This is a genomic window from Streptomyces sp. NPDC002324 (assembly GCF_053593335.1).
Genome location: NZ_JBSFCF010000010.1, coordinates 1 through 115,343 on the forward strand (window position 1 = coordinate 1; position 115,343 = coordinate 115,343).

The window sequence follows — 115,343 nt, forward strand, 5'->3', positions numbered from 1 at the left end:
AAACGCCCGGTTACATTCCGAACCCGGAAGCTAAGCCTTACAGCGCCGATGGTACTGCAGGGGGGACCCTGTGGGAGAGTAGGACGCCGCCGAACAAATATTGAGAAAGGCCCACACCTTATGGTGTGGGCCTTTCTGCATTTCCGGACCGTTTCGGGGCTCCCAACCCACCCTCATGTCGACCCCGCATATAACCCCTCACATCAAAGGCGCCCTGCCGCCTTCAGCGCCAGATAGGTGTCCGCGAGAGCCGGCGCCAGGTCGTCCGGGGGCGCGTCGACCACGGTGACACCGTGGCGGCGGAGTTGTTCGGCGGTGCGGTGGCGGTCCGCCTGGTACTGGGCGGCGGCCGCGGCCTCGTAGACCGCGTCCGTGGTGCCTCGGGAGTCGGCCATACGGGCGATGTGCGGGTCGGCGACCGACGCGACCAGGACCGAGTGGCGCTGCGTGAGGCGGGACAGGACAGGCAGAAGGCCCTGTTCCACGGGGGCCGCGTCGAGGGTGGTGAGCAGGACGATCAGGGCGCGACGCGGGGCCGTGCGGAGGGCGGTGGCCGCGAGGCCCCGGGCGTCCGTTTCGACGAGTTCCGGTTCGAGCGGGGCCATGGCGTTGACCAGGGACTGCAGGACGTCGCCCGCCGAGCGGCCCTGGACGAGGGCTCGGACGCGCCGGTCGTAGGCGAGGAGGTCCACACGGTCGCCGGCGCGGGAGGCCAGGGCGGCGAGGAGAAGGGCCGCGTCCATGGAGGCGTCCAGGCGGGGGGCATCGCCCACGCGGCCCGCGGAGGTGCGGCCGGTGTCCAGGACGAGGAGGATGTGGCGGTCTCGCTCGGGACGCCAGGTGCGTACCGCCACCGACGACTGCCGGGCGGTGGCGCGCCAGTCGATGGAGCGGGTGTCGTCGCCGGGGATGTACTCGCGGAGGCTGTCGAACTCCGTGCCCTCGCCCCGGGTCAGGACGCTGGTGCGGCCGTCGAGTTCGCGCAGGCGGGCCAGCTTGGAGGGCAGGTGCTTGCGGCTGGTGAACGGGGGGAGCACGCGTACGGTCCAGGGGACCTTGTGACTGCCCTGGCGGGCGAAGAGGCGGAGGGGGCCGTAGGAGCGGATCGTGACCCTGTCCGCCTGACGGTCGCCTCTGCGGGTCGGGCGCAGGCGGGTGGTGACGCGGCGGCGCTCGCCCGCCGGGATCGTGAGGCGGTGGCGGGAGACGGCCACTTCGGTGCCGGCCGGCCAGCTGCTGGGGGGCCAGGCGTCGCGGAGGTGGGCGCGCAGGGGGCGGTTGGTGGGGTTGGTGACCGTGAGGGTGATGTCCGCGGTCTCGCCGAGGCGTGCGGAGGTGTCGCCGGAGCGAAGGAGGCTTAGCCGGCGTACTGGAGCGGCGAGGGCGTAGTCGCAGGCGCACGCCAGGGCCAGCGGGGCGTTGACGGCGAGGATGCCCGTCCAACTGGGCTCCCAGATGCCTACGGGGAGGGCGCCGAGGGCCGCGAGGAGTGCGGCGCGTCCGGTGGGGGCCATCAGCGGGGGACGGGGACGTGGGCGAGGATCGCGTTGATGACCGAGTCGGCCGTCACGCCCTCCATCTCGGCCTCCGGGCGGAGCTGGACGCGGTGGCGGAGGGTCGGGAGGGCGAGTGCCTTGACGTCGTCCGGGATGACGTAGTCGCGGCCCGTCAGCCAGGCCCAGGCGCGGGAGGCCGCGAGGAGGGCCGTGGAGCCTCGGGGGGAGACGCCGAGGGTGAGGGACGGGGATTCCCGGGTGGCGCGGCAGATGTCCACGACGTAGGCGGTGATCTCGGGGGAGACGGTCGTCCTGGCGACGGCGGCGCGGGCGGCTTCGAGGTCGGCCGCGTTCGCGACGGGGCGTACGCCTGCGGCGCGCAGGTCGCGCGGGTTGAAGCCCTCCGCGTGGCGGGTGAGGACGCTGATCTCGTCCTCGCGGGACGGGAGCGGGACCGTCAGTTTGAGGAGGAAGCGGTCCAGTTGGGCTTCGGGGAGGGGGTAGGTGCCCTCGTACTCGACCGGGTTCTGGGTCGCGGCGACCAGGAACGGGTCCGGGAGCGGGCGCGGGGTGCCGTCGACCGTGACCTGGCGTTCCTCCATCGCTTCGAGGAGGGACGACTGGGTCTTGGGGGGTGTGCGGTTGATCTCGTCGGCGAGGAGCAGGTTGGTGAAGACCGGGCCGGGCTGGAAGGAGAACTCGGCGCTGCGGGTGTCGTAGACGAGGGAGCCGGTGACGTCGCTCGGCATGAGGTCCGGGGTGAACTGGACGCGCTTGGTGTCGAGTTCGAGTGCGGCGGCGAGGGCGCGGACGAGCAGGGTCTTGGCGACGCCGGGGACTCCTTCGAGCAGGACGTGTCCGCGGCACAGGAGGGCGACGACGAGTCCGGTCACGGCGGGGTCCTGGCCGACCACGGCTTTGGCGATCTCGGCGCGCAGGGCCTCCAGGGAGGCACGGGCGGTGCCCGGGTCCCCGGTGGCCGCGGCGTTGTCAGTGGTCGGGTCCATCATGAACGGCGTACCTCTCTTTCGAGGGCGTCGAGTTGGTCGGTGAGGGCGATGAGGGCCCTGTCGTCGCCGGGCGGCGGGCCGAAGAGGAGGGGGTGCAGGGGCTGTCCGTCGCCGTGGAGGTGGGCGGACAGGGCGGGGAGCAGGGCCTCGGGCGTGTGTGCCCGGGAGACGGGGACGCCGACGAGGGGGGCGAGGCGGGTGCGGGTGGTGGAGCGAAGAGCGGCGGCCGCGCGGTCGCGGGCGTCGGCCTTGCGGTAGAGGCGGGCGCGGCCTTCGACGGTTTCGGAGGCGCGGATCGCGACGGGGAGTCTCTCGGGCACCAGGGGGCCGAATCGGCGTGCCCGCCAGAAGGCCGCGAGGGTGCCGGCGAGGAAGAGCTGCAGGGTGCCCCAGAGCCAGCCCGAGGGGAGCAGGTCGATGAAGCTGCGGTTGCCCGCGTCGGGGGCCGAGTCGGCGAGCGAGGGGAGGTACCAGACCACATGGGGGCGCGAGCCGAGGAGTTGGAGGGCGAGGGAGGCGTTGCCCTGCTCGTCGAGGCTGCTGTTGAGGAGGATGTCGGGGGCGCCGAGGACGACGGTGTCGCCGTTGCCCTCGGCGGCGGGGACGCGCACCAGGGTCGGCAGGCCGTTCTCCGGATAGCAGGTGTCGGCCGCGCCCGCGGTGACGTCGTAGCGGATCCCGCCGGTGTCGGCGCTGCCCGCGCGGCGGGCGGCGGGCAGTTCGCAGCGGGGCCTGAGGGTGGAGTCCAGGCTGAGGGCGGCGTCGGCGGTGACGCCGGGGGCGAGGGTGCTCACCGACGGGGAGCCGGGGGCCACCAGGATCGTGCGTCCGCCGGAGTTCTCGGTCGCCGCGCGCAGGCGGTTCTGCTGGGCGTCGGTCAGCAGGTCCGGGGCTGCGACCAGGAGGGTGGTGTCGGGGCCGACGGCGGTGCTCGCCCGGTCGAGGGTGGTGACCAGCCGGGTGGACACGCCCCGGTCGTCGAGGAGTTCGGCGATCGCGCGGCTGCCGTCGGTGTCGGCGGAGCGCGGATCCAGGCGGCCGTGTTCGGCGCCGGAGCGGATCACGGCGATCACGGCGGCGGCCGCCAGGAGGATCACCGCCGCGAGGACGACCCCGCGCGCGCGGGTCCACACCTGACGGGCCGTGGGCGAGGCCGAGGTGGACGGATGCGTGGCCTCGGTGGTCATTCGGCGGCTCCCGTGCGGGTGCCGCGGGCGGTGTCCGCGGTGCCGGGGGCGCTGCCCGCCGGTGCGGGCCTGGTGTGTTCCAGGTCGGTGTCGAGGGCGGCGAGCCGGAGGTACGTTTCCTCGGACCCGGATCGGCCGCCGTACGTGATGTCGTCGAAGTCCCGGGCGGCGGTGCGCAGTCGGTCCGCGTGGGCGGGGAGCGCCGAGCCCGCTTCGGAGGCGGCCTCGTCGGCGGTGCGGCCGGGGCGTGCGTCGAGCAGGGCGCGTTCTTCCAGGGAGCGTACGACGGCGCGCATGCGTTCCTGGACGGCCTGGTTCCAGTGGCCCTGGGCGGCCTGCGCCGCGGCGGCGGCCCGGTGTTCGGCGGCGCTGCGGGGGCGGTCGTCGAAGAGCACGGTGGAGGAGGCGGGGGCGCGGTGTGGGGTGCCGAGGCGCCACCACAGGGCTCCGAGGAGGGCCAGTACGGCCAGGACGATGACGACGAGGCCGAGCGGGCCGCCCGGGGTGGCGGCCGAGGCGGCGCCGAACACCTTGTCGAGCCACTCCCAGAAGGCGTCCATGGCGCGCTCGTACCAACTGGGGTCGTTCTGGTGGTACATGCCCTTGGACAGCTCGCGGCGCGCCGCCTCCCGCGCGGGGTCGCGCGGGAGGGTGAGGGGCGGCTCGTCCGCCGAGCGCCACGCCATCGGTACGGCTGTCAGTGCTCCCCCCGCCAGGCTCACCCCATCAGCTCCCCGGGGTGGCGCCCGGGGCGTCGCCGTAGCCCTGGAGTCCGGCGGCGCGGCCCAGTTCGAGGTCGAGGGCCTCGCGGCGGATGCGCTGGTCGATGTAGAGCAGCACGGTGACGCCCGCGCTGATCGGGAAGGTGAGCGTGGATCCGATCACCGCGCCGACGCCGCTGATGACGAGGTAGGTCCAGCCGAGTGTGGTGCCGCCGGTGGCGAGGAGGCCGGAGATGCCGTCCCCGTCCAGGGCCGCGCCCGCGAAGGAGAAGGGGATCACGACGATCGACGCGATGATGTAGGCGATGATCGCGGCGAGGAGCTGGATGCCGAGGACCCGCCACCAGGAGCCGCGCACCAGCTTGACGGAGCGGCCGAGGGACTTCCGGACGCCCTGCTTCTCCAGCATCAGGGCGGGCGAGGCGAGCGAGAAGCGGATCATCAGCCACACGGTGAGGACGAAGGCGCCGAGTCCGCCGAAGAGGGCGAGGAGGACGCCTCCGCCGGTGGAGCCGCCGGCGGCGAGGAGGACGCCGGGCAGCACGCCGACGGTCATGATCAGGGCGGCGGTCAGGAGCAGCAGGACGGTGAGTCCCGCCAGCCTGAGGAGCTGCGGGCGGGCGTCCCGCCAGGCCTCGACGGTGGTCACCGATGTGCCGAGGACGGCGCGGCTGGTCACGGTCGTGAGCAGGGCCGTCGCGATGATGGTGCCCAGCAGGGAGATCACCATGACCACGGAGGTGCTCAGCAGGGTGTCGCCCAGGGCGCGGCCCAGTTCACCGGGGGTGGCGCTGGGGTCGTTGAGGGCGTCGGCGCTCGCGGTGTCGTCGAGGACGAAACCCTGGAGCAGGATGACCCCGATCTGGGTGACGACCGCGACGGCCAGGGAGATGCCGAGGACCGTGCGCCAGTGCGTGCGCATGGTGGAGACCGCGCCGTCCAGGATCTCGCCGATGCCGAGCGGGCGCAGCGGGATCACGCCGGGCTTGGCCGCGGGCGGGGGGCCGCCCCAGCCGCCGCCCCAGCCGGGAGTGCCGTGACCGGGGGCACCGTAGCCGGGCCGGCCGCCGGGGCCGGGGTGCTGGGGGCCGGGGTGGCCGCCCCAGCCCGGGCCGGGCGGTGGTGGCGGGGTCTGGCCGGGGGCCTGCGGGGTGGGAGCGGACCACTGGGCGGGCGGCGGCTGCTCCTTGGACCACTTGGACTGCGGGGGCGTCTGGTCGGCGCCGGTGTGGTCCGCGGGCTGCGTGCGGTCCGCGTCGGCCCGGTCCGCCGGCTGCGCGGAGTCCTGGTGGTCCGGCTCCTGGCCGCCGGAGGGGGCGGATCCGGGCGAGGCCCAGCCCGGAGTGTCCTTCATCGTCGCTCCTTCACGGTGCTCGTCCGCGGTCGCGGCGGCAGGTTGGCGCCCATCGTGCCACGCGGCCTCCGCGAAGTGACCGGGGGCCGTATCCGCTGCGCACCTTCAATTGTCCGACGGATACGGGGCAGACTGACCGCATGGCTGATCAGTACGCGCGATCCGGCGACGACACCCGGCCGACCGGGATACCGGCGATCCGATGGGACGAGCCGCCCGAGGGCCCCGTCCTCGTCCTCCTCGACCAGACGAGACTGCCGGCCGAGGAGGTCGAGTTGGTGTGCACGGACGCGCCCGCGCTGGTGGAGGCGATCCGTGCCCTCGCCGTGCGCGGGGCGCCGCTGCTGGGGATCGCCGGGGCGTACGGCGTCGCGCTCGCCGCCGCGCGCGGGTTCGACGTGGAGGACGCCGCCGACGCGCTGGAGGGCGCCCGGCCCACCGCGGTGAACCTCGCGGTGGGGGTGCGCCGGGCGCGGGCCGCGCACCGGGCCGAGCTCGGCCGGACGGGCGACCAGAAGCGGGCCGCCGAGGCGGCGCTCGCCGCCGCGCGGGCGCTGCACCGCGAGGACGCCGAGGCCAGCTCCCGGATGGCCGCGCACGGTCTGGCGCTGCTCGACGAGCTGTTGCCGGGCGGCGGGCACCGGGTGCTCACGCACTGCAACACCGGGGCGCTGGTGTCGGGCGGCGAGGGCACGGCGTTCGCGGTGGCGCTGGCCGCGCACCGGGTGGGGCGGCTGCGGCGGCTGTGGGTGGACGAGACGCGGCCGTTGCTGCAGGGTGCCAGGCTGACGGCTTATGAGGCGGCGCGCAGCGGAATGGCGTACACCTTGCTCACGGACAATGCCGCGGGCTCGCTGTTCGCGGCCGGAGAGGTGGACGCGGTGCTGGTGGGCGCCGACCGGATCGCCGCCGACGGATCGGTGGCGAACAAGGTCGGGACCTATCCGCTCGCGGTGCTCGCCCGGTACCACCATGTGCCGTTCATCGTGGTGGCGCCGCTGACGACGGTGGACGTGGACACCCCGGACGGGGCGTCCATCGAGGTGGAACAGCGCGCGGGGCACGAGGTGACGGAGATCACGGCACCTCAGGTTCCGATGGCGGGAGCAGAGGCGGGAGGTGGGATCGCGGTGGCACCCCTGGGGACCCAGGCGTACAACCCGGCGTTCGACGTGACGCCGCCCGAGTTGGTGACGGCGATCGTCACCGAGGAAGGGGCTGTGTCGCCCGTGACCGCTGATGCGCTTGCCGAGCTGTGTGACAGGTCACGCCAGGTAACGATTTAGTTAATGGGATGATGGCATTCATGAAGGGACGAGTCCTTGTCGTCGACGACGACACCGCACTGGCCGAGATGCTCGGCATTGTGTTGCGTGGTGAAGGTTTTGAGCCGTCTTTCGTAGCCGACGGCGACAAGGCGCTGGCCGCGTTCCGTGAGGCCAAACCGGATCTGGTGCTGCTGGATCTGATGCTGCCGGGCCGGGACGGGATCGAGGTGTGCCGTCTGATCAGGGCGGAGTCCGGGGTGCCGATCGTGATGCTCACGGCCAAGAGCGACACTGTCGATGTGGTGGTCGGCCTGGAGTCGGGCGCGGACGACTACATCGTGAAGCCGTTCAAGCCGAAGGAGCTGGTGGCCCGGATCCGGGCGCGTCTGCGGCGGTCGGAGGAGCCGGCGCCGGAGCAGCTCGCCATAGGTGACCTGGTCATCGACGTGGCCGGGCACTCGGTGAAGCGTGAGGGGCAGTCGATCGCGCTGACGCCGCTGGAGTTCGATCTGCTGGTCGCGCTGGCGCGCAAGCCGTGGCAGGTGTTCACCCGGGAGGTCCTGCTGGAGCAGGTCTGGGGGTACCGCCACGCGGCGGACACCCGTCTGGTGAACGTGCATGTGCAGCGGCTGCGTTCCAAGGTCGAGAAGGACCCGGAGCGGCCGGAGATCGTGGTGACCGTCCGTGGTGTCGGATACAAGGCAGGGCCCAGCTGACATGTCCGGTGACAGTGCCGCTTCGGCGCCCGGCCAGCCGGGGACCCGCGCGGAGCGGCCTGTCGGCCGGAAGACGTCGGGTTCCGGCTGGGGGCGTCTGCTGGAGGGCGGATTGCTCCAGGGCGGAGTCCAGGGCAGCCCCGTCCTGAGGCTGTTCATGCGCTGGGTGCGCCGCCCGTTGCTGCCCGTGATGCGGCTGTGGCGGCGCAACATCCAGCTCAGGATCGTCGTGACGACGCTGCTGATGTCGCTCAGTGTCGTGTCGCTGCTGGGTTTCGTCGTCATCGGGCAGGTCCGCAACGGACTGCTGGACGCCAAGGTCAAGGCCTCGCAGAGCCAGGCCGCCGGCGGCTTCACGGTCGCCGAGCAGCGGGCCGACAGCGAGGCGAGCGCGGCCGGGAACGACAACCCGGATCCGGACGGCGACCGGGTGCAGAACGTCGTCGAGTGGATGACGACCCTGGTGAATTCGCTCTCCAGCGGTGGCCAGGGCGCGTTCGACGTCGTGACGCTCAGTCCCGCCTCCGCCGACGGCGAGACCGGCGGGCTCGGACCGCGTGTTTCCGGTGGCGTGCAGTGGGATCTCAGCGTGCCCGTGGAGCTGCGCGAGCGCGTCGACGACGGCACGAGCGCCGTCCAGAGCTACACGCGGATCCACTACGACAACGGCCAGGAGTCCGAGCCGGGGCTGATCATCGGCAAACAGGTCAGCGACCCCAACAGCGAGCCGTACCAGCTGTACTACCTCTTCCCGCTCACCCAGGAGGAGAAGTCCCTGAGCCTGGTCAAGGGGACGCTCGCGACGGCCGGGCTGTTCGTCGTCGTGCTGCTCGGGGCCATCGCCTGGCTCGTGGTGCGGCAGGTCGTCACGCCCGTGCGGATGGCGGCCGGGATCGCCGAGCGGCTGTCCGCCGGACGGCTGCAGGAACGGATGAAGGTCAGTGGCGAGGACGACATCGCGCGGCTCGGCGAGGCCTTCAACAAGATGGCGCAGAACCTGCAGCTGAAGATCCAGCAGCTGGAGGACCTGTCACGGATGCAGCGGCGGTTCGTCTCCGACGTGTCGCACGAGCTGCGTACGCCGCTGACGACCGTCCGGATGGCGGCGGACGTCATCCATGACGCGCGCGTGGACTTCGATCCGATCACCGCGCGGTCGGCCGAGCTGCTCGCCGACCAGCTGGACCGGTTCGAGTCGCTGCTCGCGGACCTGCTGGAGATCAGCCGGTTCGACGCGGGTGCGGCGGCTCTGGAGGCCGAGCCGATAGACCTGCGCGAGGTGGTGCGGAAGGTCGTCAGCGGGGCGGAGCCGCTCGCGGAGCGCAAGGGGACGCGGATACGGGTGCTGGGGGACCAGCAGCCCGTCGTGGCCGAGGCCGACGCCCGGCGGGTGGAGCGGGTGCTGCGCAACCTCGTGGTCAACGCCGTGGAGCACGGCGAGGGCAAGGACGTCGTGGTCAAGCTGGCGGCGGCGGGCGGCGCGGTCGCGGTCGCGGTGCGCGACCACGGCGTGGGACTGAAGCCGGGAGAGGCGACGCGGGTCTTCAGCCGTTTCTGGCGGGCGGACCCGGCACGCGCGCGTACCACCGGTGGTACGGGACTGGGGCTGTCCATCGCGCTGGAGGACGCCCGGCTGCACGGGGGCTGGCTGCAGGCGTGGGGCGAGCCGGGCGGCGGTTCGCAGTTCCGGCTCACCCTGCCGAGGACGGCGGACGAGCCGCTGCGCGGGTCCCCGATACCCCTGGAGCCGAAGGACTCCCGGCGCCACCGTGGACTCAACGACGCGGGTCTGCCGCTCGGGGGCGGCGGCAAGCTCGCCACGGTGCCGGTGCAGGCCGGTGAGCCGGGGGCCGCGAGGACGGCCATAGGGCCCCGGGCGGGTGCCGGACAGGCTCCCACGGCGGATCCGACGGCACTGCCGGGCAACGGCGCGCGCGTGGTGCCCCGGCCGGGCGTACCGTCCGCGACGCCGTCCGCGACCCCGCCCCCCGCCTCGCCTGTGACCCCGCCCCCGCGGCGGTCCGACGGCGGTACGGGACGGGCCGAGGAGAGGCCGGCCGAGAGTGATCCGGAGCGGCAGCACGACCAGGGGGAGGCATTCCGTGGGCGCTGACCGCGCGGAAGGCGGCCGTAGGCGTCCGACGAGGGCGGCCGTGCGGATCGGGAGTGTCGGCGTCTGTGCCGTCCTGCTGGCGGGGTGCGCCTCGATGCCGGACAGCGGCGACATGCGTGATGTCGAGTCCACCCCGAGGCCGGACTCGCCGGTGCGGGTCTTCGCGCTGCCGCCCGCCGAGGACGCCGAGCCGCAGGAGATCGTGCAGGGCTTCCTAGAAGCTCTGACCAGCGACGACCTCAGATACGAGACCGCACGCAAGTACCTGACCGGTGACGCGGCCAAGGACTGGGATCCGGGTGAGTCGACCACGGTCCTCGCCGAGGCCCCGACCCCCTACACCCCGGGCACGGGGGAGCGGCCCGACGACGACGAGTACCGGTACGAGCTGTCCGGCGAACGGGTCGCCCGGGTCGACGAGCAGCACGCGTACACGCCCACCAGCGGCGAGTACCGCAGGCAGGTGCACCTCACGCGGGTGAAGGACACCGGGCAGTGGCGCATCGACCGGCTGCCGTCGGGTGTGGTGCTCGGGCGGTCGGACTTCGAACGCAACTACAAGTCCATCAACAAGTACTACTTCACCTCCGCCGCGCAGTCCGGTGAGCCGGGGACCGTCGCCGACCCGGTCTATGTGCGCAGTCAGGTCGACCCGGTGACTCAGGTGGTCCGCGATCTGCTGCAGGGCCCCACCAGCTGGCTCAACCCGGTCGCGAGGACGAGCTTTCCGTCCGGTACGGCCCTGAAGAAGGGCACCAGGGCGCTGACGCCCGACGACCAGAACAGGCTGGTCGTGCCGCTGAACAAGAAGGCCGACCACGTCTCGGCGAGCCGGTGCAAGGAGATGGCCGCCCAGCTCCTGTTCACCTTGCAGGACTACATGCCCACGGGTGTGGACGAGGTGGAGCTGCAGGGGTCGACCGGCGCGCAGCTGTGCGTGCTCGGCGAGAGCGCGGCCGACGAGGTCGTCGCCTCGCACGACTTCGGCAAGACCGCGGAGTTCGAGTACTTCATCGACGGCGACCACAAGCTCGTACGGCTGTCCGGGCGGGGCACGGTGACCACGCCGACGGCCGTTCCCGGCGCGCTCGGTGACGGCGAGAAGCAGTTGCGGTCCGCCGCCGTCTCGCGTGACGAGGAGCGGGCGGCCGGTGTGTCGGCCGACGGGAGCGAGCTGTACGTGGCGCCGCTGACGGCGGGTTCCTCGATCGGAGATCCGGTGCTGAGCAGCGCCGGTGCCACCGCGAAGGACCGGCTGACGACGCCCAGTTGGGACGGGCGGGGCGATCTGTGGGTGGCGGACCGCGACCCCGAGAACCCCCGGCTGCTCGTCCTGGCGGACGGCATGGGTGAGCCGCTGGAGGTCAGGACCCCCAACCTCGACGGGCGGATCGAGGCGGTCCGGGTGGCCGCCGACGGGGTGCGGGTGGCGCTGATCCTGAGGAGCGAGGGCAAGCGGGCGCTGTACATCGGGCGCATCGAGCGGGACGCGGACGCGGAGAGCACCACCGTCTCGATCGTCGAACTGCGGTCCGTGACACCGGACCTGGAGGACGTCACCGCCATGTCGTGGGCGGGCGACAGCCAACTCGTGGTCGTGGGGCGCGAGCGCGGCGGCGTGCAGCAGATGCGGTACGTCCGGGTCGACGGCTCCCCGACACCGGGTTCCGGGCCCTCCGCGCTCACGGGTGTGGAGGAGATCGCCGCGTCCGAGGACGAGAGCCAGCCGCTGGTCGCGCACTCGGCCGACGGGATCGTCCGGCTGTCCCCGGGGGAGCAGTGGCAGACGGTCGTCAAGGAAGGGTCGGCGCCGGTCTATCCGGGGTGACGTCGGGGTGCGGGCGGGGACGGGGGCGGGGGCGCCGGGTGGTGCCGCGGGCCCTCGGCCCGCTCCTTCAGCGCCTTCGACCCGTTGCGCCTCCGCGCTCCGCGCTCCGCCCTCCGCCCTCGGTGCCGAGGTCCCTCGGTTACCCGGCCGGTCGGTTGCGCGCCCCTCGCCCTCGTTCTCTTCGGGCGCTCGTCATTCGTGTGGGTGACAACCCCTTTGTGGTTGCGGTGAGTTGTCCACAGGCGGTTGTCCACAGGGGTGGCAGGTTTTCGTGTGCGTCGGCACAGTGGTGGGCATGCGGGGGTGGTGGCGGGACCTCACGGATCTGATGCTGCCGGCCGAGTGCGGAGGGTGCGGGAGGCTTCGCGCGGTGCTCTGCCCGGAGTGCCGCGCGGCTCTGACCGGAGCCGCGCCGTGCCGGGTGCGACCGGTGCCGGAGCCGTCAGGGCTGCCCGTGGTGCACGCGGCGGCGCCGTACGAGGACGCGGTGCGGGCCGCGCTGATCGCGCACAAGGAACGGGGTGCGCTGGCGCTCGCAGGACCGCTCGGCACGGCTCTGGCAGGGGCCGTACGGGCGGGTGGAGCGGGTGGTGACGGGCCGGTGCTGCTGGTCCCGGTGCCGTCCGCGCGGCGGGCGGTGCGGGCGCGGGGGCACGACCCGGCGCGGCGGATCGCGCTCGCGGCCGCCGGGGAGCTGCGGCGCACCGGGACACCGGCCCGGGTCGCCGGGGTGCTGCGCCAGCGCCGGGCCGTGGCCGACCAGGCGGGGCTGGACTCCCGGCAGCGGCTGGAGAATCTCGCGGGTGCACTGGAGGTGGCCGCCGGGGGTACCCCACTGCTGGACGGGGGCGTGATCGTGCTCGTGGACGACCTGATGACGACGGGTGCCTCGCTCGCGGAGGCGGCCCGGGCGGTTCGGGCGGCCCGGGGCGGGCATGCGGCCCGGACGGGTGAACGCGTTGCGGAAGGGAAGCCGGAAGGGGCGGTGCGAACACGGGGGGTGACGGGAATGACGGGTGCGGACGGTGCCGGAGACGGCATCGGCGCGGCGGTGGTCGCCGCGCCACCCGACTCCTTCGAAATAAACCGGAACTGACAGAGAACTTGCATCGTTGCAGGTAATGAAAGGGCCATTTCACCTGAACGGAGGTACGCCCCAGTAGAGGGTGACGACATCCGGCCGGGCGAGATATGTTCGGTTGTGAGGGAATGGCCCCGGCCGTTCACCACATATCCGAATGCTGCGCTGCGGCTTTTCCGAATCACCCCGCGGTGGTGGGTGGAGATCTTGTCCACGGGGGAGGAGGAGGTGGAAGTCACCGAGTCCGCGGTTCCGGGAGCCACCGGAACCTGGTGCACAAGGGAGATGCTCCGCCAGTGGAGCGGAGCGATCCGGGAACGGAGTTCTGCGTGGACATCGTCGTCAAGGGCCGCAAGACCGAGGTGCCCGAGCGGTTCCGCAAGCACGTGGCCGAGAAGCTGAAGCTGGAGAAGATCCAGAAGCTCGACGGCAAGGTGATCAGCCTCGACGTCGAGGTGTCCAAGGAGCCCAACCCCCGACAGGCCGACCGCAGTGACCGGGTGGAGATCACGCTCCACTCCCGCGGGCCGGTGATCCGGGCCGAGGCAGCGGCAAGCGATCCGTATGCGGCGCTCGACCTGGCGGCGGACAAGCTGGAGGCCCGGCTGCGCAAGCAGCACGACAAGCGTTACACGCGCCGTGGCGCGCGCAGGCTCACTGCCGCGGAGGTCGCCGACCACGTCCCCGGCGTGGCCACCCTCAACGGCAATGGATACGTCGCCGACGAGGAGAAGACGGACGGCGTGCCCACCAAGAAGATCGGTTCGCTGGAGGTGAAGGGTGAAGGTCCCCTCATCGTCCGCGAGAAGACCCACGTGGCATCCCCGATGACCCTCGACCAGGCTCTCTACGAGATGGAACTGGTCGGGCACGACTTCTACCTCTTCGTCGACTCCGAGACCAAGGAACCGAGTGTCGTCTACCGGCGGCACGCCTACGACTACGGCGTCATCCACCTCAGCACGGACCCGATGGTCGCCCAGGGGCACGCGGACGCCCCGGGCGGCGCGCTCGGCGGCTGAGCGCGCCGGGTGACAGCCGACCGGTGCCCCTGGAGCGCTTCTGCGCCCCCAGGGGCACCGGTGTGCGACCCCTTGCGGCCCGCTCTGTCACCGCAGGGCGGGCCGGGCATGAAATCATGGCCGAACCGGCCCCAACCGGGGGGCCGTTGCCTTGGGTTGGCAATGGCACAGAAACACAGGCCACGGCCTTCAGGGGGAGGAACGATGGCGGACAGCAGTTTCGGACCGATGCGTGACGAGGATGCCGACGACGGCTCCGCCGGCACGGACTCCTCCTCGGGCTCCTCGCGCAAGGAGCCGATCCGGGTCCTCGTCGTCGACGACCACGCGCTTTTCCGCCGCGGCCTGGAGATCGTGCTCGCCGCCGAGGAGGACATCCAGGTCGTCGGCGAGGCCGGTGACGGGGCGGAGGCGGTCGACAAGGCCGCGGACCTGCTGCCGGACATCGTGCTGATGGACGTACGGATGCCCAAACGCGGCGGTATCGAGGCGTGCACCTCCATCAAGGAGGTGGCCCCCAGCGCGAAGATCATCATGCTGACGATCAGTGACGAGGAGGCCGACCTCTACGACGCGATCAAGGCGGGGGCGACCGGCTATCTCCTCAAGGAGATCTCCACGGACGAGGTGGCCACGGCCATTCGCGCCGTCGCCGACGGACAGTCGCAGATCAGCCCCTCGATGGCGTCGAAGCTGCTCACCGAGTTCAAGTCCATGATCCAGCGGACGGACGAGCGGCGTCTCGTGCCGGCGCCGCGGCTGACGGACCGGGAACTGGAAGTGCTCAAGCTCGTGGCGACCGGAATGAACAACCGGGACATCGCCAAGGAGCTGTTCATCTCCGAGAACACCGTGAAGAACCATGTGCGCAACATCCTGGAGAAGCTGCAGCTGCACTCCAGGATGGAGGCCGTGGTCTACGCGATGCGGGAGAAGATTCTCGAAATCCGCTGAGGATGCCGAGAATGCTGAGGATCAGGAAAGCGCGCGCACCAGTTCCCGCGTCAGAGGCTCGCGCAGCTCGGGAGCGTCCACCCGCTCCACGCGCACGTCCGTGCAGTCCACCCAGGTCGCCGCTTCCAGAAGGGCCTGGGCCACGGCCGGGACCGCCTTCGGCCCGTCGAGGGTGACCTGTTTGGCGACCAGGGTGCGGCCGTCGCGGGCGGGGTCGACGCGGCCGACGAGCCGGCCCCCGGCGAGGACCGGCATCGCGAAGTAGCCGTGGACGCGCTTCTGTTTGGGGACGTAGGCCTCCAGGCGGTGGGTGAAGCCGAAGATGCGCTCCGTGCGGGCCCGCTCCCAGATCAGGGAGTCGAACGGGGACAGGAGCGTGGTGCGGTGGCGGCCGCGCGGGGGTGTCGCCAGCGCCGCCGGGTCGGCCCAGGCCGGCTTGGCCCAGCCCTCCACCGCCACCGGGACCAGGCCCGAGTCGGCGACCACCGCGTCGAACTGCTCGCCCTTGAGGCGGTGGTAGTCGGCGATGTCCGCGCGGGTGCCGACGCCGAGGGCCTCACCGGCCAGACGGACCAGGCGGCGTACGCACTCCGTGTCGTCCAGCTCGTCGTGCAGCAGGGTCTTCGGAACGGCGCGCTCGGCGAGGTCGTACACCCGCTTCCAGCCGCGGCGCTCCACGCAGACCACCTCGCCGTACATCAGGGCGCGTTCGACGGCGACCTTCTCGCCGGACCAGTCCCACCACTCGCTGGTGCGCTTCGCGCCGCCCAGCTCCGTGGCCGTGAGAGGGCCCTCGTCGCGCAGCTGTTTGATGACGCGCTCGTAGGCGCCGTCCGGGAGTTGGTGGCCCCACTGGGGGCGGGCGCGGTAGGCGCGGCGGCGGAACGCGAAATGGGGCCACTCCTCGATGGGGAGGATGCAGGCGGCATGGGACCAGTACTCGAAGGCGTGCGTGTCCGTCCAGTAGGCGCGGTCGACCGTGGTGCGGCCCACGGCGCCGAGACGGGCGTACGGGATGAGTTCGTGGGAGCGGGCGAGGACCGAGATGGTGTCGAGCTGGACCGCGCCCAGGTGTCGCAGCACGCCGCGGACGCCGGATCTGCGGTCCGGGGCGCCGAGGAAGCCCTGCGCCCGGAGGGCGATTCTGCGGGCCTCGTCTGCGGTGAGTTCTGTGGCGGGGCGCGGGAGGGAGGTCATGCTCCGCAGGGTAGGGGAGGGGACTGACAGGCGGGGCTGAGCTGGGGATACGGGACGCCCGGCACCCGCTATGGCCCGCCCCGGCACCCGCTCCGGCACCCGCCCCGGCACCCCGGCGGGCGGCGGGGCGGCGGGGTCAGGACGGTGCCGGTACGTACGGCGTCGTCGAGGGCAGGCCCAGGTCCGAGGGGAGCAGGGAGGCCATCCAGCAGTCGCGGCGGACCCCGTTGTTGTCGAGGCCGGCCCTGAGGGTGCCCTCGAAGGTGAAGCCGGTGTGTTCGGCCACCGCGCGGGAGGCGGCGTTGCCCACTTCGGCGCGCCATTCGAGGCGGTCGAGGGCGAGCGTGGTGAAGGACCAGTGGGCGGCGGCGCGGGTGGCCTCGGTGACATAGCCGTTGCGGCGGTGCTCCCTGGTCGCCCAGAAGCCGATCTCGCCGGTGCCCGGGGAGCGCATGGTGATGCCGAGCATCCCCGCCAGCTCCCCGGTGGGCAGGAAGAGGCCGAAGGTGAACATCGAGGCGGTGGCCCAGCCTTCGGGAACGGCCCGCTCGACGAAACCCTCCGCGTGCTCACGCGAGTACGGCGAGGGGATCGTGGTCCAGCGCTGGATGTCCGGGTCCTGCGCGGCCGCGTACACCGTGGCGGTGTCGCGCCGGTCCACGGTGCGCAGCACCAGGCGCTCGGTGGTCAGGGTGACGGGTTCCATCGGGCGATTCTGGTCGGTGGAACGCGGGGGCGCCATCCTGTTCGCGGCCATCCCGCAGGGAGCGTTCCCCGGGCGGCGCGGCGACGCGGCGGCGCGGCGGTGCGGTGCGGTGCGTGAGGAGGCGGTCACGATTCGCGCATTTCGTGGGCGGAACGCGGCACCATCGGTGTCGCCTGCCCGTTGTCCTGGTGAGCTGTCACCGCCAGACCTCCCGGCACACCGGGGTCCTCGCTTACGATGGCCGTTGCTCAAGCTGTGATTCAAGACTGTCAACTGTCATTGAAACCGACCCTCCCCAGGCCCGACCGGCAAGGAGACAAACCCCCGTGTCCGTCCTCTCGAAGATCATGCGTGCAGGCGAAGGCAAAATCCTGCGCAAGCTGCACCGCATCGCGGACCAGGTCAACTCCATCGAAGAGGACTTCGTCGACCTCTCCGACGCCGATCTGCGCGCCCTCACCGAGGAGTACAAGCAGCGGTACGCCGACGGTGAGACCCTCGACGACCTGCTCCCCGAGGCGTTCGCCACTGTCCGCGAGGGCGCCAAGCGCGCCCTCGGCCAGCGTCACTACGACGTGCAGATCATGGGCGGCGCCGCCCTCCACCTCGGCTATGTCGCCGAGATGAAGACCGGCGAGGGCAAGACCCTCGTCGGCACGCTGCCCGCGTATCTGAACGCGCTGTCCGGTGAGGGCGTCCACCTGATCACGGTCAACGACTACCTGGCCGAGCGCGACTCCGAGATGATGGGCCGCGTCCACAAGTTCCTGGGCCTGAGCGTCGGCTGCATCCTCGCCAACATGACGCCGGCCCAGCGCCGCGCGCAGTACGCGTGCGACATCACCTACGGCACGAACAACGAGTTCGGCTTCGACTACCTCCGCGACAACATGGCGTGGTCCAAGGACGAGCTCGTCCAGCGCGGCCACAACTTCGCGATCGTCGACGAGGTCGACTCCATCCTCGTCGACGAGGCCCGTACGCCGCTGATCATCTCCGGCCCGGCCGACCAGGCCACCAAGTGGTACGGCGACTTCGCCAAGCTGGTCACGCGCCTGAAGAAGGGCGAGCCCGGCCAGCCCCTCAAGGGCATCGAGGAGACCGGCGACTACGAGGTCGACGAGAAGAAGCGCACGGTCGCCATCCACGAGTCCGGCGTCTCCAAGGTCGAGGACTGGCTGGGCATCGACAACCTCTACGAGTCGGTGAACACCCCTCTGGTGGGCTACCTGAACAACGCCATCAAGGCCAAGGAGCTCTTCAAGAAGGACAAGGACTACGTCGTCATGGACGGCGAAGTCATGATCGTCGACGAGCACACCGGCCGTATCCTCGCCGGCCGCCGTTACAACGAGGGCATGCACCAGGCGATCGAGGCGAAGGAAGGGGTGGACATCAAGGACGAGAACCAGACGCTCGCCACGATCACCCTGCAGAACTTCTTCCGCCTCTACAAGCGCCACGACCACAACGGCAAGGAGCGGCCCGGCCTCTGCGGCATGACCGGTACGGCGATGACCGAGGCCGCCGAGTTCCACCAGATCTACAAGCTCGGTGTCGTCCCGATCCCGACCAACCGGCCGATGGTCCGCAAGGACCAGTCCGACCTGATCTACCGCACCGAGGTCGCGAAGTTCGAGGCGGTGGTCGACGACATCGTCGAGAAGCACGAGAAGGGCCAGCCGATCCTCGTCGGTACGACGTCGGTCGAGAAGTCCGAGTACCTGTCGCAGCAGCTGAGCAAGCGCGGCGTCCAGCACGAGGTGCTCAACGCCAAGCAGCACGACCGGGAGGCGACGATCGTCGCCCAGGCCGGCCGCAAGGGCGCCGTCACCGTGGCCACGAACATGGCCGGCCGTGGTACGGACATCAAGCTCGGCGGCAACCCCGACGACCTCGCCGAGGCGGAGCTGCGCCAGCGCGGCCTCGACCCCGAGGAGCACATCGAGGAGTGGGCGCACGCCCTGCCCGAGGCCCTGGCCAAGGCCGAGGAAGCGGTCAAGACGGAGTTCCAGGAGGTCAAGGACCTCGGCGGGCTCTACGTCCTCGGCACCGAGCGGCACGAGTCCCGGCGTATCGACAACCAGCTGCGCGGTCGTTCCGGCCGTCAGGGCGACCCCGGCGAGTCCCGGTTCTACCTGTCGCTGGGCGACGACCTGATGAGACTCTTCAAGGCCCAGATGGTCGAGCGCGTGATGTCCATGGCGAACGTGCCGGACGACGTCCCGATCGAGAACAAGATGGTCACCCGCGCGATCGCCTCCGCCCAGTCGCAGGTCGAGCAGCAGAACTTCGAGACCCGGAAGAACGTCCTCAAGTACGACGAGGTCCTCAACCGGCAGCGCGAGGTCATCTACGGCGAGCGGCGCCGCGTCCTGGAGGGCGAGGACCTGCAGGAGCAGATCCAGCACTTCATGGACGACACCATCGACGCGTACATCACCGCCGAGACCGCCGAGGGCTTCGCCGAGGAGTGGGACCTCGACCGGCTGTGGGGCGCCTTCAAGCAGCTCTACCCGGTGAAGGTCACCGTCGAGGAGCTGGAGGAGGCCGCCGGGGACCGGGCCGGGCTGACCGCCGAGTTCATCGGTGAGTCGATCAAGGACGACATCACCGAGCAGTACCGGGCGCGCGAGGAGCAGCTCGGCTCCGAGATCATGCGTGAGCTGGAGCGCCGGGTGGTTCTGTCGGTGCTGGACCGCAAGTGGCGCGAGCACCTCTACGAGATGGACTACCTCCAGGAGGGCATCGGCCTGCGCGCGATGGCGCAGAAGGACCCGCTGGTCGAGTACCAGCGCGAGGGCTTCGACATGTTCACCGCCATGATGGAGGGCATCAAGGAGGAGTCCGTCGGCTACCTGTTCAACCTGGAGGTCCAGGTCGAACAGCAGGTCGAGGAGGTCCCGGTCGAGGACTCCAAGCCGTCCCTGGACAAGAGCGACGCCGTGCCGGCCCAGGCGGGTGCGTCCCGGCCGGAGATCCGCGCCAAGGGGCTGGAGGCCCCGCAGCGCCGTGACCGTCTGCACTTCTCCGCGCCCACCGTCGACGGCGAGGGCGGCATCGTGGAGGGCGACCTCCCCGAGGACGAGCCCATCCGCTCCGAGGCGGACGGTCTCACCCGCGCGGAGCGCCGCAAGCAGCAGGGCAGGACCAGCCGCCGCCGCAAGAAGTAGGGGGCGCGCCCCGACACCGCCGCGCTGGGCGCGCGGTGGGACGTGGGCCGTCGGGGCTGTGAGTCTGTGAGGGCCGGGCATCTTCGGGTGCCCGGCCCTTCGTGCGTGGCGGCCTCCGTCCGGGGGCGCCGCCGCCGGGGGCGCCACCGTCCGGGGCGCCGCCGCCGGGTGTCGTGGCCGGTGTTCAGTCCTTCAGTCCTCGTCGTCCGGGTGGGGGAGCCTCGGGCCGCCGAGTTCCACCGCCGTGCAGCGCCAGCGGTGGTCGGGGCCGTGTTCCAGACGGAAGGCCATGGCGCGCAGACGGTCCCCCGCGCCGATCCGGGCGAAGACCTCCAGGGCGCCCGGGCCGGCCACGTAGTAGCCGATGTCGCGGACGACGGGGTGGGCGCCGTGGGGGACGCGCAGGGTGCCGTGCTCGGCCAGCCAGGCCAGTTCGTCGTAGGCCCGTCCCGCGGTGTGGCGCAGCATGCTGTGGACCGGGCGGCGGCCGCTCAGTACGGCGAGGAGGAGGTCGGCGAAGCGGTCGGTGGGGCGCGGGTGGGGGTGGACGGGTCCGGCGAGGGCCTCCGAGGGGGCCGTGCGGGCCGGATGCGGGATCGCGGGTGCCGCTGAGCGGGGCGCCGACGGGCGGCCGTCTCCCGGGGTCGTGCGAGCCGGGGTGCGACCCGGGCGGCGGGTGTCGTGGCGGACGGGCGGGCGGGTGCCGGGGGTGCGCTTGGTCCTGGTCATGACCTTGTTCATCGGAAATCCCCGTTCGTCGGTGAGGCCGCCGGGTACCAGTCGGTAACTTGGCGATGGGGATCTTGTACGAGGCCGGAGGGGGCCGTGGCAAGGAAGCGTGGACTGTCGGCGAGGGCCCGGGAATGTTCACCTATCAGGGTGACGGGGAGGGGGTTCGGGCCCGGCGGGGCAGGGGCGCACCGGGTGAGGCGGCGGGCCCCGGGTGGACGCGTCCGCAGGGCTGGGCGGGCGCTCGAAAGGGGACGCCCGCACGTATCCTGAAGGCCCTCCGGAGGCTTCGCGGGGCCTCGGCGGCGACCGGGACGCGTCGCGCGAACGGACCGTCGGAACGAACCGCCGAAACGCTCCGGGGCGCTCCGAGACCACGACTACGAAAGCGGCCAGCCATGCGCGTCTACGTCCCCCTGACCCTTCCCGGGCTCGCCGAGGCGTACAAGACGGGTGAGCTGGGGGAGGGGGCGTTCGTCGCGTATGCCGTCACCCCGGCTCTGCGGGAGTGGTATCTCTCCGACGACATCGAGGAGCTGGAGTACGCGGCGCTGAACCGGGCGGCGCTCGCGTCGCTGCGGCTGGTGGCCGTGGATCCGGGGGCCGCGCGGCGGCGGGTCGTCGTCGCGGTGGACGTGGCCGACCGGGACGCGGTGGCCGACCCCGACCGGGGGCTCGACCCGGTGGCGCTCGGGGAGGTGCGGGTGGCCGGGCCCGTGCCGTTGAGCAAGGCCGCGGCCGTGCACGTCGACTCGGCCGAGGCCGAGGAGGAGGTCGGGGAGGCCGCGGACGCGTTGGGGGCGGCGGATCAGGGGGACGACGACGCGCAGTTCATCGTGGACGGGGCGGACGATCACGAGCTGCTCTGGTACGCGACGCAGGAGATTCCGAACCTCGTGGGGCTGGGGAGCTGATCCCGCCGCCGCAGTGGCCCTGTGCGTCGGTGGGAGTGCGGTGCCTTCGCCGTGGCCGGGCGGGGGCGGTTCGCTGACCGGCGCTTGCCGGGTGCCGCTACGCCCACCCGTGCCGCCCCTGGCGGCACGATCGCCTGCGGAGCGTGTGGAGGAGGCGGGGGCGGCCAGGGGACCGGCGCCGAGGGCGCGTGGCTGTGCGCGGGTAGGCGACAGTGGCACCGAGCGCGGCAGCAAGGGCGGCGGCGTCCGGCGGGTCGGCCGTCGAGCGGGGCGTGGCTGTGGGCAGGCGGGCGGCGGTGGCGCCGAGCGCGATCGCCCGGGGTGTGGTGGCGTCGCGGTCGGGCCGACGGCGGCGTGGCTGTGTCGCGCACGGCCGGCGGCGGTCCTTGTGGGTGTGGGTGGTGGGAATGCGTTGTCGGCGGTGAAGGGTAGTTTTTGGATATGGGGATGAACGGAGTCGGGGCGCACATCGTCTGGGACTGGAACGGGACCTTGTTGAACGACAACGAGGCGATCATCGGGGCGACCAACGCGGCGTTCGCGGAGTTGGGGATCGAGCCGATCACGCTGGAGCGGTACAGGGAGCTGTACTGCGTGCCGGTGCCGAAGTTCTACGAGCGGCTGATCGGGCGGCTGCCCTCGGACGAGGAGTGGGAGGCCATGGACGTGGTCTTCCACCGGTACTACGCGGAGCACCGGGTCGCCTGCGGGCTGACCGAGGGGGTGCCGGGACTGCTCACGGAGTGGCTCTCGGCGGGCCGCAGCCAGTCGATCCTCAGCATGTACGTGCACGAGGAACTGGTCCCGCTGGTCCGGGGCTTCGGGATCGAGCCGCACTTCGTCCGGGTCGACGGGCGCACCGGACCCTCCGGAGGCAGCAAGGCCGAGCACATGGTGCGCCACCTGCGCCGGCTCGTGGGCGTGGAGCCGAGACGGACCGTCGTGATCGGGGACGCCGCCGACGACGCCGTCGCCGCCCGGCACGTGGGTGCGCAGGCGGTGCTCTACACCGGGGGTTCCCACAGCAGGGCCAGCCTGGAGTGGGTCGGGGTGCCCGTCGTGGACACCCTGGAGGAGGCCGTCGAGGAGGCCGGGCGGCTGGCCGCGTAGCGATCGGCTCGGCACCTCCTGCCCAGCCCTTTCGGCTCGGCACCGCGTACCCGGCCCCGTCCTCTCACGTCACCGGCGCCTTCGCCCGCAGCACGGTCAGGAACTCCCGCATCCAGCTGGAGTGGTCCGGCCAGGCGCGGGCGGAGACCAGGGTGCCGTCGACGACGGTCTCGGCGTCCTGGAAGGTGGCGCCGGCGGCCTGCATGTCGAGTTCGAGCGCCGGGTAGGCGGTGACGCGGCGGCCGCTCAGGGCGTCCACGGCGGCGGTGAGCAGCGGGCCGTGGCAGATCTGGGCGACCGGCTTGTCGGTGTCGAAGAAGGACTTGAGGATCTTGCGCAGCTCGGGATCGTTGCGGAGGTACTCGGGGGCCCGCCCGCCGGGGACGACGACGGCGACGTACTGACCGGGGTCGACCTCGGAGAAGGCCAGGTCGGCGGGCCAGGAGTAGCCGGGCTTCTCGGTGTAGGTGTCGTATCCCGCCTCGAAGTCGTGGACGACGAACCGGAGCTTCTTGCGGCTGGGGGCCGCGATGTGGACCTCGTACCCCTCCTCGCGGAGGCGTTGGTAGGGGTACAGGACCTCCAGCGACTCCGCCGCGTCGCCGGTCACGATCAGGATCTTGGCCGTCATGGTGGGCTCCCCTCGGTGCCGCAGGGCTTCTTCGTCAGGCTATGGCCTCCTGGGCAACGTGCATCCGGGGTGAGGATCTGCCAAGGGGGTGTGCGGATTCCGGGCGCGACGAAAGCGCGTATAAGCTCGGTTGCGCGGAGGTAAGCTCAAAAGTGCGCGATGGGTACTGTGCAGAACGTCAAAGTTCGACCCCCTGTTTTGTACACATACGGCTCATGACGTGCCCCCCGTCCGGAGGGATAGCCTTGTGGCGTGATCAGCGCGATAGTTCGCGGGGACCTCGTCGTCCCTGCCCTGCGCCCGGTGAGCACGGACGACATCCGTGTCCGGGCGGCGGTCGCTGGTCCTCGCGGGCGGGAGGGAGCCACCAGGGCTCCCGGGACGCTGGGTACACCCACGGACGGCGCGATGCCGAGAGCAGCGTCACATCCCTGTCGGGTACCGAGAATGGCTGATTACCCCCCGCTCGTCTCACCCTGCGGCATAGCGTCGAAGCAGACCGGACACCCCGTGTCGTGGTGGCGCGTCGGAGGGCACGAGTTCGTACTTCCTTCTACGTCACGCAACGGCGCGCGACAGGAGCCAGAGGACAATGCAGACCAAGCTGGACGAAGCCAAGGCCGAGCTGCTCGAACGGGCCGCCCGGGTAGCTGAGAACAGCCCGGTCGGGGGGTATCTACCGACTGGGAAGACGAGCGAGAGCACGTCCGACATCCCGGACCACGACACCGTGCTCGCGTTCCTCCAGCGCTACTACCTGCACACCGCCCCGGAGGACCTGAGCGGCCGTGACCCGGTCGACGTCTTCGGAGCCGCCCACTCCCACTACCGGCTGGCCGAGAACCGCCCCCAGGGCACGGCCAACGTACGGGTGCACACCCCGACCGTCGAGGAGAACGGCTGGACCTGCAGCCACTCCGTCGTCGAGGTCGTCACCGACGACATGCCCTTCCTCGTCGACTCCGTGACCAACGAGCTGTCACGGCAGGGGCGCGGCATCCATGTCGTCATCCACCCCCAGGTCGTCGTACGACGGGACGTCACCGGCAAGCTCGTCGAGCTGATCATCGAGCCGGCCGCCGTCGCCGCGGCGGCCGCGGCCGTGGCCGCCGGTGAGGCGCTGCCGCACGACGCGCACATCGAGTCCTGGATCCACGTCGAGATCGACCGCGAGACCGACCGGGCGGACCTCAAGCAGATCAACAACGACCTGCTGCGCGTCCTGTCCGACGTCCGCGAGGCCGTCGAGGACTGGGAGAAGATGCGGGACGCGGCGGTCCGGATCGCCGACGGGCTGCCCGCCGAGCACACCGCCGACGACCTGCGCGGAGAGGAGGTGGAGGAGGCCCGCGAGCTGCTGCGCTGGCTCGCCGACGACCACTTCACCTTCCTGGGCTTCCGGGAGTACGAGCTGCGCGAGGACGACTCCCTCGCCGCCGTCGCCGGCACCGGGCTCGGCATCCTGCGCTCCGACCCGCACCACGCCGGGCAGGACCAGCACCCCGTCAGCTCCTCCTTCGAGCGGCTGCCCGCCGACGCCCGCGCCAAGGCCCGTGAGCACAAGATCCTCGTCCTGACGAAGGCCAACAGCCGCGCCACCGTCCACCGGCCGTCCTATCTCGACTACGTGGGCGTGAAGAAGTTCGACGCCGAGGGGAACGTGATCGGTGAGCGGCGCTTCCTCGGACTGTTCTCCTCCGCCGCCTACACCGAGTCCGTGCGCCGGGTTCCCGTCGTCCGCCGCAAGGTCGAGGACGTCCTGCGGGGCGCCGGATTCTCGCCCAACAGCCACGACGGGCGCGACCTCCTCCAGATCCTGGAGACCTACCCGCGCGACGAACTGTTCCAGACCTCGGCCGACGAGCTGCGGTCCATCGTCACCTCCGTGCTCTACCTCCAGGAGCGCCGGCGGCTGCGGCTGTACCTGCGCCAGGACGAGTACGGGCGCTACTACTCCGCCCTCGTCTACCTCCCGCGCGACCGCTACACCACCGGCGTACGCCTCAGGATCATCGACATCCTGAAGGAGGAACTGGACGGCATCAGCGTCGACTTCACCGCCTGGAACACCGAGTCGATCCTCTCCCGGCTGCACTTCGTGGTCCGCGTCCAGCCCGGCACCGAACTGCCGCACCTCAGCGACGCCGACAAGGAACGCCTGGAGGCCAAGCTCGTCGAGGCCGCCCGGTCCTGGTCGGACGGGTTCGCCGAGGCGCTCAACGCCGAGGTCGGCGAGGAGCGCGCCGCCGAGATGCTGCGCAAGTACGGCAACGCGATCCCCGAGGGGTACAAGGCCGACCACAACCCCCGCTCGGCCGTCGCGGACCTCGTCCGCCTCGAAGCGCTCGACCAGGACGAGGACTTCGAGCTGAGCCTGTACGAGCCGGTGGGCGCCGCGCCCGACGAGCGCCGGTTCAAGATCTACCGCAAGGGCGGCTCGGTCTCGCTCTCCGCGGTGCTGCCCGTCCTCAACCGCATCGGCGTCGAGGTCATCGACGAGCGGCCGTACGAGCTGCGCTGCGCGGACCGGACGACCGCGTGGATCTACGACTTCGGACTGCGGATGCCGAGGCCGCAGTCCGGCAGCGTGGACTACGCCGGGGACGACGCCCGGGAGCGGGTGCAGGAGGCCTTCGCCGCCACCTGGACCGGGCAGGCCGAGAACGACGGGTTCAACGCGCTCGTGCTGAGCGCGGGCCTGACCTGGCGGCAGGCCATGGTGCTGCGCGCGTACGCCAAGTACCTGCGGCAGGCCGGGTCCACGTTCAGCCAGGACTACATGGAGGACACCCTCCGCAACAACGTCCACACCACCCGGTTGCTCGTGTCGCTGTTCGAGGCCCGGATGTCGCCGGACCGGCAGCGGGCCGGCCGGGAGATCGTCGACGCGCTCCTCGAAGAGGTCGACGCGGCGCTCGACCAGGTGGCGAGCCTCGACGAGGACCGGATCCTGCGGTCGTTCCTGACCGTGATCAAGGCGACGCTGCGCACGAACTTCTTCCAGGAGGCGGCCGGCGGCAGGCCGCACGACTACGTCTCCATGAAGTTCGACCCGCAGGCCATCCCCGACCTCCCGGCGCCGCGTCCGGCGTACGAGATCTGGGTGTACTCGCCGCGCGTCGAGGGCGTGCACCTCAGGTTCGGCAAGGTCGCCCGCGGCGGGCTGCGCTGGTCGGACCGGCGCGAGGACTTCCGTACCGAGATCCTGGGCCTGGTCAAGGCGCAGATGGTCAAGAACACCGTCATCGTGCCCGTCGGCGCCAAGGGCGGCTTCGTCGCCAAGCAGCTCCCGGACCCGTCGGTGGACCGGGACGCGTGGCTCGCCGAGGGCATCCGGAGCTACAAGACCTTCATCTCCGCGCTGCTCGACATCACCGACAACATGGTCGCGGGCGAGGTCGTACCGCCCTCGGACGTCGTCCGGCACGACGAGGACGACACGTATCTCGTCGTGGCCGCCGACAAGGGCACGGCGACCTTCTCCGACATCGCCAACCAGGTCGCCGAGAGCTACAACTTCTGGCTCGGGGACGCCTTCGCCTCCGGCGGCTCGGCCGGCTACGACCACAAGGGCATGGGCATCACCGCCCGCGGAGCCTGGGAGTCGGTCAAGCGGCACTTCCGGGACGTGGGCGTCGACACGCAGTCCGAGGACTTCACCGTCGTCGGCATCGGTGACATGTCCGGTGACGTGTTCGGCAACGGCATGCTGCTCAGCGAGCACATCCGGCTCGTCGCCGCCTTCGACCACCGCCACATCTTCATCGACCCCAGCCCCGACGCGGCCACCTCCTACGCCGAGCGCCGCCGGGTCTTCGAGCTGCCCCGCTCCAGCTGGGCCGACTACGACACCGATCTGATCTCCACCGGCGGCGGCGTCTTCCCGCGCACCGCCAAGGCGATCCCGATCAACGGCCACATCCGGGACGTCCTCGGCATCGAGGACAAGGTCGCCAAGATGACCCCGGCCGACCTGATGAAGGCGATCCTCAAGGCGCCGGTCGACCTGCTGTGGAACGGCGGCATCGGCACGTACGTGAAGGCGTCGACCGAGTCGCACGCCGACGTCGGCGACAAGGCCAACGACGCCATCCGGGTCGACGGGCGGGACCTCAGGGTCCAGGTCGTCGGCGAGGGCGGCAACCTCGGCCTGACCCAGCTGGGCCGGATCGAGTTCGCGCAGACCGGCGGGCGGGTCAACACCGACGCCATCGACAACAGCGCGGGCGTGGACACCTCCGACCACGAGGTGAACATCAAGATCCTGCTCAACGGCCTGGTCACCGACGGCGACATGACGGTCAAGCAGCGCAACAAGCTGCTCGCCGAGATGACCGACGAGGTCGGCCATCTCGTCCTGCGCAACAACTACGCACAGAACACGGCGATCGCCAACGCCCTCGCCCAGTCCCCGGACATGCTCCACGCCCAGCAGCGCTTCATGCGCCACCTGGTCAGGGAGGGCCACCTCGACCGGGCGCTCGAATTCCTGCCCACCGACCGGCAGGTCCGCGAGCGTCTCAACACCGGGCAGGGCCTCACCGGCCCCGAGACGGCCGTCCTCCTCGCCTACACGAAGATCACCGTCGCCGACGAGCTGCTGCACACCGAGCTGCCCGATGACGCCTACCTGCGCAAGCTGCTGCACGCGTACTTCCCGGCCGCGCTGGGCGAGCGGTTCCCCGAGCACATCGACAGCCACCCGCTGAGCCGCGAGATCATCACGACCCTGCTGGTCAACGACACGGTCAACACGGGCGGTACGAGCTTCCTGCACCGGCTGCGGGAGGAGACCGGGGCCTCGCTGGAGGAGATCGTCCGGGCGCAGACCGCGTCCCGCGCGATCTTCGGGTCGGGCGAGGTGTGGGACGCCGTCGAGGGCCTGGACAACACGGTCGACGCGGCCGTCCAGACCCGGATCCGGCTGCACTCCCGCCGCCTCGTCGAGCGCGGCACGCGCTGGCTGCTCAACAACCGGCCGCAGCCGCTCCAGCTCAGCGAGACCGTCGCGTTCTTCTCCGAGGGCGTCCATCTGGTCTGGGGCGAGCTGCCCAGGCTGCTGCGCGGCGCGGACCTGGAGTGGTACCAGGAGATCTACGACGAGCTGACGGGCGCGGGGGTCCCGGAGGAGCTGGCCACGCGGGTCGCGGGCTTCTCCTCGGCCTTCCCCACGCTCGACATCGTCGCCGTCGCGGACCGGGTCGGCCGGGCGCCGATGGAGGTCGCCGAGGTGTACTACGACCTCGCCGACCGGCTGAGCATCACCCAGCTCATGGACCGCATCATCGAGCTGCCGCGTGCCGACCGCTGGCAGTCCATGGCCCGCGCGGCGATCCGTGAGGACCTGTACGCGGCCCACGCGTCCCTCACCGCCGAGGTCCTCTCCGCGGGCAACGGCTCCTCCACCCCCGAGCAGCGCTTCAAGGTGTGGGAGCAGAAGAACGCGGCACTGCTGGGCCGGGCGCGGACGACCCTGGAGGAGATCCAGACCTCCGACGCGTTCGACCTCGCCAACCTGTCGGTGGCGATGCGGACGATGAGGACGCTGCTGCGCAGCCACTCGTAGGCGGTACGACGGGAAGGGGGCGCTCCACAGCCGTGGGGCGCCCCCTTCCCGTCGTACCGTGCCGTGCGGTCAGCGCGCGATCTCCCAGACGGTGATCGTGCCCTTCAGGTTGGGCAGGTAGTCCACGTCGCTGGGGGCCTCGACCTCGGTGATCGTCCACATCGCGAGGTTTCCCTCGCCGGTGACCGTGCAGAGGTGGTCGCCCTTGACGATCTGGTCGTCCCGGTTGATGGCATCACCGCTCAGCGTCTGGGTGAACGGGTTCTGCTCCGCGCCCGCCAGGCACTCCTCGGGCGTGGTGCCGGCCGCCTTGCCCATGGGCCGGGCGAACGTGAGATCCGTGGAGCTGGCGGAGAACTCCTGGACGTCGACGGACATGTAGTTGGACGGGTCGACCTTGGGGACGTCGAAGTCCACATAGGTGTTCGCCAGACTGACGGGGCTCAGCACGTTCAGCGTCTTGTCCTCGAAGAGCACCGTGTACGTGGCGTTCGCGGGCACGTCGGTGGTGGACCCGGTCGGGTCGGTGCCGTCGTCCTGGGTGTCCTGGCCGCCGGAGTCGGTGTCGGACTCGGTCGGGCTCGGTGCCGGGGTGGCCTTGTCGTCGTCCTTGGTGTCGCCTCCGCCGGTGTCCTTGGTGCCGTTCGCTGCGGCGTTGCTGTCGTCCTTCTCGCCGAGCACGTACACCGCGGCGGCCGCGCCCGAGCCGGCCACGAGGAGGAACACCAGGGCGACCAGGGCCGCCTTGAGGCCGCGGCGGCTCTTTTTGGGCGGCGCCGGTGCCGGGGCCGGGGCGGTGCCCTGCGGGGTGAGGTTGTAGGTGTCCGTGGCCGGGGGCGGGTAGCCGTAGCCGGGAGTGGGTGCCGGGCCCTGGGATGCCGGGCCGAAGCCGGTCGGCGGCGGTGTCGGGGCCTGCTGGGGTGCGCCCTGCGTGGTGCCCTGGGCGTAGGCCGCCGGGTCGTGGGGCGGGGCCGCCGGGGCCGTCGGGGCGGCGGACGGGGGAGCGGCGGGCATCTGGGGCGCCGACGGCTGCGGCGGGGTGCGGACCGACTGCTCGCGGCGGGCGATCTCGGCGGTGAGCGGGGCCGGGAGCCAGCCGGTGAAGTCGCTGAGGCCGCGGCCCGCCGACTCCTGGCAGAGCGCGGCCAGTTCCTCGGTGCCGGCGCGGGCGGCCGGGTCGGCGGTCAGGCAGTGCTCCAGCAGAGGGCGCAACCGCTCGTCGTACCCGTCGAGCCTCGGTGGCCGCTGGGCGGTGTTGGCGATCTGCGCGGCGATGGTGATGGCGCCGCCGTCGCCGTACGGGTGGCGTCCGGTGGCCGCGACGGCGGCGATCAGGCCCAGCGAGAAGACGTCGGTGGCCGGGGTGACCTGCTCGCCGAGGGCGTGCTCCGGCGACATGTACTGCGGGGTGCCGATCAGGCCGCCGGACTGGGTCAGATGGGTGGCGTCGGCGGCGCGGGCGATGCCGAAGTCGATCACGTACGGGCCCTGGGAGCCCAGCAGGATGTTGCTGGGCTTGAGGTCGCGGTGGATGACGCCGGCCGCGTGGATGGAGGTCAGGGCGCGGGCCGCGCAGCCGACGAGCTGGAACACGGCGGGCAGGGGGAGCGGCCCGAAGCCGACCAGGGCGTCGTGCAGGGGGATGCCCGCGATGAACGCCGAGGCCAGCCAGGGGAGTTCGCCGGTGGTGTCGTGGTCGACGACCGGGACGATGTGGTAGCCCTGCACGCGCCGGGCCGCCTGGACCTCCTGCTCGAAGCGGCGGCGGAAGTCGGCGTCCTGGCCGTACTCGCGGCGGATGACCTTCAGGGCGACGGGCTGGCCGCCACGTGTGTGCGACAGGTAGACCGTGCCCATGCCGCCCTCGCCGATGCGGGCGTGCAGGTGGTATCCGGCGGTCTCTCTCGGGTCCTGCGGCCCCAGCGGGCTCAGGATGTCGCCAGTGGTGCTGCTGATGGGAGCCTCCCCCGTGCGGTGCCGAACTCCTGTGCCGTGCCTGGGCACTTGAAGCGGTCCGAAGCTTATACGGCACTTATGACACTTGGGGTGGGTGTTGCGGTTCCCGGAAACAGGGGGGCCGGGTGGGGTGCGTCGTCGGGTGCGGGTGGTACGTGGTTGCTCGCGCAGTTCCCCGCGCCCCTGAACAAACCCGGGGGCGCCCCAGCGCATTCAAGGGGCGCGGAGAACTGCGCGAGAAGCCCCACTCACCCGCACCCGACAATGCGCCCGACTCACGGGTCCCGGCGGACCCGGCGCCGCCACTCCTCGTCCCGCATCGTGATCGGCGCCGTCGGTGGCAGGCGGCGTGCCGTCGGGGCCTCCGACAGGAGGGGGCGCGGGGCCGGGGTCGTCGGGGCCTCCGTCAGAGACAGCGCGCGGAAGGCGGTCTCGATGAGGGCCACCGAGGTGGCCACGGGGGCCGGCAGCCAGCCCGTGAAGTCGCGCACGTCCCGGCGGGCCGCTCCCGCGCAGTGCTCGGCAAGTGCGGCGGCGGAGGGCCGGGACGCCGGGTCGGCGGTGAGGCAGCGGCGCACGATGTCGAGGAGGGGCCGGTCGATGCCGGTCAGGGCGGGCGGGGCGACGTCGGTGGCGGCGATGCGGGTCGCGATGGCCAGCGGATTGCCTCGGCCGTAGGGGTGGCTGCCGGTGGCGGCGACCGCCGCGATCAGGCCGAGCGCGAAGACGTCCGACGCGGAGGTCACCGGGCGGCCGAGGGCGTGCTCGGGGGACATGTAGTGCGGGGTGCCGATGAGGCGTCCGGCGGTGGTGAGGGTGGCCGCGCCCGCCGCCCGCGCGATGCCGAAGTCGAGCAGCCAGGGCCCGTCCGCCGCGAGCAGCAGGTTGGCGGGCTTGACGTCGCGGTGGATCACCCCGGCGGTGTGCACGGCGTCCAGCGCGTACGCGGCGCAGGCGAGCAGTTGCAGGACGGTGGGCACGGGGAGCGGGCCGTGGGTCTCCAGGGCCTGATCGAGAGGGACGCCCGGCACGTAGTGGGTGGCGAGCCAGGGCCGCTCCGCCCCGGCGTCGTGGTCGACGATCGGCACCAGGTGGTAGCCGGAGACACGGCGTCCGGCGGCCACCTCGCGGGCGAACCGCTCACGGAAGGCGGGGGCGGCGGCGTACTCCGGACGGACCAGTTTCAGCGCGACCGGCTGGCCGCCCCGGCTGCGGGAGAGGTAGACGGTGCCCATGCCGCCCTCACCGATCCGGGCGTACAGCGGATACCCGGCGATCTCCCGCGGATCCCCCACCCGTAGCGGCTCAGGTACCACCCCGCGCATCGACCGCCCCCTCCGCTCAGCCTCTCTCCGGAGCGTATCGCGGCACGGCCGCGCCGGAGGCGGATGAGGCAACCCGTGCACCGACGGAGACATCTACCCAAGTGGCCCTCAACCGCACCACGGTCTATAGAGGGGGTAAGAACCGGTGGAAACTGGATGAATGGGGTGCGCGTGGACGTGGACGTGGACGTGGACGTGGACGTGGGCACGGGCATGGGCATGGACGTGGACCAGCGACCCGCGATGTCCGTCGTCGTGATCGTCTACAACGACGAGGCCAGGCTGCCCACGGCCGTCCGCTCGGTGCTGGGGCAGACGCTGCGGAGTGTCGAGGTCGTGATCGTCGACGACCACAGCACGGACGCCTCGTACGAGGTCGCCACCCGCCTCGCCGCCGAGCACCCGGGCCGCGTACGGGCGTACCGGCTGCCCGAGAACAGCGGCGGCTGCGGCGCCCCCCGCAACCGGGGTATCCAGGAGACCCGCGGCGAGTACGTCCTCTTCCTCGACAGCGACGACGTCCTGGAGCGCGACGCCTGCCGGAACATGCTGGAGGCCGCCGAGACCACCGGCGCCGACCTCGTCTCCGGCCTGTGCGTGCGCGTCCACGTGGACACGCGCACCCGCAAGGAGGTCAAGTGGTACCCGTGGCTGTACGCCCGCACCCGTACCCTCGACTCGGTCGCCGAGCTGCCCGACCTGCTGGTGTACGACACCCTGTCCACCAACAAGTGCTACCGCCGTGACTTCCTGGTCGACCACGGCCTGCTGTTCCCCGTCGGCATCCACTACGAGGACCTCTTCTTCTCCGCCCAGGCGTACGTGGCCGCACGCCGGATCACCCTGATCCCCAACCGGGTCTACGACTGGAACGTCGTCCAGAACACCGGGACGTCGGCGGCCTCGATCAGCAACCGGCGGGCCGAGATCGCCAACTTCGCGCACCGCATGGAGATCCACCGCCGGGTGGACCGGCTCCTCGCCGACAAGGGCCTGCGGGAGCTGAAGTGCCGCAAGGACGTCAAGTTCCTCAAGCACGACCTGGTGCTGCATCTGCGGGACCTGCCCTTCCGCGACGCGGCCTACCGCCAGGAGTTCGCCGGGCTGGCCCGCGCCTATCTGACGTCGATCGACCCGGCCGCGTACGACGAGGTCGAACCCATCCACGCCATCTGCGCCTTCCTGCTGCGCGGGGGCGACTGGGACAACCTGCTGCCCGCCGTGGACACCCTCACCAACCGCGACAAGGTCTCCGCGCCCCTCGTCGAGCGCGACGGGCGGATCTACTGGTGCGCCGAGCACCTGGACGCCCCGGGGGAGGAGGGGCAGCTCGCGCGCCGCGTCCTGGACGTCACCGAACTCGGCTACCACTCCCGCCCGGTGGGCAGGCTGTTCCTGCGCAACGAGCTGACCCGGTACGAGCAGGACGCGCCGGGCGGAGGCGGCATCCGTCTCGCCGGACGCGTCACCAACCCCCTCGGGATCGTGCCGTCCGGCGCCCGGCTCACGGCCGAGCTGGAGTTCTACGCCCGCCGCCCCGGCGTGCGCTTCCAGACCTTCCGGGTGCCGGTGGCGGCCGTCCGGAACGAGGGCCCGTACCTCACCTGGGAGGCGACCGCCGACATCGCGAGGACGCTGCGCCCGCTCGGCATCGTGGACGCCGTCTGGGACGTACGCCTCCACCTGGACGTCGACGGTGAGCGCACCACCAGCCGGCTCACCGCCGCCGAACCGGGTCTGGTCACCGGCGCGTTGCCGGTCCGCCCGCGTCTGACCCGGCTGGTCGCCGACCGGATCGAGCCGCAGATCTCCGCCCGGGGCCACCTCGCCTTCCGGCTGGTCCCCGACAAGAAGGCCAACGCCCTCGTCACCCGGGGCCTGCGGGGCACGCCCGGCCGGCTCGCCAAGTCGGGCTACCGCAGGGCGAAGACGCTGCGCACGAGGGCCACGTCCGGAGACACCAAGATCCGCCTCTACCACGAGGTGTTCCGGCGCATGCCGCCGCGCGGACGCCTGGTGGTGTTCGAGAGCCACCTCGGCCGGCAGTACAGCGACAGCCCCCGGGCGATCTACGAGGAGATGCGCCGCCAGGGTCTCGACTTCGAGGCGGTGTGGTCCTACACCGGCCGCCCGGAGGGCTTCCCCGCCGACGCGACCCTCGTCCGCCGCTGGTCCCTGCCGTATCTGCGGGCGCTGGCCCGCGCCGCGTTCTGGATCGACAACCAGAGCTTCCCGCTGAAGCTGGCCAAGCGCCCCGGCACGACCTACCTGCAGACCTGGCACGGCTCCGCGCTCAAGAGGATGGGCTTCGACGTGCCCGGCTGGAAGCTCAGGACCCGTGCCGAGCAGGCCGAACAGCAGCGCACCCTCGACCGCTTCGACCACTTCCTGATCCGCTCCGAGCACGACGTCCGCACGCTGGCGAAGGCCTTCCGGCTGCGGGAGAAGGTGCTGCTGCGGGTGGGCTATCCCCGCAACGACGCCCTCGTACGGGCCCGGGGGACCCGGCCGCCCTCCGAACGCCCGCCGCTGGCAGCCGAGTTGGGCATCCCGGCGGACCGGAAGATCCTGCTCTACGCCCCCACCTTCCGCCACCAGGGACAGCGCCGCTTCCAGCTCCCCTTCGACGTGGAGCGCTTCGCCGACACGTTCGGCGACGAGTACGTCCTCCTCGTCCGTGCCCACTACCTCAACCACGTCGTGCTCCCCCCGTCGGTCCGGGGCCGGGTCCTCGACGTCTCGGCCCACCACGACGTGACCCCCGTCCTCGCCCTCGCCGACGCGCTGATCACGGACTACTCGTCGGTGATGTTCGACTACGCCCTCCTGGACCGCCCGATGCTGTTCTTCGTCCACGACTACGAGGAGTACGTGCACGAGGGCCGGGGCACCTACTTCGACCTGCTGGAACGGGCGCCGGGCCCGGTCGTGCGCACGGAGGACGAGCTGACTTCCGTCCTGCGGTCGATGCCGCTGGAGGACCAGACGCTCAAGTACGCCGCCGCGCGCGAGCGGTTCACGGCCGACTTCGGCGAGTACGACAAGGGGACGGCGGCGCAGAGCGTCGTCGACCAGTTCTTCTCCGAGTGGAGGCGGAAGTGACCGGCCCGGACGAGGCACGAGCGACCGGGGCGCGGGACGTCTTCCTGGTGTCCAACAGCGTGGACGAGCTGGGCGGCGTGACCAGCTGGTCCCACCACCTGGCCCGCCTCCTGACCGGGCGCGGACACCGCGTCCACGTCGTCGGGATCACCACCCCCGAGGACCCGCACGACCTCGGCGCACTCCCGTACCCCACCACCCGGCTGTACGACGGCCAGCCGCCGCCCCCCGGCCGGGCGCGGGAGGCGAGCAAGCGGGACAGGGCGGCCGTGCTCACCGGTCTCTTCCGGGCCGCGCGGCCCGGCGCGGTCGTCATCGTGACCCAGGTGTGGGCGATGGAGTGGGTGAAGCTCGCCGACACCAGCGGGCTGACCGTCATCGGGATGAGCCACGAGTCCTTCGAGACCGCCCGGCGCTCCTCCCGCTTCCGGCGCGTGCTGACGCACTACCGGGACGTGGACCGGATGCTCGTCCTCACCCGCGAGGACGCCGACCTGTGGATCGGCGAGGGCCTCAACAACGTCTCCTACCTGCCCAACGCCGTGCCCTGGCTGCCGGAGGTGCCCTCGCCGCGCACCGCGAAGGCCGTGGTCGGCATCGGCCGGCTCAGCGACGAGAAGGGTGTCGACATGCTCCTCGACACCTGGGCCGAGGTGGCCCCCCGCCACCCCGACTGGACCCTGCGCGTGTACGGCTCCGGCGAGGACGAGGAGCTGCTCCGCAAGCAGTGCACGGCACTCGGCCTCGACGACTCGGTGTCCTGGATGGGCCGTACGAACGACGTCCCCGGGGCCCTGCGCGCCGGCTCGGTCTTCGCGCTGTCCTCCCGGGGCGAGGGCTTCCCCCTCGCCCTGATGGAGGCCATGGCGATGGGCGTGCCCTGCGTGGCCTTCGACTGCGCCCCCGGCGTCCACGAGATCGTCCGCGACGGCGAGGACGGCCTCCTCGTCGCTCCCGGCAACACCGGTGAACTGGCCCGCAAGCTGGACCTGTTGATGACCGACAAGGCCTTGCGGGACGGGATGGGCGACAGGGCGAGGGAGAACATCCGGCGGTACGGGACGGAGGAGATCCTGGACAGGTGGGAGGCCTTGTTCACCTTCTTGGAGAGGTGAGTGCGGCGGGGGTTCTTGGAGAGGTGAGTGAGGCGGGGGCCGGCGGGAGCGTCCGCGGGGGCGGCTACTTCTTCCCGCCGGTGAACTTCTCGTACTCCTTCAGCACCTCGTCCGTGGGCCCGTCCAGGCGCAGCTCCCCCCGCTCCAGCCACAGCACCCGGTCGCACGTGTCGCGGATCGACTTGTTGTTGTGGCTGACGAGGAAGACCGTGCCCGCGTGCTTGCGCAGCTCGCGGATGCGCGCCTCGGAGCGCTTCTGGAAGGAGCGGTCGCCGGTGGCGAGGGCCTCGTCGATGAGCAGCACGTCGTGGTCCTTGGCGGCGGCGATGGAGAACCGCAGCCGGGCCGCCATGCCGGAGGAGTACGTGCGCATGGGGAGCGTGATGAAGTCCCCCTTCTCGTTGATGCCCGAGAAGTCGACGATCTCCTCGTACCGCTCCTTGACCTGCTCACGGGACATGCCCATGGCGAGCCCGCCGAGGTGGACGTTCCGTTCACCCGTCAGGTCGTTCATCAGGGCCGCGTTGACGCCGAGCAGGGAGGGCTGGCCGTCGGTGTAGATACGGCCGTTCTCCACCGGAAGCAGTCCGGCGACGGCCTTGAGGAGGGTCGACTTGCCGGAGCCGTTCGTGCCGATGAGCCCGATGGCCTCGCCCCGGTACGCGGTGAACGACACGTTCCGCACGGCGTGGACCTTGCGTACGCCGGCCGCCTTCTCGGACTTCTTGCGCCGCAGGATGCGGTTGAGCGCGGCGGTGGCGGTGCCGCGTCCGGCGCCGGTTCCGTTGACGCGGTAGACGATGTCGACGCCGTCGACGACGACGGTGGGGACGAGTTCGCCGGCGGTGCCCAGAACGGTCTCGTGCCGCGCGTCCGGAACGGCGGGGGCGCCGGCGGGGGTGGGGGTGATCGTGTCAGCCACGGCCGTACGTCTCCTCAGACTGCCAGAAGTAGATGAACCCGCCGACGCCCGCGAGGAGCGCCCAGCCCGCGGCGATCGCCCAGACGTGCGGCGGGAGTTGGCTCGCGTGGAAGCTGTCGATCAGCGCGAACCGCATGAGGTCGATGTACACGGCGGCCGGGTTGCACTCCAGCAGCAGATGCACGACGGCCGGGATGTTCCGGTCGGCGAGCATGTGGTCGATGCTGAACATCACGCCCGAGGTGTACATCCAGGTGCGCAGGACGAACGGCATCAGCTGGGAGATGTCGGGGGTCTTGGCGCCGATCCGCGCCATCACCATCGCGATGCCGGCGTTGAACACGAACTGGAGCGCCAGCGCGGGCACGATCAGCAGCCACGACATGGCCACCGGCACCCCGAAGGCCAGCAGGATCACGACCAGCGCGGCCATGGAGAACAGCAGCTGCTGGAGCTGCTGGAGGCAGTACGACAGGGGCAGCGAGGCCCGGGGGAAGTGCAGCGCCCGGACGAGGCCCAGGCTGCCGGATATGGCCCGGGTGCCGGCCATGATCGAGCTCTGGGTGAAGGTCCACACGAACACGCCGGTCACGAGGAACGGGACGTAGTCCGGCACGCCCTTCTTGGTGCCCATGAGCAGACCGAAGATCAGGTAGTAGACCGCCGCGTTGAGCAGCGGGTTCGCGATCTGCCAGACCTGGCCGAGCTTCGCCTGGCTGTACTGCGCGGTCAGCTTCGCCGTGGCGAAGGCGGTGATGAAGTGCCGTCTGGCCCACAGCTGCCGTACGTACGCGCCGAGGGAGGGGCGGGCCCCGCTCACGCTGAGGCCGTACCGCTCGGCGAGCTGGGCGGGGGTCTCGGCGGGGGTGTCCTGGCCGGCCGGGGCGGCCGGGGGGTTGGCCGCCGTGGGGGGCGGCGGTGTGTGGAGGACCTGGCTCACATCCGCTGCTTTCGCTAGTGGGGGCGTCCCGCGCGCGCCCGGCGTCGTCTCACGCCGTCCTGCACCGCGCTCGTACTGCTCTCGTACTGCTCCTGCCGTGCGCTTACGTCGGGACGGGACCGTATCGTCGCAACGCGAGAGTAAGCCGATTCGACGTCGGAACGCAACCGTTCCGTCGTGGCGCCCTATGCTGGGGGCATGACGACGAACGCCGGCCCCTCCGAGGCGCAGCCGCCGCCACGGCCGCGCCGCCGGGCCCCCGCCGGGGCGGCCGTGCTCCGCGAGGACGTGACCGAGGCGATCCGCGCCGCGGTCTTCGAGGAACTGGCGGCTGTCGGCTACGCGCGGATGTCCATCGAGGGGATCGCGCGCCGGGCGGGCGTCGGCAAGACGGCCGTGTACCGGCGCTGGCGTTCCAAGCTGCACCTGGTGCTGGACCTGGTCTCGGCGGTGGCCGTCCAGGGCCTGCCCATGCCGGACACGGGCTCGCTGGAGGGCGATCTGCGACTGCTCTACGAGGTCACGTCCCGCGCCCTGCGCCACCCGGTCGCCGGGCAGATCATCCCCGACCTCCAGGCCGAGGCCGCCCGCAACCCCGAAATCGCCGAGGCGATGCGGAAGGCGTTGCGGGAGGGCCAGCAGAGCGTCGCCACGGGGATCGTCGCGGCGGCGGTCGCGCGCGGGGACGTCGGGGCGGGTGTCGACGAGGATCTCGCCCTGGACGTGATGTTCGGGCCGCTGTACTGGCGGTCGGTGGTCGTCCGGTCGCCCAGACTGCCGAAGGGGTACCTGGAGAGCCTGACGCGGGCCACGGCCGCGGCGCTGCGGGCGCTGTAGCGCGGCACCGGGGCGTCGTCGGGTCGACCGGCGCCGAACGTTTCCCGCGCGGGAGGCGTCTTAGTCACAGCCGCTCAGGAATGGGGTCGCCGTGACTCTCGTACGCTCCCGTGCTCGTTCCGTGCTCCTCGCCGCCGCGCTGGTCGCGGGAACGGTGGGGGTGACGACCGCCTGCGAGGGCGAGAAGGCCTCCCCGAAATCGACCGGAGGAGCCTCGCCGGAGGGCACCACGGCGCAGAACAGGGTCGTGTGGCAGGAGCCCGCCTCGTACACCTACACCCTCACGTCGGCCTCGCAGGTCCTGACAGGGCGCTTCCGGGTGACGGTCCGGGACCGCGAGGTGACCGAGGCCGTCGGCCTCGACGCCGACAGCCGGCAGGCCGTGGCCCTGGGGCCCGGCGCGGTCCCCACCATCGGCGACCTCATCGGCAGCCTGGAGAACGCCTGGCAGGAGCGGGCGGACACGGCGGAGGCGGAGTACGCCCCCGACGGCCATCCGTCACGGATCACCCTGGACCCGGACGAGAACGCGATCGACGACGAGGCGGAGTACGTCATCACCGCCTACGAGCCGGCGGACGACTGAGGGCGAGTGCCGCCGGCGGCCAGCCGCGTCGCCAGGTCGCCGAGTTCGGGCGCGCGCAGCACACGCTCCCCGAATCCAGGGAGGGGTACGTGCAGCGGCTCCAGCCACCGCTCGGGGACGCCCCCGGCGCCGTACACCGCGCCCGCGAGCCCACCGGTCACCGCCGCGACCGTGTCGGTGTCGCCGCCGAGGTCCACGGCGGCGCGTACGGCGTCCTCGTACGAGTCGGTCGTGCGCAGGGCCCACACGGCGGAGCCGAGGCAGGGCCAGACGGCACCGTTGAACTCCGTGGCCCGGTCCGGGTGCCAGTCGGGGGCGAGGACGACCGCGTACCGGGCGCGATGGCCCGGGTGGAGGGCGGCCAGGGTCTCGGGGAGCGCGGCGAGCGGGTCGCCCCCGGCCAGCGCGACCCGCACCAGCTCGTGGAAGGCGGCGGTGCCTTCCCAGGCCGCCGGGTCGCCGTGCGTCAGCGCGGACAGCCGCCGCCCGGCGTCCATGGTCGCCTCCCGCCCGTCCCGCGCGAAGTACACGGCGGACGTGGCGGCCCGCATCAACGCGCCGTTGCCCGCGGCGTGTTGGTTGAACTGGAAGTGCCGGGCCGCGGCGAGGTCCCACGGGGCGCCGTTGGTGAGGACGTCCTCGGTCTGGAGGCCGATGTCCTTGGGGTCGGCGGCGGCCCAGCGCTGGAAACGCCGGAAGACGTCGGACGGCTCCAGACCGCCGTGTCCGACGAGCGACTCCCCGACGAGGACGGCCATCTGTGTGTCGTCGGTCGCCTCGCCCGGATCCCAACCCCCGCCTCCGCACATCTCCCCGCCGTGGCCGGCCTTCGGGAAGCGTGCGGAGAACGCTCCTTCGGGGCCGAACTCGAACGGGGCGCCGAGTGCGTCGCCCACGGCCGATCCGAGAACGGCGCCGAGGGCACGCTGGGGGTCCATGGGCATGGGTGCCTGTTTCGAGGGTCGAAAGGATGAGGTCAGAAGAGGTCGGTCAGGTCTGGGCCCCGGCCGTCGACGGTGTCCGGGGGCTTGATGCCGTTGCCCTCGGCGGAGCCGAAGTAGGTCGGCTCGCCGGGCTCGGCCGGGACGCCCAGGAGGGCGTCGAGCGACTGGAGGGCCGCCGCGAGGCGGGGGGCGTTCTGCCTCTCCACCTCGGGGTGCGGCTCGCCCCGGAAGTCGAACGGGCCCCAGATGTCGTGGAAGAGGGCCAGCTCCGCCCAGATGCCGGGCGCGTCGGGTGCCACCGTCAGCTCGACCAGCCGGTGTTCCCCGCGCTTCTCGCCCGTCGCGTCGATCCAGGTGCCGGAGCCCACGACGAGAACGCTCCCGACCGACGCGTCGGGGAAGCCGACGGGGCGGCTGCGCTCGATGCGCCGGGGCACCTCCTCGTCGTCCATCGGTCCCTGGAGCGCCATCCGGGTGATGAGCCCGGTGCCGCCGCTGCCGTACACGAACCAGTCCCATTCGAGGCTGTCGGGTACCAGCAGTTCGTGCTCGCGCAGCACGGCGCACATCCGGGCCGCCACGGACAGCGCGGAGTCCAGGCCGGGGGGTGCGAACTCGTCGAGCTCCCACGTCCACGACGCACATTCCTTCGGGGCGCGCATGAGAAGGGACACGGAATTCCTCACGGATAGGTCGGGCCGTTGGCCGGGATGGTGATCGAGCCGTCCTGGAAGCGCAGTTCGAAGGTGGCGTTGGTCCTTCGCGCGTATCCCTCGACGGACCTCAGGATGTCGTCGGTGACAGCGGCCTTCACATCGTGGATGTCCAGGATGGCGACCTTCTGACCGGCGATCTCTCCGGCGAGCTGCTTGATGGCGATCTTCTTGGCGGCGGAGTTGATGCCCGAGACCGACTGCACGTCCTTGAGCTGTACGCCGTACTCGATCCTGTCACCCGCCTTGACCAGCACATCCAGGTCCAGTTTATCGCCCGGCGCCTTGAACTCGAAGGCCACGTCCTTGACGCCCCGGGCGCGCAGATCCGCCGCGTGCTCCATGGCCATGTGCACCGAGGGCGTCATGTCTCCCTGCTTGACCTGGAGGAGGAGGTCCTTGTAGCCGGGCATCGTGGCGAGTTTCCCGTCGGCGATGTGTGCCGCGATGCCGGCTCCGTACGGGCTCTTGTTGAGCTGGGTGAGCATGCGCTCCACGTCCTGCGACTTGAGCTTGAGCCCGTGGTCGGGGTTGTTGAGCTGGTCCAGGACGGCCGCCCGCTGGTCGGGTCGCATGGGGCCGGTGGGAGGCGTGGGCGTCGAGTCGCCCTCGCTGAAGTCCGGCCTGCCGGGGCCGTCCCCACCACCGGGGCCGTCTCCGCCTCCGGGGCCGTCACCCCCGCCAGGGCCGTCGCCTCCTCCGCCGGGTCCGTCGCCGTGCCCTCCTCCGCCGGGTCCGTCACCGTGGCCACCGCCCTCACCTCCGCCGGGTCCGCCGCCGTGGCCGTGACCGCCGCCCGGCGCCTCCCCGTGGCCGCCCGAAGGGGCCTCCTCGTGGCCGCCGCCGGTCGGCCCGTCGCCGCCCCGGGGGCCCCCGCCGCCGGTCGGCGTCTCGTGGCTCCCGGCCGGCCCCCGGCCCAGGTCGTCCGCACGGCCGCCGGGCAGGTGGTCCGCACGGCCGCCGGGCAGGCCGTCGTCTCCGGCCCGTCCGGTCCCGCCCAGGTCGTCGCCGACGCGCCCGACGACGGAGCCGCCGTCGCCCACCCTGGCCCCCGCGCCCACCAGCTCGGGCTGCCGGGCATCCACGTCGACACCCCGCTCGGCCGCCGTTCCCTCGTGCTTGACGCCGTCCAGGGACTCCCGCACCGTGCCGTCGGCGTTGTGCACGACCAGCGTGTCGGTGTTCAGGTAGACGACCTCGCCCTTCGGCGTCTCCATGCGGACGGAGTTCTCGGGGGTGAGCCCCGAGGGCAGTTCGTCGGCGATGTTCGGCGGATCGGCGATCTGGTACGTGCCCTCGCCGAGCTTGATGTGCGTGCCGTCGGTGATGCCGCGCAGGCTCGCCATGACGTCGCTGATCTTCACCGCCGTCGCGCCGACGCCCTTGGTGATGTACGTCATCGGGTCGACGATCCTGCCGGCCTTGCCCGCGAAGGAGATGGCCCTGGCGATGGCGCCCGCCTTGCCCGCACCGGAGACCGCGCCGCCCGCGCCGCCCGTGAAGATCGTCGTCAGGACGTTGAAGGTGACCGCCCCGGCCGCGCGGGACGGGTTCTTGCCCCACTCGTCGTAGGCGATGAGCGCCTTGCCGGTCTCCACGACGGCGGTGCGGGAGTCACGGATCCAGGAGGGCAGTTTGTCGTCGGGCGTGAGCCAGAAGGCGGCGGCCGTCACCGGGTTGGACATGATGACGATGCCCGTCGCGAGCTTGCCGAGGCCGACCCAGGCCTGCCCCGCCGCGTCCCAGCCGTTGAAGCCGACCAGGGTGCCGAGGCCCTTGATCGTGCCCCACACCCCGTCGACCACGAAGCCGACCGCGAAGTCCCAGACATGCTCGTGGATGTAGTACCAGGGGTTGGACTCCTCGACCGGGTCACCCCACGGCAGACCACCGGCGTTGTTCAGGTCCTCGCCCCGGTAGCCGTACATGTTCTCTTTGTTCGAGCCGTCGTTGACGACGAGCGCCTCGCCACCGACCAGCGCCACGATCTTGTTGTAGCAGTCGCGTTCGGCGGCCTGGAACGCCGCGTACGCGGCGTTGATGTCCGAGCGGCGGTTGTTGTTCTCCTCGACGAGGTCACCGTCGGCGCGCCACTCGTCGTCGTCCGCGATCCTCGCGCGGAAGGCGATCGCGTCCTGCCGGAGCCGGTCGAACTTCTGCTTGAGCGGGCCGACGGCGGCGGCGTACGTGTCCAGCGCCGAGGCCACAGTCTCCAACTCCGTGGCGAACTCCTCGCCCTTGGCCGCCACCGGCGCGGTCGTCGCGAACAGCGCCTCCGCCTCGGGTGCCTTGTAGTACGCGGAGAGGCCGCCGAAGCGGGTGTGGATCGCCGAACCCGAGTCCTTCAGGGAGGTGCCGGCCGAACGGACGCCCGCGATGTGCTGGTCGAGCAGCTCCAGGTTGCCGGTGAACTCGGGGACCTCCTCCGGGATGACGGGGACGTCGTCGCTCACTTCGGCCCCTGCCCGCCGTTGCCGTCGACACCCGGCGGCGGCGGGACCACCGTCGCCTTGAGGGCGTTGGCCTGCTGCTCGGCGGCCATGTCCAGGTCGCCCGTGACATAGGCGTTGGTCGCGTTGGCCGCGCCCTGCACGGAGTCGATGGTCCGCTGCGCCATGTACGCCAGCTTCTGCTGCCGTTCCTGGAGGTACTTGCTCAGCGCCGCCGCGACCGGCCCGACCGGCACCCGTGGGGTGCCCGCGACCACCGGACCGACCATGGGTCCGCTGAACTGCCCGCCCGGCACGGCCGTACCGGCCGACTCGGCCGCGCTCGCCATGTTCGACACCAGCGAGTTGGCGGCCTTCTCCAGGCCGCCCGCCGCCTCACCGGTCGACTTCAGCGTGGTCTGCACGTTGATCGGATCGATGTCCCATGCCGGCATCGCCGCTACCCCCGTAACGCCCTGTCGGATACGTCCCGCGTCGCTGGCTCGTCGTGCTTCCGGTGCCTTCCGGTGCCTTCCGGTGCCCCGCGAGCCAGTGTCCGCTTGCCTGTTCGCTTCCCTCAGTACACACGCGCAAACGGCACCGAACAGTTCCCACGGTACGTCGATCCCGTCACAATCCTCTCCGGTCGTCTCACCGCGGGGGGTGGTTCACCGTCCAGCCCGCCCACGCCGACGCGATCATGTCGTCGACGCCGTACCGGGCCTTCCAGCCCAGCTCGGCGGCGATCCGGTCCGCCGAGGCGACGACGCGCGCGGGGTCGCCGGGCCGTCGCCCGACGGCCACGGGAGTCACGTCGTGGCCGGTGAGCGCGGTGATCCGGTCGATCATCCCGCGCACCGAAACACCGTCCCCGCGCCCGATGTTGAGGGTGAGATCGGTGCCCGGCGCCTCGCGCAGCCGCCGCGCGGTCGCCACGTGGGCCTCGGCGAGGTCGACGACATGGATGTAGTCCCGGACACAGGTCCCGTCGGGGGTCGGGTAGTCGGTGCCGAAGATCCGCGGCGGGGCGCCCTCGGAGAGCTTCTCGAAGACCATGGGGACGAGGTTGAAGACGCCGGTGTCGGCCAGTTCCGGGGTCGCGGCCCCCGCCACGTTGAAGTAGCGCAGGGAGGCCGTCGACAGGCCGGTCGCCCGGCCCGTGGCCCGTACCAGCCACTCGCCGGCCAGCTTGGTCTCGCCGTAGGGGCTCATCGGCGCGCACGGCGTCTCCTCGGTGACGAGGGCCGCCTCGGGCATGCCGTACACGGCGGCGGAGGAGGAGAACACGAAGGACGCGACCCCGGCGTCCGTGACGGCCGACAGCAGGATGCGCAGACCCTCGACGTTCTCCCGGTAGTAGTGCAGCGGCTGTTCCACGGACTCGCCGACCTGCTTCTTCGCCGCGAGATGGACGACACCGGTGACCCGCCGGTCCCGGACGACCCGGGCCAGCCGGTCCGCGTCGAGGGTGGAGCCGATCTCCAACGGCACACCGTCGGGCACCCGTTCGGCGACCCCCGTGGACAGATCGTCGTAGACGACGGTCTCCTCGCCCGCGTCGAGCATCGCGCGCACCACGTGCGCCCCGATGTATCCGGCGCCACCGGTGATCAGCCAGGTCATGGACGACCGTCCCCTCGTAGTCCCGGCGATGACGTGCCGCGTCAGGCGCCATGGTGATGATGCAGGTGCAACCAGTCGGCTCTCAGTGAAGCAGGCGTGTGAGGCGACGCAGCACCACTTCGGTCAAACCACGCCAACCGGGCGCGAGCCGGAGCGCGAGCGCCCCCGCGTGCGTCGCGTACGGCTGCGCGAGGAGCACCCCGTGGCGGGTGCTCGGCAGCGCGCTCCGGCGCAGCAGCCCGGCGCCCGCGACGGCGTGCGCGGTGGTCTCGCGCCGGCCGCCGTCCGCGAAGCGCAGCCGCAGCCGCAGGTCCCAGGTGCCGCTGCCCAGCGCGGCGAGATCCAGTGGGACGTCCGCCGTCCAGCTGTCGAAGCCGGGCTCGGCCACGAGGGAGGCCGTGCCGGCGAACCCCACCCGCCCGTCCTTCCGTTCGGTGAACTCCACCTCCACGCTCCGCGGCCCCGCCTGCGCCATCCGCCCGTACAGCTCGTGCAGCCGCAGGCGGAGCGTCGTCCCCCGCGCGCGTGGCCGCAGTTCCGCGTCGACGGCGGCCGGCAGCAGGTGCACGGGGCGGACGAGGAGATGGTCCAGTTCCACCTGCGGCAGTTCCGCGGACCAGACGGGCGTGCCGTCGCCCGCGCGTGCGTAGGGCGGGGTCAGCCGGGCCGGGCGGGCCGCGATCTCCTTGAGGCGGGCCAGGTCGCGCGGCTCCTCGGCGGCCAGGATCACCCGGGCGACGACCCGGCCGGGCGCGGGCGCCGTCGCGAAGTCGCCCTCGTCGAAGGTGGCCAGGTGCGCGCGGGTCAGGGCCCACCAGGCCCGCCGGTACTCCGCGCCGCGCAGGTCCAGCTCGCGCGCGTACATCCGCAGCGAGTGGTCGAGGAAGCGCGTCCGCGTCGCCCGCGCGAGCCGCTTCTCGCCGGCGCCCAGCAGGATGTCGTACGACAGGCGGTCGGCCTCCGTCCGGGCCCGCCAGTTGGCGATGCCGGAGCGGTCGAGGGAGAGGGACAGCCGGGTGGCCGAGCGGCGCACGTGCCAGACGTACACCGGGTCGGGGACGAGAGCGATCCGCGGCGCTGCGGCCAGGACACGCGCGCCGAAGACGAAGTCCTCGTACGGGAAGCGGCCGTCGGGGAAGCGGATCGCGTGGTCGCGCAGAAAGGTGGTGCGGTAGAGCTTGTTGACGCAGAGGGTGTCGTGCGCCAGGCGCACGCGCCGGGAGGGGTGCGGCACCAGTGTGCGCCGGGCGTACAGTTCGGGCTGCCAGGGGGTCTCGCGGCCGGACGGCAGCTCCCTGCGCACGCACAGCCCCGACGCGACCGGCGCGTCGTGCTCCAGGGCGGCGCCCAGCAGCGCGTCCACGGCACCGGACGGCAGTACGTCGTCGCTGTCCAGGAACATCACGTACGGCGAGGCCGCGGCGTCCAGCCCGTCGTTGCGCGGGGTGCCGCAGCCGCCGCTGTTGGACCGGCGCCGCAGTACCCGCAGCCGGGGCTCCGCCTCGGCCAGCCGCTCCAGCAGCTCCCCGCTGCCGTCCCTCGAACAGTCGTCGACCGCGATCACCTCGCGGACGGCCGGTCCCTGCGCGAGCGCCGAACGCACGGCGTCCGCCACGTGGGCGGCGTCGTCGTAGCCGATGACGACGACGGAGACCTGCGCCTGCTGGAGTGCCATGGTTGCCCCGCACCTGTGAGAGGTATGTGTGCGAATCTTCCCTTAAGGGCGGCTTCGTGGCCCGGTGGGGAAGAGGGCGCGCGGGGGGCGGGGGTTCCGTGTGGGGCGGTTCCGTTCCGGTCGACCGGTCCGTCGACCAGCCCGTCGGCTGCTCTGCCTGCTACTCAGTCCTGCTCAGTCGGCTGCTCAGTCGGCTCCTCCAGTGCCGCCTCGTCCAGCGCGGTCGTCAGGCGGTCCAGCCGGTCGCGCAGGTCGCGGATCTCGTCCAGGTCCAAGGTCGTCGCGGAGACGATCCGGCGCGGCACCGCCAGGGCGCGCTCACGCAGGGCGGCGCCCTCCCCGGTCGGCCGCACGACGACCGACCGCTCGTCGCGCGCGCTGCGCTCCCGCTGGACGAGCCCGGCGGCCTCCAGACGCTTGAGCAGCGGCGAGAGGGTCCCGGAGTCGAGCCGCAGATGCTCGCCCAGCTTCTTCACGGGCAGCTCGCCCCGCTCCCACAGCACCAGCATCACCAGGTACTGCGGATAGGTGATCCCCAGCTCCTTCAGGGCCACGCGGTAGACGCTGTTGAAGGCGCGGGAGGCGGCGTGCAGGGAGAAGCAGATCTGCCGGTCGAGACGGAGGAAGTCCTCCTCGGAGATCCGCCCGGAGATCTCCGAGGGGACCCCCTGGGGCGTAGGAACGGCGCTCGTGGTCATGGATCCAGCGTAACTCCTGTCCGTCATTTAGTTGTGGGCAATTGAATTGTGTGCTCTACTTGAGTCCGTGAACGGCGGTCGGACCGGACCGCCGGACGTGAGATGACCTGTGAAAGGGATGGTTCTCCCATGGACGCGCTCTACACCGCTGTCGCCACCGCCACCCACGGCCGTGACGGTCGCGCCGTCAGCAACGACGGCAAGCTCGACCTCGACCTGGCCCTCCCGGTGGAGCTGGGCGGCAACGGCCAGGGCACCAACCCCGAGCAGCTCTTCGCCGCCGGCTACTCCGCCTGTTTCGCCAGCGCCCTCGGCCTCGTCGGCCGCGCGGCCAAGGTCGATGTCAGCGACGCCGCCGTGACCGCCGAGGTCGGCATAGGCAAGCAGGGCGAGGGCTTCGCCCTCAAGGTCACCCTCCGCGTCGAACTCCCCGACTCCGTCGACGAGGCCACCGGCCGCAAGCTCGTCGAGCAGGCCCACCAGGTCTGCCCCTACTCCAACGCCACCCGCAACAACATCCCGGTCGAGCTGGTCGTCGAGTAGGTCCGGCAACCCCGGCCGCCACCCGGCGCGGACCGCTCCGCACGCCCCCTACGGAGCGATCCGCGCCAGCACCTCCCCGGTCCGCGGACTCCAGTCCACGACCACCGCCTCCCCGGGCACCCGGCGCCACCGCGTCAGCAGCAGCCACCGCACCCCGTACCGCCGGGCGACGGCCCCGCGCCGCTCGCGGGTCGACGCGGGATCGAGGTAGGCCCGGACATCGGCGAGCCGCCGCCCCCGTTCCGCCTCCGGCAGCGCCGGATCGGGCCACGGGGGCGCCACCACGTTCACCCCGTACCCCGGGAGCGAGCGCCCCGCGCGGTACCCGTCGGTGAGCAGTACCTCGCCCGCCGGCATGTGTCGCGCCGCCCACGCGTACGACGGCCACCGCGGCGGCTCGGCGAAGCCGACGCGGTCGAACGCGGCCGGTACGACCGCGCCGGCGTGCACCATGAGCAACCCCGCGCACGCCCCCGCGACCGCCGCGCCGCCCAGCACCCGCCGCGCCCACCTCCACGGTCGGGGCGCCGCCAGCTCCACCCCGAGGGCGACCTGCGCGGACAAGGCCGCGACCTCCGCGACCCGGCCGTATGCGGGGTGTCCGCCCACCCAGCCGTAGGCCGCCACCAGGCACTCCGCCGCGCACACCAGCATCAGCGGGTCTCTGGGCGACCCGCGCCCCCGTGCCCACAGCGCCGGCAGTCCGAGCAGCGCCGGCCAGAGGTGGCCGGCCACCTCCGCGAAGGGCGGGACGATGTTCGCGCTCGTGCCCGTCGCCGACGACAGGACACCGTAGGAGGGCCAGGCGACCGCGACTACCGCGGCGACCGTCGCCGTCAGTGCCCAGCGCCCCACCAGCGGTGCCCGCCACCCGTGCTGCCAGGCCGCCACGAGCGCCGTGGCCCCGGCCACCGCGGCCGTGGCCGTCATCGGGTGCACCAGCAGGATCAGCCCGTAGAGCGCGCCGAGCCCGGCGTACGCCCCCGGGCCGCCGAGGCCGCTCGGCCCGACGTACCGTGCCCGCCGCCCCGAACCGCCGCCCCGCGCGCGTACTCCCGTCCACGCCCACGCCCAGAACATCAGCCCGAGGACGAACGCGGACGGGTGACCGAGGTCCGTCGTCATCGACATCAGCCCGGGGCCGCCGCTCCACGGGGCCGTCCCCGTGCCCCGCAGCAGGGTCGTGAACAGCAGCGCGAAAACCGGCGCCCACGCCCGGGGCGTGAGGACACGCACGAAACGGCCGAGCCCGGTGAGCAGCACCAGCAGGTTCACCGGACCGGCGAGCTTCACCAGCGACCAGCCGCTCAGCCCGGTCAGCCGCGCGAGAACCCCCTGCGCCAGGGCGTACGGGGAGTAGTGCGGGCTGCCCGCGCCCGGCAGGGCGGCGGCCGGGTGGGCCGGGTGCAGCAGGTCCCAGCGGAGCCGTTCGACGACCGCCGCGTGCAGACCGGCGTCGCAGCACAGCGGCACCCGCCAGTACGCCAGCGTCGTCACCAGCCAGAACAGCCCGCCCACGACAAGGTAGGGAGTGGGCCGCCGGGTCAGCCGGCCACGGCCGCCGCGCAGGGCGGTGACCCCGAGGGCGGCGCGGCGGCCGGAAGAGTGACCGAGCTGGACTGTCTGCGGCATCTGGCGTGTATTCCCGCTGTCGGCCCGCCCGGCGGCGGCTCAGCTCGCGGTCACCACATCGAGTGAGCCTCGCGGGGCCGTGACGCGCTCCAGCAGCAGGGGCAGCCCCAGCACCGGCAGCAGCCACGCCACCACGATCAGCCGGTCGCCCCAGATGGTGATGTCCGGGTGCCCGGCCTGGTTGAGGATCCCCGTGAACGCGCCGGCGATCACGAAGCACCCGAACACCGGCCGCTGCCGCGACGCGCCCCACGCGCCCGCCCCCAGCGCGGCCAGGAACAGCGGCTGGGTCAGCTGCCGACGCCCCCACTCCCCCCAGAAGCGAGCCTCCAGGTGCAGGAACTCGGGCCACAGCCGGTCCCGGTCGGGGCGGGTGTAGTGGTCGGTGAGCAGGTCCTGGAGGCTCTCGGTGGACGCCGGGTAGCGCAGCAGCCCGGCGAGCGCCAGCGTGCACACCACCGCGCCCGCCGACACCGCACCGACCGCCCGCACCCATGTCTCGACCGGCCCGCGCCCCTCGCCTTCACCACCGCGTGCGCGCCGCACGGCGACCACCGCGCACGCCCCCACCAGACACGCCCCCAGAAACAGCGCCTGCGAGTGCTTCACCGTGAACAGCGCCGCCAGGGACCCGCCCACCAGCGACACCCCCGCCCGCACCCGCCCCTCCATCGCCAGCGCACACCCCCACAGCGCCGCCAGCGTCAGGGCCAGCAACAGCCCCTCGGTCATGGGCCGCATGGCGGTCGCGCCGCACGGCAGGACGTAGTACAGCGCCTGCCCGGTGAGGGCGACGGGGGTGGGGGCGCGGACGGCGCGCAGGACGAGGAAGGCCAGGACGCCCCCGGCCGCCGCGATCAGCACGCTCGCCAGCCACACGCCCCACACGACCCCGAACACGGCGACGAACGGCGCCAGCAGCGCCGGATACCCGGGCCGTACCTCGAAGATCCGCTGGAACCGCTCCGAGGCGAACGGGGCGATGGGGCCGTCGGTCCGCCCGGCCGCCAGCCCCCGGTCCACCCTCCGCCACAGCTCCCGGCGGCATTCCCCGGCGACCCGCGCGGCCGGGCTCGGCGCGCGGAACCGCACCACGTCCACGCTCCGCTTCCGCTCGGCCGTCGCCGCCCGGCTCCCGCAGTAGTGGTCGATGGCCCCGGCCGCCGATTCCCGCGGGCCCGCGCCGCCCAGCGTGAGGGCGTACGAGACGTAGTTCTTGGTGTCGGGGGTGGCGCGCCCGGTGACGCTCGCGAACTGGAGCAGCGCGAAACCGGCGGCGAGCAGCAGCACCCACGCCCGCGCCCTCATGACAACACGAAGCCCGTGCTCGTCATCGACCCGGGCGCCCTCGGCGCGGGCACCGCCACCGCCCGCTCACCCAGCATCAGCGTCCGTACGACCCGCTCGGCCGCCCGCCCGTCGTCGAACTCGCAGTACCGCTCCCGGAACCCGGCCCGCAGCCGCGCCGACTCCGCGTCCCGCCACTGCCCGGAGTCGAACAGCCAGGCCAGCTCCCGGTAGGAGCGCGACACATGGCCGGGCGGATCGGCGGTGATGTCCACGTACATGCCCCTGCTCACCGCGAAGGCGTCCCGGTCGTCGGCGTGGACGACGATCGGCCGGTCCAGGTTGGCGTAGTCGAACATCAGGGCCGAGTAGTCCGTGACGAGGACGTCGGCGGCGAGCATCACCTCCTCGGCATGGGGCTCGTCCGTCGCGTCCACGACGACACCCCGCCGGTGCAGTTCGGCGAGCCCGAACCCGCGCGCCGGGCCGTCCGCCGACGACGGATGCAGCCGTACGACGAGGGTGTGTGCCTCGCCCAGGCTGCGCCGCAGGTCGGCGGCGAACCGGGCGAGGTCCAGGCGGTCGACGTGGCCGCCCCGCCGGTAGTCGCGGAGCGTCGGCGCGTACAGCACGACCGTGTGCCCGGCCGGGATGCCGAGCCGTGCACGGATCCGCGCACCGCTGTCCGGGCCGGCGTTCACCAGGACGTCGTTACGCGGGCTGCCGGTCCGCAGCGAGGTGAACCCGCACGGATACGCCCTGCTCCACACCAGCTCGGAGTGGCGGTTGGCGACCAGGCTGTGGTCCCAGCGGTCGGCCCGGCGCAGCGTCTCCGGCACGTCCACGCCGAGCCGGGCACCGGGCCTGTGCAGCAGGTCGGCGCCCATGAACTTGAGCGGGGTGCCCTGGTGGGTGTGGATGTGCACGCTGCCCGGCCGCTTGGTGAGGGTGCCGGGCCAGGGGGTGTTGCCGACGAAGTACCTCGCCCGCGCGGCCAGCCGCAGATACTCGGGCGAGCCGGGCGTCACGTACGCGACCCCCGGAGGGAGCGCCGCCACCCGCTCCGGCCGCACCACCCACACCCCGCGGATGTGCGGCGCGAGATCACGGGCGGCCTGGTACACGGCCGCCGGGTCACCGAGCACCCCCCGGTGCGCGAACGCCGAGTACAGGGCCAGATCCGGGTCCAGCGGCAGCCATTCGTGAGCCAGCGACCAGCCCCGGCCGATCAGCTCGGCACCGGCCGCGCGCAGGCGCTCCCCGCGTACGCCGAGCGCGCCGCGGAGCCCGGCCACCCGGCGCCGGGCCCGGTAGGCGGTCCAGCCACCCGCCAGCACGCGGTGCTCGGGGGCCACCGGGTCGCCGTCCGGCCGGTGCTTGCGGTACAGCGCCGCCGTGCGCCGGAAGAACTCGGCCCTGTCGCTGCCCGGCACCCGGTCCGGCTCGGCGAGGACGGACAGGCAGTGCGCCGCCATCGTGTCCCGTACGAGGGAGCGCCAACTCGCGAGTTCGGGGCGGGAGTCCAGGAAGCCGAAGACCCGCTCGTACTGGTCGTGCACGTCGAAGTGCCGACGGCTCGTGGTGGACAGGAGGCCGCCCCGACGTCGCTGCCGGTGGGCCACGCAGATCCGGTCGAGCGTGGCGATCCGCCCGGCGTCGAGCAGGACCGGGAACGTCCACGGCGTGTCCTCGTAGTGGCCCGGCGGGAACCGGAACCGTCGGGTCTCGACGAACTCCCGCCGGTACGCCTTGTTCCACACGACCGTCGGCAGTTCGAGGACCCGCGGGCGCTCCGCGGCCGTGAAGGTGCCCTCGCCGACCGCGGACAGGAGGTGTGCGGAGGCGTCGCGCCGCGTCCCGCCCCACCAGTGCGCGCGGACGTGGCCGAAGACCAGCACATCGGGGTCCCCGGTCTCGTCCAGCCGGTCCGCCAGCGCCCGCAGGGCCCCCGGGACGAGGGTGTCGTCACTGTCGAGGAAGAGCACGAAGTCGCCGCCGGCGTACGGCAGTCCGGCGTTGCGGGCGCGGCCGGGACCCACGTTCGCGGGCAGGTGCAGCACCCGTACCCGCGGGTCGCGGGCGGCGTACGCGTCGAGGATCGCGCCGCTGCCGTCCGTCGAGCAGTCGTTGACGGCGATCACCTCCAGATCCCGGTACGACTGCTCCAGGACCGAGTCGAGGCACTCGCGCAGAAAGGCCCGGACCTCGAACACGGGGACGATGACACTGAAGCGGGGCATGACCGTCAGCTCCTCACGAGGGTCGCGGCGGCGGGCGCCGGGGCCGGGGTCCGTTCGGCGAGCGGCACGACGGGCGGCAGTGTCCTCGGCCCCTCGCCCAGGAACACCCGCCGTACGACCCGCTCGGCCGCCCGCCCGTCGTCGAACTGGCAGAACCGCTCCCGGAACACGGCCCGCAGGGCGTCGGCCTCCACGTCCGTGTACGCGCCGTCGCGGAACAGGTCCGCCAGCTCCCGCTCGGTGCGCGCCACATGACCGGGCGGCGCGGCCGGCAGGTCGAGACAGACGCCCCGGGTCTCCCGGAGGACGTCCCAGCCCTCCGCGTGGATCACGATCGGCCGGTCGAGATGGGCGTAGTCGAACATCAGGGCGGAGTGGTCGGTGATCAGCGCGTCGGCGGCGAGACAGACGTCCTCGACCGGGTGGTGCGCGGAGACGTCGATGATCCGGCCGCCCGACCTGCGGGCGCCCGCGCCGCCGTGGACGTCACCCGCCCGCAGCAGCACCACGTACTCCTCGCCGACCGCCTCGCAGAACGCCTCGGGATCGAGCCGGGCGCCTGGGCCGGTGGCCGGGTCGTGGGGGGCGTCGCGGTGGGCGGGGGCGTAGAGGAGGGCCTTCCTGCCCTCGGGCACGCCCAGTGCGCGCCGGGCGCGGGTCACGTCCTCGGCCGTCGCCGTGTAGTGGACGTCGTTGCGCGGGGAGCCGTACTCCAGCGTCTCGTACGCGCCCGGGAAGGCCCGCTCCCAGGTCTGTGTGGAGTGCCGGTTGGCGGAGAGGGCGAAGTCCCAGCGGTCCACGTGGGCGACGAGGCCGGTGAAGTCGCCGGACGCGGCGGCCGCCACCGGGTACGGGGCCCGGTCCACGCCCGTCGTCGTCAGCGGGGTGCCCGGCTGGATGCGGACGTGGACGCTGCGGGCGCGCTTCACGACCGCTTCCGCGCCCGCCGCCTCGACGTCGGAGCCGTCGACGACGTATCGGGCGCGGGCGAGGGCCTGCCAGTGGCGCCGGCTGCCGATGACGGCGTACTCGACGCCCTCGGGGAGAGCGTCCACCGCGTCGGGCTCGACGAGGAACACCGCACGCAGCCGGGGGGCGAGTTCACGTGCCTTCGCGTGGAGGGCGACGAGGTCGCAGCCGAGGTCGCCGCCCCGGTGCGCGCGGTACACGACGAGGTTCCTGTCCAGCGGCAGACGGCGCTGGACGGCGTACGCGGCGCGGGTCAGGGGCGCGCGCGGGCGGGGGAGCGCGGCCGACGCCCCGGCCACCGCCCGCTCGGCGGCGCACAGGACCCGGAAGCCGGCGTACGAGCCGGACGCGAGCAACCGGTGCCGTACGCCGAGGAGGCCGCCGGGCGGCTGGAAACCGGCCGGGACGTAGTGGCGGTACAGGTGCGTGGCGCGGCGGAAGAAGGCGCGGCGGTGGTGGACCGGCAGCCGCTCCGGGTGCGCGGCGGTCCGCAGCACCACCGCGAACAACCGCGCGAACAGCGCCTGGGGCACGCCCCCTTCGGCCGTGGCACGGGCGAGGACCAGCTCCACCTGGTCGAGCACTTCGAGCTGGTGCGCGCCGGGTGCGTGCAGTCGGCTGCCCTGCCGGCGCAGCAGATGGCGTACGCAGACCGTCTCCGGCAGCTCGGCCGTGCGGTCGGTGGCCAGCGCGACCAGGCCGCTCCAGCCGAGGTCGGTGAAGTGGCCGATGGGGAAGAGGAGTTGACGTTCGACCAGGAATTCCCGGCGATAGGCCGCGCTCCACGCCGGGGTCTGCGGACCGGCCGGGCGCACGACGGTCGTCGCGCCCTCCCACCAGTGCGCGCGCTCATGCGCGAAGTACAGGACATCGGGATCGCCGGTCTCGCGAAGCCGGTCCGCGATCGCCCGCAGCGCGCCCGGCGTGAGCGTGTCGTCCCCGTCCAGGAACAGCACGTACGTCCCGTGCGCCGCCGCGATCCCCGCGTTGCGGGCCGCACTCAGCCCGCCCGAGGGGGGCGACTCGACCGGAACCACCCGGGTGTCCCTGCCGGCGTACGCGGCGCCGACGCCTCCCGCCGGGGAACCCGGTGCGTCATGGACCGGGATCAGCTCGAAGTCGCCGAACGGCTGCGTGAGGACCGAGTCCAGGGCGAGCGACAGCCGCCCTTCGACACCGTGCGAGGGGACGATGATGCTGAAGCGGGGCATTCTGTCCTTTCAGGGCGAGTGTGTCGGGTGTGTCGAGTGCGGTCGGGCGTGGTTGCGGGCGCGGGTGCGTCGTCCGCGGGTGCGTGGGGGCTGGTCGCGCGGTTCCCCGCGCCCCTGGGAAGCGGGGGCCGCGCCCCGCGCTTCCCGGCTCCGTGGGTCGGCAAGCGCCTACGTGCCCAGCGCCCCGTCCACCGCCGGACGGGCCGCCGCGGCCGACGGGACGGGATGCCGCTCGGCCAGGGGGACGAAGTCCACCGGCGCGACCTCGCCCAGCACCACCCGCCGCACCACCCGCTCGGCCGCCCGCCCGTCGTCGAACGGACAGAACCGCTCCCGGAACGCCGACCGCAACTGCGCCGACCGCGACCCCCGCCAGTGCCCCGTGGCGAAGATGTCGATCAGCTCGTCCTCACTGCGCGCCACCGCCCCCGGCGGGAAGGAGCGCAGATCGAAGTAGGTGCCCCGCGCAGCCTCGTACGCCTCCCAGTCCTCCGCGTGGATCACGATCGGCCGGTCGAGGTTGGCGTAGTCGAACATCAGGGACGAGTAGTCGGTGACCAGCGCGTCCGAGGCGAGGCACAGGTTCTCCACGCTCGGATGGCCGGTGACGTCGAGCAGACGGCCGTGCGCCAGATCCGTCAGCGGGGAGTCGTACCCGCGGTGGGCACGGGCGAGGACCACGAACCGCGGCCCGAGCTTGCGCAGCACCCGCTCCAGGTCCAGATGGGCGCGCTGCGAGTGGCGGTAGTCGCGGTGCGTGGGGGCGTACAGGACGGCGACCGCGCCTTCGGGGATGCCGAGCTGTTCGCGTACCCGGGCCACGTCCGCCGAGTTCGCCCGCAGGAACACGTCGTTGCGCGGCGAGCCGTACTCGAGGGTCGTGTACGGGGAGGGGTGGACGCGCTCCCAGACGAGTGTGGAGTGGCGGTTGCCGGACAGGACGTAGTCCCACCGGTCGCTGCCCCGCAGCGCGGAGCCGAAGTCCGCGCCGCGCGCCGCCGCCGGCCGGTCCTGGAGGTCGAGCCCCATCCGCTTGAGCGGCGTGCCGTGCCGGGTCTGCAGCAGCACCTGCCCGCGGCGCTTGGCCAGACGCCGGTCGAAGTCCACGTTGCTCACCAGGTACGTGGAGCGGGCCAGCGCCGTCCAGTACGCCATCGAGCCGGGGACCACCCGCCGGGTCCCCACCGGGAGTGTGTGGTGGTGCTCCGGGCGCGCGACCCACGAGGTGCGCATCCGGGGAATGTGGGTGCGGAACGCGTTCTCCAGCGCGGCCGGGCTGCACTCGTAGCCCCGGCCGTCGTACGCGGCGAACACGGCCCGGTCGGCACGCAGCGGGAGGAGGCGCTGGACGCGGTAGTGGAGGCGCAGCCCGGCCGTACGGAACAGCCCGGCCAGGCCCCGCGCCAGGCGTCCGGCGCCCCGGCCCAGCCGCGCCCCGGTCCACAGTGCGCGGTGGAGACGCGGACCGCCGAGCCGCAGGAGCGCGTGCCGGAGCCGGGCGCGGGCGCGAAGGGGGGCGCCCGGAGTGCGGTAGCGGGCGCAGTACGCGCGGACCGTGCGCAGATACTCGGCGTGCGCCTCGCGCGGCAGCCGGTGGCGCCGGGAGAACACGGAGGTGAGGTGGTCGACCATGCGCCGGAACAGCACCGGACGCCACTGCGCCAGCTCCGGCCGCTCGTCGACGTACGCGAACACCCGGTCGTACTGCTCGAACACGTCGAAGTGACCGCGCGTAGTCGCCCCCAGCAAGCTGCCGTGGCGGCGCCGGCGGTGGTGGACACAGACCCGGTCGAGGGTGGCGACGGACTCGGCGGCCATCAGGACGGGGTACGTCCAGGCCGTGTCCTCGTAGATGCCGGGCGGGAAGCGGAAGTCGTGGTCCTCGACGAACTCCCGCTTGTACGCCTTGTTCCACACGGCCGGGCGGACGTTCAGCAGGCCCGGACGGTCGTCCAGACGGAAGGGGGCGGGACCCTGCTCGGTCAGCCGGAGGGCGCGTTCGTCGCGGACGGACTCGCCCGACCAGGAGACGCGGGCGAAGTCGTGGACGAGGACGTCCGGTTCGCCGGTCTCCTTGAGGCGGTCGGCGATCGCCCGGAGCGCGCCCGGCGCGAACGTGTCGTCGCCGTCGAGGAAGAGGAGGTAGTCCCCCCTCGCGTACTCCATCCCCTTGTTGCGGGCGGCACCCGGGCCCGCGTTCTCCCGCAGGCGCACGGTGCGCCGTACGCGGGGGTCGCGGGCCGCGGTCTCGTCGGCGATCGCGCCGCAGTTGTCGGGGGAGGCGTCGTCGACGACGATCAGTTCGAGGTCGGTGAAGGACTGGGAGAGCACGGAATCCAGGCATTCCTGCAGGTACGCCTGAACCTTGTACGCGGGAACGATGACACTGAACCTGGGCAAGGGGGACATCCATGGGTCGGCGCGGGCATACTGCCCGGAAACGGCCGATGGGATGATTTGGTTACGGTGCGTGTTCCATACGGGGGACAGGGCCGGGAGTTGGGGGCGCGCGGGGGTGAATTCGGTAGCGGGCTGCGGGGGTTGCCGCGCGACCAACCCCCGAGCGCCCGCCCGCACGCCTGGCAACTCCCGTGCTTCGAGGCTTCCTTGCCCTACTTCACAGCCCCCGCCATCACCCCCGACACGAACTGCCGCTGGAACGCGAAGAACACGGCCAGCGGGATCACCATCGAGATGAAGGCACCCGGCGCCAGCACCTCGATGTTGCTGCCGAACTGTCTCACCTGCTGCTGGAGTGCGACCGTCAGCGGCTGGGAGTCGGAGCTGGAGAACACCAGCGCGACCAGCATGTCGTTCCACACCCACAGAAACTGGAAGATCCCGAGCGACGCCAACGCCGGTGCGGCCAGGGGCAGTACGACCGTCGCGAACAGCCGGACCTCGCCCGCCCCGTCCAGCCGCGCCGCCTCCAGCAGCTCGCGCGGGATCTCCGCGAAGAAGTTCCGCAACAGGAAGATCGCGAACGGCAGTCCGAAGCCGACGTGGAAGAGGACGACGCCGATGATGTCGCCGAAGATCCCGAGGTCCCGGAAGAGTCCGGACAGCGGGATCAGTGCCACCTGCACCGGGACCACCAGCAGCCCCACCACGGCCATGAACCACCAGTCGCGGCCCTTGAAGTCCAGCCAGGCGAAGGCGTATCCGGCCATCGCGCCGATCAGGACGACCAGCAGCGTCGCCGGGACCGTGATCCAGATGGTGTTGAACAGAGCGTCCGTGATGCCGTCGTTCTCCAGCAGCGACGCATAGCTCTTGGTGGTGAGCTGGGCCGGGGCCGTGAACACCTTCCACCATCCGGAGGTGGAGATGTCGGTCGGGTCGCGGAACGAGGAGACCAGCAGCCCGAAGGTCGGCACCAGCCAGAACAGCGCCACCAGCAGCAGGAACACGCGCAACAGACCGCCCGCCGCGCCGCTCGCGAGCCGGGAGGCGACGGAGCGTTCGCGGCGAACGGGCGCCTCGCGCGCCGGAGTTCCCGGCGCGGGCGCGGGGGTTTCGAGAGCGGTCACCGCTGGCGCTCCTTCCTGAGACGCCGGATGTTGACCCACATCACCGGCAGCACGAGCAGCAGCAGGACCACGCCGATCGCACTGCCGAGACCGAAGTCGCCCCCGCCGCCGTACGACACCAGGTACAGCTGCAGGGCCAGCACGTTGGCCTCGTCCTGGCTGGGCTGGGGGGCGATGATGTAGACGAGGTCGAACACCTTCATCACGTTGATCATCAGCGTGACGAGGACGACGACCAGGACCGGTGCGAGCAGGGGCACGGTGACCCGGCGGAACACCTGCCATTCGTTCGCCCCGTCCACCCGGGCGGCTTCGAGCAGATTGCGGTCGACCCCGGCGAGGCCCGCCGCGATCAGCACCATCGCGAAGCCGGCCCACATCCACACGTACGACCCGATGACGGCCGGGGTGACGAGCGCCGGGCCCAGCCAGTCGATGCCGTTGTAGGGCGCCGCGAAGTTCGAGCCCGGCAGACGGAGTCGGGCTCCGTCCGCCGCCTTGGGCAGGCTGAACGTGCCGTCGCCGCCGCTGGTGGTGGAGGCGACGACCTCACCGTCCTTCACCGCCTCGACCTTGACGCCCTTCAGCCCCTTCTCGCCCGGGTCGACGGCCCCCTTCTCGCCACCGCCGCCGAGCCGGAAGTCCAGCCAGACGGTGCCGGTGACCCCGTCGCCACCGGCGGCCCCGGCGGCCTTCGCGTCCTGTGCGCCGCCGGGCAGGCTGCCCGGCGCGATACCGACGAGGGGGAGCAGCGCCGGGGAACCCGCCCGCGCGGTCCCCTCGGTGGTGAACGCACCACCGCCGGACGCCTTCAGGTCGCTGACCTGGGCGTTGGGCCGTGCCTTCGGATACACCGACTCGTCCACGAACACGTCGTGCACGGAGGTCACGACCGCGTTGGCGACGCCCTGGTCCGGGTCCTGCTCGTACACCAGCCGGAAGATGATGCCCGCGGCGAGCATCGAGATCGCCATCGGCATGAAGACGATCAGCTTGAACGCCGTTCCCCAGCGGATGCGTTCGGTCAGCACCGCGAAGATCAGCCCGAGCGCGGTGACGAGTGCCGGGGCCACCGCGACCCAGATCGCGGTGTTGCGTACGGCGACGAGGGTGGAGTCGTCGGAGAAGATCTCCGCGTAGTTGTCGAGGCCGACGAAGCCCGAGCCGTCCGCGTCGAACAGGCTCCGCCAGACCGAGTACCCGATCGGGTAGACCACGAGCGCGCCGAGCAGCACCAGCGCGGGCAGCAGAAACAGCACCGCCACCCACAGCCGGGTTCCCGTCACGCTCTTGCGGGGTGCGGCGGGGGGCGTCGGCAGTGCGCCGGCGCCTCCCGCCGTCTTCGTCACGGCAGACGGCATGAGGTCGTCGTCAGCCGTTCCCGTAGGCCTTCGCCGCGTCGGCCTCCAACCGCTTCTGGGCGCCGGCCACGTCGTCGGGACTCTTCAGGAAGTCCTGGAGGTCCTTCCACTCGCCCACGCCCTGCGTGCCGCCGAACGCCGCGGGGGCCTGGTCGGACATGTCGAAGCGGAAGTCGTCGCCCGCCGCGAGGAGCGCCTTGGCGATCTCCCGGGTGACGTCGTCCTTGTAACTTCCCTCGTCCATCTCCCTGTTGGGGGAGAGGAAGCCGCCCTGAGCCGCCCAGATCTCCGCCGCGTCGGTCGAGGCGAGGAAGGTGAGCAGCGCCTGCGCGCCCTTGCCGTCCTTCAGCGCCACGGCCGCGTCGCCGCCGGTGACCACGGGGGAGGCGTCGCCGACCGCCGGGAACGGGAACACCTTGGCATCCGTGCCGATCTTCGCGTCCGTGTCGCCGTTGATGGTGACGGCCACGAAGTCGCCCTCGAACACCATGCCCGCCGGGGTGTCCCCGCCGAAGGTCTGCGTGATCGACTTCGGGTACTCCGTCTGCAGCGCGCCGGAGGCACCGCCCGCGATCAGGTCGTCCTTGCCCCACAACTCGGCGAGCGTGGTGAGGGCTTCCTTGACGGAGGGGTCGGTCCACTTGATCTCGTGCTTGGCGAGCTGGTCGTACTTCTCCGGGCCCGCCTGCGAGAGGTAGACGTTCTCGAACCAGTCGGTGAGCGTCCAGCCGTCGGCGCCGCCGATGGACACGGCCGGCGAGCCCGCGTCGGAGAGCGTCTGCGCGGTCTGCAGGAACTCGTCCCACGTCCCCGGTTCCTCGGTGATGCCCGCCGCCTCGAAGGCCGCGGTGTTGTACCAGACGAGGGACTTGTTGGCGGCTTTCGCGTAGACGCCGTACTGCTTGCCCTCGTAGGCGCCGAGGTCCTTCCAGCCGTCCGAGAAGTTCTTGTCCAACTGCGCCTGGGCCTCGCTGCCGAGCGGCTTCACCCAGCCCTTGTCGGCGAACTGGTGCAACACGCCGACCTGCGGCAGGAACGCCACGTCCGGCGGCTTGCCGCCCTCGATCTTCGTACCGAGGAACGTGGAGGTGTTGTTGCCGGTGGGCACGAAGGTCACCGAGGCGCCGGTGCGTTTCTCGAACTCGTCCAGCACCTTCTGGAAGTTGTCCAGTTCCGGGCCCGTGAAGACCGCCGCGACCTCCAGCTTCTGGCCGTCCAGCTTGGGGAGTTCCACGGTGGCGTCTTTGCCGCCGTCGCTGCCGTTGTCACCCTTGTCGCCGCCGTCGTCGTCCCCGCCGCACGCGGTGAGTGAGAGGGCGAGGACGCCTGCGGCGAGGGCCGCGAGGGCTTTGGCCGTGGGGGGATGGGTGGGCTTGCCGGGGGGATTGGGCTTGCGTGTGCGAACCATGCGGTGAATACGGCGAATATGGTGGATGTTGCGCATCTCTGACCCCGTTCTCCGTGCGTCGTCGAACGTAGAGCGCTGTCCCGTGCGCTCTGGTCTACGCCGCGTGGTCGGGGGCGGCAAGAGCGCCTGCCGCGTCAACGACGTGATCGTGACCGCGTCGTGACCATGGGAGCGACGACCGCCGCCGCTTCGGGGGTGGGGGTGGTGGGGCTATGCGGGTGCGGGTGCGGGTGCGCCGTGGTCGCTCGCGCAGTTCCCCGCGCCCCTTGTGGGCCTGCGCCCCTCAGGGACGCTGTTGTCCAGCCCCGCTCGGTTGCTCCGCCGGTGGGTGTCTCCGCGCGGGGGTGGCGGTCCTGTGGGTGTGTGGCTGGGGTGCGGGTGCGTCGTGGTCGCTCGCGCAGTTCCCCGCGCCCCTTTCGGGGCCCGGGGGTCAGAGCAGGGACGGTACCTGTGTTGCCGAGACCTCGCGGGCCGCTCGGTCCAGGGCGCTGGCCAGGAGGGCCAGGTCGGTGGGGCCGTTGCCCAGTTCGCGGACCGGGCGTCGGGCCGGGGGGTCGCCCATGCGTGCCCAGTCGAGGGGGACGACGGTCGGGCGGAGGGTGGCGGTGCGGGGAATGCGGCCCGTGACGCGGCCCGCCTGGAACGCGGTCGTACGGCCACCCTCGCCCAGCAACTCCCCCCGGCCGGGCGCCGGTTCGTCCGGGCCCGGCATCGGGGCGCTCAGGATTACACGTGCGCCGGCCGCCTTCCCCAGCTCACCCTCGCCCGGGCGCCCGCCGACGCCGGTCGTGGCGACGAGATGCACCCCGAGACGCTCGCCCTCCCGGGCCACCGCCTCCAGGGCCCGGACGACGGACCCCGCCGCCGGCCGCCCGGTGGAACCCAGGGCGGGTGACAACAGGGCATCGAGGTCGTCGACGATGACGACGAGCCGGGGCAGCTCGGAGGCGGGGTTCCTCCCGGCCGCGCCCCTGCCGCCCGGGTCGGTGTTCCTGCGGCTCGCCGCGGGCCGCAGCCGAAGGGTGGAGCTGGAGGACGAGTCGAGGTCGGCGGCCCCGGACCCCGAAGCACCCGGCCCCGAAGCACCCGGCCCCGACGCACCCGGCCCCGACGGCGCCGAGCGCTGCGGGACGATACGCCCCGAGACCTCACGCCGCGTGTGCCACTCCACGAACCCCAGCCCGCCGAGCAGTTCGTACCGCCGCTTCAGCTCCGTGATCAGGGACTGCGCGAACTCCCGCATCCGGACCGGGTCGTTGGCCGTGAGATGCGTCCCCACATGGGGCAGGTCGGTACAGACCCCCAGTCCCTCCCCGGCCCGCCCGCCACCGGCACCGGAGGCGCCACCGGCACCGCCGTCCCGCCCGTCCACGAGGGCGATGCCCAGCCGGTCGGGCCGCTCGGCGGCCGCGAGCGACGCGGCGACGGACCGCAGCAGCTCCGTACGGCCGCTTCCGGCAGGCCCCTCGATCAGCAGATGGGGGCCCTCGGCGACGAGGTCCACGGAGACCGGACCGCGCGGCCCGGCGCCGAGCACGGCCCAGGACCGTCCGCCGAGCGCCGTCGTGTCGTCGGTCGCGTCCGCCCACCGGGCCATCAGCGACGCGGGTGTGGCCCGCGCCAGCCCCAACTCGTCCAGCAGCCGCGCCGACTGCGGCAGCGGCGCCGACACGCGCGCCTGCCGGTCCCCGGCCGGGCCGTCCGTCCGCAACGGCGCCAGCGCCCGCGCGAACCGCTCGGCCCACGCCGGGGACACCGCGTCGAGCGTGGCCACCGTGCCGTGGTTCAGCAGCCCGGGCCCGCCCGGGGTGAGGGAGACGAGATCCTGGGTGCCGGGATGCGTCCGCTCGTCGGCACCGGAGAGCCCGCTCCCCGTGAGGTCGATATGGGTGTGCGTCCGGCTCACCGGGGCGTCGGCCTCCGTACCGCGCGCGTGGTCGGCCGAAACGGACGCGGAGGCCGCGGACGCGGGGCGTGCGCTCCCCGTACGACCGGAGCCGGTCGCCGTCGATCCCCCCGAACCGCTCCCCGCGCCGTGTCCGGATCCGGCGGAGGCGACCCGCAGCAGTCGCAGCGCCGTGGCCACGTCACCGCTGAGCAGGGCGACGGCCCCGCACGCGCGGAACGCGGGCGAGGCCTCGCAGGCCGCCGTGTACGTCTCCGTCACCGGCGAGGCGGGTGACGCGGACTCCGTCTCGGCGAGGCACACGACGTGGATCCCGGCGAGGGGCCCCTCGTGCGCCAGCCGCACCACGGCCTCCCGCACATCGGCGCCTCCGGGGTCGCCGTCCACGATCACCACCGTGTACGGCCCCGCGAAGTCGTCGCCCGCCGGGCCGTCCTCCCGCGCCCAGGAGGGCCGTCGCACGGCCCGCCGGCCGGAACCGCCCCCGCCCGCCCCCTCACGCTCGGTCCCATGCCCCGCGAGGCCGCCCGCTCCGGTCGTGGCCGTACGGCCACCGCCCGCGCCCGGCGTGCTCCCGGGCGCGTGTCCGGCCGTGTCCGCCGCGTGGTCCTCCACGCGGCGCAGCAGCTCGTCCAGCCGGGCCGTCGTCTGCTCGCGGTCGTAGGCGAGGAGGAGGCGGCAGTCCTGGCCGTGGGCGGGGCGCAGATGGGGGAGCCAGCCGAGCCAGGACCAGTCGGCGGCCCGTTCCTCGGCGGAGCGGGAGCGGTCGGCGCTGATCAGGACCAGCTCCAGGGCGTCGGGGGAGTGCAGCGCGGCGAGCTGGGCCACGACCGCGCGGGTCAGCCCCATCAGCCGGGGGCGCGGCCCGGCCAGGCCCAGCGCGCCGACCTCGCGCAGCCCGGTGGTCACCGGCACCGCCGGCAACAGTCCCGATCCGTCCGGCGCCGCCCGGTCCGCCGTGCCCAGCCGCACCGTCAGGGCCTCCGGGTGCCCCGGCCCCCGCTCCCACAGCCGGGTGCCCGGCCCGAGTGCGGTGAGCAGCAGGGCGGCGGGGTCCGGCCAGGTCTCCGGCAGCCGTTCCCCCTCGGAGGGGAGGACCGAGGCCAGCGCCCCCCGCTCGTCCTCGTCGTCCTCCGTGTCGTACTCGTAGGGGTCGTACTCGGCCTCCGCCTGTCCCCGCCCGCCGGTCAACCGCCGGGCCCAGGCCCCGAACCCGCCCCGCTTGCGCACCCCGCGCGGCACCTCCGTGCCCCGGAGGGGGGTGCCTTTGCGCGTGCCGGCCCCTGCGGTCCGGTCGGCGGTCCCGTCGTCGTCCCCGAACGCCCCCGGCCCACCGGAGTCGCCGAGCCCGCCCGGCCCGGGGGGATCACCTGCGTCGTGGAAGGCGGCCGACCCCTGCGCGGCCTCGGCCGCGCGCGTGTCACCGGGCCCCCGCGTGTCACCGGGCCCCCGCGTGTCACCGGGCCCCCGCGTGTCACCGGGCCCGCGGGCGTCACCGGGCCCCCGGGTGTCCTCGGCGTCGCGAGGGTGATCCCCGCCGTGCCCCCCGGGCCTCCCGGACCCGCCGTGCCCCCCGCGGGTGTCACCGGCGCGGGCATGAAGGTCCGACCTGTCGCCGCCCGTCGCGCCGTCGGGCGCGGGCGCCCGGCCGGTACCGGACGCGGCTCCGTGCCCCTCACCGACGGGCCCCGCGCCCCCCGTCGTCCGCTCGATCCCGGGCACTCCGCCCTGCCCCGGCACCGTCCGCCGCTCGGCCCGAACCTGTGCGGCGCCCTCGGCCGCCGGCCCGCCCGCACCTCCCCGACCCGCTCCGCCGGGACCGAGGCCGGAGCTGAGCGGGGCCCCCGCTCCCACCCGGGAACCTGCCCCCTCCGCACCACTCTCCGAGGCCCCGACCCGCACCCGGACGTGCCCCTCCCCGTCGGGTGCCGTCGCGATCCCCCGCGCCCCCGACGACGAGGCCAGGCGGAGCGCGGACTCGCCGATGCGCAGCAGGGCGCCCGGGGCGAGGCGCACCGGGCGGTCGCCCACGCGGGTGCCGTCGAGGGTGGTGCCGTTGGTGGAGCCGAGGTCGACGACGGAGACACGGCCGTCGGAGGCGAGGGTGACCGCGCAGTGGAGGCGGGAGACGTCCGGGTCGTCGAGCGGGACGTCGGCGTCGGCGGAGCGGCCGATGTGGATCTTTCCGCCGTGCAGCAGATGGACGCCGCCCGCGTCGGGGCCGGCCACGACATGGAGCTGCGCGGCGGCTTCGTCGACCTCGGGGCCCGCTTCGGCGGGGGTGCCGAGGGAGAGCACGGCGCCGTCGATGAGGGGCGGCTCGCCCAGGGTGCAGCGCTGGGTGTCGAGGCGCTCGGCACCGGCGTACAGCACGACCTGTCCGCCGCCGGCCTCCCGGCTGCGCTCCAGCCGCTCCGCACCGCCGTCGCCGACGGCGGACGCGAGGCCCGAGGCCACCGCGGCGAGAGCCGTCCCGGCGGGCGCCGTGACCAGCACGTCGCAGGCCGTCGCACGTCCTCGCGGCTCGGAGGTCGGTCCCAGCGGGTCTACGACGGTCAGCCGGATCTGCATCGCCGTCAGCGGTCCCTTCCGCGCGGGCACCCGCGACGACGAGGACGAGACTGCGCGGTCCCCACCGCAGACTTCCCCCACCGCTCACGGGCACGTCGGCCAGTTCTGGAGGCATCCTCGCACCTGCCACTGACAACACGCCCGCCGCCCACCGGCAAGTGATCTTGATTGGTCGGCTCTGCCCCCAAAAGTGCCTGACCAGTGCCCGCTAGTTGATCACTTGAGATCGGTCACGTCCGTTTCTGGAGCGGCGTACGTCCGTATAGACCACCGCGTCCGTCCGTATCCGGAACGGCCCTCGTCCGTCCGCGGCAACCAACCGCCCACGCGTGAGCGTCTTTCCATCGAACACACACGGGTACCCGTACGTACTCGCGGAGACGGACACCGGCAGTCGACACACGACGGTCGGACCAAGTCACAGCAAAACGGGCGGGAAGAGTCAGGAAGACGACAGCCCGGTACCGCGGACCGCCGCACTACAGTGGGTCGGAACGCCCGCGGGACTCCAGGGTGTGACCAGGCAAGCAAGCAACAGGGAGCGCATGACGTGCGGCCGGTAGGGAGCAAGTACCTCCTTGAGGAGCCGATTGGACGCGGCGCCACAGGCACTGTCTGGCGCGCCCGCCAGCGGGAGACCGCGGGGGCCGAGGCGGCGGTGCCCGGACACCCCGGCGAGACCGTGGCGATCAAGGTCCTCAAGGAGGAGCTCGCGAGCGACGCGGACATCGTGATGCGGTTCCTGCGGGAGCGCTCCGTGCTGCTCCGGCTCACCCACCCGAACGTCGTACGGGTACGGGACCTCGTCGTCGAGGGCGATCTCCTGGCGCTCGTCATGGACCTGATCGAGGGCCCGGACCTGCACCGGTACCTCCGGGAGAACGGCCCGTTCTCACCCGTCGGCGCGGCCCTGCTCACCGCCCAGATCGCCGACGCGCTCGCCGCCAGCCACGCCGACGGCGTCGTCCACCGGGATCTGAAGCCCGCCAACGTGCTGCTCAGGCAGGGCGGCGGCGAGATGCACCCGATGCTGACCGACTTCGGCATCGCCCGCCTCGCCGACTCCCCGGGCCTGACCCGGACCAGCGAGTTCGTCGGCACGCCCGCGTACGTGGCCCCCGAGTCCGCCGAGGGCCGGCCGCAGACCTCCGCCGTCGACATCTACGGCGCCGGCATCCTGATGTACGAACTGGTCACCGGGCGCCCCCCGTTCAACGGTCAGTCCGCGCTGGAAGTGCTGCACCAGCACCTCAGCGCCGAGCCGCGCCGCCCGTCCACCGTCCCCGACCCGCTGTGGACGGTCATCGAGCGCTGTCTGCGCAAGAACCCGGACGAGCGGCCCAGCGCTGTCAACCTCGCCCGCGCGCTGCGCATCGTCGCCGAGGGCGTCGGCGTGCACGCGAACTCCATGCAGATCGCCGCCGCCGACGGGGTGGGCCACATCCTCGCCCCCGACCCGGCGCCGGCGCAGGTGCCGGGCGCCGCCCCGGACCCGTTCGGCTCGGCCGACGCGACGCAGGTGCTGCCGCACGGCGCGGGCGCGTACGACCCGAACGCCGCGACCAGCGTGCTCCCGCACACGTCAGGCCCGGCGGGCTCGGGGGACCCCACCACCGTGCTCCCGCACACCGGCGGCGCCGACCCGACGTCCGTCATGCCGCCGGTGCCGTCGCACGATCCCGGCGCCCGGCAGCCGGAGGAGCCGCACCCCTGGCAGAACCAGCTGCGCGCGGCCCGCGACCGCAACGAGCAGACCCAGATCCAGCAGTACCTCGACCCCGGTGAGGACCCGCTGCGCCGCCGCCCCCAGCGGCAGGCCAACCGCCAGCAGCCCCAGCAGCAGCCCCAGCGCCCTCCGCAGCAGCCGCCGCGGCGGCAGCAGCGCGGGGCCCAGGGCGGGCCGGGTGCCGGGTACGGGCACCCGCAGCAGCAACAGCAACAGCAACAGCCGTACGCCCCCCCGCCCCCGCCCCCGCCGCAGCCCCAGCGCCAGCAGCCGCAGCGGTACGCTCCCGCGCCGCAGCCCCAGCAGCCTGCGCCCCGCCCCCAGCGTGAGCCCCGGCCGCCGCGCGAGCCGCGTCAGCGCAGCGCCAATCCGATGCGGATCCCGGGGCTCGGGTGCCTCAAGGGCTGCCTCTTCATGATCGTCCTGTTCCTCGTCGGAGGCTGGCTGATCTGGGAGTTCACGCCTCTGCAGGGGTGGATCGGCACGGGGCAGAGCTGGTGGGGACAGCTCACCGACTGGGTCGGCGACGCGGCCAAATGGGTCCGCGAGCTGGACAACGGCTCAGGCAAGTAGGCCGTCCAGCAGCTCAGGGTTCTATGCGTGTGGGGGGGGGCGGCTCCGGTGGGGCTTCTCGCGCAGTTCCCCGCGCCCCTGAAAAGCAGAGACCGCGCCCCGTGCTTCTTGAGGCCCGCAGGGGCCTGATGCTTTCAGGGGCGCGGGGAACTGCGCGACCAGCCCCCACACACCCGCACCCGCCCACGTACCGAAACCCTCCGCCCCCGTCCGCGCATGCCGACACTGGGGACTTGTCGACATCCGAGGGGTGATTTCCGCCGCGACGGTGAAGGTTGGGGTCCGGGGCGCGTAGCTTTGTCGCCAACACGCGGCCTGTAGGAGCAGTCTTGGGACGGAAGATCGGAAGCCGGTACACCGCGAACCAGATTCTGGGGCGGGGCAGCGCCGGCACGGTGTGGCTGGGTGAGGGCCCGGACGGCCCCGTCGCCGTCAAGCTGCTGCGCGAGGACCTCTCGTCCGACCAGGAACTCGTCAGCCGCTTCGTCCAGGAGCGCACCGCGCTGCTGGGCCTCGACCACCCGAACGTGGTCTCCGTACGCGACCTCGTCGTCGACGGCAACGACCTCGCCCTCGTCATGGACCTCGTCCGGGGCACCGACCTGCGCACCCGCCTGGACCGGGAGCGGCGCATGGCCCCCGAGGCGGCGGTCGCCATAGTGGCCGACATCGCGGACGCCCTCGCGGCGGCGCACGCGGCCGGGGTCGTCCACCGGGACGTGAAGCCGGAGAACGTGCTGCTGGACATGCAGGGCCCGCTCGGCCCGGGCGGCGCGCACCCGGCCCTCCTGACCGACTTCGGCGTCGCCAAGCTGATCGACTCCCCCCGCCGGACCCGCGCCACCAAGATCATCGGTACGCCCGACTATCTCGCCCCCGAGATCGTGGAGGGCCTGCCGCCCCGCGCGGCGGTGGACATCTACGCCCTCGCGACCGTGCTGTACGAGCTGCTGGCGGGCTTCACGCCGTTCGGCGGCGGGCACCCCGGCGCGGTGCTGCGCCGCCATGTCACCGAGACGGTCGTCCCGCTGCCCGGTATCCCCGAGGAGCTGTGGCAGCTGCTCGTGCAGTGCCTCGCCAAGGCGCCGGCCTCGCGGCTGCGAGCGTCCGAGCTGGCCGCGCGGCTGCGGGAGCAGCTGCCGCTGCTGGCGGGGATGCCGCCGCTGGACGTCGACGAGCCCGGGACGGAGTCCGGCGACGGGTACGAGGAGGCGCCCGCAGAGGCCGAGGCGCCCCGCGAGCGGGTACGACGGGGGGCGGTGCCGCTGGTGCCGGGGGCCAAACCGGACTCCAACCGTGACACCCACACGTCGATGCGGGTACCGGGGCCGGACGAACTGGCCGGCGGTGCGCGGGGGACCGCGCGGGCGCCTCGCGCGGCGGGGGCGCCTCGGCCGGGGTCCGCGCGGAACCGGGGGAGTACGGTGCGGCGGCGGCGGATCACGCTGGGCGCGGCTGCGGTGGCGTTGATCGCGGCGGTAGGCGTGGGGGCGTGGGCGGCGACCTCCGGGGACGAGGGCGCCGGCCCCCCGTCCGACACGAAGAACTCGGCCCCGGGCAACCCCTGACCGGCCCGCCCACTGACTCGGGGGCGCGGGTGAATGGCCGGGCGCGCGCCCGGCGTGTCTTCTAAAACCCCGTGGGCCGGAAAGACGAAGACCCCGTGGGCCGGAGAACCGAAGACCCCGTGGGCCTGAGCGGCGACGGCCCCGTGGGCCAGGAGAGCGGCGGCTGGGTCTGCCCGGGAGGCGACGGCTCGGTGGGCCCGGAAGGCCAGGGCTCGCCGGGGTGAAAAGTACGGGGCGCAGCCCCTGCTTTTCAGGGGCGCGGGGAACTGCGCGACCAGCCCCCACTCACCCGCGGCCGAAGAACAAGCCGGGCGCCACCCCCGGCCGAGGACCCGGCGCCGACGCACACCCGCATGGCTCACCCGGCGGAGCCGTTAGGCTGGGGTCGTGGCAGTCGTCGATGTATCCGAAGAGCTGAAGTCCCTCTCCTCGACCATGGAGTCGATCGAGGCCGTTTTGGACCTCGACAAGCTGAGGGCAGACATCGCCGTGCTCGAGGAGCAGGCGGCCGCGCCGTCCCTGTGGGACAACCCGGACGAGGCGCAGAAGATCACCAGCAAGCTCTCCCACCTCCAGGCCGAGGTCAGGAAGGCGGAGGCGCTGCGCGGTCGCATCGACGACCTCGGTGTCCTCTTCGAGATGGCCGAGGAGGAGGACGACCCGGACACCCGCGCCGAGGCGGAGTCGGAGCTGACCTCCGTCAAAAAGGCGCTGGACGAGATGGAGGTCCGTACCCTCCTGTCCGGCGAGTACGACTCCCGAGAGGCGCTCGTCAACATCCGCGCCGAGGCCGGTGGCGTGGACGCCGCCGACTTCGCCGAGAAGCTGCAGCGGATGTACCTGCGCTGGGCGGAGCAGAAGGGCTACAAGACCGAGATCTACGAGACCTCGTACGCGGAGGAGGCCGGCATCAAGTCGACCACCTTCGCCGTGCAGGTGCCGTACGCCTACGGCACGCTCTCGGTGGAGCAGGGCACGCACCGGCTCGTGCGTATCTCACCCTTCGACAACCAGGGGCGGCGGCAGACCTCCTTCGCCGGTGTCGAGGTGCTGCCCGTGGTCGAGCAGACGGACCACATCGAGATCGACGAGTCCGAGCTGCGCGTGGACGTCTACCGCTCGTCCGGGCCCGGCGGCCAGGGCGTCAACACCACGGACTCCGCCGTGCGGCTGACCCACCTCCCGACCGGCATCGTGGTCTCCTGCCAGAACGAGCGTTCGCAGATCCAGAACAAGGCGTCCGCGATGAACGTGCTCCAGGCCAAGCTCCTCGACCGGCGCCGGCAGGAGGAGCAGGCCAGGATGGACGCGCTCAAGGGCGACGGCGGCAACTCCTGGGGCAACCAGATGCGTTCGTACGTCCTGCACCCGTACCAGATGGTCAAGGACCTCCGCACCGAGTACGAAGTCGGCAACCCGGAGGCCGTGTTCAACGGCGAGATCGAAGGCTTCCTGGAGGCTGGAATTCGCTGGCGCAAGCAGCAGGAGAAGTAGGGCGCCCCGATACAGCGCTATGTCGACAAGGCAACTGCCTTCCATCGGAAGGCAGTTGCCTTGTGTGTGGGGGGATGTCTGGGTATTACGTCACACTCACATGTCGTTGTCATGGCCAAATGCGATGAACGGGACATCGCGCGCGCAACGACCTTGACGTTGCTGCGAAAACTGGGAAGTGTGGCGTATGGCATGCGCATTACTGGGGTGCATGTGAACCGGGGGACTTCGACCCAACCGACTGCTCCCGTTGATCGCGGCCCCGGGCGCTGCTCCATCTACTGATAGCTACTGGGGGTAGCAGCCATATGACGAAGAAGACGCGGATCCGTGTGGCGCGAATAGCCGCCGGTGCCGTGATCGCCGCCGGCGCGTCGCTGACCGCCGCGGGTGCCGCTTCCGCGCTGGACCTCGGTGTCGGCGTCGGTGTCAGCACCGACGACGGTGGTTCCGTCGACGCCGATGTCTCGGTCCAGACCGGCAACGACACCGAGGGCAACACCATCATCGGTGCGACCACCGGCGAGACGACCGGTGAGACCACCACGACCGGTGAGACCACGGGTGAGACCACCACCACGGGTGAGACCACCGGCGAGACCACCACCACGGGTGAGACCACCACGACCGGTGAGACCACCACGACCGGCGAGACCAACAGCACCGGTACGACGGGCACGACCGGAACCACGGGCACCACCGGTACCACGGGCACGACTGGGACCACGGGCACGACCGGAACCACGGGTACCACCGGGACCACGGGTACCACCGGCACCACGGGTACGACTGGCACCACCGGTACGACTGGCACGACCGGCGGTGACTCCGACGGCGGTTCGACCTCCGGCGGCTCGACCTCCGGCGGCTCCTCCGACGGCGGCTCCACCTCCGGTGGCTCCTCCGACGGTGGTTCCACCTCCGGTGGCACCGACCTCGACGGTGGCAACGACGAGGCCGTTCAGCAGGAGGGCTCCTCGGCCCTCACGGACACCGGCTCGGAGACCGAGGCCCAGGGCGCCGGCACCGGCGAGCTGGCCGAGACCGGTGCCACCGAGACGGCGTTCCTGGTGATCGGCGCCGCCACGATGATCGCCGGCGGTATCGGCTTCCGTCTGCTGCCGCGCCTGATGGTCGGCCGCGGCGCCGCCGCCTGATCGTCCGCGATCAGACACAGCCGTACACAGACGCGAGGCCCGGGGCAGCCAGCCCCGGGCCTTCGTCGTACCGCTGTGCCGCTCTCGTCTCTGCGGCCGCCCTATGCCGTCTGGTGCGCCAGCAGCGCCACCGCCGCTATCAGGATCGCCAGCAGGGCGATCAGGGTCATGGGGCTCAGGCTCGCGAAGGGATTCTCCTGCTGGAGTCGCTCGCGGCTGGCCCGGCACACATGGCAACGGCCCTCGGCTACGGGGGACGCGCAGTTCGCGCACACCAACCGGTCGTACGTCATGCGCCTCGCCCTCCTTGCAATGGCCTCACACATACCTCAACGCTTCGCGGAAGCGGACCGTTCCTCCCCACCACTGTGCCAGGTTCCCCCGGCGCTTGCGCGGGGGCCCGGGAAAGGGACGGATGCCCTTCGTCACGCGGCCGTGGACGGGTGGGGGCTCGTCGCGCAGTTCCCCGCGCCCCTTACGGGGCCGGGGGCGGTACAGTCTCGTCCATCCATTCCCGACGGCTTGTGGTGCATCCGTGATCCGATTCGACAACGTGTCCAAGGTCTACCCCAAGCAGACCCGCCCCGCACTCAGGGATGTCTCCCTGGAGGTCGAGAAGGGCGAGTTCGTGTTCCTCGTGGGGTCGTCCGGCTCCGGCAAGTCCACGTTCCTGCGGCTGATCCTCCGGGAGGAGCGGTGCAGCCAGGGACAGGTGCACGTCCTGGGCAAGGACCTCGCGCGCCTGTCCAACTGGAAGGTGCCGCAGATGCGCCGCCAGCTCGGCACGGTGTTCCAGGACTTCCGGCTGCTGCCGAACAAGACGGTCGGCGAGAACGTCGCCTTCGCGCAGGAGGTCATCGGCAAGTCGCGCGGCGAGATCCGCAAGTCCGTGCCGCAGGTGCTGGAACTGGTCGGCCTCGGCGGCAAGGAGGAGCGCAGGCCCGGCGAGCTGTCCGGTGGTGAGCAGCAGCGCGTGGCCATCGCGCGGGCCTTCGTGAACCGCCCCAAGCTCCTCATCGCGGACGAGCCCACCGGCAACCTCGACCCGCAGACCTCCGTCGGCATCATGAAGCTGCTCGACCGGATCAACCGGACGGGCACCACCGTGGTGATGGCGACCCACGACCAGAACATCGTGGACCAGATGCGCAAGCGTGTCATCGAGCTGGAGAAGGGCCGCCTCGTCCGCGACCAGGCACGCGGCGTCTACGGCTACCAGCACTGACCGCCCCAGTCCACGGAAAGGCTTAGCGGAACGCCATGCGCGCCCAGTTCGTCCTGTCGGAGATCGGTGTCGGTCTCCGCCGCAACCTCACGATGACCTTCGCGGTCGTCGTCTCCGTCGCCCTCTCCCTCGCCCTGTTCGGCGGCTCGCTGTTGATGAGCGACCAGGTCGGCCAGATGAAGGGCTACTGGTACGACAAGGTCAACGTCTCCGTCTTCCTCTGCAACAAGAGCGACGCGGAGTCCGACCCCAACTGCGCCAAGGGCGCCGTCACGACCCAGCAGAAGAAGCAGATCAAGTCCGATCTGGACAAGATGGGGGTCGTCGAGAACGTCGAGCACGAGTCCCAGGACGAGGCGTACAAGCACTACAAGGAGCAGTTCGGCGACTCGCCGCTGGCCAGCAGCCTCACCCCGGACCAGATGCAGGAGTCGTACCGCATCAAGCTGAAGGACCCGGAGAAGTACCAGGTCATCGCGAGCGCCTTCAACGGCCGTGACGGTGTGCAGTCGGTGCAGGACCAGAAGGGCATCCTGGACAACCTCTTCCGGCTGCTCGGCTATCTGAACTGGGCGGCGCGCGGTGTCATGGCCGTCATGCTGATCGTGGCGCTGCTGCTGATCGTCAACACGGTGCGCGTCTCGGCGTTCAGCCGCCGGCGTGAGACGGGGATCATGCGGCTGGTCGGCGCCTCCGGCTTCTACATCCAGGCGCCGTTCATCATGGAGGCCGCCGTCGCCGGGGTCATCGGCGGCACGATCGCCTGCGCCTTCCTGATCCTGGGGCAGTACTTCGTGATCGACAACGGGGTGTCGCTGTCCCAGAACCTGCCGCTGATCAATTTCGTCGGCTGGGACGCGGTCCTGACCAAGCTGCCCCTCATCCTCGCGGCGAGCTTCCTGATGCCCGCGTTGGCCGCCTTCTTCGCGTTGCGCAAGTACCTGAAGGTGTGACGCATGCCCCTGGGGCCGTACCGGCAAGGGCCGGTACGGCCCTTCGCGTTGTCCTAGACTCGCCGACATGTCAGGCCGCGACCTGTTTTCCCCGCCCCGCCGCATCCGCCGCGGGGCCGCCCTGACCTTGGTTTTCGCGAGTGTGCTCGCCACGGGTGCCGCGACCGGCTGCTTCGACGACCCGCGCGGCGGCACGGCCGCCGTCGTGAAGCCCTCCGGCTCCGCCCCGGTCGGCCGGGAGCAGGACGTCGCGGACGCCGCCGCCGAGGCCATGGCCGAGGGCGAGTCCCCCGTGGAGGCCGCCGAGCGGGCCGTCAGCCGCAGTGGCGACCGGTGGGGCGCGGTCTACTCCGAGGGCGAGTACGAGCAGTTCGAGGAGGCCCTCGACGGCGAGTACACCGGCGTCGGCCTCTGGGCCCGGCTGCGGCGCGACGGCCATGTCGAGGTGGCCCGGGTGCAGGACGGCTCCCCCGCCGCCGACGCCGGGATCCGCGCGGGCGACCGGCTCGTCGGCGTCGACGGCGAGAAGGTCGACGGGCGTCCGGTCACCGACGTCGTCTCCTTACTCCGCGGCGACGCGATCGACGGGGGGACCGGGAACACCGACTCCCCCGAGAGCGCGGCCGCCGGTACGGAGGTGTCGCTGGAGCTGCGGCGCGGCACCCGCACCTGGCACGAGACCCTGCGCCGGGCCCGGCTGTCCACCGAGGACGTGACCGTGAGCCGTACCGCCGACGGGGTCGGTGTCATCACGGTCGACGCGTTCACCAAGGGCTCCGGTGACGTCGTACGAGCCGCCGTCGAGCAGTCCTCCGGTACGGCGGGCTTCGTCCTCGACCTCCGGGGCAACTCCGGCGGCCTGGTCTCCGAGGCCGTCACCGCCGCCTCCGCCTTCCTCGACGGCGGCCTCGTCGCCACGTACGACGTCAACGGCGAGCAGCGGGCCCTGCACGCGGAACCCGGCGGCGACACCACCAGGGCGCTGGTGGTGCTGGTGGACGGCGGCACGATGAGCGCGGCCGAGCTGCTCACCGGAGCGCTGCAGGACCGGGGCCGCGCGGTGGTCGTCGGCTCCCGCACCTTCGGCAAGGGCTCGGTGCAGATGCCGACCCGCCTGCCCGACGGCTCCGTCGCCGAACTGACCGTCGGCCACTACCGCACCCCCTCCGGCCGGAGCGTCGACGGCCGTGGCATCACCCCCGACCTCGACGCGGACGAGGACGCCCTCCAGCGGGCCGAGACGGTGCTGAGCGGACTCGGGCAGTGAGCCGCCCTCGTTAATCGGCTTCCCGCGGACCCCCTTCGTAGTGCGAAAATGGGCCCACTATGAGCAAGGGAATGTACGTACCGAAGGAGTCCCAGCCCAAGCAGGGCGGGGCGGTCACCAAGGGCCGGGACGGCGAGAAGGGCGGCAAGAAGAAGATCGTCGCCCAGAACAAGAAGGCCCGGCACGACTACGCGATCGTCGACACCTACGAGGCGGGGCTCGTGCTCACCGGCACGGAGGTCAAGTCGCTGCGCGAGGGCAGGACCTCACTGACCGACGGCTTCGTCCAGATCGACCGGGGGGAGGCGTGGCTGCACAACGCCCACATCCCCGAGTACCACCAGGGCAGCTGGACCAACCACTCCGCGCGCCGCAAGCGGAAGCTGCTGCTGCACCGCGAGGAGATCGACAAGCTGGAGTCCAAGTCACAGGAGACGGGTCACACGATCGTGCCCCTCGCCCTGTACTTCAAGGACGGCCGGGCGAAGGCCGAGATCGCTCTCGCGCGGGGCAAGAAGGAGTACGACAAGCGGCAGACGCTGCGGGAGCAGCAGGACCGGCGGGAGTCGGACCGGGCGATCGCGGCGGCCAAGCGGAGGCAGCGGGGCCAGTAGGGCGAGGCCGCCGGAATACGGTGGCATCGTCGTGCGTGGGTCACGTACGATGGTGACGACACCGGCCGCGGTCGGTGTGAGCAGTGGCTCTACCTAATTGAACAGTGTGAAACATGGGGATGATCGGTTTCGACAGCGGCTGTCGAAGCAGGGGAAGCGTGTCGAGGAAGCGGCAATGATCTCGTTAACCATATGTCGCAACCAATAATCGCCAACACCAAGCGCGATTCCCAGACCTTCGCCCTCGCTGCTTAATAACCAGTGAGAGAAGGCCCTAATGGGTGTCAGCCCGGGAGTGTTCCCGACCCGGACCCTGGCATAATCTAGGGAACTAAACCTTGATCCCGGTCACGGGGTGAAAAGGGAAATCTCACAGTGACTGAGCCCGTCGGCGACTTGTTCGCGTGATCGCCGGGGCTGAGAAAATCACAGCGAACTGCACACGGAGAAGCCCTGATTCCGCACCGTTGGACGCGGGTTCGATTCCCGCCATCTCCACAATTCCCATGTGGACGAAGCCCCGTCGCCTCACGGCGACGGGGCTTCGTCATGTCGTGAACCGGTACCCCGTCACCCCGCGACCCGGCGGGCCGTGCTCGCCCGGACGGTCAGGCGGGGCGGGAGCAGTGTCCCCTCGGGCACGGAGGCGCCGTCCAGTTTCCGCATCAGCAGGGCGACCGCCCGCTCGCCCACCTCCGCCGCCGGGATGGCGATGGAGGTGAGGGGGACCCGGAGGTTCGCGGCGAGGTCGTCCGGGCAGAGCGCGGTGACCGAGAGGTCGGCCGGGACGCGCAGGCCGAGATGCTCGAAGGCGTCGACGAGGGGGTCCAGGATCGCCTCGTTGTGGATGACCACACCCGTGAGCGCCGGCTGCTCGCGCAGGAGGCGCTCCGCCACCGCCCGGGCGGCCGCCGGGGTGGCCTCGCAGGGGTGGACCGTGGAGGACATGCCGTTGCGGGTCGCGGCCGAGGTGAAGCCCTGGACGACCCGCTGGGCGAAGGAGGTCTGACGGACGTAGACCTCGGGCGGGGAGCCGATCAGCGCCACCACGCGGTGCCCCAGCCCGGCCAGGTGCTCCACGCACAGTTCGCCCGCCGTCCTGAAGTCCAGGTCGATACAGGTCAGGCCGGAGGGATCGGCGGGGAAACCGACCAGCACCGACGGGCGGTCCAGGGAGCGCAGCAACGGCAGCCGGGGATCATGCAGTCGGACGTCCATCACGATCAACGCGTCCACCAGGGCCGAGTCCGCGACCCGCCGCAGACCCTCCTCGCCCTCCTCCTGCGTCAGCAGCAGCACGTCGTGGTCGTGCGCGCGCGCCGCGGTGACGGCCGAGACCGCGAACCGCATGACCACCGGCACATGGATCCCGGCCCGGAACGGCACCACCATCGCCAGCACGTTCGACTTGTTGCTGGCCAGCGCCCGGGCGCCCGCGTGCGGACGGTAGCCCAGCTCGCGGATGGACGCCTCGACCCGGGCCCGCGTCTGCGCCGAGATCGGCCGCTTGCCGCTCAGCGCGTACGAGACGGTGCTGGGGGAGACGCCCGCGTGCCGGGCCACGTCCGTGATCTTCACCGTCACGCCGGCCCCGTTCCCACGGCGTCCGACTGCCCGGCGAGGTCCATCGTCACGAAGCCCGTGCCCGCCTCCGCCCGGACCTCCCGGCCTCCGGCCGCGAGCCCCCAGGGAGCCCTCGGGTCGTCGCACGACGCCCGCAGCACCCTGCCCTCCCGTACGACGGTGAAGGTCACGTCACGCACCGGCACGGTGACCTGGGCCCCGTGCGCGAGACCGTACGCACGCAGCGTGACCCCGTCGGCGTGGTCGTAGTCCGGGCGGTCGGACACCGCGCCGACCGGGACGACCGCGCCCGGCCGGACCAGGAGGGGCACGCTGGTGAAGTCGTGCCGCTCCTGGACCCAGCGGGGCCCGGTGACCGTCCCGCCGTCCGGGAAGCGGGTCCAGGTGCCGTCGGGGACGTAGTACGTGACGTCCCCCTCGTCGCTGAAGACGGGGGCCACGAGGAGGTCGGGGCCGAGCATGTACTGGCGCTCCAGATGCGCGCAGCCCGGGTCGTCCGGGAACTCCAGCACCATCGCGCGCATCATGGGGACGCCCTCGGTGTGGGCGGTGCGGGCGGCCGCGTGGAGGTAGGGCATCAGGCTGAGCTTCAGCCGGGTGAACTCGCGCAGGACGTCCACCGATTCCTCGTCGAAGAGCCAGGGGACCCGGTACGACGACGAGCCGTGCAGACGGCTGTGGGAGGACAGGAGGCCGAAGGCGATCCACCGCTTGAAGAGGGCGGGGGTCGGGGTGCCCTCGAAGCCGCCGATGTCGTGGCTCCAGTACCCGAAGCCCGACAGCCCCAACGACAGCCCGCCGCGCAGCGACTCGGCCATCGCCTCGTAACTCGACTCGCAGTCGCCGCCCCAGTGCACGGGGAAGCTCTGGCTGCCGACGGTCGCCGAGCGGGCGAAGAGCACCGCCTCGCCCTCGCCCCGGTGCTTGCGCAGGACGTCGAAGACCGTGCGGTTGTAGAGGTAGGTGTAGTAGTTGTGCATCCGCTCCGGGTCCGAGCCGTCGGACCAGGTCACGTCCAGGGGCACCCGCTCGCCGAAGTCGGTCTTGAAGCAGTCGACGCCCTGGGCGAGCAGCGCCTCCAGCTTCGACGCGTACCACTCGCGGGCCGCCGGGCTGGTGAAGTCGACGAGGGCCATGCCCGGTTGCCAGAGGTCCCACTGCCAGACGTCGCCGCCCGGGCGGCGCAGGAGATGGCCGAGGGCCTTGCCCTCCGCGAAGAGCGGTGAGCGCTGGGCGATGTACGGGTTGATCCAGACGCTGACCCGCAGGCCGCGTCGTCTGAGGCGGGCCAGCATCCCCTCCGGGTCCGGGAACACCCGGGGGTCCCACTCGAAGTCGCACCACTGGAACTCGCGCATCCAGAAGCAGTCGAAGTGGAAGACGGACAGGGGGAGCCGGCGCTCCCGCATGCCCTCGATGAAGGAGGTCACCGTCTCCTCGTCGTAGGAGGTGGTGAAGGAGGTCGACAGCCACAGGCCGAAGGACCAGTCGGGCGGCAGGGCCGGGCGGCCGGTGAGGGCCGTGTACTTGCGGAGGATCTCCTTCGGGGTGGGGCCGTAGACGACGTAGTACGTCAGCCGCTGGGTCTCCGCGCTGAACTGCACCCGCGACACGACCTCCGAGGCGACCTCGAAGGACACCTTGCCGGGGTGGTCGACGAAGACGCCGTAGCCCGCGTCGGTCAGATAGAACGGCACGTTCTTGTAGGCCTGTTCGGTGGCCGTGCCGCCGTCGGCGTTCCAGACGTCGACGACCTGGCCGTTCTTGACGAGCGGGCCGAAGCGTTCGCCGAGGCCGTACACCGAGGTGCCGACGCCCAGGTTGAGCTGTTCGCGCAGGTGGTGGGCGCCGGACGCCTCGCGCATGATGCCCATCGACTTGGGGCCGCTGGTGGTGAGGGTGCGGCCGTGGGCGAGGAAGTCGATGTGCCAGGGGCCGGTGCGGGACACGCGGACCGACAGCTCCCCGGCGGTGAGGGTGGCGTGCTCGTCGTCGTAGGAGGTGTGCGGGGTGAACTCCTCGGTCGTCAGCTCGAAGCGCGGACCGTGTGGCCGTTCGCCCTCGAAGTGGGTGAAGGTGACGCCGATGACGTCGGGCATCGGGGCGTGCGCGTCGATCGTCACGACCGGTCCCTTCAGCAGATCGCCGCGGTGGCGGACGGGCTGGGTGGGGGCGTGGATCCGCAGGGCGCCGTCCGTGGCGGTGACGTCGAGGACCTCGACCGGATGGGCCGCGGTGACGCCCTCGCGGAGCAGCCAGTAGCCGTCGGTGAACTTCATGGGTGGGGGGTTCCTTTCCGGGGCCTACTTCACGGCTCCGACCGCGATGCCGCGGGTGAGCGTGCGCTGGAAGAGGAGGAAGAACACGAGAGCGGGGAGCAGGCCGAGCAGGGCCGCCGCGTTGGTCATCGTGGCGTCCATCAGGCGCTGGCCCTGGAGGACGCCGAGGGCCACCGAGACGGTCTGGTTGTCGTTGGAGATCAGCATCACCAGGGGCAGCAGGAACTCGTTCCAGGTCCAGATGAAGAAGAAGACCAGGAGCACACCGAGCGTGGGCCGGCTGACGGGGACGACGATCCGCCACAGGATCTGCCACTTGCTCGCGCCGTCGATCCGGGCCGCCTCGACGATCTCGCGGGGGAACCGCCCGAGGACCGAGGAGAGGAGGTAGGTGCCGAAGGCCGCCTGGATCACCGTGAAGACGATGACCACGCTCAGCCGGGTGTCGTAGAGGCCGGCCTCCTTGGCGAGGAAGTACACCGGGTAGACCAGCGCCTCCTGCGGCAGCATGTTCGCCAGCACGAAGAAGGCGAGGATCCAGGTGCGGCCCCGGACCCGGCCGATGCCGATCGCGTACGCGTTGAGCACGGACAGGACGACGGCCAGGACCGCCACCGAGCCGCTGATCAGCACCGAGTTGAACAGCTTCCGGCTGTAGTCGACCCGCTGCCAGAAGTCCTTCAGCCCGTCGAGGTAGAGGCCGTCGGGGAGGCTCAGCGGGCCGCCGCGCGAATACTCCGCCGGGGACTTCACCGCGTTGACGGCCACGATCAGGAACGGGACGACCATGAAGAGGGCGGCGACGCAGAGGGCCACGAGGACGGGGTAGCGGCGGACGGCGGTCATGTGCGTGCTCCCTCCTCGGCGTCCTCGGCTCGGGTCTGGAGCCTCAGGCCGACCAGGGCCAGGGCGAGGACGATCACGGTCAGGACGGTGGAGATCGCGGCGCCGTAGCCGACCTGGGTCTTCTCGAAGAACGTGGTGAAGGAGAAGTAGGACGGCACGTCGGTGGCGCCGCCGGGGCCGCCCTTCGTCAGGACGTACACCGCGCCGAACACCTTCAGCGCGGCGATCGTGCACCACAGCAGGACGACATGGATCTCGGGCCGGATCTGCGGCAGCGTGATGTGCCGGAAGCGGCGCCACCAGCCGGCGCCGTCCAGCTCGGCGGCCTCGTACAGCGCCGGGTCGACGCGCTGCAGCCCGGCCATGAAGACGACCAGCGGGAAGCCGAGCTGCACCCACACCATCACGGCCATGACCGTGTAGAGGGCGAGGTCGGGGTCGCCGAGCCAGTCCTGCTGCCATCCGCCGAGCCCCACCGCCTGCAGCAGCTCGTTCAGGGAGCCGTTCTCGGGGGCGAGGATCCAGCTCCAGACGATGCCCGCCACCGCGATCGGCAGCACCTGGGGCAGGTAGAAGCAGGCCCGCAGCACGGCGGTGACCCGGCTGCCGAAGTGCTTGCCGACGAAGTCGAACAGGGCGGCGGCCAGGACCAGCCCGAGCGCGGTCGGCACGGCGGCCATCGCCACCACCATGAACAGGCTGTGCCGGAACGACGCCCAGAACGCGGAGTCGTCCAGCAGCTCCCGGTAGTTGGCGAGCCCCGACCATTCCGGGTCGCCGACCCCCTGCCAGTCGGTGAAGCTCACCCCCGTGTTCATCAGGAACGGCACGACGACGACCGCGAGGAAGGCGAGGGCGCCGGGCAGGAGGAACAGCGCGTAGGAGTCACGGTCGGCGCGGGGCCGGCGGGTGCCGCCGTCGCGCCCTTCCTTGGCGACCGCCCGCCCCCGCTCCACGGTCACCGTCATCGCTTCGGTACGTCCTTCTCGTACGCCTTCCCGATCGCGTCCAGGTAGGCGTCCGGGTCGGCGTCGCCGGTGATCAGCTTCTGGGTCTCGGAGACGAGGACGTCGTAGAAGCCGGGGACCGGCCAGTCCGGGTAGAAGGCCAGGCCGTCCTTCTCGGAGAGGGTGTTGAAGTCGGCGATCAGCTTCTTGGCCCGGGGGTCGGTGATGGCGTCGGGGTCCGCGGCCACCGGGACACCGCCCTTGTCGCCGAGCAGGTTCTGGATCTTCTCCGACATGGTGATGTCGATGAAGTCGTAGGCGAGTTCCTTGTTCTTCGCACCCTTGGGGACGACCCAGAGGTTGCCGCCGGAGCCGAGCGTGAGGTTCGTGTCGGGCCACAGGAAGGTTCCCCAGTCGAAGGTGTTCTCCGCCTGGAACCGGCCGTACCACCAGCTCCCCGAGAACAGGATCGGTGCCTTGCCCTGGATGAAGGAGACGCCCGCGTCCTCGGACTTCGCCCCGGTCGACTTCTCGCCGATGTACCCCTTCTCCACCCAGTCCGCGAAGGTCTCGGCCCCGTACGTCCAGGCGGCGTCGTGGAAGTCGGTCTCGCCCTCGTACAGCTCGTAGGAGTCCACCCAGTCACGGTCGGCCCTGCTCAGCGCCAGCTGGTACAGGTACTGCTGCGCCATGTACTCGGCGCCGGCGTTGGCGAGCGGGGTGATGCCCGCCTTCACGAACTCGTCCATGGCGGCGGTGAGTTCGGCGAGCGTGGTGGGTTCCTCGATGCCGTGCTCGGCGAAGAGGTCCTTGTTGTAGAAGACCATCGTGTACTCGGCGTAGTTCGGCACGCCGTACCAGGCGCCGGAGCCCATGACGCCGTCGGTGTCGTAGCGACTGGTGGTACGGACGCCCGCGCTGAGCTTCTTGTCCCAGCCGCGCGCGCTCACCTGCGGGGTGAGGTCGGTGAGGAGCCCCTGCTTGGAGAGGAGCCCGGCGGTCGCGTTGCCCTTGTTGTACTCCATGAGGTCGGGCGCGTCGGAGGAGTTGAGGACCATGGGGGCGGTCTTCCGGATCTGTTCGAACCCCTTCTCCTCGAACTCGACCTCGACGCCCGGGTGGGTCTTCTCGAACTCCTTGATCGCCGCGTTCCAGGCCACGCCCATCGCGCTGTCCGGACCTTCGTAGTGCCAGAGGCGGAGGGTCCGCCCGTCGCCACCGCCGCTGTCCGAACCGCCGCAGGAAACCAGGAGCAGCGCTCCACCGAGCGCCACCGCGGCCGCCGCCGTACGCCTTCGTGCCGTCAACATCCTGCGCCTCCGGGGGAGTCGGATGGATCGTCGAAAGGTGCCGTCGAATCGCTTCGATGAATGAAGTCGAAGCGCTTCGACGGAAGGTAGGGGCGGGCCGGGGATGCGTCAATGGGGCGTACGGGATCCGCCTCCGGAGGCGTGGGGGCGCCGCGGGTGTGGGGGAGGCGGTGGGGGCGAGGTTGCCGCGTCCGCTCCGGCCTCAGTGGGACGGCGAGTTTCAGTGCAGCGGGTCGCGGGCGGGGGGCACCAGGCATGCTCGGTCCCGGTCGTGGCCTCGCCGCCCCCGCTGTCGGGCGACGCGGTGAGCTTGGCCTTCGCCGGGGCGTGGCGGCATGCCCGCTCGTGCCATGTGGCCGGCCGGAGCCGGAGTCGATGGCCGGGTGGGGGTCGTGGTGGCGGGGGCGGGATTATGGCTGGCAGATCTGGAGGACGGGGGGATTTCGCCCACAGATGCACTCATCATGATGACCTTCACCTGACAGCACACACATACACATCTTTCCCACCCATACATTCGTTGGCCAGGGTGCGTGTGATGGGCGGGGCGCCCCGGATCGGGTGGGGGCCCGGTCCGGTACAGGAAAGTGCGACAGCCCGGCATCGAACACGCGCCCGGAACGATCCCGTGGGGGGAAGTGCGTGCACGTCGACAACTGGCCCAACGGCATTCAGCCGAAGCGGACCGACGGCGAAGGTGAAGGCCTCGGTCCAGGCCCTGGTGGTAGTGGCTCCGGCGGCGAGGTGGTCTGGCCCGAGGCCGCCGGCAGAACGGGATCCGTCTCCCGGACCCGGCCGGGCCGAGCGAGCGGAGTGCCCCGGCAGCCGACCGCCTCCGGTGCGCCCGGGGCCCTGTCGGGTGTCGTCCCGGCGCCCTGGGAACAGCCCGACCAGCCGGGCCGTCATCACGATCCGCACGAGGTGACCGTGCAACTCGACGGTGTGGGGCGCGAAGTGGACGAGGGCCAGGGCAGGCACGCCGGCAAGGACGGGGACGCCGCGGGCGCCGCTCAGGACTCCGACGGCCCGGTCTTCGTGGACGAGTCGGGCCGCCGCCGGAACCTCTACCGGCGCCTCGGCATCGCCGTCGGCACCGCCTGCGCCGCGTACGCCGTCGTCATCGTCGGCACCCTCGTGTCGGGCAACTCGGACGCGCCCTGGCTGCCGGTGCCGATGCAGAAGGACGACAAACCGGCGGGCAAGGTGGACACGCCCCCGCTGCCCGCCGAGTCGGACGACCGGTCCGACGAGGCGGAGGGCTTCGTACCGGACGCGGGTCCGGGCGGGGGCCGTACGGGAGCGACGTCCTCGCCCGGCGCCAAGTCCCCGGCCGGTTCGTCCGGCAGGGCGAAGCAGCCGGAGAAGTCCGCCGGCGCCGAGCCGTCGGCCGGGCCCAGCGCCAAGGCGACGCCGAAGCCGCAGCCGAAGCCGAGCGGCGGCGCGAAGGACCCCGAGCCGTCCGCCCCCGCGCCCGAGCCGCCGAAGGTGGACCCCAGCCCCGCGGAGCCGCCCCCGCCCTCGCCCTCGCCCTCCGAGACCGGCTCACCCGACCCGGGTCCGGGCTCCGGCACGGACACCGTCGCCGACGGACCGGCGTCCCCGGCGCCCGTCGAGCCCGCCCCGTCGACGCCGCAGGACTCGCAGAGCCCGCAGGAGCCGTCGGGCCCGCAGGACCCGCAGAACCCGGAGAGCCCCGCCTGATGACCCGCTCCAAGCGCGGCGGCACGCCTTCGCGTGCCGCCGCCCCCCGCCGTACCCGCTCACCGCGAGCACCGCAGGTCCCCGAAGTCCCCGAGGGCGGCACGGCCGACGACCCGGCGGGCGACACGGCCGAGGGACCGAGCCCGAGCCCGAGCCGGAGCCCGAGTTTGAGCAAGAGCGTCGGCAAGAGCCCGCGTAAGCGCACGCGCAAGCGTTCCGGACGCCGCGTGCCGCTGCGCTATCTGCTGCCCTGCGTGCTGCTCCTCGCCCTGATGGCCATGCTGATGCTGCGCGGATACGTGCACAGCGAGATCCTCGCGGACCACCGGGTCGGGCCGCCGGTGGCGAACGACCGGGTGCCGAAGAAGATACTCAAGGGCGGGCCCGTGATCGACACCCGCTCGGGCCGCCGGATCACCCTGGACATCCCCGATCACGAGCTGGTCCTGACGTTCGACGACGGGCCCGATCCCACGTGGACCCCCAAGGTCCTCGACATGCTGAAGAAGCACGACGCCAAGGCCGTCTTCTTCATCACCGGCACGATGGCCTCGCGCTATCCGGACCTGGTCCAGCGGATGGTCGACGAGGGTCACGAGATCGGCCTGCACACCTTCAACCACCCGGACCTCTCGCTCCAGAGCAAGGACCGCATCGACTGGGAGCTGTCCCAGAACCAGCTCGCGCTCGCGGGCGCCGCGGGCATCCGCACCTCCCTGTTCCGGCCGCCGTACTCCTCGTTCTCGGACCGGATGGACAACCGGACGTGGCCGGTCACGCAGTACATCGGCAGCCGCGGCTACATCACCGTCGTCAGTGACACCGACAGCCAGGACTGGGCCCGCCCCGGCGTCGACGAGATCATCCGCCGGGCCACGCCCGAGCGCCGCGGTGACGGGCACATCGTGCTGATGCACGACGCCGGCGGCGACCGCTCGCAGACCGTCGCCGCGCTGGACCGGTACATCAGCGGACTCCAGGCCGAGGGCTACACGTTCGACACCCTCACCGGCGCCCTGGACGCGCCCAGCGCGCACACCCCGGTCACCGGCCTCGGCCTGGTGAAGGGCAAGGTGTGGGTGACGCTGGTGCAGGTGTCGGAGAAGACGACGAGCGTCCTCGTGGTCGCCCTCGCGGTCGTCGGCGTCCTGGTCCTCGCCCGCTTCGGCCTGATGCTGATCCTGTCGATCGCGCACGCCCGCAAGGTCAGGCGCCGTGGCTTCCGCTGGGGCACGGACGGGCCCGTCACGGAACCGGTGTCGGTGCTCGTCCCGGCGTACAACGAGGCCAAGTGCATCGAGAAGACGGTCCGTTCACTGGTGGCGAGCGACCATCCCATCGAGGTGCTGGTCATCGACGACGGCTCCAACGACGGCACGGCCGGCATCGTCGAGGAACTGGGCAAGGACCTGCCGGGCGTCCGTGTCGTGCGTCAGCTCAACGCGGGCAAGCCGGCCGCCCTCAACCGGGGCATCGCCAACGCCCGCCACGACATCATCGTCATGATGGACGGTGACACGGTCTTCGAACCGTCCACCGTCCGCGAGCTGGTCCAGCCGTTCGCCGACCCCCGGGTCGGCGCGGTCGCCGGCAACGCCAAGGTGGGCAACCGCGACACCATGATCGGCGCCTGGCAGCACATCGAGTACGTGATGGGCTTCAACCTCGACCGCCGGATGTACGACGTCCTGCGCTGCATGCCGACGATCCCCGGCGCGGTCGGGGCGTTCCGGCGCACGGCACTCGAACGCGTCGGCGGCATGAGCGAGGACACCCTCGCCGAGGACACCGACATCACCATGGCCATGCACCGCGACGGCTGGCACGTCGTCTACGCCGAGAACGCGCGCGCCTGGACCGAGGCCCCGGAATCCGTCCAGCAGCTGTGGTCGCAGCGCTACCGCTGGTCGTACGGCACGATGCAGGCGATCTGGAAGCACCGGGGCTCGTTCTTCGACCGGGGCCCCTCGGGCCGGTTCGGGCGCGTCGGCCTGCCGCTGGTGTCGCTGTTCATGGTCGTGGCCCCGCTGCTGGCCCCGCTCATCGACGTCTTCCTGCTCTACGGCCTGGTCTTCGGGCCGACCGAGAAGACGGTCGGTGCCTGGCTGGGCGTCCTGGCCGTCCAGGTGGTGTGCGCGGCGCTGGCGTTCCACCTCGACAAGGAGCGCATGACCCATCTGATCTCGCTCCCGCTCCAGCAGATCCTCTACCGCCAGCTCATGTACGTCGTCCTGCTGCAGTCGTGGATCACGGCGCTGACCGGCGGCCGGCTGCGCTGGCAGAAGCTGCGGCGGACGGGGGCCGTGGGGCTGCCCGGCGCACCGCAGGAACAGGCGGCCGCCGCAGTGCCGCAGCAGCCGTCGGGGCAGCCGTCGGGAGAGCGGAGGCCGGTCGGATGAGCACCCTCACCCAGGACTCCGCACCTCGGACCCCCGCCGCCCCGGCCGTCTCCGGCCGGGACCGCTACTTCGACCTCCTCCGCGCCCTCGCCATCTTCCGGGTGGTGCTCTACCACCTGGCCGGCTGGAGCTGGCTGCCGCTGGTCTTCCCCTCCATGGGCGTGATGTTCGCGCTCGCCGGCAACCTCATGGCGCGCTCGCTGAAGCGTCCGGCGCTGGGGGTCATCCGGGGCCGGCTGCGCCGTCTGCTGCCCCCGGTGTGGCTGCTGGGCGTCGTCGGCGTGACGGGGATGGTGGCCCAGGGCTGGGCGCCGGATCCGTACTGGCACCCCCTCTGGTGGTGGTTCCACCTCGCGTTCTGGATCCTCCCGGTCAGCGAGCCGCCGTACGCCGACGGCCTGCCCGGGGTGCACGGCCTCATCGGCGCCGACTGGGCCGTGGAACTGGCCGGGCCCCTCTGGTACGTCCGCACCTACATCTGGTACGTCGTGCTCTCCCCGGTGCTGCTGCGCGCGCTGCGGAAGGCGCCGGTGGTGACGGTCCTCGCGCCGCTCGCCCTGGCGGCGGTGTTCGAGCTGGGCTGGCTGGCCGTCCCCGGCGAGCGGCTCACCTCGGGTTTCACGGACTTCACCACGTTCGGTGCCTGCTGGCTCCTCGGCATGGCCCACCAGGAGGGCATCCTCAAGCGCCTGCCGAGGTACGTCGTGCCGTCCGTGGCCCCGGCCGTCGCCCTCTTCGGCCTCTGGTACGCCCTGCGCCACGACTACGGCCAGGGCCACGACCTGGACGACATGCCGTTCGCCCAGTCCCTGTGGTCCGTCGCCGCGGTGGCGCTACTGCTGCATCTGAGCCCGTCGTGGTCGCGGTGGCCGCCCCGGCTGCGCCGCTGGGACGGGGTGATCACCTTCCTCAACTCCCGCGCGGTGACGATCTATCTCTGGCACACCACCTGCATCATGATCGCCGCGACCCAGTGGGACCGGCTGTGGGACGTGGTGTTCCTCGAACGACACGCCCCGTGGCTGCTGGAGAGCGTCTGGCCCGTGCTGGCCCTCACCTGGCTGCTGGTCGTCGCCTGTGTCGTCGCGTTCGGCTGGGCGGAGGATCTGGCGGCCCGGCGCAGGCCGCGGTTGTGGCCGCGGAGTGGGGATGCCGGGAGGGCCGGGAGCAGGTCCTGACCCGGGCGGCCGGTTACGTGTGCTCGGACATGTATTGACCCGGTAACACACCGGGATACGCACTTGCGTGCGACTGAGCGGGTGGTGGATGTTGGGCTCGCTGGAGGCAGGTGTTCCGCGCACTGCGTGCCTCGCCGAAGCGACTCAAGGAGTGACACCCGCCGATGACTCAGCCTCCCGGCCCGCCGTACGACGGGTACGGCTCCCAGCCGCCGCAGCAGCCGTACCCGGGACCCTACGGGTCCCCGGGCCAGGCTCCCGGCCAGCCGCCGAACCCGTACGCGACGGCTCCGCAGCAGCCGTACGGGGGCGGCGGACAGCCGCCGTACGGGGCGCCGGGCGGGCCGGGGGCGCCTGGGGCACCCAACTACGGCCCGCAGTACGGCGGTTACCCGCCCCCGCCCCCGCCCTCCGGTGGTGGCGGCAAGATCGCGCTGATCATCGTGGCCGCCGTGGCGGCGCTCGCGGTGATCGGCGGCGGCATCTTCCTCCTCACCAGCGACGGGGACGACACCGACACGGCCAGGCCCGGGCCGAGCGCGTCGGCCACGGCCACCGAGTCCGAGAGCCCGGCCGAGACGGAGGAAGCCACCGACGTGGCCACGGAGGAGGCCACCGACACGCCCGACGGCGGTCTGGACGACGGGGGGTCGACCACCGCGCCGGCCAAGGGCGTCGAGGGCCAGTGGCAGGACGACGAGGCCCGCACCCTGACGATCGGCGCCGAGCAGACCGCCGGGGAGGCCAAGGGCCAGCACCCGCTGTCCTACATCGACATGGTCGGCGGCAAGGGCATCATGACCGGCGTCGGCAAGTACCGCGACGACAACAACTTCCGCATGGCCCTCACCCCCATGGCCTCGAAGGACGTCAGCGAGGACGACGTCACCTTCGCCACGGTCCGCCGCTCCGGTGACGACGTGGTCATCACCTGGGAGGCCGGCGGCACGGACACGCTCAGCTATGTGGGCGAGGCGTCGGGCTGACCGTTCGTCCGACGGGCGCGGGCCTGTCGTCCCCGCCGAGACGCGTGGCCGCTCCGCCTCCGGGGCGGCCACCTCCCGTTGGGCGCCCGGGCAGCGAGGGTCGAGGTCATGGCGGACCGACGGCAACCCGCAGCCGGGCGGCGGCGACTGAGGGGAAAGGAGAGACGGGGAGCGTTCACACATGAGGAGCGATGCCGAGCACATCGACGGGTTCGCGGCCTGGATCGAAGGCGTGATGCGGGCCCGTGGGTACGACCTCGACAGCCCGCGCGGCGGCGGCAGGACCAAGCTCGCCGAGGACGCGGGGGTGCACCGGGCGGCCATCACCCGGCTGCTGCAGCGCCGGAGCATGCCGGATCTGGAGACGATGCGGGGCCTGTCCCGCGCGCTCGGCATTCCGGTCCGCGACGTCCTGATCCGCTCGGGCAAGCTCACCGAGCAGGACCTGCCGCAGGCGCCGGAGCCACCCAGGACCGGCACGGCCCCCGGCGGCCACACGCTCTCCGCCGAGCAGGCGGCGACCGCGCTCGGCATCCCGGAACACCTCCGGGCGGCCTTCGTCCGGATCACCGAACAGCTCAGACTCGGCACGGCCCCCGCCCCGGCCGCTCCGGAGACGGGCACGGACGGCCACACCGACACCTGACCCCGACCCAGCCGTACCGCCACCTGCTCCGCCCCGGCGGTTCCGGCACCTGCCCCCCGCCCCGCGGCCGTACCGGCACGTGACCCATCCCGGCGGTTCCGGCACTCGACCCCGCTCCCCAGGCGTACCGGCACCTGCCCCCCGCCCCGCGGCCGTACCGGCACGTGACCCATCCCGGCGGTTCCGGCGCCCGCCCCCGCCCCCCGGCGGTTCCGGCGCCCGCCCCCCGGCCGTACCGGCACCCGCCCCCGTCCAGCCGGCGGAGTCGATCGTCCCGGCGGTGGCTTCCCGTGCGCGCCCGGCGTGGATGCCTGTGGTCTTCGCCACGCTGAGCGACGGCACCCGGTGCCCGTACATTGGCATGAGGATCTGGCCGAAGGCGGCACGACCACCGGGTATGACGCCCCGCTCACCGATTCCTCACCGACCGGTCCCCGCATCCGTGAGAGCGAAGTTCCCTTCCGGTCACCCGGTGCCACAGAACAGGAAACGCGCTCTCCCTACCTTCGGGACTCATCACCCCTCATCCCCGTATCGCAACATCTGAGCCCGGAGAACGTGGAGGCGTCATGACAGCCCCGAGCACTGCCCCCGCACCAAGCAGGGGAGGCCGCTGGATCGAGCACTGGGATCCCGAGAACGAGGCCTTCTGGAACGAGACCGGCGAGAAGGTCGCCCGCCGCAACCTGATCTTCTCGGTGCTCTCGGAGCACATCGGCTTCTCCATCTGGACCGTCTGGTCGGTGATGGTGCTGTTCATGGGCCCCGAGTACGGGCTCACCCCGGCCGACAAGTTCTTCCTCGTCTCGATGGCCACGCTGGTCGGCGCCATCGTCCGCATCCCGTACACCTTCGCGGTGGCACTCTTCGGCGGACGCAACTGGACGGTCGTCTCCGCGAGCCTGCTGCTCATCCCCACCGTCGCGGCCTTCGTAGTGATGGAGCCCGGGACGTCGTTCAACACGTTCCTGGTCTGCGCGATGCTCGCCGGTATCGGCGGCGGCAACTTCGCCTCCTCCATGACCAACATCAACGCCTTCTTCCCGCTGCGGAAGAAGGGCTGGGCGCTCGGTCTCAACGCGGGCGGCGGCAACATCGGCGTCCCGGTCGTGCAGCTCATCGGTCTCGCCGTCATCGGCGCCAGCGGCGGTCCGCGCGTCCTGCTCGGGATCTACATCCCCTTCATCGTGATCGCCGCGGTCCTCGCCTGGATCAAGATGGACAACATCGCCGAGCTGAAGAACGACACCGGCGCCGCCAAGGAAGCCGTCAAGGACGCCCACACCTGGATCATGTCCTTCCTCTACATCGGCACCTTCGGCTCCTTCATCGGCTACAGCTTCGCCTTCGGCCTGGTCCTGCAGACCCAGTTCGGCCGTACGCCCCTGGAGTCCGCGTACGTCACCTTCATCGGCCCCCTGCTCGGCTCGCTGATCCGGCCGGTGGGCGGCGCGCTCGCCGACAAGTACGGCGGAGCCAAGATCACCCTGTGGAACTACGTCGCCATGGCCGGCGCCACCGGCGTCATCGTCATCGCCTCCATGCAGAAGTCGCTGCCGCTGTTCACCACCGCGTTCATCGTGCTCTTCGTCCTCAGCGGTCTGGGCAACGGCTCCACCTTCAAGATGATCCCGGGCATCTTCCAGGCCAAGGCCCTCGCCAAGGGGCTGGAGGGCGAGGAGGCCGCGGCCTACGGACGCCGCCTCTCCGGAGCCACCATGGGCATCATCGGCGCGGTCGGCGCACTCGGCGGCCTCGGCATCAACCTGGCCTTCCGCCAGTCCTTCCTCACGGTCGGCTCCGGCACCGGCGCCTTCGTCAGCTTCCTCGCCTTCTACGGACTCTGCTTCGCCGTGACCTGGGCCGTATACCTTCGCCGCCCGGCCTCGAACACCTCTGCGGAGGCGACGACGACGGAGGCGAAGCCGCAGCTCAGCTACGCCGAGGTGTGACATCGCCCATGCCGTGACACGTGCGACGTAACACCAGCGACATCAACCCGAACCGAGCCTGTCACGCGTCGTTGACAGGCTCGTTCGGCATGGGGGCGCACCAGTCCGTGCCACCGTACCGAGGGCAACGATTCGACTGCGGGACGAGAGCCATGTACGACGAACAGCAGCGACCCGAGCGATCAGATCGACCCGATCGACCAGACAGGACGGTTCTGATGGATCGGATGGATCGAACAGCGCAGCCGGAACACGGGCCGCTCGCGGGCTTCACCGTGGGGGTCACGGCCGCCCGCCGGGCCGACGAACTCGGAGTGCTCCTCCAGCGCCGCGGCGCCGCGGTCCTGCACGCGCCCGCCCTGCGCATCGTGCCGCTCGCCGACGACAGCGAACTGCTCGCCGCGACCAAGGGCCTGATCGACCAGGCACCCGACATCGTGGTGGCGACGACCGCCATCGGCTTCCGCGGCTGGATCGAGGCGGCGGACGGCTGGGGCCTCGGCGAGGCGCTCCTCGACCGCCTGCGGGGAGTCGAGGTCCTGGCGCGCGGACCGAAGGTGAAGGGCGCGATCCGGGCCGCCGGCCTCACGGAGGAGTGGTCCCCCTCCTCCGAGTCCATGGCCGAGGTGCTCGACCGGCTGCTGGAGCACGGCGTAGAGGGCCGCCGTCTCGCCATCCAGCTGCACGGCGAACCGCTCCCCGGCTTCGTGGAGTCCCTGCGTGCCGCCGGGGCCGAGGTCGTGGGCGTCCCCGTCTACCGCTGGATGCCCCCCGAGGACATCACCCCCGTGGACCGCCTCCTCGACTCGGCGATCGGCCGCGGCGTCGACGCCCTCACCTTCACCAGCGCCCCGGCGGCGGCCTCCCTGCTCTCCCGCGCCGAAGACCGGGGCCTGCTCCCGGAGTTGCTCAACGCCCTCAACCACGACGTCCTCCCCGCCTGCGTGGGCCCGGTGACGGCCCTGCCCCTCCAGGCCCACGGCGTGGACACGGTCCAGCCCGAGCGCTTCCGTCTCGGCCCCCTCGTCCAGCTCCTCTGCCAGGAACTCCCCGGCCGCGCCCGCACCCTGCCCATCGCCGGCCACCGCGTGGAGATCCGCGGCCACGCCGTCCTCGTCGACGGCGACCTCCGCCCCGTCCCCCCGGCCGGGATGTCCCTGCTGCGCGCGCTGTGCCGCAGGCCGGGCTGGGTCGTCCCCCGCTCGGACCTCCTCAAGGCCCTCCCCGGCGCGGGCCGCGACGAACACGCCGTCGAAACGGCCATGGCCCGCCTCCGCACAGCCCTGGGCACCCCCAAACTCATCCAGACGGTGGTCAAACGCGGCTACCGCCTGGCCCTGGACCCGGCGGCGGACACGAAGTACGACGCGTAGGGGGCTGCGTTTTGGGAAGCGGTGGGGCGCAGCCCCCTGCTTCCCAGGGGCGCGGGGAACTGCGCGATCAGCCCCCACCGGACCCGCGGCTGGGGGTCGAAGGGGCGCAGCCCCTGGGACGGGACGGGTAGGGGCGGCGGGGGCGACCGGAATCCCCCGCACCCCGGAGGCTTCCCGCACGGAGTGAGCCCAGGCACTGTAAGGGGTACGCACCTCCCCAGCGCACCCCTGCCGGCCGGCAACCCCACGGCGGTGACAGCCCCATGGAACAAACCCCCCGCTTCGACTGCGGCCACCTCTGCCTGGACTTCCTCGCCACCACCCACCCCGAGGAACAACTCGACTCCCCGGACGGGCTGCGCACCTGGATCACCGCCGCCCGCCTGGTCCCCGACGGCACCCCCCTCGCCCACATCACCCCGCACTGGCTGGTCGACTTCAGGGAACTACGCGGACACATCGGACAGTTGGTCCGGGAAGATCCCGACCGCGCCCCCGCCTCTGCTCCCGCTCCCGCCTTCGCTCCCGACCGTGCCCCCGACTCCCGCCCCTTCGACCTGTCCCTGGCGAGGGTCAACGACCTGGCGTGCGCACCCGTCCCGGCACCCCGGGCCGTCCGCACGGGCGACGGCACTCTCACCCGCGCCCTGGACCACACCCCCGACTGCGCCGCCCTGCTCGCCCTGATCGCCCGCGACACCGTGGAACTGCTCACCGACCCGGTGGCCCGCACCGGCCTGCGCCGGTGCGCGGGCGACAACTGCCCCATCGTGTACGTCGACACCTCCCGCGGCCGGCGCCGGCGCTGGTGCTCCAGCGAGATCTGCGGCAATCGCGAGCGGGTGGCCCGCCACCGACGCCGAGCGGCCCTGGCCCGCGCCTAGTCGGGGCAGAAATGCCCAGCCGCCGTACCCACCCCGACAGTTGGGCAAACGTCAGGTCGGCGTAAAGAAGCAGCAGTGCTGTTTTTCACATCGCGGCGCGGGTGTCTTCACAATTCCCGTCCATGCGTGCCGGTTTAAGCGCGGATATGGGACCACTTGTCCCCCACTTGCCCCACCGGTACCGCGTTTAATCGAGAAAGTTGTGGCTCAACTCTGAACACACAACTGGTTACCTACGTATCCCGATGTGAGCGACCGACTGGGGGAACCCCCGGACACCGGAGGTAGCCGTGCGCAAGGATTCCGCTGTGGCCGATGAACGCCCGCACAGGGCACGACATCGCGCATCGCAGCCCTCAGAGCCTGATGAGGAGCTGATGCGCGCGCTGTACCGCGAGCACGCTGGACCCTTGCTCGCGTACGTGCTGCGTCTGGTCGCGGGCGACCGCCAGCGCGCCGAGGACGTTGTGCAGGAAACTCTCATCCGGGCCTGGAAGAACGCCGGTCAGCTCAATCGAGCGACCGGATCGGTACGCCCCTGGCTGGTGACGGTCGCACGTCGCATCGTCATCGACGGCCACCGCAGCCGGCAGGCCCGGCCGCAGGAGGTCGACCCGTCGCCGCTGGAGGTCATCCCCGCGGAGGACGAGATCGACAAGGCGTTGTGGCTGATGACACTGTCGGACGCGCTGGACGACCTGACCCCTGCTCACAGGGAAGTCCTGGTCGAGACCTATTTCAAAGGGCGTACGGTCAATGAGGCGGCCGAGACGCTTGGCATCCCCAGTGGCACCGTCCGCTCCCGGGTGTTCTACGCCCTGCGGTCGATGAAGCTGGCTCTAGAGGAGCGCGGGGTGACGGCATGAGCAACATCTACGGGGGGTATGGACCGGGAATGCCCGGATCTGTGCAAGGAGCCCAGGGTTCCGGCGACAACATCCACGAGACCGTCGGCGCGTACGCCCTCGGGATACTGGACGACGCCGAGGCCACACAGTTCGAAATCCACCTCGCCACATGCGAGTGGTGCGGCCAGCAGCTCGACGAGCTGGCCGGTATGGAACCGATGCTGGCCGCGCTCGCGGACCTGCCCGCCGCTCAGGGCACACCCGCGATCGGCGAGTCCCTGTCCGCGAAACCGACCACCGGACTCGCGGACCGACTGGTCGGCGAGGTCGTCCAGCACCGCGCGAAGAAGAGCCGGCGCAACTTCTTCATGCTGGCGGCGGGCGTCGCCCTGATCGTCGGCGGCCCGACGGCCGTCTTCGCGACGACGGGCGGCGGCGACTCGAACACGGAGCAGGTCGCCAGCCCCGCCCATGACGCCTTCGTCAAGATGGCGGACAAGGACAAGGTCTCCGGCACCGACGCGGCCACCCAGGTCAGCGCCACGATCGCCATGGAGCCCAAGGCCTGGGGCACGCACGCGGTCCTGGAGCTGAAGAACGTCAAGGGTCCGGAGAAGTGCTCGCTCATCGCCGTCGGCAAGAACGGCGAGCGCGAGACGGTCACCTCCTGGTCGGTTCCGAAGTGGGGCTACGGCATCAAGAACGCCAAGACCGAGCAGGCCAAGGAGCCGCTCTACACCCACGGCGGTGCCGCCTTCACGCCGGACCAGATCGACCACTTCGAGGTTCTGACCTTCAGCGGGAAGAAGCTCGTCTCGGTCAAGGCATGACACGTCGGAACACGTGGTGAAGGGACCCCGGTCGGGCACATAGCCTGACGGGGTCCTTTTCGCGTACGGTGGACGGCTGCCCAGCACGTCAGAAGGGGGCCCGGGTGGCCGCTCAGGTTCAGCAGGAAACGCTCGACTCCGCTCACGACTCGGTACGTGAGAAGGAGATCGGCGTCGAACAGGAACATCTGGACCGGGTGTACCGGCGCCTCGAGGAGAAGATCCACGAGGCCGAGTTCCTGATGAACGACGCGGCCCAGCGCGGCCAGGTCGGCACCCCCGGCGCACTCGCCGAGCGGGACGCCCAGGTCTTCCGCGCCGGCATCCATCTGAACCGGCTGAACAACGAGTTCGAGGACTTCCTGTTCGGCCGTATCGACCTGCTGCTCGGCAAGGACGGCAAGAAGGGCCCCGACGGCGCGTACACCGCCGTCGAACCGGCCGAGGGCGCCGTCCGCCCCGACAACACCGCCGACATCGCCGAGACCCTCCACATCGGCCGTATCGGGGTCCTGGACTCGGAATACGCCCCGCTGGTCATCGACTGGCGGGCCCCGGCCGCCGCCCCCTTCTACCGCTCGACCCCGGTCGACCCCGGCCGGGTCGTCCGCCGACGGGTCATCCGCTCCAAGGGCCGCAGGGTGCTCGGCGTCGAGGACGACCTCATGCGCCCCGAGCTGAAGGCCTCCCTCGACGGCGGTGAGCTGGCCGTCATCGGCGACGGCGCCCTGATGGCCGCCCTCGGCCAGGCCCGCAGCCACACCATGCGCGACATCGTCGCCTCCATCCAGGCCGAACAGGACCTGGTGATCCGCGCCCCCGCCGCCTCCGTGACCTACGTCGAGGGCGGCCCCGGGACGGGCAAGACGGCCGTCGCCCTGCACCGGGCGGCGTACCTGCTCTACCAGGACCGGCGCCGGTACGCGGGCGGCATCCTGATCGTCTCCCCGACCCCGCTGCTGGTCGCCTACACCGAGGGCGTGCTGCCGTCCCTCGGCGAGGAGGGCCAGGTCGCCATCCGGGCGATCGGCTCACTGGCCGAGGACACGGGCGGCGTCGGGGCCACGCTGTACGACTCCCCGGCCGTGGCCCGGGCCAAGGGCTCGTACCGCATGCTCAAGGTGCTGCGGAAGGCCGCGCGGGGCGCCCTGGAGTCCGGCGACGCGCCCACCCGCCTGCGGGTCGTCGCCTTCGGCCGGCGTATCGAGCTGGAGGCCCCCGAACTGGACCGCGTCCGCCAGAACGCGCTCGGCGGCACGGCCCCCGTCAACCTGCTGCGCCCCCGCGCCCGCAAGCTCCTCCTCGACGCCCTGTGGGCCCGGTCGGGGGCGGCGGGCCGGCACAGCGACCCGGAGCTGGCCGCCGAGCTGCGCTCCTCCTTCGACGAGGACATCACGAGCGAGGACGACTTCATCGCCTTCCTCGACGCCTGGTGGCCCGAGCTGACCCCGCGCGGCGTGCTGGCGGCCATGTCCGACGAGCGCCGCCTCGGCCGCTGGGCCCGGCGCATCCTGAATCCGAGCGAGGTCCGCCGGGTCGCCCGCTCCCTGAAACGGGAGGGCCTCTCGGTCCACGACGTCGCCGTACTGGACGAACTCCAGGCCGTCCTCGGTGTCCCGGCCCGCCCCAGGAAGAAGCGCGACCTCGACCCCCTGGACCAGCTCACGGGTCTGGAGGAGCTGATGCCCGTCCGCGAGGAGACCCAGCGGGAGCGGGCCGAGCGGCTGGCGCAGGAGCGCACCGAGTACGCGCACGTCATCGTCGACGAGGCGCAGGACCTCACCCCGATGCAGTGGCGCATGGTGGGCCGCCGCGGCCGCCACGCCACCTGGACGGTCGTGGGGGACCCCGCCCAGTCCTCCTGGTCCGACCCGGACGAGGCGGCCGAGGCCCGAGACGAGGCTCTGGGCAGCCGCCCGCGCCGCCGGTTCACCCTCACCGTCAACTACCGCAACCCGGCCGAGATCGCCGAACTGGCGGCCAAGGTGCTCGCGCTGGCGATGCCGGGCTCCGAGTCCCCCTCGGCGGTCCGCTCCACCGGCGTCGAGCCGCGCTTCGTCACGGCCGCCCGCGAGACCCTGGCCCGCACGGTCCGCGCGGAGGCGGCGCGCCTGCTGGACCTCGTCGACGGCACGGTCGGAGTCGTCGTCGCCATGAACCGCCGCGACGAGGCCGCCCGCTGGCTGGCCGGCCTCGGCGACCGCGTCGTCGCCCTCGGCAGCCTGGAGGCGAAGGGACTGGAGTACGACGCCACCGTGGTCGTCTCCCCGGCGGAGATCGCCGACGAGTCCCCGGCGGGGCTGCGGGTGCTGTACGTGGCGCTCACCCGGGCGACCCAACAGCTGACGGTCGTGTCGGCGGAGCGGGACGACCCCGACGCGAACGGAGTCCCGGACCTCCTCCGGGACTGATGTCCCCCCACCCGCACCCGTCGGCGCATCGGCAACTCCCCGAACTCCGGGGCGCCTGTTAGCCTTGGGGGTGGCACCGGCCCGATCCAAGCCCCCGGGCCCAACCTTCGTCGCTACGAGCGACCACTTGCCGCGAGGCGAGCATGGCGGGTCGGTGCCACTGAACGTACGAAGAGGTCCACGTCGAATGTGACGTGGACCTCTTCTCGTTGAGAACAAAACGTTCTCAACCCCGGACGGCTAACGCCTACCCGGCGGTAGGTGCGACGATCGGACGGCCCAACGCAGCAAACGCAGTAGCAGAAGTACGCGAAAGCAGAGGAAGTCGGCCATGGCAACGGCGCCCAGCGTCTCCTACTCGATGACGGTCCGGCTGGAGGTGCCCGCGAGCGGAACCGCGGTCTCCCAGCTCACCGGAGCCGTCGAGTCCCACGGAGGCTCGGTGACGGGCCTCGACGTGACCGCATCCGGCCACGAGAAGCTCCGCATCGACGTCACCATCGCCGCCACCTCCACCGCCCACGCCGACGAGATCGTCGAGCAGCTGCGGCACATCGAGGGCGTGACGCTCGGCAAGGTCTCCGACCGTACGTTCCTGATGCACCTCGGCGGCAAGATCGAGATGGCGTCGAAGCACCCCATCCGCAACCGTGACGACCTCTCGATGATCTACACGCCCGGTGTGGCCCGCGTCTGCATGGCGATCGCCGAGAACCCCGAGGACGCCCGCCGCCTCACCATCAAGCGCAACTCCGTTGCGGTCGTGACGGACGGCTCCGCCGTGCTGGGCCTCGGCAACATCGGCCCCAAGGCCGCGCTGCCCGTCATGGAGGGCAAGGCGGCCCTCTTCAAGCGGTTCGCCGGCATCGACGCCTGGCCGCTGTGCCTGGACACCCAGGACACCGACGCGATCGTCGAGATCGTCAAGGCCATCGCCCCCGGCTTCGCGGGCATCAACCTGGAGGACATCTCCGCGCCCCGCTGCTTCGAGATCGAGGCCCGCCTGCGCGAGGCCCTCGACATCCCCGTCTTCCACGACGACCAGCACGGCACGGCGATCGTCGTTCTCGCCGCCCTCACCAACGCACTTCGCGTCGCGGGCAAGGCGATCGGGGACATCCGCGTCGTCATGTCGGGCGCCGGCGCGGCCGGTACGGCCATCCTCAAGCTGCTCATCGCCGCCGGTGTGAAGAACGCCGTCGTGGCCGACATCCACGGTGTCGTGCACTGCGACCGCGCCGACCTGGTCGACGCCGCCGCCGACTCGCCGCTGCGCTGGATCGCGGACAACACCAACCCCGAGAACCTCACGGGCACCCTCAAGGAGGCCGTGCGCGAGGCCGACGTCTTCATCGGCGTCTCCGCCCCGAACGTCCTCGACGGCGACGACGTGGCCGCCATGGCGGACAACGCCATTGTGTTCGCGCTCGCGAACCCCGACCCCGAGGTCGACCCCGCTGTCGCCCGGCAGACGGCGGCCGTCGTGGCCACCGGCCGCTCGGACTTCCCTAACCAGATCAACAACGTGCTGGTCTTCCCGGGTGTCTTCCGCGGTCTCCTCGACGCCCAGTCCCGCACCGTCAACACCGAGATGATGCTCGCCGCGGCGAGCGCGCTGGCGAACGTGGTGACCGAGGACGAGCTGAACCCGAACTACATCATCCCGAGCGTCTTCAACGACAAGGTCGCGGGCGCGGTCGCCGGGGCGGTGCGCGAGGCCGCGAAGGCGGCGGCGTCGGCCTGAACCCGCCGCCGGCCGTCGCTGTGACGGTTGCCACGCCCCGCGCCGTCGGCGCGTCGCGGGGCCGGAGGGCTTGTGCCGCCCTTTAGTGTGGCGGCCAAGCTCAGGCCTGCCACGACTCCCAGGGGTGTGCATGTGACTCCCAGGGGTATTCGTGTGACTCCCAGGGGTGCTGGATTGGCTTTCCCGCCGCAGGTGAGTGCAGGATGCGTTTCTGGGCGCGAGGGTCTGACGACGGACCCGGGTCCGCCTCAACGGCAAGAAGAACACGGGAGTAACAACATGAACCGCAGTGAGCTGGTGGCCGCCCTGGCCGACCGCGCCGAGGTGACCCGTAAGGACGCCGACGCCGTGCTGGCCGCGTTCGCCGAGGTCGTCGGCGACATCGTCGCCAAGGGCGACGAGAAGGTCACCATCCCCGGCTTCCTGACCTTCGAGCGCACCCACCGTGCCGCTCGCACCGCTCGTAACCCGCAGACCGGCGACCCGATCCAGATCCCGGCCGGCTACAGCGTGAAGGTCTCCGCGGGCAGCAAGCTCAAGGAAGCGGCGAAGGGCAAGTAACCTTGCCGTCCGTCCTTCCGGGGATGGTGTGGCGCGCGTAGAACGCCTGATGGGGGCGGCACCCGGTGTCCGGGTGCCGCCCCCATCGTCGTAGGGACTTCGGCTGCGGGTTCGGTGGGGGCTGGTCGCGCAGTTCCCCGCGCCCCCGGGAAAGCAGGGGCTGCGCCCCTTGCTTTCCCAGGCGCGGCCCTAGCCGAGTGCCTTGCCCGGCAGCTCCACCTTCGCTCCCAGCTCCATGAGCTTCTCCATGAAGTTCTCGTAGCCCCGGTTGATCAGATCGATGCCGTGGACCCGGGAGGTGCCCTGGGCCGCCAGCGCCGCGATGAGGTACGAGAAGCCGCCGCGGAGGTCGGGGATCACCAGGTCGGCGCCCTGGAGGCGGGTGGGGCCGGAGACGACCGCCGAGTGCAGGAAGTTGCGCTGGCCGAAGCGGCAGTTCGAGCCGCCGAGGCACTCGCGGTACAGCTGGATGTGCGCGCCCATCTGGTTCAGCGCGGACGTGAAGCCGAGGCGGGACTCGTAGACCGTCTCGTGGACGATCGAGAGGCCGGTGGCCTGCGTCAGGGCGACGACCAGGGGCTGCTGCCAGTCGGTCTGGAAGCCGGGGTGGACGTCCGTCTCCAGCGCGATCGACTTCAGCTGGCCGCCCGGGTGCCAGAAGCGGATGCCCTCGTCGTCGATCTCGAAGGCACCGCCCACCTTGCGGTAGGTGTTCAGGAACGTCATCATCGAGCGCTGCTGCGCGCCCCGGATGTAGATGTCGCCTTCGGTCGCCAGCGCGGCGGACGCCCAGGAGGCGGCCTCCAGGCGGTCCGGGAGCGCCTTGTGGTTGTAGCCGCCGAGCGAGTCCACACCGGTGATGCGGATCGTGCGGTCGGTGTCCATCGCGATGATGGCGCCCATCTTCTGCAGGACGCAGATCAGGTCCTCGATCTCCGGCTCGATCGCCGCGTTCGCGAGTTCCGTCACGCCCTCCGCGAGGACGGCCGTGAGCAGCACCTGCTCGGTCGCGCCCACCGACGGGTACGGCAGCTGGATCTTCGTACCGCGCAGCCGCCGCGGCGCCTCCAGGTACTGGCCGTCCTCACGCTTCTCGATCTTCGCGCCGAACTGCCGCAGCACCTCGAAGTGGAAGTCGATCGGCCGGCCGCCGATGTCGCAGCCGCCGAGGCCGGGGATGAAGGCGTGGCCGAGCCGGTGCAGCAGCGGGCCGCAGAACAGGATCGGGATGCGCGACGAGCCCGCGTGGGCGTCGATGTCGGCGACGTTCGCGCTCTCCACGTTCGTCGGGTCCATCACCAGCTCGCCCGGCTCGTCACCCGGGCGGACCGTTACGCCATGCAGCTGCAGCAGCCCGCGCACGACCCGGACGTCGCGGATGTCGGGCACGTTGCGCAGCCGGCTCGGACCGCTGCCGAGCAGCGCGGCGACCATGGCCTTGGGTACGAGGTTCTTCGCACCGCGGACACGGATCTCGCCACTGAGCGGGGTGCCGCCGTGTACAAGCAGTACGTCGTCAGAGCCGTTGACGGTCATGGATCTCGCGTTCCGTGGAGTTGGGCAGAGGCTTTCGGCGTGGACGGACGGCCGGTGGACCCGTGGTGCGGGGCCGGCGCGGCGTGGGCCGGAGAGCTAGCGTAATCGCCGCCCACCCCCCTTCCGGAAGCCCAGGGACTTCTCAGCCACGTCATGGATTCGCCACAACACGAACAGTTCATCACCGGCCACACGGGGTCACCGTCGCGGCCGTGCGCCCCCCGCGCCTCCCCCCACCGTGAGCTGCGCGCCCATCGCTGTCGGCATTGGCTCCCCGCGCGGGGGCAGGATGCGGGATCATGTCTGGCATGACCGAGGTGTCCTCGCTCACAGGGCGGCTGCTCGTGGCCACGCCCGCCCTGGCGGACCCGAACTTCGACCGCGCTGTCGTGCTGCTCCTCGACCACGACGAGAAGGGCTCGCTCGGCGTGGTCCTCAACCGGCCGACCCCGGTGGGCGTCGGCGACATCCTGGAGGACTGGGCGGAACTCGCCGGCGAACCGGGGGTCGTCTTCCAGGGCGGCCCGGTGCAGCTGGACTCGGCGCTGGGGGTCGGGGTGATCCCCGGCGGCGGTTCCGTGGACCGGACCCCGCTCGGCTGGCGGCGGGTGCACGGCGCGATCGGCCTCGTCGACCTGGAGGCCCCGCCGGAGCTGCTCGCCTCCGCGCTCGGCTCGCTGCGCATCTTCGCCGGGTACGCCGGCTGGGGGCCCGGCCAGTTGGAGGACGAGCTGGCGGAGGGTGCCTGGTACGTCGTCGAGTCCGAACCCGGCGACGTCTCCTCGCCCTGCCCGGAGAGACTCTGGCGCGAGGTCCTGCGCCGCCAGCGCAGCGAACTCGCGATGGTGGCCACGTACCCGGACGACCCTTCGCTCAACTGATGCCCGTGAGCTTCAGTACCCTTGCGTCATGAGCACTCTTGAGCCCGAGCGCGGTACTGGTACGGGGACCCTCGTCGAGCCGACGCCGCAGACGTCGCACGGCGACGGCGACCACGAGCGCTTCGCCCACTACGTCCAGAAGGACAAGATCATGGCGAGCGCCCTCGACGGCACGCCCGTCGTGGCGTTGTGCGGCAAGGTGTGGGTCCCCGGCCGTGACCCGAAGAAGTACCCCGTCTGCCCCATGTGCAAGGAGATCTTCGAGTCCCTCGGCGCGGGCGGCGACGACCAGGGCGACGGCAAGAAGTAATACGGGGCGCGATCGGCTCGGGAGCGTCTGCTTCGTCGCCGGGTGCGGGTGGGCGGGGAACCGCGCGAGCAACCACACACCCCCGCACCCGCCCGCGATGCGGGCGCACCCGTGCTTTGTCGCGCCCTTTGCCCTGAACTCCGTTGCGCAGAGCGCTTCCCCCGATCACAAGGTGGTTGAGACCTCTTGTGGTCATGTTCATGTACTCCATAGCCTCCGGTGTGTTGTGTAGAGCAGAACGCCCGTTGCAGAGAATGCAACACTCCGCACCCCCCTCCGGAGGAACAGCTTCATGAAGCTCGCCGCCCGCTTCGTCGTGCCCCTCGCGGCCGTGGCCCTCGCCGGGCTCACCGCCTGCGCCCCCCAGACCTCCGACAACTCCTCCTCCGGGGAGGACGAGAAGACGGGCACCCTGCGGGTCTGGCTCTTCCAGGAGGTGAGCAACGCACCGAAGCAGAAGGTCGTCGACAAGGTGGTCGCCGCCTTCGAGAAGGCGCACGACGGCGCGAAGGTGAAGGTCGAGTACATCCCCGTCGAGACCCGCGCCCAGCGCATCAAGGCCGCCTTCAACGACCCCAAGAGCGCCCCCGACCTCATCGAGTACGGCAACACCGACACGGCCGGCTATGTGAAGGACGGCGGACTCGCCGACATCACCCGGGAGTTCAACGACTGGTCCGACGCCAAGGACTCCGACCCGACCGCCAGAACCTCCGTGACGGTCGACGGCAAGATCTACGGGGCGCCCTTCTTCGTGGGCGTCCGCGCGCTCTACTACCGCACCGACGTCTTCGAGCGCCTGAATCTGGAGGCCCCGAGGTCCCTGGCCGAGCTGGCCACCACCGCCAAGCGCATCCGCGCCGCCGAGCCCGACCTGTACGGGATCGTCGTCGGCGGTGCCTACACCTACGGCGCGATGCCCTTCGTCTGGGCCAACGGCGGCGAGATAGCCGAGGGCAAGGGCGGCTCGTACGCGTCCACGATCGACAGCCCGGCCGCCCGCGAGGGCATCGAGGCCTACACCTCGCTCTTCGGCGACGACAACTGCCCGGCCGCCAAGTGCGCGGGCATGGGCGGCAACGACACGGTCACCGCGTTCGCGGCCGGCAAGGCGGGCATGGCGATCGGCGGCGACTTCAGCCACGCGGCCGTGGAGGCCGGCAAGGTCAAGGGCAAGTACGCGGTCGTACCGCTTCCGGGGGTGAAGCCCGGCTCGGTGGCACCGGCGTTCGCGGGCGGCAACAACGTCGGCGTCCTGAAGAGCACCACGCACCGCACCCTCGCCGTCGACCTGATGAAGCGGCTGGCGTCCAAGAAGACCCAGGGCGAACTCTTCGACGCGATGGGCTTCCTGCCGACGTACACCGACGCACGGGCCGCGGCGGCCGAGAAGGAGCCGTTCATCGAGCCCTTCGTCAAGACGCTCTCCTCCGGCACGAAGTTCGTGCCCGCCTCCCCGGCCTGGGCGCAGATCGACGCCTCGCTGGTGCTGCCGACGATGTTCCAGGAGGTCGTCAGCGGCAAGAAGGACGTGGCCGAGGCGTCGACGGACGCGGCGAAGCAGATGAACGACGTGTTCGGCACGGTCGGCTGACCCGATGGCGGTGCACGACACGGTCGAGAAGACCGCCGGACGGGCCGCGCTCACCCGAGCCGCGGCCCGTCCGCCCCGCGGGCGTGAAGCGACCCCCTGGCTCTACCTCGCCCCCGCGCTCGTCGTCCTCGGCGCCCTCCTCGTCTACCCCGTCTATCAGCTCGGCCTCATCTCGCTGCTGGAGTACACCCAGGCCCAGGTCAGCGGCGGCGAACCGACCTCCTTCCAGGGACTGGGGAACTACGAGCGCCTGTTCGCGGACGCCGAGTTCTGGCGGGTGCTCCTGTCCACGGTCGTCTTCGCGGCGGCCTGTGTGGTGTCCACGCTCGCCGTGGGGTGCTCGCTCGCCGTCCTGCTGACACGAGTACGGGCCGTGCCGCGCCTGGCGCTGATGCTGGCGGCGCTCGGGGCGTGGGCGACGCCCGCGATCACCGGCTCCACGGTGTGGCTGCTGCTGTTCGACCCGGACTTCGGCCCGGTCAACCGCGTCCTGGGGCTGGGCGACCACTCATGGACCTACGGGCGTTACAGCGCCTTCCTCCTCGTCCTGCTCGAAGTGGTGTGGTGCTCCTTCCCGTTCGTGATGGTGACCGTCTACGCGGGCATCCGCTCCGTACCCTCCGAGGTGCTGGAGGCCGCGGCCCTGGACGGCGCCTCGCAGTGGCGGATCTGGCGGTCCGTCACCGCGCCGATGCTCCGGCCGATCCTCGTCGTCGTCACCATTCAGTCGATCATCTGGGACTTCAAGGTCTTCACCCAGATCTATGTGATGACGGGCGGCGGCGGTATCGCGGGCCAGAACCTCGTCCTGAACGTGTACGCCTACCAGAAGGCCTTCGCGTCCTCCCAGTACAGCCTCGGTTCGGCGATCGGCGTGGTGATGCTGGTGATTCTGCTGGCGGTCACCCTGGTCTATTTGCGACTGCTGCGCCGGCAGGGGGAGGAGCTGTGAATTCACGGGCATTCCCGCGACGCCCCTGGCGGTTCGCCGCCGAGGCATCGGCCCTGGTCATCGCGGTCGTGGTGGCGTTTCCGCTGTACTGGATGCTGCTGAGCGCGGTCAAGCCGACGGGGGAGATCGAGTCGGCGGAACCCCGGCCCTGGACCCTCGCGCCGACCCTCGATTCCTTCCGCCGTGTCTTCGGGCAGCAGGAATTCGGCCGCTACTTCGTCAACAGCCTTGTCGTCGCCTGCACGGTGGTGGTCGTCTCCGCGCTGATCGCCTTTCTCGCGGCGACGGCGGTCACCCGATTCCGCTTCCGGTTCCGGACCACCCTGCTCATCATGTTCCTGGTGGCCCAGATGGTGCCTGTCGAGGCACTCACCATCCCGCTCTTCTTCCAGATGCGGGACCTCGGCCAGCTCAACACCCTGGGCGCGCTGATCCTGCCCCACATCGCGTTCTCGCTGCCGTTCGCGATCTGGATGCTGCGCGGCTTCGTGAAGGCCGTCCCCGAGGCGCTGGAGGAGGCCGCACAGCTCGACGGGGCGAGCCGTTCCCGATTCCTCTGGCAGATCCTTTTCCCGCTCGTCTTCCCGGGGCTGGTGGCCACCAGCGTCTTCTCCTTCATCTCGGCCTGGAACGACTTCCTGTTCGCCAAGTCGTTCATCATCAGCGACACCTCCCGGTCGACCCTGCCGATGGCCCTGCTGGTGTTCTACAAACCCGAGGACCCGGACTGGGGAGGCGTGATGGCGGCCTCCACGGTGATGACCGTCCCGGTGCTGGTCTTCTTCGTACTCGTACAGCGACGGCTGGTCTCCGGACTGGGCGGCGCGGTCAAGGACTGACGTGATGACACCGGACGTGACGACGGACGCGACGGCGACGGACGCGACGGCGACGGGCCTGATTCCGGCGCCCCTCACCGTCGAGGGCCCCCTGCCCGGAGGCGTACCGCTCGACGGGAACACCACCCTGTGGGCGGCGCCGGGGACGCAGACCACGGCCCACTGGCTGCGCTCGACCCTCGGCGCCGCCCTCGGGCTCTGGCTGCCACCCGGCCCCGAGGACGCCCGGGGCGGCGTGCGCCTGTACCTCGACGACAGCCTGGAGCCGGAGGCGTACGAGCTACGCGCCGTCCCCGACCGGGGCGTCGAGATCCGCGGTGGCGGCCCGGCGGGCGTCTTCTGGGGCGCCCAGACCCTGCGCCAGCTCCTCGGGCCCGAGGCGTTCCGGCGCGCCCCCGTACGGCCCGGGGCCACCTACGGAGTCCCGCACCAGACCCTCAGGGACCAACCCCGCTTCGCCTGGCGCGGCCTCATGCTCGACGTCGCCCGTCACTTCCTCCTCAAGGACCAGGTCCTGCGCTACCTGGACCTGATGGCGGCGCACAAACTCAACGTCCTGCACCTGCACCTGACGGACGACCAGGGCTGGCGCATCGAGATCGAGCGGTATCCGAGGCTGACGGAGGTCGGCTCCTGGCGGACGCGCACCAAAATCGGCCATCGCGCGTCACCCCTGTGGGAGGAGAAACCGCACGGCGGCCACTACACGAAGGACGACCTCCGCGAGATCGTCGCCCACGCGGCCGCCCGGCACATCACCGTGGTCCCCGAGATCGACGTCCCGGGTCACAGCCAGGCCGCCATCGCCGCGTATCCGGAACTCGGCAACACCGACGTCGTCGACACGGCCTCCCTCGCCGTCTGGGACACCTGGGGCATCAACAAGAACGTACTCGCTCCCACCGACACCACCCTGCGCTTCTACGAGGGGGTGTTCGAGGAGGTCCTGGAGGTGTTCCCCTCGCCCTTCGTGCACATCGGCGGCGACGAGTGCGCCAAGGACCAGTGGCGGGAGTCGGCCACCGCGCAGGCCCGCATCCGGGAGCTGGGACTCGCCGACGAGGACGCGTTGCAGTCGTGGTTCGTCCGGCACTTCGACAACTGGCTGACCGCGCGCGGGCGTCGCCTGATCGGATGGGACGAGATCCTGGAGGGCGGCCTCGCGCCGGGGGCGGCCGTGTCGTCCTGGCGGGGGTACGCGGGCGGCGTCGCGGCGGCCCGCGCCGGCCATGACGTGGTGATGTGCCCCGAGCAGCAGGTGTATCTGGACCACCGTCAGGACGGCGGCCCCGACGAGCCGGTGCCCATCGGGTTCGTGCGCACCCTGGAGGACGTCTTCCGGTTCGAGCCGGTGCCGCGGGAGTTGACGCCCGACGAGGCCAGGCATGTGCTCGGCACCCAGGCCAACGTGTGGACCGAGGTGATGGAGGACCCCGCGCGCGTCGACTATCAGACGTTCCCGCGCCTGGCCGCTTTCGCCGAGGTGGCCTGGAGCCGGCTGCCGGCCCCCGCCGAGCGCGACTTCGCCGACTTCGAGCGCCGGATGACGGCGCACTACCGGCGACTTGACGCCCTGGGGGTCGGTTATCGGCCGCCTACGGGCCCGCGTCCGTGGCAGCGGCGGCCCGGCGTGCTCGGACGTCCGATCGAGGGAAAGCCCCCGAACGTGTGAGACGACCGCGAACCCGTGGGTCCGCGAGCGCGTGCCCTGCGACGGTGACCCCGTCCGGGAACAAGAGCCGCAAGGGGAGTGGGGGGCTACGTAAGTGGCAATGCGCACCTATGGGTGATGCCGTACCAAAACGGACCATCTCTCGGGTGAGGTGGGCGAATGCCTCGTGACGGACCCCCGCGTTCGGACCTCGCGAGAATGTGCCAGAGTTGCCACGTCCGCCCTGTCAGCACGTACCGTACGGCAACACAGGCGGACCAGGTGGGGCAGCGGGAAGGGGCAGCCGGTTTGACCACGCACGCACCGCAGGCGGCGCAGGCCGTGACCCTGCCCGGCTCGCTCGACGAGGCCGTGGCGGCTCTCGCCGCCATGCCCTGGGCGGTTCCGGTGGCGGGCGGCACGGACCTCATGACCGCGGTCAACTCCGGACAACTCAGGCCCGCCGCACTGGTCGGGCTCGGCAGGATCAGCGAGATCCGCGGCTGGCAGTACCAGGACGGACACGCCCTGCTGGGTGCCGGACTGACGCACGCCCGGATGGGGCGCCCGGACTTCGCGGCGCTCATTCCGGCGCTCGCCGCCGCCGCGCGCGCCGCCGGACCCCCGCAGATCCGCAACGCCGGCACCCTCGGCGGCAACATCGCGACGGCCGCCCCCACCGGGGACGCGCTGCCCGTGCTGGCCGCCCTGGAGGCCACGCTGATCATCGCGGGCCCGGGCGGGGCCCGCCGTGAGATGCCCGTCTCGCATCTGCTGGCCGGCATGGAGATGCTGCGCCCCGGCGAACTCATCGGCTTCGTGCGCGTGCCGCTGCTGCACGCGCCCCAGGTCTTCCTGAAGGCCACCGGCCGCACCGGCCCCGGCCGCGCGGTCGCTTCCGTCGCCCTCGTCCTCGACCCCGCCCGGCGCGGGGTGCGGTGTGCCGTCGGGGCCATAGCGCCGATGCCGCTGCGGCCCCTGGACGCCGAGGCCTGGGTCGGCCAGTTGATCGACTGGGACGGCGAGCGCACCCTCGTCCCCGAGGCGCTGCAGGCCTTCGGCGAGTATGTCGCCGCCGCCTGCATCCCCGACCCGGCCCCCGAGGTCGACGGCACCGTGGCACCACTTCCGCCCGCCGTACTGCATCTGCGGCGCACCGTCGCCGCGCTGGCCCGACGAGCACTGGGGAGGGCACTGTCGTGACCGACGACCAGCACGGAGAAGGCACCCCGCAGCAGGGGGGCCAGGGCGGCTGGGAGCGGCTGCCGCAGGGCGACTACGACGACGGCGCCACGACGTTCGTCCAGCTTCCCGAGGGGGGTATCGACGCGCTGCTCGCCGCCGACAGTCCGCTGGCCGCTCCCGGGCACGGCTATGTCCCGCCGCAGATAGCGTCGAACTCCATCAACACGGCCCACACCGCCGGGACCGACCCGTCCGTCCCGGGTACCTGGGCGATGCCGGCCGGGGGTGCCGAGTGGCACGACCCGAACGCCGGGCAGCCGCAGCCCCCGGCGCAGGACGGGTTCACGTACAACCCCGCCTCGACCGGGCAGTGGACGTTCGAGGAGCCGGCCGCGCAGGAAGGCGCCGCTCCCGGTCACGATGTGACGGGCGAGTGGTCGATTCCGGTCGCGGGAGGTGATCTTCCGGACGAATCCGGCGAGTTCAGCACCTCGGCCCTCGTCGAGCAGTGGGGCGGCAATCCGCCCGCCACGCTTCCCGGCGGCGCCGCCGCGCCCTGGGCCACCGAGCAGATCGGCACGGCGTGGACCGCGCCGCCCCCCGCCCGGCCCGAGGAGAGCCGCCCCGAGGAGTACGCGGCGGAGGGCCGGACGCCGGAGGAGAGCGCGGCGGACGGGGCCCACGAGGCCGCCGGGGAGCCCTCGGCGGCCCCTGGGGAGGCGTACGCCGACGCGGCACCCGAGACCGCCGGGCCGACCCCGGAAGCCGCCCAGGAGCCCGCTGAGCCGGTCGGGACCGACACGGAGACCGAGAGCGGACCCGAGCGGCCAAAGACGGCGGAGACGGCCCCGGCGGCCGACACCGAGGGCGACGCGGAGCCGTCGGCCGACGAGCCCGCCCCCGCCCCGCCCCCGCACGACGACCACCCCCTCGCCTCCTACGTCCTGAGCGTCAACGGCACCGAACGGCCCGTCAGCGACGCATGGATCGGCGAGTCACTGCTCTACGTGCTGCGCGAGCGGCTCGGTCTCGCGGGCGCCAAGGACGGCTGCTCGCAGGGCGAGTGCGGCGCCTGCAACGTGCAGGTCGACGGCCGGCTCGTGGCGTCCTGCCTGGTGCCCGCCGTCACCGCCGCGGGCAGCGAGGTGCGCACCGTCGAGGGCCTCGCCGCCGACGGACAGCCCTCGGACGTGCAGCGGGCCCTCGCCCGGTGCGGTGCCGTCCAGTGCGGGTTCTGCGTGCCCGGCATGGCGATGACCGTGCACGACCTCCTGGAGGGCAACCCCGCCCCCACCGACCTGGAGACCCGCCAGGCCCTGTGCGGCAACCTCTGCCGCTGCTCCGGCTACCGGGGCGTCCTCGCCGCCGTCCGCGACGTCGTCGCCGAACGCGAGGCGAACTCGGCCGCCGAGAACGAGGCCACAGCCGACCCCGGCGAGGCCCGCATCCCGCACCAGGCGGGCCCCGGCGCCGGCGGCGTCGACACGGCGGCGTACGACGCCCGGAGCGCACCCCCGCCGGCACCGCACGACCCCGACCGGTCCTACGGCGGCCAGGGGCTGTCGTTCACCGGCCCGGACGACTCGTACGGCGGCCAGGGGCAGTCCTTCGCCGGGCAGGGCGACACCTACGGCGGCCAGGGCCAGCCCTTCGGCGGCGGCCCGGACGACTCGTACGGCGGCCAGGGCCAGTCCTTCGCCGGGCACGGCGACACGTACGGCGGCCAGGGGCAGTCCTTCGCCGGCCAGAACGACACCTACGGCGGCCAAGGGCAGTCCTTCGGCGGCCAGGACGACTCGTACGGCGGTCAGGGCCGGTCGTTCGGCCAGGACGGAGGCCAGGCGTGAGCAACGAAACCGTCATCGCGGCGCCCGTGGGCCCCGGCGAGGCCGCGGCCGCCCCCGAGCAGCCGCCGCACGGCCTGGGCGTGTCCCTGCCGTCCGCCGACTCCCGGGCCAAGTCCGAGGGCACCTTCCCGTACGCGGCCGACCTGTGGGCCGAGGGCCTGCTGTGGGCCGCCGTGCTCCGCTCGCCGCACCCGCACGCGCGGATCGTGTCCATCGACACGTCCCACGCGCGCGAGATGCCCGGCGTACGGGCCGTCATCACGCACGAGGACGTGCCGGGCGTCGCCCTGCACGGCCGCGGCAAGGCCGACCGGCCCCTGTTCGCCTCCGAGGTCGTCCGCCACCACGGCGAGCCCATCGCGGCCGTCGCCGCCGACCACCCCGACACCGCGCGGATGGCCGCCGCCGCCGTCATCGTCGAGTACGAGGTGCTCGACCCGGTGATCGACCCGGAGCAGGCCTTCGAGGCCGAGCCCCTGCACCCCGACGGCAACCTCATCCGCCACATCCCGCTGCGCCACGGCGACCCCGACGCGTCCGGCGAGATCGTCGTCGAGGGCCAGTACCGCATCGGCCGCGCGGATCCGGCCCCCATCGGCGCCGAGGCCGGTCTCGCCGTGCCCCGCCCCGACGGCGGCGTCGAGCTGTACGTGGCCTCCACCGACCCGCACACCGACCGCGACGCGGCCGCCGCCTGCTACGGCCTGGCCCCCGACCGCGTGAAGATCGTCGTCACCGGCGTCCCGGGCGCCACCGCCGACCGCGAGGACCAGGGCTTCCAGCTCCCGCTCGGCCTGCTCGCCCTGAAGACGGGCTGCCCGGTCAAGCTGACGGCCACCCGCGAGGAGTCCTTCCTCGGCCACGCCCACCGGCACCCCACCCTCCTGCGCTACCGCCACCACGCGGACGCCGAGGGCAAGCTGATCAAGGTCGAGGCGCAGATCCTGCTCGACGCGGGCGCCTACGCCGACACCTCCTCGGAGGCGCTGGCCGCCGCCGTCTCGTTCGCCTGCGGCCCCTACGTCATCCCCAACGCCTTCATCGAGGGCTGGGCGGTCCGCACCAACAACCCGCCCTCCGGCCATGTGCGCGGCGAGGGCGCGATGCAGGTCTGCGCCGCGTACGAGGCCCAGATGGACAAGCTCGCCAGGAAGCTGGGCATCGACCCGGCCGAACTGCGCATGCGCAACGTGATGTCCACGGGCGACGTGCTGCCGACGGGCCAGTCCGTGACCTGCCCGGCCCCGGTCGCCGAACTCCTCCAGGCGGTCCAGGAGTTCCCGCTCCCGGCGCTGCCCAAGGACACCCCCGAGGACGAGTGGCTGCTGCCCGGCGGCCCCGAGGGCGCGGGCGAGCCGGGTGCCGTGCGCCGCGGGGTCGGCTACGGCCTCGGCATGGTCCACATGCTCGGCGCCGAGGGCGCGGACGAGGTCTCCACGGCCACCGTGAAGGTCCACGACGGCATCGCGACCGTCCTGTGCGCGGCCGTCGACACCGGCCAGGGCTTCTCCACCCTCGCCCGTCAGATCGTCCAGGAGACCCTGGGCATCGACGAGGTCCACATCGCCCAGGTCGACACCGACCAGCCCCCGGCCGGCCCGAGCTGCCGGGGCCGTCACACCTGGGTCTCGGGCGGCGCGGTGGAACGCGCGGCCAAGATGGTCCGCACCCAGCTGCTGCAGCCCCTGGCCCACAAGTTCGGCATGTCCACGGAACTGCTGCAGATCACCGACGGCAAGATCACGTCGTACGACGGCGTTCTGTCGACCACGGTCGCGGAGGCGCTGGACGGCAAGGAACTCTGGGCCACCGCCCAGTGCCGCCCGCACCCCACCGAGCCGCTGGACGAGGCCGGCCAGGGCGACGCGTTCGTGGGCCTGGCGTTCTGCGCGATCCGCGCGGTCGTGGACGTCGACATCGAACTCGGCTCCGTACGGGTCGTGGAGCTGGCCGTCGCCCAGGACGTCGGCCGGATCCTCCACCCGGCGCAGCTCGCCGCGCGCATCGAGGCCGGCGTCACCCAGGGGGTCGGCGTGGCCCTCACCGAGAACCTCCGCACCCCCAGGGGCCTCATCCGCCACCCCGACCTCACCGGCTACGCCCTGCCCACCGCCCTGGACGCCCCCGACATCCAGATCGTCAAACTGGTGGAGGAACGGGACGTCGTGGCCCCCTTCGGCGCGAAGGCGGCCAGCGCGGTGCCGGTGGTCACGTCCCCGGCGGCCATCGCGGCGGCGGTCCGGGCGGCCACCGGACGCCCCGTGAACCGTCTGCCGATCCGGCCGCAGGCCGCGGTGGTGACGGGGGCGTAGGAGCCCGGGGGGCTGCCCCGGCGCAGCCCCTGAGGTGCGTGTTCGCGTGTACGTCCGGCGTTGTCAGTGGGGCGGCGTATGGTTCTCGACAGTGGGGACGACGACCGCTCGGCGGCGCGTGATCGCCCACGGGGGGACGCACAATGCGAACCATGTGCCGGGGGGAGCCATGAGCACAATGACGATGGGGACAATGGGCCTGACGGACCTGAACGACCTGAACGATCTGCACGACCTGAAGGATCTGAACGACCTGAACGACCTGGCGGTGTTGACCGGGGGACCGGCCACGCGCTCCGGACTGGAGCTCGACCTGCCCGCCCGACTGCTCGACGAGGAGTTCGGCCGGAGCAGGGTGTGGCGCTTCGAGGACTTCGACTTCCCGGCCACGCTCACCCACGAGCCGACCCGCCGCTTCCTGCGGGACATGGGTCTGCCCGAGGACCACGGCTTCTTCCAGCTCGACACGGACATCCCGCTGCCGACGCTCGCCGAGTACGGGGCGAACCAGTGCGGCGCGTCCGTCCCCGGCCGACTCCCGGACAGAGCCGCCCACTTGATCCGCCTGGGCCACTTCGTCGAGGGCAGCAGCCTCGTCGTCGACGGCACCACCGGCGCGATCCTCAACTGGAGCGAGCCCGACTCGACCCTCCGCCCCCTCGACGCCGACCTCTCCACCCTGGCCTTCACCCTCTGGCTCCTCCACCGCGAGAAGCGCGAGGGGACGGCCACGGGGTGCTGGGTGGAGACCCTGCGCAACAAGGCCTGCGCGGGCCTCTGACACCACCGGCCGCACGAAGCCCTGGTCGAGTGGGTAACCATGCTGATCGTCACCCGCGAGGGTGACCGCCGCTGCAAGCTCCAACCTCACGTGCCAGCC

83 protein-coding genes, 1 rRNA gene and 1 other RNA gene are annotated in these 115,343 nt (G+C 71.9%); 49 read left to right on the top strand and 36 right to left on the bottom strand.

Annotated features, from left to right (window positions below; genetic code table 11):
• Window positions 1–95, top strand: a 5S ribosomal RNA gene (rrf, locus tag ACWCRJ_RS15685); the annotation flags it as partial.
• A 108-nt stretch (window positions 96–203) separates the two neighbouring features.
• On the opposite strand, the gene ACWCRJ_RS15690 is transcribed toward rrf, so the two are convergent.
• Genes ACWCRJ_RS15690 through ACWCRJ_RS15710 form a run of 5 tightly spaced genes read right to left on the bottom strand, consistent with a single transcriptional unit; the run spans window position 204 to window position 5,769 of the window.
• Window positions 204–1,514: a DUF58 domain-containing protein gene (locus tag ACWCRJ_RS15690; protein WP_450939794.1), complete on the bottom strand. Its 1,311-nt coding sequence runs from the start codon at window positions 1,512–1,514 to the stop codon at window positions 204–206.
• Window positions 1,514–2,503, bottom strand: coding sequence for an AAA family ATPase (locus ACWCRJ_RS15695; protein WP_450939795.1), 990 nt, complete (start codon window positions 2,501–2,503; stop codon window positions 1,514–1,516). The genes ACWCRJ_RS15690 and ACWCRJ_RS15695 overlap by 1 nt, the downstream gene beginning before the upstream one ends.
• Window positions 2,503–3,693: a DUF4350 domain-containing protein gene (locus tag ACWCRJ_RS15700; RefSeq protein WP_450939796.1), complete on the bottom strand. Its 1,191-nt coding sequence runs from the start codon at window positions 3,691–3,693 to the stop codon at window positions 2,503–2,505. The genes ACWCRJ_RS15695 and ACWCRJ_RS15700 overlap by 1 nt, the downstream gene beginning before the upstream one ends.
• Window positions 3,690–4,379: a DUF4129 domain-containing protein gene (locus ACWCRJ_RS15705; RefSeq protein WP_450939969.1), complete on the bottom strand. Its 690-nt coding sequence runs from the start codon at window positions 4,377–4,379 to the stop codon at window positions 3,690–3,692. Before ACWCRJ_RS15705 ends, ACWCRJ_RS15700 begins: the two co-directional genes overlap by 4 nt.
• A 40-nt stretch (window positions 4,380–4,419) precedes the next feature.
• Window positions 4,420–5,769, bottom strand: a complete 1,350-nt coding sequence (locus ACWCRJ_RS15710) for a glycerophosphoryl diester phosphodiesterase membrane domain-containing protein (RefSeq protein WP_450939797.1) — start codon at window positions 5,767–5,769, stop codon at window positions 4,420–4,422.
• Window positions 5,770–5,909: 140 nt separating this feature from the next.
• On the opposite strand from ACWCRJ_RS15710, the gene mtnA reads away from it, so the two are divergent.
• The 7 genes from mtnA to ACWCRJ_RS15745 all read left to right on the top strand — a co-directional run bounded on the left by mtnA (window position 5,910) and on the right by ACWCRJ_RS15745 (window position 14,751).
• On the top strand, window positions 5,910–7,055 hold the full coding sequence (gene mtnA / locus ACWCRJ_RS15715; RefSeq protein WP_450939798.1) for an S-methyl-5-thioribose-1-phosphate isomerase: 1,146 nt from the start codon (window positions 5,910–5,912) through the stop codon (window positions 7,053–7,055).
• A gap of 8 nt (window positions 7,056–7,063) precedes the next feature.
• Window positions 7,064–7,753, top strand: coding sequence for a two-component system response regulator MtrA (gene mtrA, locus ACWCRJ_RS15720; protein WP_189823911.1), 690 nt, complete (start codon window positions 7,064–7,066; stop codon window positions 7,751–7,753).
• 1 nt (window position 7,754) lies between these two features.
• Window positions 7,755–9,866 carry an MtrAB system histidine kinase MtrB gene (gene mtrB, locus ACWCRJ_RS15725; protein ID WP_450939799.1) on the top strand — a complete coding sequence of 704 codons (2,112 nt, stop codon included), beginning with the start codon at window positions 7,755–7,757 and terminating at the stop codon, window positions 9,864–9,866.
• Window positions 9,856–11,694 (top strand): LpqB family beta-propeller domain-containing protein, encoded by a 1,839-nt coding sequence (locus ACWCRJ_RS15730; RefSeq protein WP_450939800.1) that lies wholly within the window; start codon window positions 9,856–9,858, stop codon window positions 11,692–11,694. The genes mtrB and ACWCRJ_RS15730 overlap by 11 nt, the downstream gene beginning before the upstream one ends.
• A 295-nt stretch (window positions 11,695–11,989) precedes the next feature.
• Window positions 11,990–12,790, top strand: coding sequence for a ComF family protein (locus tag ACWCRJ_RS15735; RefSeq protein ID WP_450939801.1), 801 nt, complete (start codon window positions 11,990–11,992; stop codon window positions 12,788–12,790).
• Between the two features lie 314 nt (window positions 12,791–13,104).
• A complete protein-coding gene (gene hpf, locus ACWCRJ_RS15740) occupies window positions 13,105–13,797 on the top strand; it encodes a ribosome hibernation-promoting factor, HPF/YfiA family (RefSeq protein WP_450939802.1) in 693 nt (230 codons plus the stop codon).
• Between the two features lie 204 nt (window positions 13,798–14,001).
• Entirely contained in the window at window positions 14,002–14,751 is a 750-nt protein-coding gene (locus ACWCRJ_RS15745; protein WP_450939803.1) for a response regulator, read from the top strand.
• A gap of 21 nt (window positions 14,752–14,772) precedes the next feature.
• On the opposite strand, the gene ACWCRJ_RS15750 is transcribed toward ACWCRJ_RS15745, so the two are convergent.
• Entirely contained in the window at window positions 14,773–15,948 is a 1,176-nt protein-coding gene (locus ACWCRJ_RS15750) for a winged helix-turn-helix domain-containing protein (RefSeq protein WP_450939804.1), read from the bottom strand.
• A gap of 136 nt (window positions 15,949–16,084) precedes the next feature.
• On the bottom strand, window positions 16,085–16,654 hold the full coding sequence (locus ACWCRJ_RS15755; protein ID WP_334658534.1) for a GNAT family N-acetyltransferase: 570 nt from the start codon (window positions 16,652–16,654) through the stop codon (window positions 16,085–16,087).
• A 326-nt stretch (window positions 16,655–16,980) separates the two neighbouring features.
• On the opposite strand from ACWCRJ_RS15755, the gene secA reads away from it, so the two are divergent.
• Window positions 16,981–19,827: a preprotein translocase subunit SecA gene (gene secA, locus ACWCRJ_RS15760; protein WP_450939805.1), complete on the top strand. Its 2,847-nt coding sequence runs from the start codon at window positions 16,981–16,983 to the stop codon at window positions 19,825–19,827.
• A 192-nt stretch (window positions 19,828–20,019) separates the two neighbouring features.
• On the opposite strand, the gene ACWCRJ_RS15765 is transcribed toward secA, so the two are convergent.
• Window positions 20,020–20,568, bottom strand: coding sequence for an Rv3235 family protein (locus tag ACWCRJ_RS15765; RefSeq protein ID WP_450939806.1), 549 nt, complete (start codon window positions 20,566–20,568; stop codon window positions 20,020–20,022).
• Between the two features lie 386 nt (window positions 20,569–20,954).
• On the opposite strand from ACWCRJ_RS15765, the gene ACWCRJ_RS15770 reads away from it, so the two are divergent.
• Window positions 20,955–21,470: a DUF6912 family protein gene (locus ACWCRJ_RS15770; protein WP_450939807.1), complete on the top strand. Its 516-nt coding sequence runs from the start codon at window positions 20,955–20,957 to the stop codon at window positions 21,468–21,470.
• Window positions 21,471–21,911: 441 nt separating this feature from the next.
• Window positions 21,912–22,580, top strand: a complete 669-nt coding sequence (locus tag ACWCRJ_RS15775; protein WP_005486872.1) for an HAD family hydrolase — start codon at window positions 21,912–21,914, stop codon at window positions 22,578–22,580.
• Window positions 22,581–22,644: 64 nt separating this feature from the next.
• On the opposite strand, the gene ACWCRJ_RS15780 is transcribed toward ACWCRJ_RS15775, so the two are convergent.
• Entirely contained in the window at window positions 22,645–23,211 is a 567-nt protein-coding gene (locus tag ACWCRJ_RS15780) for a DJ-1/PfpI family protein (protein ID WP_450939808.1), read from the bottom strand.
• A 592-nt stretch (window positions 23,212–23,803) separates the two neighbouring features.
• On the opposite strand from ACWCRJ_RS15780, the gene ACWCRJ_RS15785 reads away from it, so the two are divergent.
• Window positions 23,804–28,777 (top strand): NAD-glutamate dehydrogenase, encoded by a 4,974-nt coding sequence (locus ACWCRJ_RS15785; RefSeq protein WP_450939809.1) that lies wholly within the window; start codon window positions 23,804–23,806, stop codon window positions 28,775–28,777.
• 69 nt (window positions 28,778–28,846) lie between these two features.
• Here ACWCRJ_RS15785 and ACWCRJ_RS15790 read toward each other — a convergent pair whose 3' ends face one another.
• A complete protein-coding gene (locus ACWCRJ_RS15790) occupies window positions 28,847–30,781 on the bottom strand; it encodes a serine/threonine-protein kinase (protein ID WP_450939810.1) in 1,935 nt (644 codons plus the stop codon).
• 227 nt (window positions 30,782–31,008) lie between these two features.
• Window positions 31,009–32,058 (bottom strand): serine/threonine-protein kinase, encoded by a 1,050-nt coding sequence (locus ACWCRJ_RS15795; RefSeq protein ID WP_450939811.1) that lies wholly within the window; start codon window positions 32,056–32,058, stop codon window positions 31,009–31,011.
• Window positions 32,059–32,271: 213 nt separating this feature from the next.
• Here ACWCRJ_RS15795 and ACWCRJ_RS15800 point away from each other — a divergent pair, with 213 nt between their 5' ends.
• Together ACWCRJ_RS15800 and ACWCRJ_RS15805 are read left to right on the top strand one after the other, a co-directional pair.
• Complete coding sequence (locus ACWCRJ_RS15800) at window positions 32,272–35,160, top strand: bifunctional glycosyltransferase/CDP-glycerol:glycerophosphate glycerophosphotransferase (RefSeq protein WP_450939970.1); 2,889 nt, start codon at window positions 32,272–32,274, stop codon at window positions 35,158–35,160.
• Complete coding sequence (locus tag ACWCRJ_RS15805) at window positions 35,157–36,275, top strand: glycosyltransferase (protein WP_450939812.1); 1,119 nt, start codon at window positions 35,157–35,159, stop codon at window positions 36,273–36,275. The genes ACWCRJ_RS15800 and ACWCRJ_RS15805 overlap by 4 nt, the downstream gene beginning before the upstream one ends.
• A gap of 64 nt (window positions 36,276–36,339) precedes the next feature.
• Here ACWCRJ_RS15805 and ACWCRJ_RS15810 read toward each other — a convergent pair whose 3' ends face one another.
• Both ACWCRJ_RS15810 and ACWCRJ_RS15815 read right to left on the bottom strand, forming a co-directional pair.
• A complete protein-coding gene (locus tag ACWCRJ_RS15810; RefSeq protein WP_450939813.1) occupies window positions 36,340–37,197 on the bottom strand; it encodes an ABC transporter ATP-binding protein in 858 nt (285 codons plus the stop codon).
• Window positions 37,190–38,137, bottom strand: coding sequence for an ABC transporter permease (locus tag ACWCRJ_RS15815; protein WP_450939814.1), 948 nt, complete (start codon window positions 38,135–38,137; stop codon window positions 37,190–37,192). Before ACWCRJ_RS15815 ends, ACWCRJ_RS15810 begins: the two co-directional genes overlap by 8 nt.
• Before the next feature lie 198 nt (window positions 38,138–38,335).
• Between ACWCRJ_RS15815 and ACWCRJ_RS15820 the strand changes: the two genes are divergently transcribed.
• Window positions 38,336–38,974 carry a TetR/AcrR family transcriptional regulator gene (locus tag ACWCRJ_RS15820; RefSeq protein ID WP_450939815.1) on the top strand — a complete coding sequence of 213 codons (639 nt, stop codon included), beginning with the start codon at window positions 38,336–38,338 and terminating at the stop codon, window positions 38,972–38,974.
• Between the two features lie 91 nt (window positions 38,975–39,065).
• A complete protein-coding gene (locus tag ACWCRJ_RS15825) occupies window positions 39,066–39,560 on the top strand; it encodes a DUF6174 domain-containing protein (RefSeq protein ID WP_450939816.1) in 495 nt (164 codons plus the stop codon).
• Here the strand turns inward: ACWCRJ_RS15825 and ACWCRJ_RS15830 are convergent.
• The 7 genes from ACWCRJ_RS15830 to ACWCRJ_RS15860 all read right to left on the bottom strand — a co-directional run bounded on the left by ACWCRJ_RS15830 (window position 39,539) and on the right by ACWCRJ_RS15860 (window position 47,642).
• Window positions 39,539–40,504, bottom strand: a complete 966-nt coding sequence (locus ACWCRJ_RS15830; protein WP_450939817.1) for an ADP-ribosylglycohydrolase family protein — start codon at window positions 40,502–40,504, stop codon at window positions 39,539–39,541. The genes ACWCRJ_RS15825 and ACWCRJ_RS15830 overlap by 22 nt on opposite strands.
• A 32-nt stretch (window positions 40,505–40,536) precedes the next feature.
• Window positions 40,537–41,166 carry a hypothetical protein gene (locus ACWCRJ_RS15835; RefSeq protein WP_450939971.1) on the bottom strand — a complete coding sequence of 210 codons (630 nt, stop codon included), beginning with the start codon at window positions 41,164–41,166 and terminating at the stop codon, window positions 40,537–40,539.
• Between the two features lie 20 nt (window positions 41,167–41,186).
• Window positions 41,187–43,670, bottom strand: coding sequence for a hypothetical protein (locus ACWCRJ_RS15840; RefSeq protein WP_450939818.1), 2,484 nt, complete (start codon window positions 43,668–43,670; stop codon window positions 41,187–41,189).
• The gene (locus ACWCRJ_RS15845; protein WP_450939819.1) at window positions 43,667–44,101 is read right to left on the bottom strand and encodes a DUF6507 family protein; all 435 of its coding nucleotides are present in this window, start codon (window positions 44,099–44,101) and stop codon (window positions 43,667–43,669) included. The genes ACWCRJ_RS15840 and ACWCRJ_RS15845 overlap by 4 nt, the downstream gene beginning before the upstream one ends.
• 196 nt (window positions 44,102–44,297) lie before the next feature.
• On the bottom strand, window positions 44,298–45,269 hold the full coding sequence (gene galE, locus ACWCRJ_RS15850) for a UDP-glucose 4-epimerase GalE (protein WP_450939820.1): 972 nt from the start codon (window positions 45,267–45,269) through the stop codon (window positions 44,298–44,300).
• 82 nt (window positions 45,270–45,351) lie between these two features.
• Window positions 45,352–46,944, bottom strand: a complete 1,593-nt coding sequence (locus ACWCRJ_RS15855; RefSeq protein WP_450939821.1) for a glycosyltransferase family 2 protein — start codon at window positions 46,942–46,944, stop codon at window positions 45,352–45,354.
• A gap of 164 nt (window positions 46,945–47,108) precedes the next feature.
• Complete coding sequence (locus ACWCRJ_RS15860; RefSeq protein ID WP_450939822.1) at window positions 47,109–47,642, bottom strand: MarR family winged helix-turn-helix transcriptional regulator; 534 nt, start codon at window positions 47,640–47,642, stop codon at window positions 47,109–47,111.
• Window positions 47,643–47,771: 129 nt separating this feature from the next.
• On the opposite strand from ACWCRJ_RS15860, the gene ACWCRJ_RS15865 reads away from it, so the two are divergent.
• Window positions 47,772–48,185: an organic hydroperoxide resistance protein gene (locus ACWCRJ_RS15865; RefSeq protein WP_005486852.1), complete on the top strand. Its 414-nt coding sequence runs from the start codon at window positions 47,772–47,774 to the stop codon at window positions 48,183–48,185.
• Window positions 48,186–48,233: 48 nt separating this feature from the next.
• On the opposite strand, the gene ACWCRJ_RS15870 is transcribed toward ACWCRJ_RS15865, so the two are convergent.
• The 9 genes from ACWCRJ_RS15870 to ACWCRJ_RS15910 all read right to left on the bottom strand — a co-directional run bounded on the left by ACWCRJ_RS15870 (window position 48,234) and on the right by ACWCRJ_RS15910 (window position 66,300).
• Window positions 48,234–49,817 (bottom strand): hypothetical protein, encoded by a 1,584-nt coding sequence (locus tag ACWCRJ_RS15870; protein ID WP_450939823.1) that lies wholly within the window; start codon window positions 49,815–49,817, stop codon window positions 48,234–48,236.
• 39 nt (window positions 49,818–49,856) lie between these two features.
• Window positions 49,857–51,125 (bottom strand): hypothetical protein, encoded by a 1,269-nt coding sequence (locus tag ACWCRJ_RS15875; protein ID WP_450939824.1) that lies wholly within the window; start codon window positions 51,123–51,125, stop codon window positions 49,857–49,859.
• Window positions 51,122–53,344 (bottom strand): bifunctional glycosyltransferase/CDP-glycerol:glycerophosphate glycerophosphotransferase, encoded by a 2,223-nt coding sequence (locus ACWCRJ_RS15880; RefSeq protein ID WP_450939825.1) that lies wholly within the window; start codon window positions 53,342–53,344, stop codon window positions 51,122–51,124. The genes ACWCRJ_RS15875 and ACWCRJ_RS15880 overlap by 4 nt, the downstream gene beginning before the upstream one ends.
• 5 nt (window positions 53,345–53,349) lie before the next feature.
• Window positions 53,350–55,524 carry a bifunctional glycosyltransferase/CDP-glycerol:glycerophosphate glycerophosphotransferase gene (locus ACWCRJ_RS15885; RefSeq protein ID WP_450939826.1) on the bottom strand — a complete coding sequence of 725 codons (2,175 nt, stop codon included), beginning with the start codon at window positions 55,522–55,524 and terminating at the stop codon, window positions 53,350–53,352.
• Between the two features lie 168 nt (window positions 55,525–55,692).
• On the bottom strand, window positions 55,693–57,933 hold the full coding sequence (locus ACWCRJ_RS15890) for a bifunctional glycosyltransferase/CDP-glycerol:glycerophosphate glycerophosphotransferase (protein WP_450939827.1): 2,241 nt from the start codon (window positions 57,931–57,933) through the stop codon (window positions 55,693–55,695).
• A gap of 203 nt (window positions 57,934–58,136) precedes the next feature.
• On the bottom strand, window positions 58,137–59,054 hold the full coding sequence (locus ACWCRJ_RS15895; protein ID WP_450939828.1) for a carbohydrate ABC transporter permease: 918 nt from the start codon (window positions 59,052–59,054) through the stop codon (window positions 58,137–58,139).
• Window positions 59,051–60,415 carry a carbohydrate ABC transporter permease gene (locus tag ACWCRJ_RS15900; protein ID WP_450939829.1) on the bottom strand — a complete coding sequence of 455 codons (1,365 nt, stop codon included), beginning with the start codon at window positions 60,413–60,415 and terminating at the stop codon, window positions 59,051–59,053. Before ACWCRJ_RS15900 ends, ACWCRJ_RS15895 begins: the two co-directional genes overlap by 4 nt.
• A 10-nt stretch (window positions 60,416–60,425) precedes the next feature.
• The gene (locus ACWCRJ_RS15905; RefSeq protein ID WP_450939830.1) at window positions 60,426–61,823 is read right to left on the bottom strand and encodes an ABC transporter substrate-binding protein; all 1,398 of its coding nucleotides are present in this window, start codon (window positions 61,821–61,823) and stop codon (window positions 60,426–60,428) included.
• A gap of 430 nt (window positions 61,824–62,253) precedes the next feature.
• Window positions 62,254–66,300, bottom strand: a complete 4,047-nt coding sequence (locus ACWCRJ_RS15910; protein WP_450939972.1) for an FHA domain-containing protein — start codon at window positions 66,298–66,300, stop codon at window positions 62,254–62,256.
• Window positions 66,301–66,850: 550 nt separating this feature from the next.
• On the opposite strand from ACWCRJ_RS15910, the gene ACWCRJ_RS15915 reads away from it, so the two are divergent.
• The 4 genes from ACWCRJ_RS15915 to ACWCRJ_RS15930 all read left to right on the top strand — a co-directional run bounded on the left by ACWCRJ_RS15915 (window position 66,851) and on the right by ACWCRJ_RS15930 (window position 72,818).
• The gene (locus ACWCRJ_RS15915) at window positions 66,851–68,599 is read left to right on the top strand and encodes a serine/threonine-protein kinase (protein ID WP_450939831.1); all 1,749 of its coding nucleotides are present in this window, start codon (window positions 66,851–66,853) and stop codon (window positions 68,597–68,599) included.
• 329 nt (window positions 68,600–68,928) lie between these two features.
• The gene (locus ACWCRJ_RS15920; RefSeq protein WP_450939832.1) at window positions 68,929–70,167 is read left to right on the top strand and encodes a serine/threonine-protein kinase; all 1,239 of its coding nucleotides are present in this window, start codon (window positions 68,929–68,931) and stop codon (window positions 70,165–70,167) included.
• A 387-nt stretch (window positions 70,168–70,554) separates the two neighbouring features.
• On the top strand, window positions 70,555–71,661 hold the full coding sequence (prfB, locus tag ACWCRJ_RS15925) for a peptide chain release factor 2 (RefSeq protein ID WP_046913666.1): 1,107 nt from the start codon (window positions 70,555–70,557) through the stop codon (window positions 71,659–71,661).
• Window positions 71,662–71,969: 308 nt separating this feature from the next.
• Entirely contained in the window at window positions 71,970–72,818 is an 849-nt protein-coding gene (locus ACWCRJ_RS15930; protein ID WP_450939833.1) for a hypothetical protein, read from the top strand.
• Between the two features lie 101 nt (window positions 72,819–72,919).
• Here ACWCRJ_RS15930 and ACWCRJ_RS15935 read toward each other — a convergent pair whose 3' ends face one another.
• Window positions 72,920–73,111, bottom strand: a complete 192-nt coding sequence (locus ACWCRJ_RS15935; RefSeq protein WP_005486830.1) for a hypothetical protein — start codon at window positions 73,109–73,111, stop codon at window positions 72,920–72,922.
• 242 nt (window positions 73,112–73,353) lie between these two features.
• On the opposite strand from ACWCRJ_RS15935, the gene ftsE reads away from it, so the two are divergent.
• The 5 genes from ftsE (at window position 73,354) to ssrA (ending at window position 77,378) form a co-directional block, all read left to right on the top strand.
• The gene (gene ftsE / locus ACWCRJ_RS15940) at window positions 73,354–74,043 is read left to right on the top strand and encodes a cell division ATP-binding protein FtsE (RefSeq protein ID WP_005486827.1); all 690 of its coding nucleotides are present in this window, start codon (window positions 73,354–73,356) and stop codon (window positions 74,041–74,043) included.
• Window positions 74,044–74,078: 35 nt separating this feature from the next.
• Complete coding sequence (ftsX, locus tag ACWCRJ_RS15945; RefSeq protein ID WP_046913668.1) at window positions 74,079–74,996, top strand: permease-like cell division protein FtsX; 918 nt, start codon at window positions 74,079–74,081, stop codon at window positions 74,994–74,996.
• A gap of 67 nt (window positions 74,997–75,063) precedes the next feature.
• A complete protein-coding gene (locus ACWCRJ_RS15950) occupies window positions 75,064–76,263 on the top strand; it encodes a S41 family peptidase (RefSeq protein WP_450939834.1) in 1,200 nt (399 codons plus the stop codon).
• A 71-nt stretch (window positions 76,264–76,334) separates the two neighbouring features.
• Window positions 76,335–76,877 carry an SsrA-binding protein SmpB gene (gene smpB / locus ACWCRJ_RS15955; protein WP_005486821.1) on the top strand — a complete coding sequence of 181 codons (543 nt, stop codon included), beginning with the start codon at window positions 76,335–76,337 and terminating at the stop codon, window positions 76,875–76,877.
• 115 nt (window positions 76,878–76,992) lie between these two features.
• Window positions 76,993–77,378: a transfer-messenger RNA gene (gene ssrA, locus ACWCRJ_RS15960) on the top strand.
• A 69-nt stretch (window positions 77,379–77,447) separates the two neighbouring features.
• On the opposite strand, the gene ACWCRJ_RS15965 is transcribed toward ssrA, so the two are convergent.
• Genes ACWCRJ_RS15965 through ACWCRJ_RS15985 form a run of 5 tightly spaced genes read right to left on the bottom strand, consistent with a single transcriptional unit; the run spans window position 77,448 to window position 83,843 of the window.
• Window positions 77,448–78,461: a LacI family DNA-binding transcriptional regulator gene (locus ACWCRJ_RS15965; protein ID WP_450939835.1), complete on the bottom strand. Its 1,014-nt coding sequence runs from the start codon at window positions 78,459–78,461 to the stop codon at window positions 77,448–77,450.
• Window positions 78,458–80,740 (bottom strand): alpha-xylosidase, encoded by a 2,283-nt coding sequence (gene yicI, locus ACWCRJ_RS15970; RefSeq protein ID WP_450939836.1) that lies wholly within the window; start codon window positions 80,738–80,740, stop codon window positions 78,458–78,460. The genes ACWCRJ_RS15965 and yicI overlap by 4 nt, the downstream gene beginning before the upstream one ends.
• 24 nt (window positions 80,741–80,764) lie before the next feature.
• The gene (locus tag ACWCRJ_RS15975; protein WP_450939837.1) at window positions 80,765–81,586 is read right to left on the bottom strand and encodes a carbohydrate ABC transporter permease; all 822 of its coding nucleotides are present in this window, start codon (window positions 81,584–81,586) and stop codon (window positions 80,765–80,767) included.
• Window positions 81,583–82,554, bottom strand: a complete 972-nt coding sequence (locus tag ACWCRJ_RS15980; RefSeq protein WP_450939838.1) for a carbohydrate ABC transporter permease — start codon at window positions 82,552–82,554, stop codon at window positions 81,583–81,585. The genes ACWCRJ_RS15975 and ACWCRJ_RS15980 overlap by 4 nt, the downstream gene beginning before the upstream one ends.
• The gene (locus ACWCRJ_RS15985; RefSeq protein WP_450939839.1) at window positions 82,551–83,843 is read right to left on the bottom strand and encodes an ABC transporter substrate-binding protein; all 1,293 of its coding nucleotides are present in this window, start codon (window positions 83,841–83,843) and stop codon (window positions 82,551–82,553) included. Before ACWCRJ_RS15985 ends, ACWCRJ_RS15980 begins: the two co-directional genes overlap by 4 nt.
• A gap of 642 nt (window positions 83,844–84,485) precedes the next feature.
• On the opposite strand from ACWCRJ_RS15985, the gene ACWCRJ_RS15990 reads away from it, so the two are divergent.
• The 13 genes from ACWCRJ_RS15990 (at window position 84,486) to ACWCRJ_RS16050 (ending at window position 101,356) form a co-directional block, all read left to right on the top strand.
• Complete coding sequence (locus ACWCRJ_RS15990; protein ID WP_450939840.1) at window positions 84,486–85,544, top strand: hypothetical protein; 1,059 nt, start codon at window positions 84,486–84,488, stop codon at window positions 85,542–85,544.
• Window positions 85,544–87,943, top strand: a complete 2,400-nt coding sequence (locus tag ACWCRJ_RS15995; RefSeq protein WP_450939841.1) for a glycosyltransferase — start codon at window positions 85,544–85,546, stop codon at window positions 87,941–87,943. The genes ACWCRJ_RS15990 and ACWCRJ_RS15995 overlap by 1 nt, the downstream gene beginning before the upstream one ends.
• Window positions 87,940–89,121: an acyltransferase family protein gene (locus tag ACWCRJ_RS16000; protein WP_450939842.1), complete on the top strand. Its 1,182-nt coding sequence runs from the start codon at window positions 87,940–87,942 to the stop codon at window positions 89,119–89,121. Before ACWCRJ_RS15995 ends, ACWCRJ_RS16000 begins: the two co-directional genes overlap by 4 nt.
• Before the next feature lie 164 nt (window positions 89,122–89,285).
• Entirely contained in the window at window positions 89,286–90,107 is an 822-nt protein-coding gene (locus ACWCRJ_RS16005) for a hypothetical protein (protein WP_450939843.1), read from the top strand.
• A gap of 181 nt (window positions 90,108–90,288) precedes the next feature.
• Window positions 90,289–90,753, top strand: coding sequence for a helix-turn-helix transcriptional regulator (locus ACWCRJ_RS16010; protein ID WP_450939844.1), 465 nt, complete (start codon window positions 90,289–90,291; stop codon window positions 90,751–90,753).
• A 569-nt stretch (window positions 90,754–91,322) separates the two neighbouring features.
• Complete coding sequence (locus tag ACWCRJ_RS16015) at window positions 91,323–92,705, top strand: nitrate/nitrite transporter (RefSeq protein ID WP_450939845.1); 1,383 nt, start codon at window positions 91,323–91,325, stop codon at window positions 92,703–92,705.
• A gap of 218 nt (window positions 92,706–92,923) precedes the next feature.
• Complete coding sequence (locus ACWCRJ_RS16020) at window positions 92,924–94,078, top strand: uroporphyrinogen-III synthase (RefSeq protein ID WP_450939846.1); 1,155 nt, start codon at window positions 92,924–92,926, stop codon at window positions 94,076–94,078.
• Window positions 94,079–94,341: 263 nt separating this feature from the next.
• A complete protein-coding gene (locus ACWCRJ_RS16025) occupies window positions 94,342–94,962 on the top strand; it encodes a CGNR zinc finger domain-containing protein (RefSeq protein WP_450939847.1) in 621 nt (206 codons plus the stop codon).
• A gap of 290 nt (window positions 94,963–95,252) precedes the next feature.
• Complete coding sequence (locus ACWCRJ_RS16030; RefSeq protein WP_013003188.1) at window positions 95,253–95,828, top strand: sigma-70 family RNA polymerase sigma factor; 576 nt, start codon at window positions 95,253–95,255, stop codon at window positions 95,826–95,828.
• A 29-nt stretch (window positions 95,829–95,857) separates the two neighbouring features.
• On the top strand, window positions 95,858–96,640 hold the full coding sequence (locus ACWCRJ_RS16035; protein WP_450939848.1) for an anti-sigma factor family protein: 783 nt from the start codon (window positions 95,858–95,860) through the stop codon (window positions 96,638–96,640).
• Window positions 96,641–96,744: 104 nt separating this feature from the next.
• Window positions 96,745–99,051, top strand: coding sequence for a HelD family protein (locus ACWCRJ_RS16040; protein ID WP_450939849.1), 2,307 nt, complete (start codon window positions 96,745–96,747; stop codon window positions 99,049–99,051).
• A 331-nt stretch (window positions 99,052–99,382) separates the two neighbouring features.
• Window positions 99,383–100,795: a malic enzyme-like NAD(P)-binding protein gene (locus ACWCRJ_RS16045; protein ID WP_450939850.1), complete on the top strand. Its 1,413-nt coding sequence runs from the start codon at window positions 99,383–99,385 to the stop codon at window positions 100,793–100,795.
• A gap of 279 nt (window positions 100,796–101,074) precedes the next feature.
• The gene (locus ACWCRJ_RS16050) at window positions 101,075–101,356 is read left to right on the top strand and encodes an HU family DNA-binding protein (protein ID WP_005486790.1); all 282 of its coding nucleotides are present in this window, start codon (window positions 101,075–101,077) and stop codon (window positions 101,354–101,356) included.
• Window positions 101,357–101,545: 189 nt separating this feature from the next.
• Here ACWCRJ_RS16050 and murA read toward each other — a convergent pair whose 3' ends face one another.
• Window positions 101,546–102,892 carry a UDP-N-acetylglucosamine 1-carboxyvinyltransferase gene (gene murA / locus ACWCRJ_RS16055; protein ID WP_046915072.1) on the bottom strand — a complete coding sequence of 449 codons (1,347 nt, stop codon included), beginning with the start codon at window positions 102,890–102,892 and terminating at the stop codon, window positions 101,546–101,548.
• A gap of 308 nt (window positions 102,893–103,200) precedes the next feature.
• Between murA and ACWCRJ_RS16060 the strand changes: the two genes are divergently transcribed.
• From ACWCRJ_RS16060 to ACWCRJ_RS16105, 10 genes are all read left to right on the top strand, one after another.
• The gene (locus ACWCRJ_RS16060; protein ID WP_450939851.1) at window positions 103,201–103,773 is read left to right on the top strand and encodes a YqgE/AlgH family protein; all 573 of its coding nucleotides are present in this window, start codon (window positions 103,201–103,203) and stop codon (window positions 103,771–103,773) included.
• A 28-nt stretch (window positions 103,774–103,801) separates the two neighbouring features.
• Window positions 103,802–104,083, top strand: coding sequence for a DUF3039 domain-containing protein (locus ACWCRJ_RS16065; RefSeq protein WP_005486786.1), 282 nt, complete (start codon window positions 103,802–103,804; stop codon window positions 104,081–104,083).
• A 292-nt stretch (window positions 104,084–104,375) separates the two neighbouring features.
• Window positions 104,376–105,677, top strand: a complete 1,302-nt coding sequence (locus ACWCRJ_RS16070) for an extracellular solute-binding protein (RefSeq protein ID WP_450939852.1) — start codon at window positions 104,376–104,378, stop codon at window positions 105,675–105,677.
• Window positions 105,678–105,681: 4 nt separating this feature from the next.
• A complete protein-coding gene (locus tag ACWCRJ_RS16075; RefSeq protein ID WP_450939853.1) occupies window positions 105,682–106,629 on the top strand; it encodes a carbohydrate ABC transporter permease in 948 nt (315 codons plus the stop codon).
• Window positions 106,626–107,468, top strand: coding sequence for a carbohydrate ABC transporter permease (locus ACWCRJ_RS16080; protein ID WP_450939854.1), 843 nt, complete (start codon window positions 106,626–106,628; stop codon window positions 107,466–107,468). The genes ACWCRJ_RS16075 and ACWCRJ_RS16080 overlap by 4 nt, the downstream gene beginning before the upstream one ends.
• A 4-nt stretch (window positions 107,469–107,472) precedes the next feature.
• Window positions 107,473–109,140: a beta-N-acetylhexosaminidase gene (locus ACWCRJ_RS16085; protein WP_450939855.1), complete on the top strand. Its 1,668-nt coding sequence runs from the start codon at window positions 107,473–107,475 to the stop codon at window positions 109,138–109,140.
• A gap of 288 nt (window positions 109,141–109,428) precedes the next feature.
• Window positions 109,429–110,322 (top strand): FAD binding domain-containing protein, encoded by an 894-nt coding sequence (locus ACWCRJ_RS16090; protein WP_450939856.1) that lies wholly within the window; start codon window positions 109,429–109,431, stop codon window positions 110,320–110,322.
• The gene (locus ACWCRJ_RS16095; protein ID WP_450939857.1) at window positions 110,319–112,151 is read left to right on the top strand and encodes a 2Fe-2S iron-sulfur cluster-binding protein; all 1,833 of its coding nucleotides are present in this window, start codon (window positions 110,319–110,321) and stop codon (window positions 112,149–112,151) included. The genes ACWCRJ_RS16090 and ACWCRJ_RS16095 overlap by 4 nt, the downstream gene beginning before the upstream one ends.
• Window positions 112,148–114,463, top strand: a complete 2,316-nt coding sequence (locus ACWCRJ_RS16100) for a xanthine dehydrogenase family protein molybdopterin-binding subunit (RefSeq protein ID WP_450939858.1) — start codon at window positions 112,148–112,150, stop codon at window positions 114,461–114,463. The genes ACWCRJ_RS16095 and ACWCRJ_RS16100 overlap by 4 nt, the downstream gene beginning before the upstream one ends.
• 169 nt (window positions 114,464–114,632) lie before the next feature.
• Complete coding sequence (locus ACWCRJ_RS16105) at window positions 114,633–115,244, top strand: SUKH-4 family immunity protein (protein ID WP_450939859.1); 612 nt, start codon at window positions 114,633–114,635, stop codon at window positions 115,242–115,244.
• The last annotated feature ends 99 nt before the right edge of the window (window positions 115,245–115,343 follow it).

Bases quoted from the DNA above. Each gene is read 5' to 3' on its own strand.
- ACWCRJ_RS15690 (WP_450939794.1), bottom strand. From the start codon at position 1,514: ATGGCCCCCACCGGACGCGCCGCACTCCTCGCGGCCCTCGGCGCCCTC.
- ACWCRJ_RS15695 (WP_450939795.1), bottom strand. From the start codon at position 2,503: ATGGACCCGACCACTGACAACGCCGCGGCCACCGGGGACCCGGGCACC.
- ACWCRJ_RS15700 (WP_450939796.1), bottom strand. From the start codon at position 3,693: ATGACCACCGAGGCCACGCATCCGTCCACCTCGGCCTCGCCCACGGCC.
- ACWCRJ_RS15705 (WP_450939969.1), bottom strand. From the start codon at position 4,379: ATGGCGTGGCGCTCGGCGGACGAGCCGCCCCTCACCCTCCCGCGCGAC.
- ACWCRJ_RS15710 (WP_450939797.1), bottom strand. From the start codon at position 5,769: ATGAAGGACACTCCGGGCTGGGCCTCGCCCGGATCCGCCCCCTCCGGC.
- mtnA (WP_450939798.1), top strand. From the start codon at position 5,910: ATGGCTGATCAGTACGCGCGATCCGGCGACGACACCCGGCCGACCGGG.
- mtrA (WP_189823911.1), top strand. From the start codon at position 7,064: ATGATGGCATTCATGAAGGGACGAGTCCTTGTCGTCGACGACGACACC.
- mtrB (WP_450939799.1), top strand. From the start codon at position 7,755: ATGTCCGGTGACAGTGCCGCTTCGGCGCCCGGCCAGCCGGGGACCCGC.
- ACWCRJ_RS15735 (WP_450939801.1), top strand. From the start codon at position 11,990: ATGCGGGGGTGGTGGCGGGACCTCACGGATCTGATGCTGCCGGCCGAG.
- ACWCRJ_RS15745 (WP_450939803.1), top strand. From the start codon at position 14,002: ATGGCGGACAGCAGTTTCGGACCGATGCGTGACGAGGATGCCGACGAC.
- ACWCRJ_RS15750 (WP_450939804.1), bottom strand. From the start codon at position 15,948: ATGACCTCCCTCCCGCGCCCCGCCACAGAACTCACCGCAGACGAGGCC.
- ACWCRJ_RS15755 (WP_334658534.1), bottom strand. From the start codon at position 16,654: ATGGAACCCGTCACCCTGACCACCGAGCGCCTGGTGCTGCGCACCGTG.
- ACWCRJ_RS15765 (WP_450939806.1), bottom strand. From the start codon at position 20,568: ATGAACAAGGTCATGACCAGGACCAAGCGCACCCCCGGCACCCGCCCG.
- ACWCRJ_RS15770 (WP_450939807.1), top strand. From the start codon at position 20,955: ATGCGCGTCTACGTCCCCCTGACCCTTCCCGGGCTCGCCGAGGCGTAC.
- ACWCRJ_RS15775 (WP_005486872.1), top strand. From the start codon at position 21,912: ATGGGGATGAACGGAGTCGGGGCGCACATCGTCTGGGACTGGAACGGG.
- ACWCRJ_RS15780 (WP_450939808.1), bottom strand. From the start codon at position 23,211: ATGACGGCCAAGATCCTGATCGTGACCGGCGACGCGGCGGAGTCGCTG.
- ACWCRJ_RS15785 (WP_450939809.1), top strand. From the start codon at position 23,804: ATGCAGACCAAGCTGGACGAAGCCAAGGCCGAGCTGCTCGAACGGGCC.
- ACWCRJ_RS15795 (WP_450939811.1), bottom strand. From the start codon at position 32,058: ATGCGCGGGGTGGTACCTGAGCCGCTACGGGTGGGGGATCCGCGGGAG.
- ACWCRJ_RS15800 (WP_450939970.1), top strand. From the start codon at position 32,272: ATGGGCATGGACGTGGACCAGCGACCCGCGATGTCCGTCGTCGTGATC.
- ACWCRJ_RS15820 (WP_450939815.1), top strand. From the start codon at position 38,336: ATGACGACGAACGCCGGCCCCTCCGAGGCGCAGCCGCCGCCACGGCCG.
- ACWCRJ_RS15830 (WP_450939817.1), bottom strand. From the start codon at position 40,504: ATGCCCATGGACCCCCAGCGTGCCCTCGGCGCCGTTCTCGGATCGGCC.
- ACWCRJ_RS15835 (WP_450939971.1), bottom strand. From the start codon at position 41,166: ATGCGCGCCCCGAAGGAATGTGCGTCGTGGACGTGGGAGCTCGACGAG.
- ACWCRJ_RS15845 (WP_450939819.1), bottom strand. From the start codon at position 44,101: ATGCCGGCATGGGACATCGATCCGATCAACGTGCAGACCACGCTGAAG.
- galE (WP_450939820.1), bottom strand. From the start codon at position 45,269: ATGACCTGGCTGATCACCGGTGGCGCCGGATACATCGGGGCGCACGTG.
- ACWCRJ_RS15855 (WP_450939821.1), bottom strand. From the start codon at position 46,944: ATGGCACTCCAGCAGGCGCAGGTCTCCGTCGTCGTCATCGGCTACGAC.
- ACWCRJ_RS15860 (WP_450939822.1), bottom strand. From the start codon at position 47,642: ATGACCACGAGCGCCGTTCCTACGCCCCAGGGGGTCCCCTCGGAGATC.
- ACWCRJ_RS15865 (WP_005486852.1), top strand. From the start codon at position 47,772: ATGGACGCGCTCTACACCGCTGTCGCCACCGCCACCCACGGCCGTGAC.
- ACWCRJ_RS15870 (WP_450939823.1), bottom strand. From the start codon at position 49,817: ATGCCGCAGACAGTCCAGCTCGGTCACTCTTCCGGCCGCCGCGCCGCC.
- ACWCRJ_RS15875 (WP_450939824.1), bottom strand. From the start codon at position 51,125: ATGAGGGCGCGGGCGTGGGTGCTGCTGCTCGCCGCCGGTTTCGCGCTG.
- ACWCRJ_RS15880 (WP_450939825.1), bottom strand. From the start codon at position 53,344: ATGCCCCGCTTCAGTGTCATCGTCCCCGTGTTCGAGGTCCGGGCCTTT.
- ACWCRJ_RS15885 (WP_450939826.1), bottom strand. From the start codon at position 55,524: ATGCCCCGCTTCAGCATCATCGTCCCCTCGCACGGTGTCGAAGGGCGG.
- ACWCRJ_RS15890 (WP_450939827.1), bottom strand. From the start codon at position 57,933: ATGTCCCCCTTGCCCAGGTTCAGTGTCATCGTTCCCGCGTACAAGGTT.
- ACWCRJ_RS15900 (WP_450939829.1), bottom strand. From the start codon at position 60,415: ATGCCGTCTGCCGTGACGAAGACGGCGGGAGGCGCCGGCGCACTGCCG.
- ACWCRJ_RS15905 (WP_450939830.1), bottom strand. From the start codon at position 61,823: ATGGTTCGCACACGCAAGCCCAATCCCCCCGGCAAGCCCACCCATCCC.
- ACWCRJ_RS15910 (WP_450939972.1), bottom strand. From the start codon at position 66,300: ATGCAGATCCGGCTGACCGTCGTAGACCCGCTGGGACCGACCTCCGAG.
- ACWCRJ_RS15930 (WP_450939833.1), top strand. From the start codon at position 71,970: ATGACGAAGAAGACGCGGATCCGTGTGGCGCGAATAGCCGCCGGTGCC.
- ACWCRJ_RS15935 (WP_005486830.1), bottom strand. From the start codon at position 73,111: ATGACGTACGACCGGTTGGTGTGCGCGAACTGCGCGTCCCCCGTAGCC.
- ftsX (WP_046913668.1), top strand. From the start codon at position 74,079: ATGCGCGCCCAGTTCGTCCTGTCGGAGATCGGTGTCGGTCTCCGCCGC.
- ACWCRJ_RS15950 (WP_450939834.1), top strand. From the start codon at position 75,064: ATGTCAGGCCGCGACCTGTTTTCCCCGCCCCGCCGCATCCGCCGCGGG.
- smpB (WP_005486821.1), top strand. From the start codon at position 76,335: ATGTACGTACCGAAGGAGTCCCAGCCCAAGCAGGGCGGGGCGGTCACC.
- yicI (WP_450939836.1), bottom strand. From the start codon at position 80,740: ATGAAGTTCACCGACGGCTACTGGCTGCTCCGCGAGGGCGTCACCGCG.
- ACWCRJ_RS15975 (WP_450939837.1), bottom strand. From the start codon at position 81,586: ATGACCGCCGTCCGCCGCTACCCCGTCCTCGTGGCCCTCTGCGTCGCC.
- ACWCRJ_RS15980 (WP_450939838.1), bottom strand. From the start codon at position 82,554: ATGACGGTGACCGTGGAGCGGGGGCGGGCGGTCGCCAAGGAAGGGCGC.
- ACWCRJ_RS15985 (WP_450939839.1), bottom strand. From the start codon at position 83,843: ATGTTGACGGCACGAAGGCGTACGGCGGCGGCCGCGGTGGCGCTCGGT.
- ACWCRJ_RS15995 (WP_450939841.1), top strand. From the start codon at position 85,544: ATGACCCGCTCCAAGCGCGGCGGCACGCCTTCGCGTGCCGCCGCCCCC.
- ACWCRJ_RS16000 (WP_450939842.1), top strand. From the start codon at position 87,940: ATGAGCACCCTCACCCAGGACTCCGCACCTCGGACCCCCGCCGCCCCG.
- ACWCRJ_RS16005 (WP_450939843.1), top strand. From the start codon at position 89,286: ATGACTCAGCCTCCCGGCCCGCCGTACGACGGGTACGGCTCCCAGCCG.
- ACWCRJ_RS16010 (WP_450939844.1), top strand. From the start codon at position 90,289: ATGAGGAGCGATGCCGAGCACATCGACGGGTTCGCGGCCTGGATCGAA.
- ACWCRJ_RS16015 (WP_450939845.1), top strand. From the start codon at position 91,323: ATGACAGCCCCGAGCACTGCCCCCGCACCAAGCAGGGGAGGCCGCTGG.
- ACWCRJ_RS16020 (WP_450939846.1), top strand. From the start codon at position 92,924: ATGGATCGGATGGATCGAACAGCGCAGCCGGAACACGGGCCGCTCGCG.
- ACWCRJ_RS16025 (WP_450939847.1), top strand. From the start codon at position 94,342: ATGGAACAAACCCCCCGCTTCGACTGCGGCCACCTCTGCCTGGACTTC.
- ACWCRJ_RS16035 (WP_450939848.1), top strand. From the start codon at position 95,858: ATGCCCGGATCTGTGCAAGGAGCCCAGGGTTCCGGCGACAACATCCAC.
- ACWCRJ_RS16045 (WP_450939850.1), top strand. From the start codon at position 99,383: ATGGCAACGGCGCCCAGCGTCTCCTACTCGATGACGGTCCGGCTGGAG.
- ACWCRJ_RS16050 (WP_005486790.1), top strand. From the start codon at position 101,075: ATGAACCGCAGTGAGCTGGTGGCCGCCCTGGCCGACCGCGCCGAGGTG.
- murA (WP_046915072.1), bottom strand. From the start codon at position 102,892: ATGACCGTCAACGGCTCTGACGACGTACTGCTTGTACACGGCGGCACC.
- ACWCRJ_RS16060 (WP_450939851.1), top strand. From the start codon at position 103,201: ATGACCGAGGTGTCCTCGCTCACAGGGCGGCTGCTCGTGGCCACGCCC.
- ACWCRJ_RS16065 (WP_005486786.1), top strand. From the start codon at position 103,802: ATGAGCACTCTTGAGCCCGAGCGCGGTACTGGTACGGGGACCCTCGTC.
- ACWCRJ_RS16070 (WP_450939852.1), top strand. From the start codon at position 104,376: ATGAAGCTCGCCGCCCGCTTCGTCGTGCCCCTCGCGGCCGTGGCCCTC.
- ACWCRJ_RS16075 (WP_450939853.1), top strand. From the start codon at position 105,682: ATGGCGGTGCACGACACGGTCGAGAAGACCGCCGGACGGGCCGCGCTC.
- ACWCRJ_RS16085 (WP_450939855.1), top strand. From the start codon at position 107,473: ATGACACCGGACGTGACGACGGACGCGACGGCGACGGACGCGACGGCG.
- ACWCRJ_RS16105 (WP_450939859.1), top strand. From the start codon at position 114,633: ATGAGCACAATGACGATGGGGACAATGGGCCTGACGGACCTGAACGAC.